The sequence below is a fragment of the Streptomyces sp. NPDC019890 genome (assembly GCF_044903445.1).
Lineage (GTDB): Bacteria > Actinomycetota > Actinomycetes > Streptomycetales > Streptomycetaceae > Streptomyces.
Genome location: NZ_JBJDQK010000007.1, coordinates 117,129 through 231,186, shown reverse-complemented (window position 1 = coordinate 231,186; position 114,058 = coordinate 117,129). Strand labels below are relative to the sequence as shown.

The 114,058-nt window shown below is 70.5% G+C and carries 105 protein-coding genes (2 of these 105 only partly in view); 36 read left to right on the top strand and 69 right to left on the bottom strand.

Going from position 1 to position 114,058, the window contains the following annotated elements:
• Positions 1-185, top strand: the final stretch of a protein-coding gene (locus ACI2LP_RS21025) for an NAD(P)H-dependent flavin oxidoreductase (RefSeq protein ID WP_404726007.1). 934 nt of this gene lie to the left of the window's left edge; only the last 185 of its 1,119 coding nucleotides appear in the window; its start codon lies beyond the left edge, outside the window; its stop codon occupies positions 183-185.
• A gap of 94 nt (positions 186-279) precedes the next feature.
• On the opposite strand, the gene ACI2LP_RS21020 is transcribed toward ACI2LP_RS21025, so the two are convergent.
• The 5 genes from ACI2LP_RS21020 to ACI2LP_RS21000 all read right to left on the bottom strand — a co-directional run bounded on the left by ACI2LP_RS21020 (position 280) and on the right by ACI2LP_RS21000 (position 4,924).
• Positions 280-1,830 (bottom strand): DEAD/DEAH box helicase, encoded by a 1,551-nt coding sequence (locus tag ACI2LP_RS21020; protein WP_404726006.1) that lies wholly within the window; start codon positions 1,828-1,830, stop codon positions 280-282.
• A gap of 92 nt (positions 1,831-1,922) precedes the next feature.
• Positions 1,923-2,126 carry a cold-shock protein gene (locus ACI2LP_RS21015; RefSeq protein ID WP_003969786.1) on the bottom strand — a complete coding sequence of 68 codons (204 nt, stop codon included), beginning with the start codon at positions 2,124-2,126 and terminating at the stop codon, positions 1,923-1,925.
• Positions 2,127-2,324: 198 nt separating this feature from the next.
• The gene (locus ACI2LP_RS21010; RefSeq protein ID WP_404726005.1) at positions 2,325-3,482 is read right to left on the bottom strand and encodes an acetyl-CoA C-acetyltransferase; all 1,158 of its coding nucleotides are present in this window, start codon (positions 3,480-3,482) and stop codon (positions 2,325-2,327) included.
• A 17-nt stretch (positions 3,483-3,499) separates the two neighbouring features.
• Complete coding sequence (locus ACI2LP_RS21005) at positions 3,500-4,120, bottom strand: TetR/AcrR family transcriptional regulator (protein ID WP_404726004.1); 621 nt, start codon at positions 4,118-4,120, stop codon at positions 3,500-3,502.
• A gap of 15 nt (positions 4,121-4,135) precedes the next feature.
• On the bottom strand, positions 4,136-4,924 hold the full coding sequence (locus tag ACI2LP_RS21000) for an SDR family oxidoreductase (RefSeq protein ID WP_404726003.1): 789 nt from the start codon (positions 4,922-4,924) through the stop codon (positions 4,136-4,138).
• A gap of 46 nt (positions 4,925-4,970) precedes the next feature.
• Here ACI2LP_RS21000 and ACI2LP_RS20995 point away from each other — a divergent pair, with 46 nt between their 5' ends.
• Both ACI2LP_RS20995 and ACI2LP_RS20990 read left to right on the top strand, forming a co-directional pair.
• Positions 4,971-6,110 carry an acyl-CoA dehydrogenase family protein gene (locus ACI2LP_RS20995; RefSeq protein WP_404726002.1) on the top strand — a complete coding sequence of 380 codons (1,140 nt, stop codon included), beginning with the start codon at positions 4,971-4,973 and terminating at the stop codon, positions 6,108-6,110.
• Positions 6,110-7,090 carry an acyl-CoA dehydrogenase family protein gene (locus ACI2LP_RS20990; RefSeq protein ID WP_404726001.1) on the top strand — a complete coding sequence of 327 codons (981 nt, stop codon included), beginning with the start codon at positions 6,110-6,112 and terminating at the stop codon, positions 7,088-7,090. The genes ACI2LP_RS20995 and ACI2LP_RS20990 overlap by 1 nt, the downstream gene beginning before the upstream one ends.
• A gap of 8 nt (positions 7,091-7,098) precedes the next feature.
• On the opposite strand, the gene ACI2LP_RS20985 is transcribed toward ACI2LP_RS20990, so the two are convergent.
• Positions 7,099-7,572 carry a pyridoxamine 5'-phosphate oxidase family protein gene (locus ACI2LP_RS20985; RefSeq protein WP_404726000.1) on the bottom strand — a complete coding sequence of 158 codons (474 nt, stop codon included), beginning with the start codon at positions 7,570-7,572 and terminating at the stop codon, positions 7,099-7,101.
• A gap of 110 nt (positions 7,573-7,682) precedes the next feature.
• On the opposite strand from ACI2LP_RS20985, the gene ACI2LP_RS20980 reads away from it, so the two are divergent.
• Positions 7,683-7,970 (top strand): hypothetical protein, encoded by a 288-nt coding sequence (locus ACI2LP_RS20980; protein ID WP_404725999.1) that lies wholly within the window; start codon positions 7,683-7,685, stop codon positions 7,968-7,970.
• Here the strand turns inward: ACI2LP_RS20980 and ACI2LP_RS20975 are convergent.
• The 10 genes from ACI2LP_RS20975 to ACI2LP_RS20930 all read right to left on the bottom strand — a co-directional run bounded on the left by ACI2LP_RS20975 (position 7,949) and on the right by ACI2LP_RS20930 (position 22,972).
• On the bottom strand, positions 7,949-8,533 hold the full coding sequence (locus ACI2LP_RS20975; RefSeq protein WP_404725998.1) for a HutD family protein: 585 nt from the start codon (positions 8,531-8,533) through the stop codon (positions 7,949-7,951). The genes ACI2LP_RS20980 and ACI2LP_RS20975 overlap by 22 nt on opposite strands.
• Positions 8,530-9,249 (bottom strand): vWA domain-containing protein, encoded by a 720-nt coding sequence (locus ACI2LP_RS20970; RefSeq protein WP_404725997.1) that lies wholly within the window; start codon positions 9,247-9,249, stop codon positions 8,530-8,532. Before ACI2LP_RS20970 ends, ACI2LP_RS20975 begins: the two co-directional genes overlap by 4 nt.
• Positions 9,250-9,378: 129 nt before the next feature.
• Complete coding sequence (locus ACI2LP_RS20965) at positions 9,379-11,040, bottom strand: glycoside hydrolase family 13 protein (protein ID WP_404725996.1); 1,662 nt, start codon at positions 11,038-11,040, stop codon at positions 9,379-9,381.
• A gap of 47 nt (positions 11,041-11,087) precedes the next feature.
• A complete protein-coding gene (locus tag ACI2LP_RS20960) occupies positions 11,088-11,957 on the bottom strand; it encodes a carbohydrate ABC transporter permease (protein WP_404725995.1) in 870 nt (289 codons plus the stop codon).
• Positions 11,954-12,967: a carbohydrate ABC transporter permease gene (locus ACI2LP_RS20955; protein ID WP_404725994.1), complete on the bottom strand. Its 1,014-nt coding sequence runs from the start codon at positions 12,965-12,967 to the stop codon at positions 11,954-11,956. Before ACI2LP_RS20955 ends, ACI2LP_RS20960 begins: the two co-directional genes overlap by 4 nt.
• A gap of 87 nt (positions 12,968-13,054) precedes the next feature.
• Positions 13,055-14,353, bottom strand: coding sequence for an ABC transporter substrate-binding protein (locus ACI2LP_RS20950; RefSeq protein WP_404725993.1), 1,299 nt, complete (start codon positions 14,351-14,353; stop codon positions 13,055-13,057).
• A 211-nt stretch (positions 14,354-14,564) separates the two neighbouring features.
• Positions 14,565-15,578 (bottom strand): LacI family DNA-binding transcriptional regulator, encoded by a 1,014-nt coding sequence (locus ACI2LP_RS20945; protein WP_404725992.1) that lies wholly within the window; start codon positions 15,576-15,578, stop codon positions 14,565-14,567.
• Positions 15,579-15,793: 215 nt separating this feature from the next.
• Positions 15,794-17,254, bottom strand: coding sequence for a glutamate synthase subunit beta (locus tag ACI2LP_RS20940; protein ID WP_404725991.1), 1,461 nt, complete (start codon positions 17,252-17,254; stop codon positions 15,794-15,796).
• Entirely contained in the window at positions 17,247-21,806 is a 4,560-nt protein-coding gene (gene gltB, locus ACI2LP_RS20935) for a glutamate synthase large subunit (protein WP_404725990.1), read from the bottom strand. Before gltB ends, ACI2LP_RS20940 begins: the two co-directional genes overlap by 8 nt.
• Before the next feature lie 437 nt (positions 21,807-22,243).
• Positions 22,244-22,972, bottom strand: a complete 729-nt coding sequence (locus tag ACI2LP_RS20930; protein WP_404725989.1) for a VIT1/CCC1 transporter family protein — start codon at positions 22,970-22,972, stop codon at positions 22,244-22,246.
• A 208-nt stretch (positions 22,973-23,180) separates the two neighbouring features.
• On the opposite strand from ACI2LP_RS20930, the gene ACI2LP_RS20925 reads away from it, so the two are divergent.
• The 7 genes from ACI2LP_RS20925 to ACI2LP_RS20895 are packed head-to-tail and all read left to right on the top strand — an operon-like array spanning position 23,181 to position 31,144.
• Positions 23,181-24,215 (top strand): ADP-ribosylglycohydrolase family protein, encoded by a 1,035-nt coding sequence (locus ACI2LP_RS20925; RefSeq protein ID WP_404725988.1) that lies wholly within the window; start codon positions 23,181-23,183, stop codon positions 24,213-24,215.
• Complete coding sequence (locus ACI2LP_RS20920; RefSeq protein ID WP_404725987.1) at positions 24,212-25,702, top strand: ADP-ribosylglycohydrolase family protein; 1,491 nt, start codon at positions 24,212-24,214, stop codon at positions 25,700-25,702. The genes ACI2LP_RS20925 and ACI2LP_RS20920 overlap by 4 nt, the downstream gene beginning before the upstream one ends.
• On the top strand, positions 25,668-26,831 hold the full coding sequence (locus ACI2LP_RS20915; RefSeq protein ID WP_404725986.1) for an ADP-ribosylglycohydrolase family protein: 1,164 nt from the start codon (positions 25,668-25,670) through the stop codon (positions 26,829-26,831). Before ACI2LP_RS20920 ends, ACI2LP_RS20915 begins: the two co-directional genes overlap by 35 nt.
• Positions 26,828-28,270 (top strand): ADP-ribosylglycohydrolase family protein, encoded by a 1,443-nt coding sequence (locus ACI2LP_RS20910; protein ID WP_404725985.1) that lies wholly within the window; start codon positions 26,828-26,830, stop codon positions 28,268-28,270. The genes ACI2LP_RS20915 and ACI2LP_RS20910 overlap by 4 nt, the downstream gene beginning before the upstream one ends.
• Complete coding sequence (gene rbsK, locus ACI2LP_RS20905) at positions 28,267-29,154, top strand: ribokinase (RefSeq protein ID WP_404725984.1); 888 nt, start codon at positions 28,267-28,269, stop codon at positions 29,152-29,154. Before ACI2LP_RS20910 ends, rbsK begins: the two co-directional genes overlap by 4 nt.
• Entirely contained in the window at positions 29,151-30,347 is a 1,197-nt protein-coding gene (locus ACI2LP_RS20900) for a CaiB/BaiF CoA transferase family protein (protein ID WP_404725983.1), read from the top strand. The genes rbsK and ACI2LP_RS20900 overlap by 4 nt, the downstream gene beginning before the upstream one ends.
• Entirely contained in the window at positions 30,344-31,144 is an 801-nt protein-coding gene (locus tag ACI2LP_RS20895; protein ID WP_404725982.1) for an HpcH/HpaI aldolase/citrate lyase family protein, read from the top strand. Before ACI2LP_RS20900 ends, ACI2LP_RS20895 begins: the two co-directional genes overlap by 4 nt.
• A gap of 71 nt (positions 31,145-31,215) precedes the next feature.
• Here the strand turns inward: ACI2LP_RS20895 and lgt are convergent, their stop codons facing one another.
• The 11 genes from lgt to hisI form a co-directional block, all read right to left on the bottom strand.
• Positions 31,216-32,259 carry a prolipoprotein diacylglyceryl transferase gene (gene lgt / locus ACI2LP_RS20890; RefSeq protein WP_404725981.1) on the bottom strand — a complete coding sequence of 348 codons (1,044 nt, stop codon included), beginning with the start codon at positions 32,257-32,259 and terminating at the stop codon, positions 31,216-31,218.
• A gap of 133 nt (positions 32,260-32,392) precedes the next feature.
• Complete coding sequence (locus ACI2LP_RS20885) at positions 32,393-33,232, bottom strand: DsbA family protein (protein WP_404725980.1); 840 nt, start codon at positions 33,230-33,232, stop codon at positions 32,393-32,395.
• Between the two features lie 64 nt (positions 33,233-33,296).
• Positions 33,297-34,112, bottom strand: a complete 816-nt coding sequence (gene trpA, locus ACI2LP_RS20880; RefSeq protein WP_404725979.1) for a tryptophan synthase subunit alpha — start codon at positions 34,110-34,112, stop codon at positions 33,297-33,299.
• Positions 34,109-35,350: a tryptophan synthase subunit beta gene (gene trpB, locus ACI2LP_RS20875; protein ID WP_404725978.1), complete on the bottom strand. Its 1,242-nt coding sequence runs from the start codon at positions 35,348-35,350 to the stop codon at positions 34,109-34,111. Before trpB ends, trpA begins: the two co-directional genes overlap by 4 nt.
• A gap of 379 nt (positions 35,351-35,729) precedes the next feature.
• On the bottom strand, positions 35,730-35,963 hold the full coding sequence (trpM, locus tag ACI2LP_RS20870) for a tryptophan biosynthesis modulator TrpM (RefSeq protein WP_404725977.1): 234 nt from the start codon (positions 35,961-35,963) through the stop codon (positions 35,730-35,732).
• 7 nt (positions 35,964-35,970) lie between these two features.
• Positions 35,971-36,780, bottom strand: coding sequence for an indole-3-glycerol phosphate synthase TrpC (gene trpC / locus ACI2LP_RS20865; RefSeq protein ID WP_404725976.1), 810 nt, complete (start codon positions 36,778-36,780; stop codon positions 35,971-35,973).
• Positions 36,781-36,892: 112 nt separating this feature from the next.
• A complete protein-coding gene (locus ACI2LP_RS20860) occupies positions 36,893-37,345 on the bottom strand; it encodes a DUF2752 domain-containing protein (RefSeq protein ID WP_404725975.1) in 453 nt (150 codons plus the stop codon).
• 122 nt (positions 37,346-37,467) lie between these two features.
• A complete protein-coding gene (locus ACI2LP_RS20855) occupies positions 37,468-37,746 on the bottom strand; it encodes an HGxxPAAW family protein (RefSeq protein ID WP_404725974.1) in 279 nt (92 codons plus the stop codon).
• Positions 37,747-37,881: 135 nt separating this feature from the next.
• Positions 37,882-38,529, bottom strand: a complete 648-nt coding sequence (locus tag ACI2LP_RS20850) for a TIGR02234 family membrane protein (RefSeq protein ID WP_404725973.1) — start codon at positions 38,527-38,529, stop codon at positions 37,882-37,884.
• A gap of 17 nt (positions 38,530-38,546) precedes the next feature.
• The gene (locus ACI2LP_RS20845; protein WP_404725972.1) at positions 38,547-40,031 is read right to left on the bottom strand and encodes an anthranilate synthase component I; all 1,485 of its coding nucleotides are present in this window, start codon (positions 40,029-40,031) and stop codon (positions 38,547-38,549) included.
• An 11-nt stretch (positions 40,032-40,042) separates the two neighbouring features.
• A complete protein-coding gene (gene hisI, locus ACI2LP_RS20840) occupies positions 40,043-40,414 on the bottom strand; it encodes a phosphoribosyl-AMP cyclohydrolase (RefSeq protein WP_404726215.1) in 372 nt (123 codons plus the stop codon).
• Between the two features lie 76 nt (positions 40,415-40,490).
• Between hisI and ACI2LP_RS20835 the strand changes: the two genes are divergently transcribed.
• Positions 40,491-41,126 carry a TIGR03085 family metal-binding protein gene (locus tag ACI2LP_RS20835; protein ID WP_404725971.1) on the top strand — a complete coding sequence of 212 codons (636 nt, stop codon included), beginning with the start codon at positions 40,491-40,493 and terminating at the stop codon, positions 41,124-41,126.
• A gap of 78 nt (positions 41,127-41,204) precedes the next feature.
• Here ACI2LP_RS20835 and hisF read toward each other — a convergent pair whose 3' ends face one another.
• The 8 genes from hisF to hisD are packed head-to-tail and all read right to left on the bottom strand — an operon-like array spanning position 41,205 to position 46,914.
• Positions 41,205-41,960 carry an imidazole glycerol phosphate synthase subunit HisF gene (gene hisF / locus ACI2LP_RS20830; protein WP_404725970.1) on the bottom strand — a complete coding sequence of 252 codons (756 nt, stop codon included), beginning with the start codon at positions 41,958-41,960 and terminating at the stop codon, positions 41,205-41,207.
• Complete coding sequence (locus tag ACI2LP_RS20825; protein WP_404725969.1) at positions 41,957-42,355, bottom strand: RidA family protein; 399 nt, start codon at positions 42,353-42,355, stop codon at positions 41,957-41,959. Before ACI2LP_RS20825 ends, hisF begins: the two co-directional genes overlap by 4 nt.
• Positions 42,352-43,077: a bifunctional 1-(5-phosphoribosyl)-5-((5-phosphoribosylamino)methylideneamino)imidazole-4-carboxamide isomerase/phosphoribosylanthranilate isomerase PriA gene (gene priA / locus ACI2LP_RS20820; RefSeq protein ID WP_404725968.1), complete on the bottom strand. Its 726-nt coding sequence runs from the start codon at positions 43,075-43,077 to the stop codon at positions 42,352-42,354. Before priA ends, ACI2LP_RS20825 begins: the two co-directional genes overlap by 4 nt.
• A complete protein-coding gene (gene hisH / locus ACI2LP_RS20815; RefSeq protein WP_404725967.1) occupies positions 43,077-43,718 on the bottom strand; it encodes an imidazole glycerol phosphate synthase subunit HisH in 642 nt (213 codons plus the stop codon). Before hisH ends, priA begins: the two co-directional genes overlap by 1 nt.
• Entirely contained in the window at positions 43,715-43,882 is a 168-nt protein-coding gene (locus tag ACI2LP_RS20810; RefSeq protein WP_404725966.1) for a hypothetical protein, read from the bottom strand. Before ACI2LP_RS20810 ends, hisH begins: the two co-directional genes overlap by 4 nt.
• Positions 43,883-43,886: 4 nt before the next feature.
• Entirely contained in the window at positions 43,887-44,480 is a 594-nt protein-coding gene (gene hisB, locus ACI2LP_RS20805; RefSeq protein ID WP_142216534.1) for an imidazoleglycerol-phosphate dehydratase HisB, read from the bottom strand.
• The gene (locus ACI2LP_RS20800) at positions 44,477-45,595 is read right to left on the bottom strand and encodes a histidinol-phosphate transaminase (protein ID WP_404725965.1); all 1,119 of its coding nucleotides are present in this window, start codon (positions 45,593-45,595) and stop codon (positions 44,477-44,479) included. The genes hisB and ACI2LP_RS20800 overlap by 4 nt, the downstream gene beginning before the upstream one ends.
• Positions 45,592-46,914 carry a histidinol dehydrogenase gene (gene hisD / locus ACI2LP_RS20795; protein ID WP_404725964.1) on the bottom strand — a complete coding sequence of 441 codons (1,323 nt, stop codon included), beginning with the start codon at positions 46,912-46,914 and terminating at the stop codon, positions 45,592-45,594. The genes ACI2LP_RS20800 and hisD overlap by 4 nt, the downstream gene beginning before the upstream one ends.
• A 149-nt stretch (positions 46,915-47,063) precedes the next feature.
• Between hisD and ACI2LP_RS20790 the strand changes: the two genes are divergently transcribed.
• The 4 genes from ACI2LP_RS20790 to ybaK all read left to right on the top strand — a co-directional run bounded on the left by ACI2LP_RS20790 (position 47,064) and on the right by ybaK (position 51,082).
• On the top strand, positions 47,064-48,668 hold the full coding sequence (locus ACI2LP_RS20790) for an oxidoreductase (protein ID WP_404725963.1): 1,605 nt from the start codon (positions 47,064-47,066) through the stop codon (positions 48,666-48,668).
• Positions 48,669-48,797: 129 nt separating this feature from the next.
• Entirely contained in the window at positions 48,798-49,820 is a 1,023-nt protein-coding gene (locus ACI2LP_RS20785) for a hypothetical protein (RefSeq protein WP_404725962.1), read from the top strand.
• Positions 49,821-49,831: 11 nt separating this feature from the next.
• Complete coding sequence (locus ACI2LP_RS20780; RefSeq protein WP_404725961.1) at positions 49,832-50,572, top strand: LON peptidase substrate-binding domain-containing protein; 741 nt, start codon at positions 49,832-49,834, stop codon at positions 50,570-50,572.
• Positions 50,573-50,587: 15 nt separating this feature from the next.
• Positions 50,588-51,082, top strand: a complete 495-nt coding sequence (gene ybaK, locus ACI2LP_RS20775) for a Cys-tRNA(Pro) deacylase (protein WP_404725960.1) — start codon at positions 50,588-50,590, stop codon at positions 51,080-51,082.
• A gap of 238 nt (positions 51,083-51,320) precedes the next feature.
• On the opposite strand, the gene ACI2LP_RS20770 is transcribed toward ybaK, so the two are convergent.
• From ACI2LP_RS20770 to ACI2LP_RS20755, 4 genes are read right to left on the bottom strand one after another with little or no spacing between them, the layout of a single operon-like run.
• Positions 51,321-51,968: a DUF2567 domain-containing protein gene (locus ACI2LP_RS20770; RefSeq protein WP_404725959.1), complete on the bottom strand. Its 648-nt coding sequence runs from the start codon at positions 51,966-51,968 to the stop codon at positions 51,321-51,323.
• Positions 51,969-52,002: 34 nt separating this feature from the next.
• Complete coding sequence (locus tag ACI2LP_RS20765) at positions 52,003-52,821, bottom strand: ABC transporter permease (protein WP_404725958.1); 819 nt, start codon at positions 52,819-52,821, stop codon at positions 52,003-52,005.
• The gene (locus tag ACI2LP_RS20760) at positions 52,818-53,783 is read right to left on the bottom strand and encodes an ABC transporter ATP-binding protein (protein ID WP_404726214.1); all 966 of its coding nucleotides are present in this window, start codon (positions 53,781-53,783) and stop codon (positions 52,818-52,820) included. Before ACI2LP_RS20760 ends, ACI2LP_RS20765 begins: the two co-directional genes overlap by 4 nt.
• A 46-nt stretch (positions 53,784-53,829) precedes the next feature.
• On the bottom strand, positions 53,830-55,059 hold the full coding sequence (locus ACI2LP_RS20755) for an NYN domain-containing protein (RefSeq protein ID WP_404725957.1): 1,230 nt from the start codon (positions 55,057-55,059) through the stop codon (positions 53,830-53,832).
• 274 nt (positions 55,060-55,333) lie between these two features.
• Here ACI2LP_RS20755 and ACI2LP_RS20750 point away from each other — a divergent pair, with 274 nt between their 5' ends.
• Positions 55,334-55,516, top strand: coding sequence for a hypothetical protein (locus ACI2LP_RS20750; protein WP_404725956.1), 183 nt, complete (start codon positions 55,334-55,336; stop codon positions 55,514-55,516).
• 121 nt (positions 55,517-55,637) lie between these two features.
• Here the strand turns inward: ACI2LP_RS20750 and dnaE are convergent, their stop codons facing one another.
• Positions 55,638-59,177 (bottom strand): DNA polymerase III subunit alpha, encoded by a 3,540-nt coding sequence (gene dnaE, locus ACI2LP_RS20745; RefSeq protein ID WP_404725955.1) that lies wholly within the window; start codon positions 59,175-59,177, stop codon positions 55,638-55,640.
• Positions 59,178-59,348: 171 nt separating this feature from the next.
• On the opposite strand from dnaE, the gene ACI2LP_RS20740 reads away from it, so the two are divergent.
• The 5 genes from ACI2LP_RS20740 to ACI2LP_RS20720 all read left to right on the top strand — a co-directional run bounded on the left by ACI2LP_RS20740 (position 59,349) and on the right by ACI2LP_RS20720 (position 65,427).
• Positions 59,349-60,677 (top strand): DUF2252 domain-containing protein, encoded by a 1,329-nt coding sequence (locus ACI2LP_RS20740; RefSeq protein ID WP_404725954.1) that lies wholly within the window; start codon positions 59,349-59,351, stop codon positions 60,675-60,677.
• A 55-nt stretch (positions 60,678-60,732) separates the two neighbouring features.
• Positions 60,733-61,416, top strand: a complete 684-nt coding sequence (locus ACI2LP_RS20735; protein ID WP_404725953.1) for a hypothetical protein — start codon at positions 60,733-60,735, stop codon at positions 61,414-61,416.
• Between the two features lie 57 nt (positions 61,417-61,473).
• Positions 61,474-62,289: a DsbA family protein gene (locus ACI2LP_RS20730; protein ID WP_404725952.1), complete on the top strand. Its 816-nt coding sequence runs from the start codon at positions 61,474-61,476 to the stop codon at positions 62,287-62,289.
• A 169-nt stretch (positions 62,290-62,458) separates the two neighbouring features.
• A complete protein-coding gene (locus tag ACI2LP_RS20725) occupies positions 62,459-64,111 on the top strand; it encodes an alkaline phosphatase D family protein (protein WP_404725951.1) in 1,653 nt (550 codons plus the stop codon).
• Positions 64,112-64,470: 359 nt separating this feature from the next.
• Positions 64,471-65,427, top strand: coding sequence for a zinc metalloprotease (locus ACI2LP_RS20720; protein ID WP_404726213.1), 957 nt, complete (start codon positions 64,471-64,473; stop codon positions 65,425-65,427).
• Between the two features lie 42 nt (positions 65,428-65,469).
• Here the strand turns inward: ACI2LP_RS20720 and ACI2LP_RS20715 are convergent, their stop codons facing one another.
• On the bottom strand, positions 65,470-66,048 hold the full coding sequence (locus tag ACI2LP_RS20715; RefSeq protein ID WP_404725950.1) for a dienelactone hydrolase family protein: 579 nt from the start codon (positions 66,046-66,048) through the stop codon (positions 65,470-65,472).
• A 47-nt stretch (positions 66,049-66,095) separates the two neighbouring features.
• Between ACI2LP_RS20715 and ACI2LP_RS20710 the strand changes: the two genes are divergently transcribed.
• Positions 66,096-67,205 (top strand): mechanosensitive ion channel family protein, encoded by a 1,110-nt coding sequence (locus ACI2LP_RS20710; protein WP_404725949.1) that lies wholly within the window; start codon positions 66,096-66,098, stop codon positions 67,203-67,205.
• A 7-nt stretch (positions 67,206-67,212) separates the two neighbouring features.
• Here ACI2LP_RS20710 and ACI2LP_RS20705 read toward each other — a convergent pair whose 3' ends face one another.
• The 5 genes from ACI2LP_RS20705 to ACI2LP_RS20685 all read right to left on the bottom strand — a co-directional run bounded on the left by ACI2LP_RS20705 (position 67,213) and on the right by ACI2LP_RS20685 (position 71,798).
• A complete protein-coding gene (locus ACI2LP_RS20705; protein WP_404725948.1) occupies positions 67,213-68,799 on the bottom strand; it encodes a Na+/H+ antiporter in 1,587 nt (528 codons plus the stop codon).
• 347 nt (positions 68,800-69,146) lie between these two features.
• A complete protein-coding gene (locus ACI2LP_RS20700; protein ID WP_404725947.1) occupies positions 69,147-69,620 on the bottom strand; it encodes a GNAT family N-acetyltransferase in 474 nt (157 codons plus the stop codon).
• A complete protein-coding gene (locus ACI2LP_RS20695; RefSeq protein WP_404725946.1) occupies positions 69,617-70,558 on the bottom strand; it encodes an RluA family pseudouridine synthase in 942 nt (313 codons plus the stop codon). Before ACI2LP_RS20695 ends, ACI2LP_RS20700 begins: the two co-directional genes overlap by 4 nt.
• A 17-nt stretch (positions 70,559-70,575) precedes the next feature.
• Positions 70,576-71,142, bottom strand: coding sequence for a signal peptidase II (lspA, locus tag ACI2LP_RS20690; protein WP_404725945.1), 567 nt, complete (start codon positions 71,140-71,142; stop codon positions 70,576-70,578).
• Between the two features lie 59 nt (positions 71,143-71,201).
• Positions 71,202-71,798 carry a TraR/DksA family transcriptional regulator gene (locus ACI2LP_RS20685; protein WP_404725944.1) on the bottom strand — a complete coding sequence of 199 codons (597 nt, stop codon included), beginning with the start codon at positions 71,796-71,798 and terminating at the stop codon, positions 71,202-71,204.
• A gap of 43 nt (positions 71,799-71,841) precedes the next feature.
• On the opposite strand from ACI2LP_RS20685, the gene ACI2LP_RS20680 reads away from it, so the two are divergent.
• Both ACI2LP_RS20680 and ileS read left to right on the top strand, forming a co-directional pair.
• Positions 71,842-72,192, top strand: coding sequence for a hypothetical protein (locus ACI2LP_RS20680; protein WP_404725943.1), 351 nt, complete (start codon positions 71,842-71,844; stop codon positions 72,190-72,192).
• A 536-nt stretch (positions 72,193-72,728) separates the two neighbouring features.
• Positions 72,729-75,866 carry an isoleucine--tRNA ligase gene (gene ileS / locus ACI2LP_RS20675; protein WP_404725942.1) on the top strand — a complete coding sequence of 1,046 codons (3,138 nt, stop codon included), beginning with the start codon at positions 72,729-72,731 and terminating at the stop codon, positions 75,864-75,866.
• A gap of 286 nt (positions 75,867-76,152) precedes the next feature.
• Here the strand turns inward: ileS and ACI2LP_RS20670 are convergent, their stop codons facing one another.
• From ACI2LP_RS20670 to rsmH, 16 genes are all read right to left on the bottom strand, one after another.
• A complete protein-coding gene (locus ACI2LP_RS20670; protein WP_404725941.1) occupies positions 76,153-77,238 on the bottom strand; it encodes a DivIVA domain-containing protein in 1,086 nt (361 codons plus the stop codon).
• 54 nt (positions 77,239-77,292) lie between these two features.
• The gene (locus ACI2LP_RS20665; RefSeq protein WP_360881706.1) at positions 77,293-77,583 is read right to left on the bottom strand and encodes a YggT family protein; all 291 of its coding nucleotides are present in this window, start codon (positions 77,581-77,583) and stop codon (positions 77,293-77,295) included.
• A gap of 70 nt (positions 77,584-77,653) precedes the next feature.
• Positions 77,654-78,259: a cell division protein SepF gene (gene sepF / locus ACI2LP_RS20660; RefSeq protein ID WP_360881708.1), complete on the bottom strand. Its 606-nt coding sequence runs from the start codon at positions 78,257-78,259 to the stop codon at positions 77,654-77,656.
• 128 nt (positions 78,260-78,387) lie between these two features.
• Positions 78,388-79,107 (bottom strand): YggS family pyridoxal phosphate-dependent enzyme, encoded by a 720-nt coding sequence (locus ACI2LP_RS20655; protein ID WP_404725940.1) that lies wholly within the window; start codon positions 79,105-79,107, stop codon positions 78,388-78,390.
• A complete protein-coding gene (pgeF, locus tag ACI2LP_RS20650; protein WP_404725939.1) occupies positions 79,104-79,880 on the bottom strand; it encodes a peptidoglycan editing factor PgeF in 777 nt (258 codons plus the stop codon). The genes ACI2LP_RS20655 and pgeF overlap by 4 nt, the downstream gene beginning before the upstream one ends.
• A gap of 9 nt (positions 79,881-79,889) precedes the next feature.
• A complete protein-coding gene (gene ftsZ / locus ACI2LP_RS20645; RefSeq protein WP_404725938.1) occupies positions 79,890-81,098 on the bottom strand; it encodes a cell division protein FtsZ in 1,209 nt (402 codons plus the stop codon).
• A gap of 275 nt (positions 81,099-81,373) precedes the next feature.
• Positions 81,374-82,180, bottom strand: coding sequence for a cell division protein FtsQ/DivIB (locus ACI2LP_RS20640; RefSeq protein ID WP_404725937.1), 807 nt, complete (start codon positions 82,178-82,180; stop codon positions 81,374-81,376).
• A gap of 15 nt (positions 82,181-82,195) precedes the next feature.
• On the bottom strand, positions 82,196-83,290 hold the full coding sequence (murG, locus tag ACI2LP_RS20635) for an undecaprenyldiphospho-muramoylpentapeptide beta-N-acetylglucosaminyltransferase (protein ID WP_404725936.1): 1,095 nt from the start codon (positions 83,288-83,290) through the stop codon (positions 82,196-82,198).
• A gap of 6 nt (positions 83,291-83,296) precedes the next feature.
• Positions 83,297-84,667 (bottom strand): putative lipid II flippase FtsW, encoded by a 1,371-nt coding sequence (ftsW, locus tag ACI2LP_RS20630; protein WP_404726212.1) that lies wholly within the window; start codon positions 84,665-84,667, stop codon positions 83,297-83,299.
• Positions 84,668-85,239: 572 nt separating this feature from the next.
• On the bottom strand, positions 85,240-86,658 hold the full coding sequence (gene murD / locus ACI2LP_RS20625; RefSeq protein WP_404725935.1) for a UDP-N-acetylmuramoyl-L-alanine--D-glutamate ligase: 1,419 nt from the start codon (positions 86,656-86,658) through the stop codon (positions 85,240-85,242).
• Positions 86,655-87,725, bottom strand: a complete 1,071-nt coding sequence (mraY, locus tag ACI2LP_RS20620; protein WP_360866273.1) for a phospho-N-acetylmuramoyl-pentapeptide-transferase — start codon at positions 87,723-87,725, stop codon at positions 86,655-86,657. Before mraY ends, murD begins: the two co-directional genes overlap by 4 nt.
• Positions 87,722-89,143 (bottom strand): UDP-N-acetylmuramoyl-tripeptide--D-alanyl-D-alanine ligase, encoded by a 1,422-nt coding sequence (gene murF, locus ACI2LP_RS20615; RefSeq protein WP_404725934.1) that lies wholly within the window; start codon positions 89,141-89,143, stop codon positions 87,722-87,724. Before murF ends, mraY begins: the two co-directional genes overlap by 4 nt.
• A complete protein-coding gene (locus tag ACI2LP_RS20610) occupies positions 89,140-90,834 on the bottom strand; it encodes a UDP-N-acetylmuramoyl-L-alanyl-D-glutamate--2,6-diaminopimelate ligase (protein ID WP_404725933.1) in 1,695 nt (564 codons plus the stop codon). The genes murF and ACI2LP_RS20610 overlap by 4 nt, the downstream gene beginning before the upstream one ends.
• Positions 90,835-90,851: 17 nt before the next feature.
• Positions 90,852-92,780, bottom strand: a complete 1,929-nt coding sequence (locus ACI2LP_RS20605) for a peptidoglycan D,D-transpeptidase FtsI family protein (RefSeq protein ID WP_404725932.1) — start codon at positions 92,778-92,780, stop codon at positions 90,852-90,854.
• Between the two features lie 4 nt (positions 92,781-92,784).
• A complete protein-coding gene (locus tag ACI2LP_RS20600) occupies positions 92,785-93,510 on the bottom strand; it encodes a septum formation initiator family protein (RefSeq protein ID WP_404725931.1) in 726 nt (241 codons plus the stop codon).
• Positions 93,507-94,460 (bottom strand): 16S rRNA (cytosine(1402)-N(4))-methyltransferase RsmH, encoded by a 954-nt coding sequence (gene rsmH / locus ACI2LP_RS20595; RefSeq protein ID WP_404725930.1) that lies wholly within the window; start codon positions 94,458-94,460, stop codon positions 93,507-93,509. The genes ACI2LP_RS20600 and rsmH overlap by 4 nt, the downstream gene beginning before the upstream one ends.
• 418 nt (positions 94,461-94,878) lie before the next feature.
• On the opposite strand from rsmH, the gene ACI2LP_RS20590 reads away from it, so the two are divergent.
• From ACI2LP_RS20590 to ACI2LP_RS20575, 4 genes are all read left to right on the top strand, one after another.
• Complete coding sequence (locus ACI2LP_RS20590; protein ID WP_360866290.1) at positions 94,879-95,421, top strand: carbonic anhydrase; 543 nt, start codon at positions 94,879-94,881, stop codon at positions 95,419-95,421.
• Between the two features lie 195 nt (positions 95,422-95,616).
• Entirely contained in the window at positions 95,617-96,663 is a 1,047-nt protein-coding gene (locus ACI2LP_RS20585) for an AAA family ATPase (protein ID WP_404725929.1), read from the top strand.
• Positions 96,663-98,018: a DUF58 domain-containing protein gene (locus ACI2LP_RS20580; protein ID WP_404725928.1), complete on the top strand. Its 1,356-nt coding sequence runs from the start codon at positions 96,663-96,665 to the stop codon at positions 98,016-98,018. The genes ACI2LP_RS20585 and ACI2LP_RS20580 overlap by 1 nt, the downstream gene beginning before the upstream one ends.
• Positions 98,015-100,429 carry a transglutaminaseTgpA domain-containing protein gene (locus ACI2LP_RS20575; protein WP_404725927.1) on the top strand — a complete coding sequence of 805 codons (2,415 nt, stop codon included), beginning with the start codon at positions 98,015-98,017 and terminating at the stop codon, positions 100,427-100,429. Before ACI2LP_RS20580 ends, ACI2LP_RS20575 begins: the two co-directional genes overlap by 4 nt.
• Before the next feature lie 101 nt (positions 100,430-100,530).
• Here ACI2LP_RS20575 and ACI2LP_RS20570 read toward each other — a convergent pair whose 3' ends face one another.
• From ACI2LP_RS20570 to ACI2LP_RS20560, 3 genes are all read right to left on the bottom strand, one after another.
• A complete protein-coding gene (locus tag ACI2LP_RS20570) occupies positions 100,531-100,929 on the bottom strand; it encodes a DUF3040 domain-containing protein (RefSeq protein ID WP_404725926.1) in 399 nt (132 codons plus the stop codon).
• A 250-nt stretch (positions 100,930-101,179) separates the two neighbouring features.
• Complete coding sequence (locus tag ACI2LP_RS20565) at positions 101,180-101,938, bottom strand: methyltransferase (protein WP_404725925.1); 759 nt, start codon at positions 101,936-101,938, stop codon at positions 101,180-101,182.
• A gap of 131 nt (positions 101,939-102,069) precedes the next feature.
• On the bottom strand, positions 102,070-102,615 hold the full coding sequence (locus ACI2LP_RS20560) for an SAV_6107 family HEPN domain-containing protein (protein WP_404725924.1): 546 nt from the start codon (positions 102,613-102,615) through the stop codon (positions 102,070-102,072).
• Between the two features lie 206 nt (positions 102,616-102,821).
• Between ACI2LP_RS20560 and ACI2LP_RS20555 the strand changes: the two genes are divergently transcribed.
• From ACI2LP_RS20555 to ACI2LP_RS20525, 7 genes are all read left to right on the top strand, one after another.
• The gene (locus tag ACI2LP_RS20555) at positions 102,822-103,652 is read left to right on the top strand and encodes a PP2C family protein-serine/threonine phosphatase (protein WP_404725923.1); all 831 of its coding nucleotides are present in this window, start codon (positions 102,822-102,824) and stop codon (positions 103,650-103,652) included.
• 93 nt (positions 103,653-103,745) lie between these two features.
• A complete protein-coding gene (locus ACI2LP_RS20550) occupies positions 103,746-104,735 on the top strand; it encodes an MASE1 domain-containing protein (RefSeq protein ID WP_404725922.1) in 990 nt (329 codons plus the stop codon).
• 143 nt (positions 104,736-104,878) lie between these two features.
• Positions 104,879-105,808 carry an ATP-binding cassette domain-containing protein gene (locus ACI2LP_RS20545; RefSeq protein WP_404725921.1) on the top strand — a complete coding sequence of 310 codons (930 nt, stop codon included), beginning with the start codon at positions 104,879-104,881 and terminating at the stop codon, positions 105,806-105,808.
• Positions 105,780-107,867: a YhgE/Pip family protein gene (locus ACI2LP_RS20540; protein ID WP_404725920.1), complete on the top strand. Its 2,088-nt coding sequence runs from the start codon at positions 105,780-105,782 to the stop codon at positions 107,865-107,867. The genes ACI2LP_RS20545 and ACI2LP_RS20540 overlap by 29 nt, the downstream gene beginning before the upstream one ends.
• A gap of 38 nt (positions 107,868-107,905) precedes the next feature.
• Positions 107,906-108,514 (top strand): TetR/AcrR family transcriptional regulator, encoded by a 609-nt coding sequence (locus tag ACI2LP_RS20535; RefSeq protein ID WP_404725919.1) that lies wholly within the window; start codon positions 107,906-107,908, stop codon positions 108,512-108,514.
• A 446-nt stretch (positions 108,515-108,960) separates the two neighbouring features.
• Complete coding sequence (locus ACI2LP_RS20530) at positions 108,961-109,617, top strand: DUF4126 domain-containing protein (RefSeq protein ID WP_404725918.1); 657 nt, start codon at positions 108,961-108,963, stop codon at positions 109,615-109,617.
• A gap of 87 nt (positions 109,618-109,704) precedes the next feature.
• Positions 109,705-111,216, top strand: a complete 1,512-nt coding sequence (locus ACI2LP_RS20525) for a phytoene desaturase family protein (protein ID WP_404725917.1) — start codon at positions 109,705-109,707, stop codon at positions 111,214-111,216.
• A gap of 13 nt (positions 111,217-111,229) precedes the next feature.
• Here the strand turns inward: ACI2LP_RS20525 and ACI2LP_RS20520 are convergent, their stop codons facing one another.
• From ACI2LP_RS20520 to ACI2LP_RS20505, 4 genes are all read right to left on the bottom strand, one after another.
• Entirely contained in the window at positions 111,230-112,087 is an 858-nt protein-coding gene (locus ACI2LP_RS20520) for a hypothetical protein (protein WP_404725916.1), read from the bottom strand.
• A gap of 51 nt (positions 112,088-112,138) precedes the next feature.
• A complete protein-coding gene (metF, locus tag ACI2LP_RS20515) occupies positions 112,139-113,056 on the bottom strand; it encodes a methylenetetrahydrofolate reductase [NAD(P)H] (RefSeq protein WP_404725915.1) in 918 nt (305 codons plus the stop codon).
• Positions 113,057-113,196: 140 nt separating this feature from the next.
• Positions 113,197-113,847 carry a thiamine phosphate synthase gene (gene thiE / locus ACI2LP_RS20510; RefSeq protein WP_404725914.1) on the bottom strand — a complete coding sequence of 217 codons (651 nt, stop codon included), beginning with the start codon at positions 113,845-113,847 and terminating at the stop codon, positions 113,197-113,199.
• Positions 113,848-113,971: 124 nt separating this feature from the next.
• Positions 113,972-114,058 carry the 3' end of an Rv2175c family DNA-binding protein gene (locus ACI2LP_RS20505; RefSeq protein ID WP_404725913.1) on the bottom strand. Its footprint extends 279 nt past the window's final position, so 87 of the gene's 366 nt are visible here — the last part of the coding sequence; its start codon lies off the right edge, out of view — the gene reads right to left on this strand; the stop codon is at positions 113,972-113,974.

The window sequence follows — 114,058 nt, the reverse complement described above, 5'->3', positions numbered from 1 at the left end:
TGGCGTCGGGACAGGTGGCGGGGCTGATCGAGGACCTGCCGAGCTGCGAGGAGCTGGTGAGGCGGGTGATGTCGGACGCGGCGGGGGTGCTCGCCGCGCTGCCGGGGGCGCTGCCCCCGGACCCGCCCCCTACGCCCTGCGGGCGTGGGGGGACCCCCAGCTCCTCAATCGCCGGACGGGCTTGACATGCCCGGGCAGATCAAGCCCCGTGGGGGTCCCCCGGACGAAGTCTGGGGGAGATTGAGGCGCGCGGTTCGGGGCGGAGCCCCGACGCACCGGCTAGGCCGCCGTACGCCGTCCGCCCTGCGCGCCGCCCCGTGCCGGGCGACCCCCCTGGCGGGGCTGGCCCGACTGCGCCCCCTGGCCGCCGCCCTGCCCACCACGCCGACCGCGGCTCCGGCCGCCGCCACCGCTCTGCGCACCCTGCCCCGGTACCTGCGCGCGACGGCGCTGCGGCCGCTGCTGTTGCACGACCGGCTGCGGGACCTCGATCGTGATCGCGATCCCCGACGGCTCGCGCGCCCCGGTGAGACGGGCAAGCTCCTCGTCGCTGGACTTGATCCTGGCCGTGCGCGGGCTGATGCCCGCGTCCGCCATCAGCCGCGTCATCTCACGCCGCTGCTCGGGCAGCACCAGCGTGACGACGCTGCCGGACTCGCCCGCCCGCGCGGTGCGGCCGCCACGGTGCAGATAGTCCTTGTGGTCGACGGGCGGATCGATGTTCACGACCAGGTCGAGATCGTCGACATGGATGCCCCGGGCCGCCACATTCGTCGCGACCAGCGCGGTGACCTGACCGTTCTTGAACTGGTCGAGCGTGCGGTTGCGCTGCGGCTGCGAACGCCCGCCGTGCAGCGCCGCGGCCCGTACGCCGCTGGCCAGCAGCCGCTTGGCGAACCGGTCGGCGGAGCGCTTCGTGTCGACGAAGAGGATCACCCGGCCGTCGCGCGCCGCAATACGCGTGGCCACGGCCTTCTTGTCGGTCTCGTCCACGACGTGCAGCACATGGTGCTCCATCGTGGTCACCGCACCCGCGGACGGGTCGACCGAGTGCACAACGGGGTCGGTGAGGAACATCCGTACGAGCCGGTCGATGTTCTTGTCCAGCGTCGCCGAGAAGAGCATCCGCTGGCCGTCCGCCTCGACCTGCTTGAGCAGCGCGGTGACCTGCGGCATGAAGCCCATGTCGGCCATCTGGTCGGCCTCGTCCAAGACGGTGATCGCCACCTGGTCCAGTACGCAGTCGCCGCGTTCTATGAGGTCCTTGAGCCGCCCGGGCGTGGCCACCAGCACCTCGGCGCCGCGCCGCAGCGCGCCCGACTGCTTGCTGATCGACAGACCGCCGACGACCGTGGCGAGCCGCAGCTGCACGGAGGTCGCGTACGGCGACAGCGCGTCGGTGACCTGCTGTGCGAGCTCGCGGGTCGGTACGAGGACGAGCGCGAGCGGTGCCTTCGGCTCGGCGCGCCGGCCCGCGGTGCGCGCGAGCAGCGCCAGCCCGAAGGCGAGGGTCTTGCCGGAGCCGGTGCGCCCGCGGCCGAGGATGTCGCGGCCCGCGAGTGAGTTCGGCAGGGTCGCGGCCTGGATCGGGAAGGGCTCGGTCACGCCCTGGGCCGCGAGGGTCTTGAGCAGTGCGGCCGGCATGTCCAGCTCGTCGAACGCGCCGGCGGCGGGCAGCGCGGGCGTGACGGTTTCCGGCAGGGTGAATTCCTGCGGGGGCGCCACCTTGCGGGCAGCAGTCTTGCCGGAACCCTTCACGGGGCCCTTGGCGCGGGAACTGACCGGGCGCCTGCGGGCCGGACGGGCGGCCGGGCGTTCGGAGCGAGTCATTCGGAGTTTGCCTTCCTTGGCCTGAGAACAGCACAAACCGGGGCCCGCACCACGACGGTGCGGGCCCCGGCTGCGAGATACGCGTCCAGCGATTAGGCCGGGACGATGTTCTCCGCCTGCGGGCCCTTCTGGCCCTGCGTGACGTCGAAGGAGACCTTCTGGCCTTCCTGGAGCTCACGGAAGCCGGAGGTCGCGATGTTCGAGTAGTGGGCGAAGACGTCGGCGCCGCCGCCGTCCTGCTCAATGAAGCCGAAGCCCTTTTCCGAGTTGAACCACTTCACGGTTCCAGTAGCCATGTCATTCTCCTAAAACAGGGGCAAGCCGAAAACTCACACCTCGTGAGTTTCCCGTCGCTGCATTGACCCCCATCCGGAAAAGCCGGAAACAATAATGTGCGCCTGAGGAAGCATTCCCGTCAGGCGCACACAAAGTTCATGGGTACCAAAACTGCAACGTCGCCAACCGTAGCACGCCACGTCCCAAAACGCTCGTGATCACAGCCGTTCGATCATCGTGACGTTGGCCTGACCTCCCCCTTCACACATCGTTTGCAGTCCGTACCGCCCTCCCGTGCGCTCCAGTTCATGAAGCAGCGTCGTCATCAGCCGGACGCCCGTGGCGCCGAGTGGGTGACCCAGCGCGATGGCGCCGCCGTTGACATTGACCTTGTCCGGGTCGGCGCCGGTCTCCTTCAGCCAGGCGAGCACCACGGGCGCGAAGGCCTCGTTGATCTCGACCAGGTCGATGTCGTCGATCGACAGGCCGGTCTTCTTCAGTGCGTACGCCGTCGCCGGGATCGGGGCCGACAGCATCCGGATCGGGTCCTCGCCGCGTACGGAGAGATGGTGGACACGGGCCCGCGGCGTCAGGCCGTGCACGGCGACGGCCCGTTCGCTCGCGATGAGCATCGCCGCCGCGCCGTCCGAGACCTGCGAGGAGCACGCGGCCGTGATGGTGCCGCCGTCCAGGACCGGCTTCAGGGCCGCCATCTTCTCCAGCGTGGTGTCGCGGCGCGGGCCCTCGTCCACGGTCATGTCGCCGTACGCCACGAGCTCCCGCTCGAAGCGCCCCTCGTCGATGGCGCGGATGGCCCGCCGGTGGGAGAGCAGCGCGAACTCCTCCATGTCGCGCCGTGAGATTCCCCACTTCTCGGCGATCAGCTGTGCGCCGTGGAACTGGTTGACGGGCTGGTCGCCGTACCGGGCACGCCAGCCCTCGCTGCCCGCGAACGGGCCGCCGGTCAGCCCGAGCGGTTCGGCGGCCTGCCGGGACGCGAAGGCGATGGGGATCTGCGTCATGTTCTGCACGCCGCCCGCGACGACCAGGTCCTGGGTGCCCGACAGCACGCCCTGTGCGGCGAAGTGCACCGCCTGCTGGGAGGAGCCGCACTGACGGTCGATCGTCACGCCCGGCACCTCCTCGGGCAGTCCCGCCGCCAGCCATGCCGTACGGGCGATGTCGCCGGCCTGCGGGCCCACCGTGTCGAGGCAGCCGAAGACGACGTCCTCGACGGCGGCGGGGTCGATCCCGGAGCGTTCGACCAGGGCGGTAAGGACATGCGCGCCCAGGTCGGCCGGGTGCACCCCGGCCAGTCGGCCCTTGCGCCTGCCCACCGGAGTGCGCACCGCTTCGACTATGTAGGCCTCGCCCATGACAACTCCTTGGTCGGTCAGCTGCGTACGGCGATTCCGTCCAGCACCATCGACAGGTACTGGCGGGCGATCTCCTCGGGGCTGTGCTGCCCGCCCGGCCGGTACCAGGACGCCGCGACCCACACGGTGTCGCGCACAAACCGATAGGTGAGCCGGACGTCCAGGTCGGCGCGGAACACCTGCTCCCTGACCCCGCGCTCCAGGGTCCCGAGCCATGCCTTCTCGAACTTCTGCTGCGAGTCGGTGAGGTAGTGGAAGCGGGGCTGGGCGGCCAGGTGCCTGGACTCCTTCTGGTAGATCGCGACGGCGGCGCGGTGCCGGTCGATCTCCCGGAAGGACTCGGTGACAAGGGCCTCGATGGTCTCCCGGGGCCCGAGTCCGGCGGCGAGCACGCTGTCGTAGCCCTGCCAGAGCTCGTCGAGAAAGGTGGAGAGGATCTCGTCGAGCATCGATTCCTTGGAATCGAAGTGGTAGTAGAGGCTGCCGGCGAGCATCCCCGCCTCGTCCGCGATCTTGCGGACGGTGGTGGCGTTGTACCCCTGGGCGGCGAACACCTCGGCGGCGGTGTCCAGGAGCTCGCGGCGGCGCTCGGGTGAGGGGGTCACCTGGTTCTTCTTCTTGTTCGGCTGGTTCGGCACACGGTCATTCTCCGTCTACGCGTGCTGGCTGCTGATGGAGACGACCTCGCCGGTGAGGTACGAGGAGTAGCCGCTGGCCAGGAAGACGATGGCGTTGGCGATCTCCCACGGCTCGGCGTAGCGCCCGAAGGCCTCCTTGGTGATCAGCTCGTCGAGCACCTCGGGCGATGTGACCTTCACCAGATGCGGGTGCATGGCGAGGCTGGGGGCGACGGCATTGACGCGTACGCCGTACGTGGCCGCTTCGATCGCCGCGCAGCGGGTGAGCGCCATGACTCCGGCCTTGGCGGCGGCGTAGTGCGCCTGGCCGGACTGGGCACGCCAGCCGACGACGGAGGAGTTGTTGACGATCACTCCGCCACGGCCGGTCGCACGGAAGGAGCGCAGGGCGGCCCGGGTACAGCGGAATGTGCCGTTCAGGGTGACGTCGATGACCTTGTCCCACTGTTCGTCGCTCATGTCGACGAGGGCGGCAGTGCCGCCGAGGCCCGCGTTGTTGACGACGATGTCGAGGCCGCCGTGTTCCTGTACGACGGCCTCGAACAGGGCCTGGACCTGGCTCTCGTCGGTGACGTCGCACGGCAGTGAGGTCACGGCGTCGGGGCCGAACTCCTCCGCGAGTGCAGCCTGGGACTCCTTGAGCCGGCGCGAGTGCGCGTCGCTGATGAGGATGCGGGCGCCCTCCTCCAGGAATTTGCGGGCGGTCGCGCCCCCGATGCCGGCGCCGGCCGCGGCGGTGATCACGGCGGTACGGCCCTTCAGCAGGCCGTGGCCCGGTACGTACTGCGCCCTGTTGTCCGTCACAGCAGCACGTTAACCTACCAAACACTTGTTAGGGAAGGAGGTCCGGATGGATCTGGACCACTCCGCCGCCGACGAGGCGCTGCGGGACGAGGCCCGCGCCTGGCTCGCGGCCCATGTGCCCGCCGAGCCGCTGCCGTCGCTGGAGACTCGGGAGGGCTTCGCGGCGCACCGGGCGTGGGAGGCACAGCTGCACGCGGACCGCTGGTCGGTCGTCTCCTGGCCGCACCGGTACGGCGGGCGGGGCGCCGGCATCTTCGGCTGGCTGGTCTTCGAGGAGGAGTACTACGCGGCGGGCGCGCCGGGGCGGGTCTCGCAGAACGGCATCAATCTGCTGGCCCCCACGCTCTTCGACCACGGGACGGACGAGCAGCGCGCGCGGGTGCTGCCCCCGATGGCGAGCGGCGAGGTGATCTGGGCGCAGGCGTGGTCGGAGCCCGAGTCGGGCTCCGACCTCGCGTCGCTGAAGTCCCGTGCGGTGCGCACGGACCGCGGCTGGCTGCTGAGCGGCCAGAAGACATGGTCCTCGCGGGCCGCCTTCGCCGACCGGGCGTTCGGCATCTTCCGCACGGACCCCGATGCGCCGAAGCCGCATCAGGGGCTGACCTATCTGATGTTCGACCTGTCGGCGGACGGGGTGACGGTCCGCCCGATCGGCCGGCTGGACGGCAGGCCCGCCTTCGCCGAGCTCTTTCTCGACAATGTCTTCGTCCCGGACGAGGACGTGATCGGCGAGCCGGGTCAGGGCTGGCGGATCGCGATGTCCACGACGGGCAACGAACGCGGGCTGATGCTGCGCTCCCCCGGCCGTTTCCTGGCCGCCGCGGACCGTCTCGTACACCAGTGGCGCGAGCGGGGCGAGAACCCGGGTGTACGTGACCGGGTCGCGGACGCGGTGATCGGGGCGCGGGCGTATCAGCTCTTCACCTACGCGGAGGCCTCGCGCTTCGCGTCGGGCGCGAGCATCGGCGCGGAGTCCAGCCTGAACAAGGTCTTCTGGTCCGAGTACGACATCGCCCTGCACGAGACGGCGCTCGATCTGCCCGGCCCGGACGGTGAACTCGCCGACAGCGACTGGGCCGAGGGCTATGTCTTCGCGCTGGCGGGCCCGATCTACGCGGGCACGAACGAGATCCAGCGCGACATCATCGCCGAGCGGCTGCTCGGCCTTCCGAAAGGCCGCCGCTGATGCGTTTTCTCCTTGACGATGAACAGCGGGCGTTCGCGCAGTCCCTGGACGCGATGCTGACGGCTTCGGATCCCGCGGCGGCGGCCCGCGCCTGGGCGGCGGGGGACCATGCGCCGGGTCTGGCCCTGTGGTCCCGGCTGGCCGAGGCGGGGGTCTTCGCGCTGGCGGTCCCGGAGCCGTACGAGGGCGTGGGCCCGCTCCCGGTCGAACTGACGGTGGCCTTCGTGGAGCTGGGCCGCCACGCGGTTCCGGGCCCTGTGGTGGAGACGGTCGCGTCGGCGGCGCTCCTGACACGCCTGTCGGAGCAGGGCGACACGAGCGCGGCGAAGCGTCTGCTGCCGAGCCTGGCCTCGGGCGAGGCACTGGCGACTCTGACGACGGGGGGCGGCTGTGCGCTGGACGCGGACGCGGCGGCGGTGATGCTGGTGGCGACCGCCGAGGACTCGGCACTGCGCGTCGCCCCCTCCCACGGCGCCGTTCGCGCGTCCCTCGATCCCGTACGGCGGTTGGCCGTTCCCGCGCAGGGGGGCGAGGTTCTCGCCGAGGGCGCGCATGTCGGGGACGCCGCCGCCCACGCCGGTGACCTCGCGCGGCTCGTCACCGCCGCGCAAGCCCTCGGCGTCGGGCTCGCGCTGCTCGAGCGGACCGTTGCGTACGTCAAGCAGCGCACCCAATTCAGGGTTGCCATCGGGTCGTTCCAAGCGGTCAAGCACCGGCTTGCCGATGTCCTCGTCGGGCTGGAGTTCGCCCGGCCGCTGCTCTACGGGGCCGCCCTTTCGACGGCCCCCGCCGACATCGCCGCCGCGAAAGTCGCCGCGGGTGAGGCCGCGTACGCCGCCGCCCGTGCCGCGCTCCAGCTGCACGGCGCGGTCGGGTACACCGACGAGCTCGACCTCTCGCTCTGGCTGCGCAAGGCGCGGCCGCTGCGCGACGCCTGGGGCACCCCCGCGCAGTGCCGGGCGCGGGTGCTCGGCGGCTGACCCGGCACTCAGCGGCGCCGGTGCTCGCGTACGCCCTCGCCCGGGCGCCAGGAGCGTACGACCAGCTCATCGCCGTCGACGTGCGTCTGCACCACCTCGCCGATCTCCACCCGGAAGAGGTGGTACGGCTCCGGTGGCCCGACCTCCGCCGTGAAGCGGGCCTTCGCTGCGGAGTCGGTCACCTCCACCGCGCGCCCCGCGATCCGGACGTCGCCGCCGTCCATCGAGTCGTCCGGCCCCGGGTTCGCATGGAGCGCGCAGCGCGGATCGCGCTGGAGGTCCTGCGCCTTGCGGGAGCCCGGCATCATGCCGAGCCACAACTCACCGAAGCGGAAGTCGGCTTCGAGCCCCGTCACCCGCGGGGACCCGTCCTTGCGCACGGTCGCCAGGACATGGTGCTTGTAGCGACCGAAGCGGTTCTGTACGGCCTCGGCAAAGGCGGGCTCCGCCGCCAGGAAATCCGCCCATGAACGAGATGTCATGAGGCCATCGAACCGCCAAAAAGCGACATCCGCTGTCGGGTTTGCTCTCCGTGTGCCGATCCAGGGCGAACGTGCTCTGCTGGAAGGCGGGCAAACCAAGGAGGACCCCGATGACGATCTTCGTGCATGCGACTCTCCCCGGCGTCACCACCGACCAGTACGACGCCCTCAATGCGGAACTGCAGAAAACGCCCGAGATCTTCGCGGGCTGTCTGTCGCACGCCTGCGTGCCCGGCGACTCGGGCCTGGAGATCTACGACCTCTGGGAGTCGGAGGAAGCCATGAACAAGTTCACCGCGGCCATGATGCCCGTCGCCGAACGTTCAGGCATGCCCGCGGGCCCGGGTGGCGGCCCGACGATCTCGCAGGTCCACAACTACTGGGTGCCCGGCGCCTGACCGGCCGCACTCCGCAGGGTGACAACCGCCGCGTGCCCCTCCGTACGCAGCGAGCCGGGCGACTCGTCGAGGACGACAGCGTCGCACAGGCCGAGCGTCACCCCCGCCTCCTTGAGGACCGTCGGCCCGTCCAGCGCGACGATCACGACCGTCGAGCCGGCCGGCACGACAACCAGCAGTCCTCCCCGCACCACCGAGGTCAGAGCGGCCGTGCGTCCCCCTCGGTACATGACGTTGAAGTTGACGACGGGCCCGGCCAGGAGCCTGCCGTCGGTCTCGACGTCGCCGGGGAAGTCGTAGGGCCGGTACCGCTCGGCGGCCAGTACCTGCTGCCCGCCGACCATGAGGTCCATCCCCGCTCCCTCGACCACGGTCAGCGTGCGCGCGATCCCGGGGAAGGCGGAGAACGGCCCGTCCGCTGCGACATCCGCGAGGCTGATACGCCAGTCGAAGTCGTCCATCGACGCGCCCTCGGGCGAGAGGGCGATCTCACGGGTGACGCCGCCGCCGTTCTTCCACGGGACGGCGGTACGGTCCGCCGCCCGCAGCACCCGCGGCGTCATCGCACGATGCCCTGCGCCCGGGCCGCGGCCAGCCACTGCGGGAACTCGGCGACCAGCCGGTCGTACAGCTCCTCGTCCGGGACCTTGCGCGGGTCGAGCCCGGCGTGGAAGAAACCGGCGTTGTCGACCGGCCGTTTGCCGGGCACGGCGAGCTCGTCGAGCTTGTGCAGGAAGTCGAACTGCGTACTGCGCTTGTTGCCGAAGCCGATGAACTGCCAGAACAGCGGCAGCTTCGCCGCCTTGCACAGATAGCGCTCCGCCGCGTGCTTGCTGATCGGGCCGCCGTCCGTCTGGAAGACGACGAGCGCGGGCGCGGTCGAACCGCTGTCGATGTAGTGGTCGATGACCGCGTCCATCGCCAGGTGGTAGCTGGTCTTGCCCATGTGGCCGAGGCCCGCCACGATCTCGTCGACCCGGCCCCGGTGGTTCTCCAGGGCGATGTCGGTGACCGCATCTATGTCCGTGGAGAAGAAGACGAGAGGTACGGAGCCGTCGTCGTCGAGGTTGGCCGAGAGACCGAGCACCCGGTCGGCGAGCGCCTGCACGCTGCCGTCCTTGTAGTAGTCCTTCATGGAGCCCGAGTAGTCGAGCACCAGATAGACGGCGGCTCGCTGCCCGCTCAGACCGTGCTTCTGCAGCGATACGCCCGCGCTCTTGTAGAGGCTGACGAGCGCGGGCGCCTTCTCCTCGACCTTGGCGAGGCTGATGGCCGCCATGCGGGGCTCCGTTCGTGCGAGGGGACGGGAGAGTTGAGGCTACGTCACCGGAACGCGACCGGGCCGGTCCCCCGTCGACCGGGCCGGCCCCCCCGTCAGGCGGAGAATCCGGCCCGGCCGAACTTCGCCTCAGAGCGCCAGCCACACCGCGGTGTCGCTCGGCAGCCGGTCACCGTCCAGCGTCCCGCTGGCCAGCAGTACCCGGCTGTGAGCAGGCAGGGCCACCGGCTCGTCGGAGAAGTTCACCACGCACCGGAAGCCGGGCTCACGGCGGAACGAGAGAACGTCGCTGTCCGGGGCGCTCTCCCAGCTGAGCGTGCCGTCGCCGAGGGCGGGGTTGCTCCGGCGCGCGCTCAGCGCCGACCGGTAGAGGTTCAGCATGGAGGCCGGGTCGCCGTCCTGAGCCTCGGCAGTCAGGGACTTCCACGCCTCCGGCTGAGGCAGCCACGGCGCCGCGGTGACGGCGTCGGGGCTGAAGCCGAACGGCGGGCAGTCATCGCTCCACGGCAGCGGGACGCGGCAGCCGTCACGCCCTCGGTCGGTGTGGCCAGAACGTTCCCAGGTGGGGTCCTGGAGCACCTCCTCCGGCAGATCCTCGACCTCCCACAGGCCCAGCTCCTCGCCCTGGTACAGATAGGCACCCCCGGGCAGGGCCAGCGTGAGCAGGGCGGCGGCCCGGGCCCGCCGGGTGCCGAGCCCCAGGTCGGCCGACCGGTCGAGTTCGGACAGCGACCGCTGCTGACCCTCGGGCTGCGGCCTGGCGTAGCGGGACACATGCCGGGCGACATCGTGGTTGGACAGCACCCAGGTGGCGGGCGCACCCACCGCGCCGAGCGCGGTGAGCGATTCGTCGATCACCCGGCGCAGGTGGCCTGCCCGCCAGGGAGCCATCAGATAGTCGAAGTTGAACGCCGTGTGGAGCTCGTCCGGGCGGACATAGCGGGCCAGCCGCTCCGGAGTGCCCGCCCATGCCTCCGCGACAAAGGCACGGGAGTCGCCGTACGCGTCGGCGACAGCCCGCCAGCCCTGGAAGATCTCGTGGACTTCGTCGCGGTCCCAGTGCGGGTGGTCACCGACGCCCACTCCGTCGAGGAGCTTGACGTCGAGTGAGCCGAGGTCCGGCAGCCCGGGTGCCTTGACCAGGCCGTGCGCCACATCGATGCGCACCCCGTCGATGCCCCGGTCGAACCAGAAGCGCAGAATCGACTCGAACTCGGCGCGCACCTCGGCATCGTCCCAGTCGAGGTCCGGCTGCTCGGGGGCGAAAAGGTGCAGGTACCACGGCCCGGGTGAGCCGTCGGGCTCGGTGATCCGTGTCCAGGCGGGGCCGCCGAACACGCTGCTCCAGTCGTTGGGCGGCAGGTCGCCGCGGGGGCCTCGGCCGGGCCGGACGATGTAGCGGTCCCTGGCCGGCGACGAGGGACCGCCGGCCAGCGCCTCGCGGAACCACGCGTGCTCGGACGATGTGTGGTTCGGCACGATGTCGATGAGGACACGCAGCCCGTGCTCGTGCGCCTCCTCCACCAGGGCCTGTGCGTCGTCCAGGGTGCCGAAGGCCGGGTCGATGTCCCGGTAGTCGGCGACGTCGTAGCCTCCGTCGGCCATGGGGGACGGGTACCAGGGGCTGAGCCAGAGCGCGTCCACGCCGAGCCGGGCGAGGTGGGGAAGGCGCCGGCGCAGACCGGCGATGTCACCGATACCGTCGCCGTTGCCGTCGGCGAAGCTGCGGATGTACACCTCGTAGATGACGGCGTCGCGCCACCAGTTGGCGGGGGTCCGGGCAGGAGCCACGGTGATTCTCCTCGAAAGAACGTAGGTGAGGGGCGGGCGGGGGCCGGTTACTTGACGGCACCCGCCGTGAGTCCCGCGATGATCCTTCGCTGGAAGATCAGCACGAGGACCACCAGCGGCACCGTGACGACGACGCCGGCCGCCATCTTGGTGCCGTAGGGGATGTCGAACCCGGTCGACCCTCCGAAGCGGGAGATCGCGACGGTGGCGGTCTGCATCGAGTTCTTGTTCACCATCGAGACGGCGATGATGAACTCGTTCCACGCGGCGATGAACGTGAGGATGGCGGTGGTGAACACGCCTGGCGCGGTCAGCGGCATGATGACCTTGCGGAACGCCTGTCCTGGAGTACAACCGTCCACCATCGCGGCCTGTTCCAGTTCGCGCGGAAGCTGCTTGAAGAACGCGGTCAGGTTCCACACGGCCAGCGGCAGTGCGAACGACATCGACGGCACGATCATCGCCTGGTAGGTGTTGACCCAGTGCAGTGTGTTGGAGAACAGCTTCAGCATCGGCACGACCAGGGCGATCCCCGGGAACATGGAGGTCGCGATGATCACGGCCAGCACCGCGTTCTTGAAGCGGAACTCCAGCCTGGCCAGTGCGTAGGCGGTGAACACCGCGATCACCAGGGTGAGGACCGTGGTGATGCCGGCCACGAGCAGGCTGTTGAGCAGCGCCCGCCCGAAGCCCGTCCCCGGCCTCAGCACCGCCCGGTAGTTCTCCAGCGACCACGGCGAGGGGATCGGGGACTTGTCGAACAGATCGGAGCTGCGCCGCAGGCTGGAGACGACCATCCAGTAGAACGGCGCCAGACAGTAGGTCATGATCGCGGCGACGCCGGTGAAGGCGAGCACGGCCGGTGGGGCGAATCGTCGCCGGGGCCGAATCCGTACGGTGGTCGAGGTGACGCTCATGCCGTCGCTCCCTTCGTCGTTGCCCGCCGGGCGCGGCGGTCGCGCTTCGTGGCCCGCCGCTCGGAGAACACATCGGCGCCCAGGAGTCTGACGAAGACGAAGGCGACCACGGCGACATAGAGGAAGAGGATCACCGCGTAGGCGGAGGCAGGCCCGTAACGGGTGTTGGCCGCCTCGTCGAACGCCAGCATCGACAGCGTCTGAACCGACTCCTTGTGCGCGCCGACGAGGACGTACGGCAGGTCGAACATGCGCAGCGCGTCCAGCAGCCGGAACAGCACGGCCACCAGCAGCACCGGCCTGATCATGGGAAGGGTGATGCGGAGGAACTCCTGCCGGCGGTTCGCGCCGTCCACGCGCGCCGCCTCGTACACCTCTTTCGGGATCAGCTGGAGACCGGCCAGTACCAGCAGTCCCACGAACGGGGCGGTTTTCCAGGTGTCCGCCACGATCACCGCAAGGGCCGCCTGGACCCCGTCCGTGGTCCACAGGATCTCCTGCCCCAGCAGGGCATTTGCCGCACCGTCCGCCTGGAAGATCCACTGCCACAGCAGGGCGGAGACCACGGTGGGGATGGCCCACGGCACCAGTACCCCGGCCCGGACCAGGGCCCTGCCACGTACCGCGTGGTTCATCACCAAGGCCATCGCCACGCCGAGCACGGTCTCGATGAGCACGGTCGTGACGGTGAAGAACGTGGTGTTGGAGAAGGCGTTCCAGAACTGCTTGCCCGCCTCCCCGCCGAAGATCTCCGTGTAGTGCGTCAGGCCGGTGAACTGCTCGCCCTCCGATACGAATCCGGAGCTGTCCAGGCCCGACTTCTCACTGAACAGGGACTCACGGAAGGCCGCCAGCACCGGGTATCCGGCAACCAGCGCGAGAACCAGGAGCGTTGGGGACACAAGCAGTGCGGCAAGTCGGCCTGTGCCGCGTTTTCGGGACGGGCCGGGGGCGGGGGGCGGCTTGGGCGCCAGGGTGGCAGGGCGTTGCGGTGCCGTCAGGCTGGACATCGGAGATCACCTTCAGCGGGGCGGGGAAGGGCGGGCGAAGGGAGCCGCGGGAGCCGTGTCAGGGGGCGACGCCGCGCGGACCGGGGGTCACGGCTTCGCGATCTTCTCCAGACGTTCCTGGAGGTCCTTCAGTGCCGCCGCCGGCGGGGTGCCGCCCTGCAGTGCCCGGTACGCCGCGCTCTGGATCGCCGCCGTCGCGTCTCCGTAGCGCACCACGCGCGGGCGGGGTGCGGCGCCCAGGATCGAGCTCTTGAGCACCGGCAGGTACGGGTACTTCTCGATCATCGCCGGGTCGTCGTACAGGGACGCGATGGTCGGCGCGTTGGAGCTGAGCAGCAGATTCTCGCGCTGCGACTGCTCGCTCGTGATGAAGCTGATGAAGTCGAGGGCAGTCGCCTTGTTCTTGGCGAACCTGCTGATCGCCAGGTTGTGTCCGCCCAGGCTGGAGACGCCCGGTCCGTTCAGGCCCGGCAGCGGGGCGACGCCGAACTTCCCCGCGACCTTGGAGGAGCCGTCCTTGGCGTTGGCCAGGGACCACTGGTACGGCCACTGCCGGTGGAAGACGAGCCGGCTCTGCTGGAAGGCCTGCCGGCCCTCCTCCTCCTTGAAGGTGATGGCCTTCTTCGGTATCAGGCCGCTCTTGTAGGCGTCCGTGAAGAAGCTGAGGCCCTTGAGCGCCTCGGGTGAGTCGACGGTCGGCTTGCCGTCCTTGTCGACGACGGAGCCGCCCGCGCCGTCGATCATCTCGGAGAAGTTGACCGTCAGGCCCTCGTACTTGTCGAACTGGCCCGCGTAGCAGGACATGCCGTTGCCCTGCGGAAGCGCCAGGACCTTCTGGCAGGTCTGCTCCATCTCCGCCCAGGTGCGCGGAGGCTGGGCGCCCACCTGCTTCAGCAGATCGGAGCGGTAGTACAGCAACCCGCCGTCGGAGGTCCACGGGGCGGCATAGAGACGGCCGAGGTACGAGGCGCCTTCCAGCGTGGGCCCCAGGTACTTGCCGGCCTCGAACCTGTCCTTGGGCAGCTCGGCCACCCAGCGGTTGGCGGCGAACTCGGCCGTCCACACGACGTCGAGGCTGAGCACGGAGAACTCGCCGGACTTCAGCGATGCGTTCTGGATCATCCGCTGGCGCTGGTCGTCGGCGTTGTCGGGCAGTTCGATGAAACGCACCTGCTCCTTGCGGTGGCTCTTGTTCCACTTGTCGAGCATCGTGGCGAGGACACCCGTGTTGTCCTTGCCGCCCGCCAGTGTGATGGGTCCGCGGCCCTTGAAGCTGTCCGTGCTGTTTCCGCCCGCGCTTCCCGCCTGGGTACCCCCGCTCCCGCATGCGGCCAGAACGGCCGCAGCCGTGCTCACCACGCAGGCTCTGAGCAGCAGGTGCCTCATGTTGATCTCCTTTGTGCGGCTCCCGGCGGTCGTCCTCCGCCAAGGTGCAGTGAGACTAAACAGCGAGGCGCAAGGCAGTCTACAGATACTCGCAAGTTACTTAACATTTCTTACGCAAGCAGCCGTCATTCGCGATCACTTCCATGCAAAAGGCGGCGTCCAGGAGGACGCCGCCTTCTCTTGGGGTGGGTTCTCCCCACCACTGACTCCGCTAGCCGCGCGCGACCGCGGTGCTGCCCCTCACCACCAGCTCGGGCTCGAACAGGAGCTCCTCGTTGCTGTTGTTCTTGCCGGCGATCCGGCTCGCCAGCAGTGACACCGCGGCCCTGCCCATCGACTCGACCGGCTGGCGCAGCGTGGTCAGCGGGGGGTTGGCCAGCGGCATGAACGTCGAGTCGTCGTACCCCACCACGGAGACGTCGCCCGGCACGTCGAGTCCCATGCGCTGGAACGCCCGGACGGCACCGAGAGCCATGAGGTCGCTGCCGGACACCACGGCCGTGACGCCCTGCTGAATGAGTCTTTGCGCGGCCGCGGCACCGCCCTCCAGCGAGTACATCGTGTGTGTGACGAACGGCTCGGGGTCCCGCACACCGCAGAGCTCGCGCATCGCCGTGATGAACGCCGTCTTCTTGCGGACGGCGGGCACATGATCGTCGTACTCCCCCAGCGCCAGCCCGATGCGCCGGTGCCCCAGGGAAGCCAAGTGACGTACCGCCAGCTCGGCCGCCATCCCGTCGTCGGTCGACACGGACGGGAAGCTCAGCCCCTCCGCCATCCCGTTCACCCCGATGACAGGCAGTCCGCGCTCCAGCAGCCGTTCGTAGTGGCTGTGGTCCGCCTTGATGTGCGAGTGGAGGCCGCAGACGAACACCGCGCCGGAGATCTGGTGCTCCAGCAGCAGGTCCACATAGTCGCTCTCGGACACACCCCCGAAGGTGCGGGTGCACAGCACGGGCGTGAACCCACGCTGCGCCAACGTGGAGCCGATGACCTCGGAGAACGCGGGGAACACCGGATTTGTCAGATCCGGCGCCACCAGTCCGACCAGGCGGTTGCCCCGCTCCCTCAGCTGCCGGGGCCGCTCGTACCCGAGGACGTCGCACGCGCTCAGCACCGCGGCCCGGGTCGACTCCGCGACCCCCGGCTTCCCGTTGAGGACGCGACTGACCGTCGCCTCACTCACCCCGGCGTATTCCGCCACCTCGACCAGTCGTTTCGCCATGACCGCAAGGCTACTGCAAGTCTTGCATTCGTTTACATAAGTCCCTGAGGGCGGGAGCTCGACAGGGCCCGCTCCTCGTCGGGCAGACACACCGCGGCGCCCACCCATTGTCCGGTCGGGGACAGGGCAGGCGCCGCAGTGCCGGGGGTCCGGGGGTGGCCCCCGGAAGTACCCAGCCCGTACGCCGTTGTACGGGACGTCTGTTGAGGTGGGGCTCAGACCGTCAGCGCACGGTCCGTCGGGCGGATCGGGGCCGGGAGCTGGCTCGCACCCGTCAGATAGCGGTCCACGCCGCGCGCCGCCGAGCGGCCCTCGGCGATCGCCCACACGATCAGCGACTGGCCACGGCCCGCGTCACCGGCGACATACACACCATTGACGTTCGTCGCGAAGTCCGCGTCCCGCGCGATGTTGCCGCGCTCGTCCAGCTCCAGGCCGAACTGCCCCACCAGGCCGTTCTCCTGGTCCGTGCCGGTGAAGCCCATGGCGAGGGTGACCAGCTGCGCCGGGATCTTCCGCTCCGTGCCGGGCTTCTGCTCCAGCTTGCCGTCCTTGAACTCCACCTCGACGAGGTGCAGGAACTGGACATTGCCGTCCTCGTCGCCCTCGAAGTGCGTCGTCGAGACGGAGTAGACCCGCTCGCCGCCCTCCTCGTGCGCCGATGTGACCTTGTAGAGCATCGGGAAGGTCGGCCACGGCTGACCCGTCGGACGGTCGTCGCCCGGCCGCGGCATGATCTCCAGCTGGGTGACGGAGGCCGCGCCCTGCCGGTGCGCCGTGCCCACGCAGTCCGCGCCGGTGTCGCCGCCGCCGATGACCACCACGTGCTTGCCCTCCGCCGTGATCGGCGGGGCCACGAAGTCGCCCTCCTGCACCTTGTTGGCGAGCGGCAGGTACTCCATCGCGAAGTGGATGCCGTTCAGCTCACGGCCCGGGGCGGGCAGATCGCGCGAGACGGTCGCACCGGCCGCGATGACCACCGCGTCGTACCGCTTGCGCAGCTTCGCCGCGTCGATGTCGCGGCCGATCTCCACGCCCGTACGGAACTTCGTGCCCTCCGCCCGCATCTGCTCGATACGGCGGTTGATGTGGCGCTTCTCCATCTTGAACTCGGGGATGCCGTACCGCAGCAGTCCGCCGATGCGGTCCGCCCGCTCGTACACCGCGACCGTGTGGCCCGCCCGGGTCAGCTGCTGGGCCGCGGCGAGACCCGCCGGGCCCGAGCCGATGACCGCGACCGTCTTGCCGGACAGCCGGTCCGGGGCCTGCGGCTTGACGTCATTGGCGTCCCAGGCCTTGTCGATGATCGAGACTTCGACGTTCTTGATGGTGACGGCCGGCTGGTTGATGCCGAGCACACACGCGGACTCGCACGGCGCCGGGCACAGCCGCCCGGTGAACTCCGGGAAGTTGTTGGTCGCGTGCAGCCGCTCGCTCGCCGCCGCCCAGTCCTCGCGGTAGGCGTAGTCGTTCCACTCGGGGATGAGGTTCCCCAGCGGACAGCCGTTGTGACAGAAGGGGATGCCGCAGTCCATGCAGCGCCCGGCCTGCTTGCTGATGATCGGCAGCAGCGAGCCGGGAACGTAGACCTCGTTCCAGTCCTTGAGGCGCTCACCCACGGGGCGGGTCTTGGCGACCTCGCGCCCGGTGGTCAGGAAGCCCTTGGGGTCAGCCATTGGTCGCCGCCTCCATCATCTTCTCGGTGGTCTCCTGGTCGGAGAGACCGGCGAGCTCAGCGGCGTCCTTGGCGGCGAGCACTGCCTTGTACGTGGTCGGAATGATCTTGCTGAAGCGGTCCACGGCGACGTCCCACTCGGCGAGCAGCTTCGCCGCGACGGTCGAGCCGGTCTCCTCCTGGTGGCGGCGCACGACATCGTGCAGCCACTCCTTGTCGGCGTCCGACAGGGCCTCGACGGCATCGACATTGCCGACGTTGACGTTGTCGCGGTCGAGGTCGATGACGTACGCGATACCGCCGGACATGCCGGCCGCGAAGTTGCGTCCGGTCTCGCCGAGGACCACCGCGTAACCGCCGGTCATGTACTCGCAGCCGTGGTCGCCCACGCCCTCCGAGACGACCGTGGCGCCGGAGTTGCGGACGCAGAAACGCTCGCCGGTGCGGCCCCGCAGGAACAGCTCGCCGCCGGTGGCCCCGTAGGCGATGGTGTTGCCCGCGATGGTGGAGTACTCCGCGAGATGGTCGGCGCCGCGGTCCGGGCGGACGATGACGCGGCCGCCGGAGAGGCCCTTGCCGACGTAGTCGTTGGCGTCGCCCTCCAGCCGCAGGGTGACGCCGCGCGGCAGGAAGGCGCCGAAGGACTGGCCGGCCGAGCCGGTGAAGGTGATGTCGATGGTGTCGTCGGGCAGGCCCGCACCGCCGAACCGCCGGGTCACCTCGTAACCGAGCATCGTGCCCACGGTCCGGTTGATGTTCCGTATGGCGATCTGGCCGCGGACCGGCTGGGCGTCCTCGGCGGACGCCGCGTTCAGCGCCTCGGCGGCGAGCTCGATCAGCTCGTTGTCGAGCGCCTTCCCCAGACCGTGGTCCTGCTCGATCAGCTGGTGGCGCACGGCGCCGTCCGGCAGCTCGGGCACGTGGAAGAGGGGCGCGAGGTTGAGGCCCTGGGCCTTCCAGTGGCTCACGGCCCGCTCGGTCTCGAGGAGTTCGGCGTGGCCGACGGCCTCCTCGATCGTACGGAAGCCCAGCTCGGCGAGGAGCTCACGGACCTCCTGGGCAATGAACTCGAAGAAGTTGACGACGTACTCGGCCTTGCCGGAGAACCGGTCCCTCAGGGTCGGGTTCTGCGTGGCGATGCCGACCGGGCAGGTGTCCAGGTGGCAGACGCGCATCATGATGCAGCCGGAGACGACGAGCGGCGCGGTCGCGAAACCGAACTCCTCGGCGCCCAGCAGCGCGGCGATGACGACATCGCGACCGGTCTTCAGCTGGCCGTCGGTCTGCACGACGATCCGGTCCCGCAGGCCGTTGAGCAGCAGGGTCTGCTGGGTCTCGGCGAGACCGAGCTCCCAGGGGCCGCCGGCGTGCTTCAGCGAGGTGAGCGGCGAGGCGCCCGTGCCGCCGTCGTGGCCGGAGATGAGGACGACGTCCGCGTGCGCCTTGGAGACACCGGCGGCGACCGTGCCGACACCGACCTCGGAGACCAGCTTCACATGGATGCGGGCAGCCGGGTTGGCGTTCTTGAGGTCGTGGATCAGCTGAGCCAGGTCCTCGATGGAGTAGATGTCGTGGTGCGGCGGCGGCGAGATCAGCCCGACGCCCGGGGTCGAGTGCCGGGTCTTGGCGACCCAGGGGTAGACCTTGTGGCCGGGCAGCTGGCCACCCTCGCCGGGCTTGGCACCCTGCGCCATCTTGATCTGGATGTCGTCCGCGTTGACCAGGTACTCGCTCGTCACACCGAAGCGGCCGGAGGCGACCTGCTTGATGGAGGAGCGGCGCTCCGGGTCGTACAGCCGGTCCGCGTCCTCGCCGCCCTCACCGGTGTTGGACTTGCCGCCCAGCTGGTTCATGGCGATGGCAAGGGTCTCGTGCGCCTCGCGGGAGATCGATCCGTACGACATCGCGCCGGTGGAGAAGCGCTTGACGATCTCGGAGGCCGGCTCGACCTCGTCGATGGAGATCGGCTGCCGGTCGGACCTGAAGCCGAAAAGGCCGCGCAGCGTCATCAGCCGCTCGGACTGCTCGTTCACCCGGTCCGTGTACTTCTTGAAGATGTCGTACCGCTTGGTGCGCGTGGCGTGCTGGAGGCGGAAGACCGTCTCCGGGTCGAACAGGTGCGGCTCGCCCTCACGCCGCCACTGGTACTCGCCGCCGATCTCCAGCGCACGGTGCGAGGCCGCGATGCCGGAGGCCGGGTACCCCTTGGCGTGCCGGGCGGCGACCTCCTTGGCGACGACCTCGAGTCCGGCTCCACCGATCTTCGTGGCGGTTCCGTTGAAGTACTTCTCGACGAAGGCCTCGTCGAGGCCGACTGCCTCGAAGACCTGGGCACCGCGGTAGGAGGCGACGGTGGAGATGCCCATCTTGGACATCACCTTCAGAACGCCCTTGCCCAGCGCGTAGATCAGGTTGCGGATGGCCTTCTCGGGCTCCAGGCCCTCGATGAAGGTGCCGGCCCGGACCAGGTCCTCGACCGACTCCATCGCCAGGTACGGGTTGACGGCGGCCGCGCCGTAGCCGATGAGCAGCGCGACATGGTGCACCTCGCGCACGTCACCGGCCTCGACCAGCAGACCCACCTGGGTGCGCTGCTTGGTGCGGATGAGGTGGTGGTGCACGGCGGAGGTGAGCAGCAGCGACGGGATCGGCGCGTGCTCGGCGTCCGAATGCCGGTCGGAGAGAACGATCAGGCGGGCGCCGTCCTCGATGGCCGCGTCGGCCTCGGCGCAGATCGCCTCGATACGGGCCGCGAGGGCGTCGCCACCGCCGCTGACCCGGTACAGGCCCGAGAGCGTCGCGGCGTTCATGCCCGGCATGTCGCCGTCGGCATTGATGTGGATGAGCTTGGCCAGCTCGTCGTTGTCGATCACCGGGAAGGGCAGCGTGACGCTGCGACAGGAGGCCGCGGTCGGCTCCAGCAGATTGCCCTGCGGGCCGAGCGAGGAGTACAGCGAGGTGACGAGCTCCTCGCGGATGGCGTCCAGCGGCGGGTTGGTGACCTGCGCGAAGAGCTGGGTGAAGTAGTCGAAGAGCAGCCGGGGGCGCTGGGACAGGGCCGCGATCGGGGAGTCCGTACCCATGGAGCCGAGCGGCTCGCCGCCGGTCCTGGCCATGGGCGCGAGGATGACGCGCAGCTCCTCCTCGGTGTAGCCGAAGGTCTGCTGGCGGCGGGTGACCGACGCGTGGGTGTGGACGATGTGCTCGCGCTCGGGCAGGTCCTCGAGCTCGATCTCGCCGGCCTCCAGCCACTCCTGGTACGGCTGCTCGGCGGCGAGGGCCGACTTGATCTCGTCGTCCTCGATGATGCGGTGCTCGGCGGTGTCGACGAGGAACATCTTGCCGGGCTGGAGGCGGCCCTTGCGGACGACCTTGGCGGGGTCGATGTCGAGGACGCCGACCTCGGAGGAGAGGACGACGAGGCCGTCGTCGGTGACCCAGTAGCGGCCGGGGCGCAGGCCGTTGCGGTCGAGGACCGCGCCGACCTGGGTGCCGTCGGTGAAGGTGACACAGGCCGGGCCGTCCCAGGGCTCCATCATCGTGGAGTGGTACTGGTAGAAGGCGCGCCGGGCCGGGTCCATGGAGTCGTGGTTCTCCCACGCCTCGGGGACCATCATCAGCACGGAGTGCGGCAGCGAGCGGCCGCCGAGGTGGAGCAGCTCCAGGACCTCGTCGAAGGAGGCGGAGTCGGAGGCGTCCGGCGTACAGACCGGGAAGATCCGGTCCAGCTTCTCGCTGCCGAAGAGGTCACTGACCAGCTGCGACTCCCGGGCGCGCATCCAGTTGCGGTTGCCCTTGACCGTGTTGATCTCGCCGTTGTGCGCGACGAAGCGGTACGGGTGGGCGAGCGGCCAGCTCGGGAAGGTGTTCGTCGAGAACCGCGAGTGGACGAGCGCGACGGCCGTGGCGCAGCGCCGGTCGGAGAGGTCCGGGAAGAAGGGCTCCAGCTGGCCGGTGGTCAGCATGCCCTTGTAGACGATGGTGCGGGCGGAGAGCGAGGGGAAGTAGACCCCGGCCTCGCGCTCGGCGCGCTTGCGCAGCAGGAAGGCCTTGCGGTCGAGCGCGATGCCCTTGCTCTCGCCGTCCGCGACGAAGAGCTGCGAGAAGGCGGGCATGGTGGCGCGTGCGCCGCTGCCGAGCAGATCCGGGGTGACGGGGACCTCGCGCCAGCCGAGGACGGTCAGGCCCTCCTCGGCGGCGATCGTCTCGATCCGTGAGACAGCCTGGGCGGAGTCGTCGGCCGGCAGGAAGGCGATGCCGACGGCGTACGAGCCGGCCTCGGGAAGCTCGAAACCGCTGACCTCGCGCAGGAACGCGTCGGGGACCTGAAGCAGAATGCCGGCGCCGTCACCCGAGTCGGGCTCGGAGCCGGTGGCGCCCCGGTGCTCGAGATTCCGCAGTACGGTCAGCGCCTGCTCGACCAGCTCATGGCTGGCAACACCGGTGAGGGTGGCCACGAACCCGACACCGCAGGCGTCGTGTTCGTTACGGGGGTCGTACATCCCCTGGGGGGCGGGGCGACCATCCATGGGCGACCAGGCGTCGGAACGCATCGGCACTCCCGTCGTCGTCGTGGCATGTGTAACTGCCGAGGGACGACGTTGGCCCTCCGCGAAATTTCGTGCAGGTTACATGATGGAGTGCTTCTCGGAAAGCGGATAGCCCATTCCAGCATGCGGACACCGCGCATAGCGGTGAGAGTGGGTCACAGCCGGACAGATCGATATCCGCTGGCCCGTCGCAGAGCAGGCTTCGTTGCCCACAGCGCCTACGGCTCATGCCCGGTGGTTAAGGACTCGAAACCACGGGGTAACGGCTACTTATGTAGCCCCTCGCATAGTGTCTCATCCAAGGCGGACTTCGTAGCGGGGACGTACGTCACAACCTTGCCGACCGCCGAGGGGAAACACAAGGACGCACCGGTCCTCGAGGGAGCCGGTGCGCCGTGCGCCGGATGTGTCGCGCCCGCCTCAGAGGGTGGCCGCCCGCGTCAGAAGGCGGCGCCGAACAGCGTTCCGAGGCCGTAGGTGACGGCCGCGGCGGCGCCGCCGAGGACCAGCTGGCGCAGTCCGCTGTACCACCAGCTGCGCGCGGTCACCCGGGCGACGAGCGCACCGCAGCCGAAGAGCCCGACTAGCGCGAGCAGCACCGCGGGCCACAGGGCGGTCGCGCCGAGGAGATAGGGCAGTACGGGCAGCAGCGCGCCCAGCGCGAACGAGCCGAAGGACGAGACCGCGGCGACGGTCGGCGACGGCAGGTCGTCCGGGTCGATGCCGAGCTCCTCGCGGGCATGGATCTCCAGGGCCTGCTCGGGGTCCCTGGAGAGCTGCATCGCGACCTCGCGGGCGAGCGCGGGCTCGACGCCGCGGGCGACGTAGAGGGCGGCGAGCTCCTCCATCTCGTCGACCGGGTGCTTTCGCAACTCCCGCCGCTCGACGTCGAGTTCGGCCTGGACGAGCTCGCGCTGGGAGGCGACGGAGGTGTACTCGCCGGCGGCCATGGAGAACGCGCCCGCGGCGAGACCGGCAAGTCCGGTGATGACGATGGTCTGCTGGGACACCGCGCCGCCCGCCACACCGGTCATCAGGGCAAGGTTGGAGACAAGGCCGTCCATCGCACCGAAGACGGCGGGGCGCAGCCAGCCACCGTTGACATCACGGTGGGTGTGATTGTCGCGGTGCGCGACGTGGAGCGTCGCCTCGGTTTCGATGATGGACACAGCTCTCCCCTTCTCCGGCAGCGGACTTGGTGCGCCCGCTCCCCCTCAACACCCTCGAAAATACGCGCGAGGTAAGGGGCGCGCCAGCAAGGCAGGCCGTACTTACCTGGAGTCGAGCGGGTGACAGGGGCGTTTCTCAGACTCGTTGTCCGCCGCGCGTGGCACAGATCCAGGAAGAGGCTCGGTGCGCATGAAAGGGGCCCGGCCCATGGAGTTGATTGCATGCGATCCCGCTGATCCTGCCGGTCGGGCCTGCGCACTTCGCGAGCGGGCCTGTGGCGCACTGCTGGGCCTCGCGGTGGGCGATGCGCTGGGGGCTCCCGCCGAGAACATGCGGCCGTCCGAGATCCGCCGGCGGTGGGGCCGTATCGAGGGCTTCGTGAGCGAGGACCCGGCGGGCACGGACGACACGGAGTACGCGATCTTCTCGGGTCTGCTGCTCGCCAGGCACGGCTCGGCGCTGACCGTCGCCCATGTCGAGAACGCGTGGCACCACTGGATCGCGGACCTGGACGAAGGCCCGTTCCGCGGGGCGGGTTTCAGTGAACGCGGCACCCTGGAAAACCTCCGCCGCGGCCTCGAAGCTCCCATCTCCGCGCAGCACCGCCACGCATGGAGCGACGGCCTGGCGATGCGCGCGGCCCCGTTCGGCGTCTTCGCGGCGGGCCACCCGGCGGAGGCGGCACGGCTGGTCGCCATCGACGGCAGCGTCAGCCACGACGGCGAGGGCATTTACGGCGGCCAGGCGGTCGCGGCCGGGGTGGCGGCCGCGATGGCGGGCGGCGGCCCCGCCTCGGTGATCGGCGCCGCGCTGTCCGTCGTACCCATGGACTCCTGGACGGCGCGCTCCCTGCGCCGCGCGGTGGTGGCCGCGCGGCGCACCCACGCGGACACACTGGCGATGGAACGCGCGGTCCGCTCGGCGGTGGTCATCGGCGGCTATCCGTGGACGGACCTGGCCCCGGAGGCGGTGGGCCTGGCCTTCGGCGCGTTTGCGGCGGCGCGCGGAGACTTCCGTACGTCGGTGCTCACCGCGGTCAACATGGGCCGCGACGCGGACACCACGGCGGCGGTGGCGGGCGCGCTGGCCGGCGCGATGTCGGGAGCGTCGTCGATCCCGCCGACCTGGTCCACGGCCATCGGCCCGGTCCGCGGCAGCTGCCTCCCCTCGATGGCGGGCTACCACGTGCTGGACATCGCGGAACTGCTGACGCCGGACGACGACAGCCAGGCGGCGTCATGAACGGGGCACCGGGCTTCGGGACTGCGGGGGATGCGGACCTCGGGGCCGCGGGGGATGCGGACCTGGGGAAGGCGGGGGATGCGGCGCCGGAGAGCGCGGGGGATGCGGACCTCGACGCTGCCGGGGACCCGGACCCCGGGGACGCGAGGGACGCAGATCTAGGGGCGGCGGGCGCCGCGGGCGCCGCAGCGGCCGGGTGCGAGGCGCCCGGCTGCGGGCCCGCAGCCGAGCCGGACGCAGCCACACACCAGCCCGCTCGCTCGGGCGAGGCGCCTGCGCCGAGCACCGCACCCGAACCCGGCGGGCGACCCCGCCCCGCGGTGCCCCGCACCCCGTCGCGGCCCATCGAGGGACTCCTCCTCGGGCTCGCCGCCGGCGACGCCGCCGGGTGGCCCGCCGCGCGGCATCGCGCCGCACGGATGCCCGAATGGACCCGCCGGCTCACCCGTGAGCTCGACACCTTCGCCGAGCAGAACGCCACCACCACCCTCCCCGTCCCCATCGCCCTCAACCAGCCCCCCGAACCCCTCCGCCTCGGCCCCTCGGACGACGCCGAATGGGCCGCCTTCGCCGCCGAGACCGTGCTCACCGCCGCCGGTGACCTCTTCGCCGGCCTCGCCCCCGCCCGCCGTATGCGCGCCGCCGTCGACCTCGCCTGGAACTCCCTCGCCAGCGAAGTCGCCGCCGCGGCCGACCGCGCCCCCGAGGTCGAGTCCGCCGTACTCCCCCTCCGCGCCCGCATCTCCGTACGCGCCGGGCTCGGCAACCTCGCCACCGGACTGCGCCCGCCCGCCACCGGCCACGACAACCCGCACTACTTCGACGACGCCGCCTGCATCCGCGCCGTCGTCCTCGCCGTCGTGCACCCCGGCGACCCGGCCGCCGCCGCCGCGCTCGCCGAGTTCGACGCGCGCTACAGCCAGGACGGCGACGGGGTGCACGGCGCCCGCGCCATGGCCGCCGCCGTGGCCGCCGCGCTCGGTGGCGCGCCCGTCGACGACGCGGTGGACGCCGCCCTCGCCGAACTCCCCGACACCACCGAGATCGGCCGCAACGCCCAGCACGCCGTCAAGCTCGCCCGCGACGCGCACGGCGCCTTCGAGCTCGTCCCCCTGCTCGAGCACCAGATCGTCGACCACGTCTACAGCTACGGGATCGCCGCCGCCGAGACCGTCCCCGTCGCCCTCGCCGTCGCCACCGCCGCCCGCGGCCGGGTCGCCGAAGCCGTACCCGCCGCCGCCTGTCTGTCCCGCGTCGCCGACTCCGCACCCGCTCTCGCCGGCGCGCTGACCGGCGCGCTCGGCGGCGGCGACTCGGTCCCGGGCACCTGGCGCGAGGCCTGCCGTACGCTCGCCGGCTGCGCCCTCCCCCGCCTCGCCGGCACCGACCTCGTGGAACTCGCCGGGCTGCTCGCACACACGGAACTGACCGCCCCGGGTGGACAATTCCGACATGACGACGACACTCGCGACGCTCGCACTCGATGACCGGATCACCGGCAGCCTGATCGGCGCGGCGGTCGGTGACGCGCTCGGCGGCCCGGTCGAGGGCTACACACCGGAGCAGATCGTGGAGCGGCACGGCGGCCGTGTCCACGGCATCGTCGGCCCGTGGCACGGCTCCGACTGGCGCACCGCCCGCCCCATCGCGCCGTTCCACAAGGGCGACGGGCACATCACCGACGACACCCTGATGACGCACGCGTTGATCCGTGTGTACGCCACCGTCCGCGACCACCTCGGCGCGTACGCCGTCGCCGACCATCTGGTCCCGGACCTGATCTCGAACCCCCGCTGGATCCCCGAGCTGGAGGCGGAGGCGCTGCCCCTGCAGCGTGTCTTCCTCGCCGAGAAGTGGATGGTCGCCCGCCTCCACTACGGGCACAACGACCCGCGCGAGGCCGGCGTCGGCAACATCGTCAACTGCGGCGCGGCGATGTACATGGCTCCGGTCGGCCTGGTCAACGCGGCGAATCCCGCGGGCGCCTACGCCGAGGCGGTCGACATCGCGGGCGCCCACCAGTCCTCGTACGGGCGTGAGGCGGCAGGCGTCTTCGCGGCGGCGGTCGCCGCGGCCTGCGTGCCCGGCGCGACACCGGCCTCGGTCGTGGACGCGGCGCTGTCCCTGGCCAAGGACGGCACCAACGCGGCGATCGAGGAGGTCGCCGAAGCCGCTGTGCGCCACACGGACTTCGAGTCGGCGCTCGCCCCGCTGCGGGCCGCGGTCGCCCCCTTCGACACCGTGGGCCCGGACTACCGCGCACCGTCCCTCGCGGCCCGCCGCCCCTCCCGGCTCCACTCGATCGAGGAACTGCCCATCGCCCTCGGCATGCTCGTGGTCGGCGGTGGCGACTACCGCCGTACGGTGCTCGGCGCCGTCAACTACGGCCGCGACTGCGACTCGATCGCCACGATGGCCGGGGCGATCGCGGGCGCGCTGCACGGCGAGTCCGCCGTCCCCGAGGACTGGGCGAAAACGGTCGCCGAAGCCAGCCGCATCGACCTGCACGCCCCCGCGAGGGAACTGGCCGAGGTCACCCGCGAGGTCTTCGCCCGCGACACGGCCCGCCGCCGCAGCCACGAGTCGGCTTTCGCCCTGCTGACGGACACCCGATGACGGGCCTGCGCCTCACCTGGGTCCAGCCGGAGGACCTGCTCGGCCACGAACTGCGCCAGGCCGCGGAGGACGGCCGCGACGCCGGGGCGGTCCGCACCCGCTGGACCCGGGCGGGCGGCTCGCCGGCCCCACCGAGCGCGGGAGCGTCGCCCGCCCCGGCACCGCCCCAGCTGCGCGCCCTGGCCCGCGAACTCCTCGACGAACTGGCCGTCCTCCCCTGCCCCTTGACGGCGTACGAGCCCACCTCACTCCCCTCGATCCAGGCGGCCTGTACCGCCTGGCCCTCGCCCGCGCCGCACAAGCCGCCCATGCCTGGCGGGCCCGGGGACCCGCCCCCCACCGCGCACGAAGCGCCACCCCGAGGCCGGTCCCCGGCCGGGGAAGCCGCCCCTCACGCCCTCCACGCCGCCTGGCTCGGCCGGGCCGTCGGCTGTCTCCTCGGCAAACCCGTCGAAAAGCTCCCCCTCCACGCCATCCGCGCCCTCGCCCGCGCCACCGGCAACTGGCCGCTGAGCACCTGGTTCACCGCCAAGGGTCTGCCCCCTGACCTGGCCGCCGCCCACCCCTGGAACCGGCGCTCCGCCGCCACATCGCTCGCCGAGAACATCGACGGCATGCCCGAGGACGACGACCTCAATTACCCGCTGTTGAATCTGCTGCTCCTCCAGCGCCACGGAAAGGCGTTCACCACCGCCCAGCTCGGCGGGCTCTGGCTCGACGAGCTCCCCGCCGGCCGTACTTTCACCGCCGAGCGCATCGCCTACCGCAACCTCCTCGAAGGCATCGAGCCGCCCTGCACCGCCGCCCACCGCAATCCCTTCCGGGAGTGGATCGGTGCCGCCATCCGCGCCGATGTGCACGGTTGGACGCACCCCGGCGACCCCGCGGCCGCCGCCGCCCAGGCGCATCGCGACGCGTCGCTCACGCACACCGCGAACGGCGTCTACGGCGCGATGTTCATCGCCGCCGCCATCGCCACCGCGGCCACCCGCACCGCCGATGTGCACGACGCCCTCGCCGCCGGCCTCACCGTCGTCCCCCCTTCCTCACGCCTCTCCCGGGCCATCCGCTTCGGCATCGGCACCGCCCGTGCCGAGCCCGACTTCGACACCGTCGTGGACCGCATCCACTCGGTCCTCGGCCACTACCACTGGGTCCATGTCGTCCCCAACGCCGCCCTGCTGGCCGCCGCCCTCACGCACGCCGACGGCGACTTCACCGGGTCCATCTGCCGTGCCGTCTCCGGCGGCCTCGACACCGACTCCAACGGCGCGACCGCCGGCTCCCTCGCGGGCCTGCTAGCCGGCCACCCCGACAGGCTCCCCGGCCACTGGACCGCGCCGCTCAAGAACCGTCTCGCCACCTCCGTCGCCGGTTTCGACGGCATCGGCTTCGACACTCTCGCCCACCTCACACATCAGGAGGCACTGCGCCCATGACCGCCATCGCCGTGCTCGGCAGCACCAACATGGACCTCGTCGCGTACGTAGCCCACGCGCCGAAACGCGGAGAGACAGTCACGGGGCGGGAGTTCCGGACGATCCCCGGCGGCAAGGGCTCCAACCAGGCCGTCGCCGCCGCCCGCGCCGGCGGTGAGGTCTCGATGATCGGCGCGGTCGGCTCGGACGATTTCGGCGCCCTCCTCCGCCATACGCTCGTCTCCTCCGGCGTCGACATCGACCTGCTGCGCACCGCGGAAGGCCCCTCCGGCACCGCGCACATCGTCGTCGACGACGAGGGCGCCAACTCCATCGTGGTGATCCCCGGCGCGAACGGCACCGTCACTGCCCTCGCCCCGGGCGACGAAGCCCTCATCGCCACCGCCGACATGCTGCTCCTCCAGCTCGAACTCCCGCTCAGCGCCGTGCTCGACGGCGCCGAAGCTGCCCGCCGCCACGGCGTGCGAACCATCCTCACCCCCTCCCCCGCCCAGCCCCTGCCTCCCGAACTCCTCGCCGTCACCGACCTGTTGGTGCCCAATGAGCACGAGGCGGCCACCCTCACCGGCGTCTCCGACCCGCACACCGCTGCCGAGGAACTGCTGCGGCTGGTCCCCGAGGTCGTGATCACGCTCGGCTCGGCGGGCAGCCTGTACGCGACCCGGGGCGCGACCCCCCTCACCGTCCCCGCCCCCGAGGTCACCGCCGTGGACACCACCGGCGCCGGTGACACCTTCGTCGGCGCCCTCGCCGTCGCCCTCGGCGAGGGCAAGCCCATGCCTCAGGCCCTCGGCTGGGCCGCCGCGGCCGCCGCCCTGTGCGTCCAGCGCCCGGGAGCCTCCACGTCGATGCCGTACCGCTCCGAGATCGACGCCGCCTCATGACGCCGCCGCCCACTCCGCTGCGGGGGCTTCGCGTCCTCGACCTGGCCACCCTCTTCGCGGGACCGCTCGCGGCCACCATGCTCGGCGACTTCGGCGCGGAGGTCATCAAGATCGAGCACCCCACCAGACCCGACCCCTCCCGGGGCCATGGCCCCGACAAGGACGGCGTCGGCCTGTGGTGGAAGCTGCTCGGCCGCAACAAGCGCACCATCACGCTCGATCTGTCCACGCCCGGCGGCCGCGAGACCCTCCTCCGGCTCGCCGCCACCGCCGATGTGATCATCGAGAACTTCCGCCCCGGCACCCTGGAGAAGTGGCAGCTCGGCTGGGAGGAGCTGAACCGCGCCAACCCCCGCCTCGTCCTGACCCGCGTCACCGGCTTCGGACAGTTCGGCCCCTACTCCCACCGCCCCGGCTTCGGCACCCTCGCCGAGGCCATGAGCGGCTTCGCCTCCATCACCGGCGAGCCCGAAGGTCCGCCCACCCTGCCGCCGTTCGGCCTCGCCGACTCGATCGCGGCGCTCGCCACCTCGTACGCCGTCATGACCGCACTCGCCGCCCGCACCGCCACAGGCAGCGGCCAGGTCGTCGACATGGCGATCATCGAGCCGATCCTGACCGTGCTCGGCCCCCAGCCTCTGTGGTACGACCAACTCGGTTACGTACAGCCGCGCACCGGCAACCGCTCCCGCAACAACGCCCCGCGCAACACCTACCGCACCGCCGACGGCTCCTGGCTGGCCGTCTCCACATCCGCCCAGTCCATCGCCGAACGCGTCATGCAGCTGGTCGGCCGGCCCGACCTGATCGACGAGCCGTGGTTCGGCACCGGCAGCGGCCGCGCCGAGCACGCCCATGTGCTCGACGAGGCGGTCGGCGGCTGGATCGCCCGCCGCACCCGCGCGGAGACCATGGCCGCCTTCGAGAAGGCCGAAGCGGCGATCGCCCCGATCTACGACATCCGCGACGTCATGGAAGACCCCCAGTACCAGGCGCTGGACACCATCACCGAGGTCGCCGATCCCGAACTCGGCCCCCTGCGTATGCAGAACGTCCTCTTCCGCCTGTCCGAGACCCCCGGCGCCATCCGCTGGGCGGGCCGCCCGCACGGCGCCGACACGGACGCGGTCCTCACCGAACTCGGCCTGTCCCGGGCCGACATCAGCGCACTGCGCACCCAGGGCGCCCTATGACGACCCCCCTCACCTATCTGTACGCCCCAGGGGACCGCCCCGAGGTCGTGCACAAGGCACTCGCCTCCGGGGCCGACGTCGTGATCGTCGACCTGGAGGACGCGGTGTCCCCCGACCGCAAGACCTACGCCCTGGCCGCCACGGCCGAACTTCTCGCTTCCCCTCAGACTCTCCCTGTCCATGTCCGCATCAACACCCCCCATGACATCGAGGCCCTTGTCACGCTCCCCGGCCTCTGTGCTCTGCGTGTTCCCAAGGTCGCACACGCCACTGACATCCGGCGGATCGCGGCCGACGCCCCGGGCGTCCCCCTCTATCCGCTCCTCGAATCGGCGCTCGCCATCGAGCACGCGTACGCGATCGCCACCGCCCACCCCGCCGTCCACGGCATCGCACTCGGCGAGGCCGACCTCCGCGCCGACCTCGGCGTACGGGACGGCACATCCCTCGACTGGCCGCGCACCCGCATCGTCATCGCCGCCCGTGCGGCCGGTCTCCCACCCCCGGCCCAGTCCGTCTTCCCCGACATCCGCGACCTGGACGCCCTCTACGCCTCCTGCACCCACGGCCGCGCGCTGGGCTTTCTCGGCCGGGCGGCCATCCACCCCCGCCAACTCCCGGTCATCGAGCGGGCGTTCCGCCCCACGCCCGAGGAGATCGAGGCGGCGGAGGAGATCGTCAAGGCGGCCGCCACGGGCGAGGGCGCGCTGGCCCTGCCGGACGGCCGCTTCGTCGACGCCGCGATCGTGGCAGCGGCGCGGCGGACACTCTGCCTCGCCCAAAGGGCGTGCGGGTAGCACAACGCGAGGCCGCCAGAACCCTTCGGTCCTGGCGGCCTCGTAGCAGGTGCCCCAGCAGGTGCCTGCGGTCAGCCCTTCTTGGCCGACTCCGCGTCCGCCTTCTCGTCGCCGTCGGCCGCGTCGTTCGCCGGGGTGTCCTCGTCCTCATCCTTCGCCGAAGCCGAGGTGTCCTCGGCAGCGCCGTCGGCGGAAGCGTCGTCCGCGTCCTCGTCGGCGGCGTCCGTGGGGCCGGCATCGGCGGCCTTGTCCGCCGGGTCCGCCGCCGTCTCGGACTGCTCGGACTTCGCGGAGGCCTCGGGCCGCTCCGGCTCGACGATCTCCTCGCGCCCCGGCCGCACCCGCGACGAGATCACGATGTACGCCACCGCCAGCACGAAGACCACGATCGAGGTCCATACGTTCAGACGCAGCCCCAGTACATGGTGCGCCTCGTCGACCCGCATGTACTCGATCCAGCCCCGGCCCAGGCAGTACGCCGCGACGTACAGCGCGAACGCCCGCCCGTGCCCGAGCTTGAAGCGCCGGTCGGCCCAGATGACCAGCAGCGCGACGCCGATGCACCACAGGGACTCGTACAGGAACGTCGGGTGGTAGAGGCCCGCCTCGCGGTTCGTACCCTCGGTGATCTTGAGGGCCCACGGCAGATCCGTCGGCTTCCCGTACAGCTCCTGGTTGAACCAGTTGCCCCAGCGGCCGATCGCCTGCGCGAAGGCGATCGCGGGTGCGAGGGCGTCCGCCCAGGCCGGCAGCGGGATCCCGCGGCGGCGGCAGCCGATCCAGGCGCCGACCGCGCCCAGCGCGATCGCACCCCAGATACCGAGGCCGCCCTCCCAGATCTTGAAGGCGTCGACCCAGTTCTCACCCTCGCTGAAGTACAGCTGGTAGTCGGTGATCACGTGGTAGAGCCGGCCGCCGACGAGGCCGAAAGGCACGGCCCAGACGGCGATGTCCGCCACGGTGCCGGCTTTGCCGCCCCGCGCGATCCAGCGCTTGTTGCCGTACCAGACTGCGACGAAGACGCCGATGATGATGCAGAAGGCATAGCCGCGCAGCGGGAGCGGTCCGAGGTGGATCACTCCGGTCGACGGGCTGGGAATGTAGGCAAGTTCCATGGCAGGACCGACGCTACCCTGCCGGGTGGGAGGCACGGCAACCCACCCGGCAACGTATGGATAACGAGCCGCGTTTCGTCCTACGCGGGCCTGCGTCTGCGGCGGGAAGCCTGCGTCGTACGGCGGGAAGCCGTCAGGAGGCCCCGGAGCTCGGGCTCGGCGTGGGCAACCGGGTGCCCGGCTTCTTGCCCTTGTTCGCCGCTTCGACCCACTTCTTGAGGTTGGCCACGGAGATCTGCTCGCCGCCCTTGTTCGGGAAGATGGGCTCCCCGTTGAGCAGCAGGGTGGGTGTGCCACGGAAGCCGCCGTTGACGAAGGCGGTGTTCGACTTGGCCACCCAGGCGTCGTGCTTCCCGTCCTCCACACAGCTGCGGAATGCGGGGGTGTCGAGACCCTCGACCTTGCCCGCGAGCTCGATCAGCCTGCTGTTCTTGCCGAAGGCGTCTTCCTGCTCCGGCGGCTGGTTCTGGTAGAGGACGTCGTGGTACGCGTCGAACTTGCCGGCGTCCTGCGCGCAGGCCGCGGCGTTCGCGGCGCGGAGGGAGCCGCTGCCGCCCATGTTCCCGTCGATGATGGTGGCAAGGTGGTACTCGACCTTCAGCTTGCCCGCCTTCTCCAGCTCGTGGAGGGTGTCCCGGAAGGCGTTCTCGAACTGCCCGCAGACCGGGCAGCGGAAGTCCTCCCAGACCGTGAGCGTGGCGGGGGCGTCGCTCGCGCCCACCGGGATGGCGAGCTGGTCCTTGCCCTGTACGCCCGCGGGCGCGAGGAGCGGGCCGGCGTCGGAGCCGTCCTTCGACGCGTTCTTGCCGGCGTTGGCGGCGATCACGCCGACGACGGCGGCGAGACCGAGTACACCGACGACCGCTGCGGCGACGATCAGCGTTCGCCGGCGTTTCTCACGGGCCCTCTGCGACGCACGTTCCTGCTGGAGTCGCTCGCGCGCGGACCGCTTCCGTTCCTGATTCTCGCTCACGTCCCGCAAACGAACCGGGGAGGCATGTCGCATGCCTCCCCGGTCCGAGTTCCACTCGTACGAGCTACCGGGCCCGACGCACGCCCTGGGCGAGATCGGCCGCGAGTTCCCGTACGGCCAGCAGGCCCGCGGAGAGGTCAGGTGCGTCGAGGAGCCGCTTGACGAACGCGGACCCGACGATCACGCCGTCGGCGAAGCCGGCCACCTCCGCGGCCTGATCGGGGTTGGAGACGCCCAGGCCCACGCAGACCGGCAGGTCAGTGGCTGCGCGGGTACGCGCTACCAGGTCCTGGGCCTGCGCACCCACCGACTCACGGGTGCCGGTGACACCCATCAGTGATGCCGCGTACACAAAGCCGGAACCGGCCGCCGTGATCTTCGCCAGCCGGGCGTCCTTGCTGCTCGGCGCGACGACGAAAACCGTGGCGAGGCCGTGCTTCTCGGCATGCTCACGCCACAGACCGGCCTCCTCGACCGGCAGGTCGGGCAGGATGCAGCCCGCGCCGCCCGCTTCGGCCAGCTCTGCGGTGAAGCGCTCGATGCCGTACCGGTCGATCGGATTCCAGTACGTCATGACGAGCACCGGCTTCCCGGTGGCCTCGTGCGCCTCGCGGACCGTACGCATCACGTCGGCGATCTTCACGCCGCCGCGCAGCGCGATGTCGTCGGCGGTCTGGATGACCGGGCCGTCGAGGACGGGGTCGCTGTGCGGCAGTCCGACCTCGACCACATCGGCGCCACCGTCCAGCGCGGCCTTGATCGCCTCGATGCCGCCGTCGACAGTGGGGAAGCCGGCCGGGAGATACGCGATGAGCGCGGCCCGGTCCTCGTCCCTGGCCTGCGCCAGGGTCTCGTTCAACAGCTTGATGTTCCCGCTCACTTCGCGTCCCCCTCGCCGTCGTAGAGCCCGAAGTACCGGGCGGCGGTGTCCATGTCCTTGTCGCCACGGCCGGACAGATTGACCAGGATCAGCCCGTCCTTGCCCAGCTCCTTGCCCACCTCCAGCGCTCCGGCGAGCGCGTGCGCGGACTCGATCGCCGGGATGATGCCCTCGGTACGGGACAGCAGCCGCAGCGCCTGCATGGCCTCGTCGTCGGTCACCGCGCGATACTCACCGCGGCCGATGTCCTTGAGGTACGAGTGCTCGGGGCCGATGCCCGGGTAGTCGAGTCCGGCGGAGATCGAGTACGGCTCGGTGATCTGGCCCTCCTCGTCCTGCAGCACGTACGAGCGCGAACCGTGCAGGATGCCGGGCTCGCCCGCGGTCAAGGTCGCCGCGTGCTCGCCGGACTCGATGCCGTGGCCCGCGGGCTCGCAGCCCACGAGGCGTACGGCCGCGTCCGGGATGAAGGCGTGGAACAGCCCGATCGCGTTGGATCCGCCGCCGACGCAGGCGACGGCCGCGTCCGGCAGCCGGCCTGCCCGCTCCAGGATCTGGCGGCGGGCCTCGACGCCGATGACGCGGTGGAAGTCGCGGACCATGGCGGGGAAGGGGTGGGGTCCGGCGACCGTGCCGAAGAGATAGTGCGTACGGTCCACATTGGCGACCCAGTCGCGGAACGCCTCGTTGATGGCGTCCTTCAGGGTCCGGCTGCCGGAGGTCACCGGGATGACCTCGGCACCGAGGATCCGCATCCGCGCCACGTTCAGGGCCTGGCGCTGGGTGTCGATCTCGCCCATGTAGATCGTGCACTCGAGGCCGAAGAGGGCGCAGGCGGTCGCGGTGGCGACGCCGTGCTGGCCGGCGCCGGTCTCGGCGATGACACGAGTCTTGCCCATGCGCTTGGTGAGCAGCGCCTGCCCGAGAACGTTGTTGATCTTGTGCGATCCCGTGTGGTTCAGGTCCTCCCGCTTCAGGAAGACCCGCGCACCGCCGGCGTGCTCGGCGAACCGGGGCACTTCGGTGAGCGCGCTGGGTCGGCCGGTGTAGTTGACCATGAGGTCGTTGAGCTCGGCGACGAAGGCGGGGTCCGCCTTTGCCTTGTCGTACTCGACGGCGACCTCGTCGACTGCGGCGACGAGGGCCTCGGGGATGAATTTTCCGCCGAAGGCGCCGAAGTAGCCCTCGGGGCTGGGGACTTGACCGTCCGGGTCCGGGATGAAGAAGTCGCTCGACATGCGACATGCTCCTTGTCGGGGCGTTATGCCCCAGAAGTCTGGTGTGCGATGGACACGGTATGCGCGCGTCGTGGGTGACCGGGCGGGGATTTCCCCAACCCCGCCCCATCCCGTAACCGGGGGCCAGCCCCCGGACCCGCCCCCTACGCCCTGCGGGCGTGGGGGGACCCCCAGCGCCTCAATCTCCCCCAGACTCCGTCCGGGGGGACCCCCACGGGGCTGGTTTTCGCCGGTCGGCCTGAGGATTCAGGCCGACCGGCGGGAAATTCAAGCCCGTCCGGCGACTGAGGACATGCGGCCGAAGGTCGCATACGGGTTCGGGGCGGAGCCCCGATTCGGGAAGGGCGGGTAGGGGAACAGCCCCGCGCAGCGGCACCGCCTAGCGCGCGCAGGCCCCGCGCCATCGCATGCCGTTGACCTGGCCCGGCTCCGAGCCGATGACATACCGCACCCGGCGGCCGTGCACCCGCCTCGCCGGCGCCCGGCAGCCGCGCGGCTTGCAGCCCCGCGCCAGCGGTGCGTGCGGGTCCCGCGCGGGTAGTCCGGCGCGCACACCGGCCGGCCGCGGGCAGCGGCCCGCGGTGGTCGGTCGGCAGACGTGGTGGACGGTCATCGAGGGGTCAGCTCCGCCCGTGCCGCAGCGCCGGGTGCGCCCCCGCGGCCACCAGGTCGGCGACTGCCGACTTCGGGTCGCGGCCGGTGACCAGGGACTCGCCGACGAGCACCGCGTCGGCGCCCGCGTTGGCGTAGGCGATCAGATCGTGCGGACCGCGCACACCGGACTCGGCGATCTTGACGATGTGCGCCGGGATCTCGGGCGCGACGCGATCGAACGTCGCCCGGTCGACCTTGAGCGTCTTCAGGTCGCGCGCATTGACGCCGATGATCTTCGCGCCGGCCTCCACCGCCCGCTCGACCTCGTCCTCGTCGTGCACCTCGACCAGCGGCGTCAGCCCGATCGACTCCGCGCGCTCGATCAGCGAGACCAGCGCCTCCTGCTCCAGCGCGGCAACGATCAGCAGCACGAGGTCGGCGCCGTACGCCCTGGCCTCCCACAGCTGGTACGCGGTGACGATGAAGTCCTTGCGCAGCACCGGGATGTCCACCCGGGCGCGAACGGCCTCCAGGTCCTCGAGCGAGCCGCCGAAGCGGCGTTGCTCGGTCAGTACGGAGATGATGGCCGCGCCGCCCGCCTCGTAGTCCGCGGCGAGCCCGGCCGGGTCGGCGATCGCGGCGAGCGCGCCCTTCGACGGGCTGGAGCGCTTGACCTCGCAGATCACATGGACGCCCTCGCCACGCAGCGCGGCGACGCCGTCCTTGGCCGCAGGAGCCTTGCCGGCGCGCTCCTTGAGCTCGTCGAGGCTGACACGCGCCTGCCGCTCTGCGAGGTCGGCGCGCACGCCTTCAATGATCTCGTCGAGCACACTCACGCGAGCAGCCCCCTTCCGGGACGGTGATGGTTCAGGATCAGCCATGTCGATGGTATCCGCAGGAGGGCCCGGGGTTCGCATCCGGTTGACGGCTGTCCCACTACCTGGGACTTCACGGAGCCAGGGCAGAGCCGAACGGAAGGTTCCGCACCACGCTGAAGATCAGCCCGACGCCGCCGAGCGCCCACCACCACACCGGTGCCACGGCGATCCGCATGGGCACGCCCCGTACCGCGCGAATCAGCCACACCACCCATACCGCGGCGAAGACTCCGTAGCCCACGACGGCCATGGCATTGGACCCGAGCGCGGTGGTCAGATCGCCGTGGATGAAGGCGTGCGCGCTGCGCAGGCCGCCACAGCCGGGGCAGTAGATCCCGGTGAAACGGAGCAGGGGGCAGACCGGGTAGTGGCCCGGTTCATTGGGATCGACCGTGCCGACGTAGGCGAAGGCCGCCGCGACTCCTGCCAGGGTGGCCAGGGGGGCGGCAAGACGCCGTCTGAGCGGCCCGGGACCGGGCTCGCCGGGAAAGCGCGCAGGAGGCGCAGGGGGCGGGGAAGGCATGGCGTCCACCCCGTGATTCTGCCCGTTCACACGAAAAGGCGCAGCCCGGTGGGAACGGGGCTGCGCCTTGCGTACGGCAGGGCCGCGGCGGACGTCGGACGGATGACGTCGGGCGGACGATGTCAGGCGGACGTCTCCGCCGTGACCGGCTGCGCCGTGGCGGTCGCCGGGGCCGCCTGCACCCGGGCCCGCACCTGCGCCTCGGACTCCTTCGGCATGCCCAGGCCCGCGGCCTTCATCGCGCCGCCGACAACGCCGCCGAGGAGGATGACGACGATGCCGCCCCAGAAGCCGAGCGGATTTGCGGCCACCATGAAGACGCCTGCGATGCAGAAACCGATGAAGGCGATGGTGACGCCGGTCCAGGCGGCCGGGGTGTGTCCGTGGCTGCTGCCCGCCATGTGTGTGCTCCTCCGTGATGCTCTGTGGCTGATTGCCCTGTGGTGAGCCGGACGCTCACCCATCATTGTCCCGTACGCCGTGGAATGAGGTGACGTGGGGTGTGTCACGCCGGCTGTGTCTGCCGCCGCGGCGCCTCACGCTTCTTGCGTCGGGTCCTCGCCGCGGTCCAGGGCCTTCCAGAGGTCCTCGGGCCGGTCCGGGTCCACGACCGCAGCCTTCCTGGGCCTCGGGGTGCCGTCGCGCTCGTACCGCCCGGACATCGCGGGCCACCGCTTGCCGTACCGCAGCGCGAGCAGGCCCGCGAACAGGATCAGCAGGCCGCCGGCCACGGTCACATAGGGCCAGGGCGTGTGCGCGAGGGCGTCGACGGTGGCGGAGCTGTCGCCGGTGGCCTTTGCCGCCTTCTCGTCGAGTGCCGCGCTGTCGGAGGCCCCCAGGAAGGCGGCGAGCGCCGCGCCCGCGCCGCTGAGGGCCAGCAGTGCGGAGACGAGCAGCCGGCCGGCCCTGCGGACCGCGAAGACGGCGACGAGGGCGGCCAGGCCGACGATCGCAAGCGCCGTCGGGACGCCGGTGACATCGCTGCCCTGGGCGTCGAGCGGCAGGCTGCCGCCGCCGACGGCCGCCGTGCCCTCGGCCCAGATCTGGCCGGCGGCGAGCAGGACGACGGTCGCGCCCACGGCGCCGAGAAGCAGGGCTGCGGCGAGGCTGCGTCGGCTGCTCAGGGCGGCGGAGGCGGCTTCGGCGCGTGGCTGGGGTACGGGTACAGCACTCACATACCCCACTATCCCTTACCGCCGATTCAGCCGCCCAGGCGGTTCGCCGTGTGTACGGCGCGGAGCACCGCGGCCGCCTTGTTGCGGCACTCGGTGTCCTCGCCGACCGGGTCCGAGTCCGCCACGACGCCGGCTCCGGCCTGCACATATGCAGTGCCGTCGCGCAGCAGCGCGGTGCGGATGGCGATCGCGGTGTCGGAGTCCCCGGCGAAGTCGAGATAGCCGACACAGCCGCCGTACAGCCCGCGCCGTGAGGGCTCCAGCTCGTCGATGATCTGCATCGCGCGGGGCTTGGGCGCACCGGACAGCGTGCCCGCGGGGAAGCAGGCGGTGAGCACGTCGAATGCGGTACGGCCCTCGGCGACCCGGCCGGTCACGGTGGAGACGATGTGCATGACGTGGGAGTACCGCTCGATCGACATGAAGTCGACGACCTCGACGGTGCCCGGCGCACAGACCCGGCCCAGGTCGTTGCGGCCGAGGTCGACGAGCATCAGATGCTCGGCGCGCTCCTTGGGGTCTGCCAGCAGCTCGTCGGCGAGCGCCTGGTCCTCCTGCGGCGTTGCGCCGCGCGGCCGGGTCCCGGCGATCGGGTGGACCATGGCGTGCCCGTCCTCGACCTTGACGAGGGCTTCGGGGGAGGAGCCCACCACGTCGAAGCCGTCGAAGCGGAAGAGGTACATGTACGGCGACGGGTTGGTGGCCCGCAGCACGCGGTAGACGTCCAACGCGCTTGCGCGGCAAGGAGTTTCGAACCGCTGCGACGGCACGACCTGGAAGGCCTCGCCCGCGCGGATGCGCTCCTTGATGTCGTCGACCGCGTCCTGGTAGGCCTTGCCGCCCCACAGCGCGGAGAACTCCGGCAGCTCGGAGGGCGGCAGCGCGGCGGGCACCGATGCCAGCGGCCGGGCGAGATCACTCTCCATGGCGTCCAGACGGGCGACGGCGTCCGCGTACGCCTCGTCCACGCCCGTGTCGAGGTCGTTGTGGTTGATGGCGTTGGCGATCAGCAGGACACTGCCGTCCCAGTGGTCGAGCACAGCGAGGTCCGAGGTGAGCAGCATGGTCAGCTCGGGGAGCTTGAGGTCGTCGCGCTCGCCGGGGCCGATCTTCTCCAGCCTGCGGACGATGTCGTACCCGAGATAGCCGACCATGCCGCCGGTGAAGGGCGGCATGCCGGAGGCGAGGTCGCGCGGGGTGTGCAGCGCCTCGACGGTCGTGCGCAGGGCCTCGAGCGGGTCGCCGTCGACCGGGACGCCGACCGGCGGGGTGCCGAGCCAGTGGGCCTGGCCGTCACGCTCGGTGAGCGTGCCCGCGCTGCGGACGCCCACGAACGAGTAGCGCGACCAGGAGCGGCCGTTCTCGGCGGACTCGAGGAGGAAGGTGCCGGGCCGCTCGGCGGCGAGCTTGCGGTAGAGCCCGACCGGGGTGTCGCCGTCCGCGAGGAGGCGGCGGCTGACGGGGATGACACGGCGGTCGGCGGCCAGCTTGCGGAAGGTCTCGAGATCCATGGCGCCAGACCCTACTTGTCCAGAAGAACGTCGGCGTCGAAGCAGGTGCGGTCCCCTGTGTGGCAGGCGGCCCCGATCTGGTCGACCTTGACGAGGATCGCGTCGGCGTCGCAGTCCAGTGCGACCGACTTGACGTGCTGGACATGGCCCGAGGTGTCGCCCTTGACCCAGTACTCCCGGCGGCTGCGGGACCAGTAGGTGCAGCGGCCGGTGGTCAGGGTGCGGTGCAGGGCCTCGTCGTCCATCCAGCCGAGCATCAGCACCTCGCCGGTGTCGTACTGCTGGGCGACGGCCGGGAGCAGGCCGTCGGCGCTGCGCTTGAGGCGGGCGGCGACGGCGGGATCGAGGGAGCTTGCGGGGACACTGCTGGTCATAGGGCCCATTGTGCCGTGCCCGGCGAATGCGACGGGCGGTGCGTCCACTGGGCGGACCCGGCGCCCCGGCCGTACGCTGGCGGGCATGTCGACCCATGCCAAGCGTGAACGACTTATCCTCGCGGACCTGTTGGAGACGGTGGGCCCCGATGCCCGGACTCTGTGTGAAGGCTGGCAGACCCGGGACCTCGCCGCCCATGTGGTGGTGCGCGAGCGGCGGCCCGACGCCGCGGGCGGGATTGTGCTCGGCGCGCTCAGGGACCGTTTGGAGCGGGTGCAGGCGGAGTTCGCCGCGAAGCCGTACGAGGAGCTGATCCGGCTGATCCGTACGGGACCACCGCGGATGTCGTTCTACGGGATCAAGCAGATCGACGAGGCGGCGAACACCGTCGAATTCTTCGTGCACTCCGAGGATGTGCGGCGGGCGCAGCCGGAATGGACGCCGCGCCCGCTTGACCAGGTGTTCGAGAACGCGCTGTGGTCGCGTCTTGAGAAGGCGGCCAGACTGCTGGGGCGCAGGTCGCCGGTGGGTCTGGTGCTGCGGCGTACGGACGGGCAGACGGCGGTGGGCCACCGCGGCACTCCGGTGGTGACCGTGACCGGGGAGCCGAGTGAGCTGACGATGTTCGCGTTCGGGCGGCAGGACGTGGCCCAGGTGGACCTGGAGGGCGACAAGGAGTCGATCGCCCGGCTGCACGAGGTCAGCCCCTTCGGCATGTGACCAGGGACTTCCGCCCGGCGGCAGGGCTTCGGCCCGGCGGCAGGGCTTCGGCCCGGCAGCTCTGCGCGGCCGGGGGCGTCAGCGCACCGGGTGCCCGGCCGCCCGCAGAGTGTCCTTCACCTGCGAGATGCGCAGGTCGCCGAAGTGGAAGACCGAAGCCGCGAGCACCGCGTCCGCGCCCGCAGCAATCGCGGGCGGAAAGTCCGCAAGCCTGCCCGCACCACCCGAGGCGATGACCGGGACGGTGACGTGCTTCCGTACCGCCGCGATCATTTCCGTGTCGTAGCCGTCCTTCGTGCCGTCCGCGTCCATCGAGTTGAGCAGGATCTCGCCCGCGCCGAGATCGGCGGCCCGGTGTGCCCACTCGACGGCGTCGATGCCGGTGCCCTTGCGGCCGCCGTGCGTCGTCACCTCGAACGACCCCGACTCGGTACGGCGGGCGTCGACCGACAGCACCAGCACCTGGCGGCCGAAGCGCTCGGCGATCTCGCGGATCAGCTCCGGACGGGCGATCGCCGCGGTGTTCACGCCGACCTTGTCCGCGCCCGCGCGCAGCAGCTTGTCCACGTCTTCGGCGCTGCGTACGCCGCCGCCCACGGTCAGCGGGATGAACACCTGCTCGGCGGTGCGGCGCACCACGTCGTACGTCGTCTCCCGGTTGCCGGACGAGGCCGTGATGTCGAGGAAGGTCAGCTCGTCGGCGCCCTCGGCGTCGTACAGCTTGGCCATCTCGACGGGGTCGCCGGCGTCGCGCAGATTCTGGAAGTTGACGCCCTTGACGACCCGGCCGTTGTCCACGTCCAGGCAGGGAATGACTCGGACCGCGAGGGTCATGACTGCTCTGCTCCTCGGAAGGCTTCGACTTCTACTTCGACCAGGATGCGCGGGTCGACGAAACCCTCGACCACCAGGAGGGTCGCGGCCGGGCGCACGGAGTCGAACAACTCCTTGTGTGCCCGGGACACCTCGTCGACATCGCGCACATGGGTCAGATACATCCGGGTGCGGATCACCGACCCGGCACCGAGCCCGAATTCCTTCAGCGCTTCAAGGGCGTTGCCGAAGGCCACCCGCGTCTGCTCGTACGGATCGCCCTCGCCGTACAGCACCCGGCCCCTGAAGGACGTGGTGCCCGCCACAAGTACCCGGTCACCCGCCGCGACGGCGCGCGCGAAGCCGATGGTCTCTTCCCAGGGACTGCCGCTCTGCACGCGCCGTACTTCGGTCATCCGGACACAGCCTCCAAGGCCTCTTCCAGGGTGAACGCCTTCGCGTACAGCGCCTTGCCCACGATCGCACCCTCCACACCCTGCGGCACGAGCGACGCGATCGCACGCAGGTCGTCCAGCGACGAGACGCCGCCGGAGGCGACGACGGGCTTGTCGGTGGCCGCGCAGACGTTCCGCAGCAGCTCCAGGTTGGGGCCCTGCAGCGTGCCGTCCTTGGCGATGTCGGTGACGACGTAACGGGCGCAGCCCTCGGAGTCGAGGCGGGCCAGCGTCTCGTAGAGGTCGCCGCCGTCCCGGGTCCAGCCGCGGCCGCGCAGCGTCGTGCCGCGTACGTCCAGGCCCACCGCGATCTTGTCGCCGTGCTCGGCGATGACCTTCGCGACCCACTGAGGAGTCTCCAGCGCGGCCGTGCCCAGGTTGACCCGGGTGCAGCCGGTGGCCAGCGCGGCCGCGAGCGAGGCGTCGTCGCGGATGCCGCCGGAGAGCTCGACCTTGATGTCCATGGCCCCGGCGACCTCGGCGATCAGCGCACGGTTGTCGCCGGTGCCGAACGCGGCGTCCAGGTCGACCAGATGGAGCCACTCGGCGCCGGCGCGCTGCCAGGTCAGGGCGGCCTCCAGCGGGGAGCCGTACGAGGTCTCCGTACCGGACTCGCCATGCACCAGGCGGACGGCCTGGCCGTCGCGGACGTCGACTGCGGGCAGGAGTTCAAGCTTCGGCATTACAGCGTCTCAATCCAGTTGGTCAGCAGCTGGGCGCCGGCGTCGCCGGACTTCTCGGGGTGGAACTGCGTCGCCCACAGCGCGTTGTTCTCCACGGCGGCGACAAAGCGCTCGCCGTGCGTGGCCCAGGTGACCTGGGGCGCGCGGATGGCGGGGTTGGTGACCTCCAGCTCCCACTCGTGCACGGCGTAGGAGTGCACGAAGTAGAAGCGGGCGTCGGGCTCGACACCGGCGAAGAGCCGGCTGTCGGCAGGCGCCTCCACGGTGTTCCAGCCCATGTGGGGGACGATCGGGGCCTTGAGCGGGCCGACCGTGCCGGGCCACTCGTCGAGGCCCTCGGTCTCCACGCCGTGCTCGATGCCGCGCGCGAAGAGGATCTGCATGCCGACGCAGATGCCCATGACCGGGCGGCCGCCGGAGAGGCGGCGGCCGACGATCCACTCGCCGCGGGCCTTCCTCAGGCCCTCCATGCAGGCGGAGAAGGCGCCGACGCCGGGCACGAGGAGCCCGTCGGCGTTCATGGCGGCATCGAAGTCGCGGGTGATCTCGACGTCCGCGCCGACCCGGGCCAGCGCGCGTTCGGCGGAGCGGACATTGCCGAATCCGTAGTCGAAGACGACGACCTTCTTGGTTGCGCTCATTCCCAGATCCCCTGAATCCGCAGGACACCGGCGACGAGGCACATCACGGAGCCGATGCCGAGGAGCACGATCAGGCCCTTGGGCAGGTCCTGCTTGACGAACGAGTAGACACCGCCGGCGAGGAACAGCCCGACGACGATGAGAACGGTGGAGAGGCCGGTCATGGAGTTACAGGGCGCCCTTCGTGGAGGGGAGGATGCCGGCGGCGCGCGGGTCGCGCTCACTGGCGTAGCGCAGGGCCCGGGCCAGCGCCTTGAACTGGCACTCCACGATGTGGTGCGCATTGCGCCCGTACGGGACGTGCACGTGCAGCGCGATCTGGGCCTGCGCGACGAAGGACTCCAGGATGTGCCGGGTCATCGTCGTGTCGTACGAGCCGATCATGGGCGCCATGTTCTCGGGCTCGGTGTGCACGAGGTAGGGGCGGCCCGAGAGGTCCACGGTGACCTGGGCAAGGGACTCGTCCAGCGGCACGGTGCAGTTGCCGAACCGGTAGATCCCCACCTTGTCGCCGAGTGCCTGCTTGAAGGCGGCGCCCAGCGCGAGGGCGGTGTCCTCGATGGTGTGGTGCGAGTCGATGTGCAGATCGCCCTCGGTCTTCACGGTGAGGTCGAACAGACCGTGGCGGCCGAGCTGGTCGAGCATGTGGTCGTAGAAGCCGACCCCGGTCGACACATCGACCTTTCCGTGACCGTCGAGGTCGATCTCGACGACGACGGACGTCTCCTTGGTGGTGCGTTCGACACGGCCAACCCGGCTCATGCGTCGTACTCCTTCTTCAGCTCACGAACCGCGTCGAGGAACGCGTCGTTCTCTTCGGGGGTGCCGGCAGTGACGCGCAGCCACTCGGGCACCCCGTTGTCACGGACCAGGACGCCGCGGTCCAGGATCTTCTGCCAGGCCTCGTGGCTGTCGGCGAAACGGCCGAACTGCACGAAGTTCGCGTCCGATTCGGTGACCTCCCAGCCGATCGCCCGCAGCTCGGTGACCAGCCGGTCCCGCTCGGTCTTCAGCTGCTCGACATACCCGAGCAGCGTATCGGTGTGCTCCAGCGCGGCGAGCGCGGTGGCCTGGGTGACGGCGGACAGGTGATACGGCAGCCGCACCAGCTGGACGGCGTCGACCACGGCGGGGTGCGCGGCCAGATAGCCCAGGCGCAGACCGGCCGCGCCGAAGGCCTTGGACATGGTGCGCGAGACCACCAGATTCGGCCGGCCCTCGATCAGCGGCAGCAGCGAGGGGTGGTGGCTGAATTCGACGTACGCCTCGTCGACCACGACTATCGCCCCGGCATGAGCAGCCTTGGCGGCCTGGGCGGCCTCGTACAGCGCGAGAACCGTTTCGGCCTCGACCGCGGTGCCTGTGGGGTTGTTGGGCGAGGTGATGAAGACGACGTCCGGCGCGTTCTCGGCGATGGCCTGCCCGGCCGCCGCGAGGTCGATGGTGAAGTCGTCGTTGCGCGGGCCCGAGATCCAGCCGGTGCCGGTGCCGCGCGCGATGAGCGCGTGCATCGAGTACGAGGGCTCGAAGCCGATCGCGGTACGGCCCGGGCCGCCGAAGGTCTGCAACAGCTGCTGGATGACCTCGTTGGAGCCGTTGGCCGCCCATACGTTCTCGATGCCGACCGGGTGCTTTCCGGTCCGGGTCAGATACGCGGCCAGCTCGGTGCGCAGCTCCACCGCGTCCCGGTCGGGGTAGCGGTTGAGCCCGCGCGCGGCCTCGGTGACCCGCTCGGCGATCCGTTCGACGAGCGGCTCGGGCAGCGGGTAGGGGTTCTCGTTGGTGTTCAGCTGTACGGGAACGTCCAACTGGGGCGCGCCGTAGGGGGACTTGCCGCGCAGCTCGTCCCGTACGGGAAGGTCGTCGATGCCGGTCATCCCTTCGGCACCTTCCACTCGAAGCGCGCCTTCATGGCCGCACCGTGCGCGGGCAGGTCCTCGGCCTCCGCGAGCGTCACCACGTGGTGGGTGACCTCGGCGAGCGCGTCCCGGGTGTAGTCCACGATGTGGATCCCGCGCAGGAAGGACTGCACGGACAGGCCGGAGGAGTGACAGGCGCAGCCGCCGGTCGGCAGGACGTGGTTGGAGCCCGCGCAGTAGTCGCCGAGCGAGACCGGCGCCCAGGGGCCGACGAAGATCGCGCCGGCGTTGCGGACGCGGGCGGCGACCGCTGCGGCGTCGGCGGTCTGGATCTCCAGGTGCTCGGCGCCGTAGGCGTTGACGACCCGCAGGCCCTCCTCGACGCCGTCGACCAGGACGATTGCGGACTGCTTGCCGCTCAGCGCGGGGACGATCCGGTCCTCGATGTGCTTGGTGGCCGCGATCTGCGGCTCCAGCTCCTTCTCGACCGCGTCCGCCAGCTCCGTGGAGTCGGTGACCAGCACAGCGGCGGCCAGCGGGTCGTGCTCGGCCTGGCTGATCAGGTCGGCGGCGACATGCACCGGGTCGGCACTCTCGTCGGCAAGGATCGCGATCTCGGTCGGACCGGCCTCGGTGTCGATGCCGATACGGCCGGTGAAGTACCGCTTGGCAGCGGCGACCCAGACATTGCCCGGGCCCGTCACCATATTGGCGGGGGCGCACTCCTCGGTGCCGTACGCGAACATGGCGACGGCCTGGGCGCCGCCCGCGGCGTACACCTCGTCGACGCCGAGCAGCGCGCACGCCGCCAGAATCGTCGGGTGCGGCAGTCCGCCGAACTCTTTCTGCGGCGGCGACGCGAGCGCGATGGACTCGACGCCCGCCTCCTGCGCCGGTACGGCGTTCATGATCACGGAGGAGGGATAGACGGAGCGGCCCCCGGGTGCGTACAGGCCGACGCGCTCGACCGGTACCCACTTTTCGGTGACGGTGCCGCCAGGGACGACCTGGGTGGTGTGCTCACTGCGGCGCTGCGCCCGGTGCACAATCCTGGCGCGCCGGATCGACTCCTCCAGGGCGGCCTTGACCTCGGGGTCCAGCTGCTTCAGGGCGTCGGCGACGACAGCCGCGGGCACCCGCACCTGCTCCAGCCTGACGCCGTCGAACCTCTCCGCGTAGTCGATCAGCGCCGCGGTGCCCCGATGATGCACGGCCTCGCAGATGGGCCGCACCTTCTCCAGGGCGGCTTCCACGTCGAACTCGGCACGGGGCAGCAGGTCGCGCAGAGCGCCACCCTCCGGGAGGGCGTCGCCGCGCAGATCGATTCGTGAGATCACGGAACCAATTCTCGCAGACCGGAATCGGCCGGTGGTCGTCCGTATCACTGGCTGATATGAGTCCCGCAACATGACCATGACCACTAGCGTTCAGTCCGTTACACAGCGGGAAGAACAGCTGTACGAAATAACGAAGCGGAGGAGCGGCAGTGACCGAGCCGCTGGACGGCGGGCCGCCGGACGGACTGAGCCCGACCGAGCTGCGCATGTGGAACGCCTTCAAAAACGGGAGTACGTACGATCTGAGCGATCCCAACCCCTTGCTGAACGATCCCTTCTCGCCACGCCCCTGGGGCGAGGAGCGCAGCGTCCGCGCGAGCATCGTCGCCCGGCTGCTGCTCAGCGGACCGCCCGCGCGGCCCGGCCGGGTCGCGGCCCTCAAGCTCCGCGGGGTGCAGATCACCGGCACCCTCAAGCTCGCGGGCGGCAGCATCGCCCCGTATGTCGAGCTGAACGGCTGCCGCTTCGAGAGCGAACTGCTGATGCCCGAGGCCCACTTCACCACGGTGCGCATGGTCGGCTGTGCGATCCCGCGGATAGAGGCCGCCCGGCTGCGTACCGAGGGCGATCTCCATCTGCCGCGCTGCCGGGTCGAGCACGGCATCCGGCTCACCGACGCGCAGATCGGCACCGACCTGCTGCTCAACCAGATCCATGTCCGGCCGGACCGCCGGGGCCGGGCGATCACCGCCGACGGGATGTCGGTCGCGCAGGACTTACAGGCCGAACTGATAGAGACCTACGGCGAGTTCAGCCTGCGCGGCGCGAAGGTGGGCGTCTCGCTCAGCCTGCGCGGCAGCCGGCTGCGCGCGGCCGCCGAGCGCCGGGCGCTCAACGCCCCGCAGCTGAGCGTGGAGCGAACGCTCTATCTGACGGGCGCATGGGTGAGCGAGTCCACGGGCAACCAGGGCTCCACTCCCCCGTTCGGCACCCCCACCAATGCCGGCACGCCGACGCGCGGCACCCGGCTGCAGCCCTTCGAGTGCCACGGCGGGGTGCGGCTGGACGACGGGCGTTTCGGCGACGCGGTCGATCTGCACCGGGCGCGTTTTGTGCTGAGCTCGCGCGAGGAGCTGTCGCTGCGCCGGATCGTCACACCGGAGCTGCGGTTCAACGCGGAGCGCCCCGAGGAGGGGCGCGTCGTGCTGAACGGCGCGAAGGTGGTGACGCTGATCGATCTGGCGGCGAGCTGGCCCGGCCCGGGCGGGCTCGCGATGGGCGGCTTCGTCTACGAGAACCTCGTCCCGTACGAGGCCTTCCCGCTCAGCCGACGGCTGGAGTGGGTGGCTTCGGCGACCCCGGAGTACTCCCCGGAGCCGTACGAACGCCTCGCGACCGTACTGCGCAACAGCGGCGAGGACGCGGACGCCCGCGAGGTGCTCCTGGCCAAGCAGCGCCGCCGCCGGGAGACGCTGCCGCTGGCCGCGAAGCTGTGGGGCTACCTCCAGGACTGGACGGTGGCGTACGGCTACCGCCCGGGCCGGGCGGCGCTGTGGATGGCGGTGCTCTGGGCGATGGGCGCGCTGGCCTTCACCCAGATCGATCCGGCGCCGATCAAGGCCGACGAGCACCCGCAGTGGAACGCGGCGCTCTATGCCCTGGATCTGCTGGTGCCGGTGATCAATCTCGGCCAGGACGGGTACTGGCAGCTCGACAGCAGCTGGCAGTGGGCATCGGCAGCGCTGGTGCTGCTCGGCTGGATCCTCGCGACGACGGTCGCGGCCGGCGCGTCCCGGCTGCTGCGCCGTGGTTGAGGGCGGTGGGGGCTGCGCCGCCGCTGAGCCAGTTCTTTACGATCTCTTGACTTTCGCCAGGACAACCATTGTGCCACTACCAAAGCTTCACAGCTGCCCTCTGGCGCGCCCTCCGACCTGCGGTTTTCAATGGTCCGCACCATGTCATTGCTTCGTGCTCTGATCCGTACCGCGCGCATGATCCGTCATACGCCGCGGCTGGCCGACGGCCTGCCGCCCGCCGAGGCGGTACTGCTCGACGCCCCCGACGAGCGGCTGGGCCCGGCGCTGGTCGCGGCCGCGCTCGGGGAGTACGAACCGGCCGCCAAGCTGCTGGCGACCACCCGGGAATCGGCCGAGTGGGAGAACCGCGACCGGTATGTGATGCGGCTCGCCACCTTCGCGCACAACCGCGACGAGTGGCTGACGAGCTGGCTCGCCGCGGCGCCGCGCGACCCCGACGCACTGGTCGTCAAGGCCGAGCTCGCGGTCCGCAGGGCGTGGGAGTCACCGGCCAGGGCGGAGCGGCTGCGTGAACTGGGACCGCTGATCGACGCGGCGGCGGAGGGCGATCCGAACGATCCGGTGCCGTGGCGGATCTCGCTGGACCACGCGCGCGGCACGCATGCCACGCACACGGCCTTCGAGTCGCTGTGGGAGCAGGCCGTGCGCCGCTCCTCGCACCACTACGGCTGCCATGTCGCGGCCCTGCAGTATCTGTCCGCGCAGTGGTACGGCTCGCACCGCGAGTGCTTCGACTTCGCCGAGCAGGCCGCGGCGGACTCGCTGCCGGGCTCGCTGGTGCAGGCGCTGCCGGTGCGGGCGGCGTTCGCGCAGTTGCTGAACGGCGACACCAACTCCGTACAGGACGACCGGATCGACGCGGCGGCGGATCTCGCCATCACGCTCTCGGGCGACTACGCGGCCGCGGACCCCTGGCCGGCCGAGGTGCGCAATCTGCTGGCGTACGTGCTGGTGGCGCGGGGGCGATGGGCGGATGCGCTGGAGCAGTTCCGGCTGATCGGACCGCATGCGACGTCATTTCCGTGGACGTCGGTCACCGATGATCCGCTGGGGCAGTTCCTCGAAGCGCGGGACGGCGTACGGATCGAGATCGCATCGACGATGCCTCTGCGCCCAAGGGCCGGACGAAGCGGGTCCGTGGGCCATTAGGCTAGACCGTTGTGACAACCGCACGTCTTCCCCTGTTCCCGCTGAACTCGGTGCTGTTCCCGGGCCTCGTCCTGCCCTTGAACGTCTTCGAGGAGCGATATCGCGCCATGATGCGCGAGCTGTTGAAGACGGACGAGTCCGAGCCGCGCCGCTTCGCCGTGGTCGCCATCCGCGACGGCCGCGAGGTCGCGCCGACCGCGCCCGGCATGCCGGACCAGACCGCGCTGCCCGAGCGCGGTCCCGCGGCGGGCTTCGGCGCCGACCCGATCCAGGCGTTCCACCGGGTCGGCTGTATCGCGGACGCGGCGACGATCCGCGAGCGCGACGACGGCAGCTTCGAGGTGCTCGCCACCGGAACGACCCGGGTCAAGCTCCTCTCGGTCGACGCGAGCGGCCCCTATCTGACGGCGGAACTCGAAGAGATCCCGGAGGAGTCCGGAGACGGCGCGGGCGCCCTCGCGGAGGGTGTGCTGCGGGCCTTCCGCAGCTACCAGAAGCGGCTGGCGGGGGCGCGGGAGAGGTCGCTGTCCACGAGCGCGGATCTGCCGGACGAGCCGTCGGTGGTGTCGTATCTGGTGGCGGCCGCGGCGGTGCTGGACGTCCCGTCGAAGCAACGCCTCCTCCAGGCGCCGGACACGGCCACCCGGCTGCGGGAGGAACTGACGCTGCTGCGCGCGGAGACCGCGGTGATCCGCCATCTGCCGTCGCTGCCCGCGGTCGACCTGACCCGGGCGCCGACGAGCCCCAACTGACAGGAGCAGCCTGCCGTGCCGAAGAAGCCCAAGAAGTCCGGCGGCACGCCCGCGACGGTCGCCCTGACCGCGGCGGGCACGGCCTTCACGGTGCATGCGTACGACCACGACCCGGCATCGCCCTCCTACGGCGAGGAGGCGGCCGTCGCGCTCGGCGTCTGTCCCGACCGGGTCTTCAAGACGCTGATCGCGGACGTCGACGGCGAACTGACCGTGGCGATCGTCCCGGTGGCGGGCCAACTGGACCTCAAGGCGCTGGCGGCAGCGGTGGGCGCGAAGCGCGCGACGATGGCGGACCCGATGGCTGCGGAGCGCACGACGGGCTATGTCCGCGGCGGCATCTCCCCACTGGGCCAGCGCAAACGCCTGCGCACGGTCCTCGACGCCACGGCGTCCGGCCATCCGACGATCTGCGTCTCGGCGGGCCGCCGCGGCCTGGAGGTCGAACTTGCCCCCGCGGACCTGGCGGCGCTGACGGGGGCGGTGCTGGCGCCGATCGGCCGCGCGTAGGGGGTCGACGGCGGGGCGGTCCTCGGCTACGACCGTAGGAACCGACGGGAATGAGGACGGTCATGTCCAAACGCACCCGCAAGCGCAAGTGGCGCATCCGCAAGCACCGCGCAAACCACGGCCGCCGCCCGGCCTGACCCGGGGCTCCGCCCCGGACCCCGGGACGCCCTTCGGGCTGGGGGTCTGGGGGCTAGCCCCCAGTTCGGGAAGAGGCAGCGGGCAAAGCCCGTCGCAGGCGTCAGGCCGGGCCGCTCGGACCCGGTCCGTACCCCGTGGGCCACTCCGGCTCCGGGTCCCGCGGTCCGAACAACGCCGTCAGCGCCAGGTGAACCACCATCGCCGCCACCGGCCACGCCAACACCGCCCCCGTCGCCTTCAGCTCCAGCGGCGCGTAGAACGTCACGCCCTCCCCCACCGCCCGTGCATGCGCCACCACGTCGTCCGTCGGGCCGAACCACTCCCCGATGCCCCACGCCAGCAGCGAGCCCAACAGGCCGCCCAGGGCCAGCGCCGCCACCAGCGCGATGCCGCCGCGCCTGCGGAGCCAGAACACCGCCGCCGCGCTCACCGCGCCGAAGGCGAGGGCCAGCAGCGCGAACGTACCGTCCGCACCCACCGCCTCCTCGCCCTCCGTGTCCTTGAGGAAGACCGCCTTGCCGTTCGAGATCAGCGGCACCCGCGGCGCCAGCCACAACCACAGCAGCCCCAGCGCCACACCGGCGATGGTCACGGCCACCAGCACCACGGCCGCGTCCCGCAGGTCCGTCTTCAGATCGGCACCGCCGCCCTTCGCACCCGGTACGTAGTAGGGCGCGGTCGGCGGCGACTGCCACGGGTCGTCGTTGTTCGGCGAAGGCTGGTGCGGCGGAGTCAGAGGTGCGGTCACCCCGCCATCGTGCCAGGCGGGCCCGGACGGCGCCTCACCGGACTGCCGCCCGCCGGTACGCCCACGTCGCGACCGTCAGCGAAACGACACCGACCGCCGCGCAGACCGCGAGGTCGAGACCCACCACCGCCCAGTCGGGACGCGCGTCGAAGGTTCTGGCGAGCGCCTCGACTCCGTATGTCGACGGCAGCACATCACGCGCGTACGAGACGGGACCGGGCAGCCGGTCGGCCGGCAGCACCCCGAGCAGCAGCGCCGCGGACATGCCCAACTGCCCGAGCAGCGTGGCCAGTTCCTGGCGCGGCGCGAGCAGCCCGAGCGCCGCGCCAAGACCGGCGAGGGCCGCCCCGGCGAGCGGGATCACCGCGGCGAGCACCCACAGATGCGTCAGCGGCAGCTGGAAGAGCACGCTGCCGGCGATCGCCGTGACGAGAGTCCCGGGCACCGTGAAGGAGGCGTACGCACCCGCCGCACCGAGCACCACCGCCGCGGGCGGCACCGGCAGCGTGGCGTAGTGGTCGAGGCCGCCCCCGGCCCGCAGCTGCCCGAAGTACTGGGCGAGGAGATTGAGCGCGACGAACGCGACGACGAGGACGCTCGACCCGGCGACGACGGCCCGCGCCTCGCCGCCACCGTCGACGACCCCGCGCATCAGCACCATGATCCCGATCGACTGGAAGGTCGCCACGAAGAGCAGCGGGATCCGGGCGACCCGCGCCCGCGACAGCTGCGCGCGGTACACGGCGCCGAGCGCGGGCAGCAGCCGCGCCCGTGGCGCGAGCGGCGCGGCGGCCGTGGCCCGGCTCTCAACTGGGACCTTCGCGGACACCGCCTCCGCGGGCACGATGCTCACGCCTTGACCAGCCCCTTCGTCGCGTTCCCGCCGAGCGCCAAGTACACGTCCTCCAGGCTGGGCGTGGCCAGCGTGAAGTCGTCGAGCGCCGCGAAGGCCGCGCCGCCCGTCACCGCCGCGACCGCCGCCCGCGCCTCGTCCGGCGCCAGCCTGAGCACCCAACGGCGCCCGGACTCCTGCGCCAGGGCGCGCAGCGCGGCGACCTCGGGCACCCCCAGCGGCGCCCGCTCGCGCCACACCAGCTCGACCCGCACCTCGCCGGCGATCCGCTCCTTGAGCCCGGTCGGGGTGTCGCAGGCGATGACACGGCCGCGCTCCAGCACGGCGACGCGGTCCAGTACGGTCTCGGCCTCGATGACGTTGTGGGTGACGAGCAGCACGGTGGCCCCGTTCTCGGCTCGCCGCCGGTCGACCGCGGCCCACACCGCGCGCCGCGCGACGGGGTCCATGCCGGTGGTCGGCTCGTCCAGTACCAGCACCGGGCGCTCCCCCACCAGCGTCGCCGCGAAGCAGGCCAGGCGCCGCTGCCCGCCGGACAACTTCTTCAGCGGACGCGTGGCGAGCTCGGTGAGACCGAGTTCGTCCAGTACGGCGTCCCGCTCGGCCCGCGCGTCCCGCACCGAAAGGCCGCGCAGCCGTCCCGTGGTCTCGGCGGCGAGCGCGACGGTCAGCTCGTCGAGCGCGGTGGACTGCTGGCCGAGGTAGCCGATGAGCCGGGCGGCCCGCTCCGGGTGGCGGACAAGATCGTGGCCCAGTACCTCGACGCTGCCGGCGTCCGGGCGCATCAGCCCGGTGAGCTGTCGTACGAGGGTGGACTTGCCGGCGCCGTTGGGCCCGAGCAGACCGAAGATCTCGCCACGCCGCACCTGGAGAGAGATCCCGTCGGTGGCACGCACCTCCGGCGTTCCCGGAGCCCCGCGGCGACTGCGCACGGCGGGGTACGTTTTGACCAGATCCCGCACCACGCACACCGTACTCACAAGGGACGAGCCTACGGGGTCGGCCGGGCTACTCCCCCGCGGGGGCGTGTTCCGCTGCCGCGCGCACATCGATCTCGCGCCAGAATCCCGCCCGGATCGCATAGCGGTCGTGCTCGTCGATCTGGTCGTCCTTGTGCGCGAGCAGACCGAAGCGCGCGGCGTAGCGCAGCAGTTCACCGTCGATGCGGTGCGGGATACGCGGATACATGGTGGACAGCTTCTGTACATGGCTTGACTCGGCCAGCCGTTCCATCCAGCGCCGGGCGAAAACCTGGCCTACCTCGAAGGGGTCGCCGCCGACCGTGGTGATGTCCTCCTCGCGGTCGGCCCAGCGCTGTTCGGCGGTGGTGAGCTGGGCCAGCGTCGGCAACGAGGCGGTCTCCGCCGGCTCGCCCAGCGGCCCGGCACCGGGGCGCTCGACCCATCCCTTGTCGGAGGACCAGCGCAGGGTGGCGCTGGCGGGGTGCGGCGCCGGGTGCTGGCCGGGGGCGCGCAGGCCCGCCAGGTCCTTGGGGGTGGGGACACCTTTCGCCGTGGGGGCCGGGACCTCCTCGGAGCCGTTCTCCGAGGGGGCGGGCTGCGAGCCGTTGCGTACGGCCTCGGCGGCACGCTCCTGCGAGGCGGCCAGCGCCGACTCGGGCAGCGGCGCGGAGAGGATCGCCGCAATCTCGGGGCGGGGCACGGGCGGTGGCGCGCAGATGCCGGTGAGTTCCTTGGCCCGTACGGCACGGGTGATCCAGGCCCGGTCGAGCACCCGGCGCTCGTCGGCCTCGGCCACCAGGTCCTCGGACTGGTTGTAGTCGCCGTCGGCGGCCTGCACCGCCCAGAGATGGACGGCGACTCCGTGTTCCTTGGCGGACATCAGACCGGGCAGCAGATCCCCGTCGCCCGTCACCAGGACCACATCGGAGCAGGCACGGTTTCTGGCAAGTTCGGTCAGCTCGGCGTGCATGGCCGCATCCACACCTTTCTGCGCCCAGCGGCCGTCGCTGCGGGTCAGGGCGCCGAGCCGGACCGTCACCCGTGGCATGACGCGCAGCCGCCGGTGTTCGGGTTGCGGTACGCGGTCGGGGGCGCCGTCGAACCAGTAGATACGCAGCAGTGGGCGCTCCGTATCGGTCTCGGCGAGTTCGCGCAGGCCCTGGATGAGGGCGGCGTGGTCGACGGTGATCCGGGAACGCGCCGGTTCCCCGGCGAGAAGACTCGCGGCGGCGCCCAGCAGATATCCGGCGTCCACCAGGACTACGCAGCGGTCCACGCGTTCCACCCTCTTTCGGGAACCTCGGGATCGGGGAATCGGGGAAAGATCCGGATCCGGGAGGAGTCCGGATCGGGGATTGTTCCGGGTTTCCTTCGAGTCTGCCCGACCACCGGAGGGTTAACGGCCGGAACTCGATCATCGGCGTGGCGGATCCGCGGACCACGGCGCAACGAACGCCCGTTACACACCGCAATGATCCAAAATGCGGCAGTTTATCCCGTATGTGAGTCTGACAGCGGCCCTGGCCCCGAGACCCACAGGAGGAATCACCATGGCCAAGAACAAGAACCGCAAGCAGAGTGGTCAGCAGGACCGCGCGTCGTCCTCGGAGCGCGGCCCCGAGCAGGCCGCCAAGTCGACTGCCTACGAGTCCCACGCGCAGCCCCACCCTCAGTCCCAGGGCAGCCCCGCGGACGTGGCCCGCAAGCACCAGAAGCGCTTCGGCCACAACTGATCGCGCCGTACAGGCAGCGCTCTCACGCCACAGGGGCGCGCCCGTGACGACGGGCGCGCCCCTTGCGCATGCGTACAGAGGTCTCCGCTCGGTACGAAAGCCTCCGCGGCGTACGGAGGTCTCAGCCGGCCAGGCAGGACGGGCCGAGCAGCACCTTCAGATCGCCGAAGAGCGCCGGGTCGGGCTGGACGCGGTGCCGGTCGAGCCGTAGCACGGTGGTTTTGCGGGGACCCTGCAGCTTGATCCGCACCTCGGTGTTGCCCTTGTGGTGGCTGAGGATCTCGCCGAGCCTGCTGATCATCGGCGGGGTGACCTTGACCGTGGGGATGGTGACGACCACCGGGGCGTTGGTGCCCGCCGACGAGAGGTCGGGGACCATCAGCTCCATGGCGACAAGACGCGGGATGTCCTCGCGTTTGTCGAGCCGTCCCTTGACGAAGACCACGGTGTCCTCGACGAGTTGCGTCGACACCAGTTGGTAGGTCGCCGGGAAGAACATGCACTCGATGGAGCCGGCCAGATCCTCGACGGTGGCGATCGCCCAGGCGTTGCCCTGCTTGGTCATCTTGCGCTGCAGGCCGGAGATGATGCCGCCGATGGTGACGACCGCGCCGTCCGCGTGCTCCCCGCCGGTGAGCTGAGAAATCGCCGCGTCCGTCTTGTCGCTCAGGACATGCTCGATGCCGAAGAGCGGATGGTCGGAGACATAGAGGCCGAGCATCTCCCGCTCCTGCGCGAGCAGATACGACTTGTCCCATTCGATGTCGGAGAACTCGACGTCGAGCCCGAAGCCCGGCTCGTCGTTGTCCTCCTCGCCCATCCCGCCGAACAGGTCGAACTGGCCCTCGGCCTCCTTGCGCTTGACCGCCACCACGTTGTCGATCATCGGCTCGTGGTGGGCGACCAGGCCCTTGCGGGTGTGGCCCATCTCGTCGAAGGCACCGGCCTTGATGAGCGATTCGACGGTCCGCTTGTTGCAGACGACGGCCTCGACCTTGTCGAGGAAGTCGGGGAAGGAGGTGTACTTCCCCTTGGCCTTGCGGCTGCGGATGATCGATTCCACCACGTTCGTGCCGACATTGCGGACGGCGGAGAGGCCGAAGAGGATCACGTCGTCGCCCTGCGCGGCGAAGTTCGACTGGGACTCGTTCACATTGGGCGGCAGCACCTTGATGCCCATGCGGCGGCACTCGTTCAGATAGACCGCGGACTTGTCCTTGTCGTCCTTCACCGAGGTGAGCAGCGCGGCCATGTACTCGGCGGGGTAGTTCGCCTTGAGATACGCGGTCCAGTAGGTGACCAGACCGTACGCCGAGGAGTGCGCCTTGTTGAACGCGTATCCGGCGAACGGGACCAGCACGTCCCACAGGGCCTGGATCGCCTGGTCCGAGTAGTTGTTCTTGCGGGCGCCTTCCTGGAACAGAACGAAGTTCTTCGCCAGCTCCTCGGGCTTCTTCTTGCCCATCACCCGGCGCAGGATGTCGGCCTCGCCGAGCGAGTACCCGGCGATGATCTGGGCGGCCTTCTGCACCTGCTCCTGGTAGACGATCAGGCCGTAGGTGACGCCGAGGACCTCCTTGAGAGGCTCCTCGAGCTCCGGGTGGATCGGCGTGATCTCCTGCTGGCCGTTCTTGCGGAGCGCGTAGTTCGTGTGCGAGTTCATGCCCATCGGGCCCGGCCGGTACAGGGCCGAGACGGCGGAAATGTCCTCGAAGTTGTCGGGCTTCATCAGCCGCAGCAGCGAACGCATGGGGCCGCCGTCGAACTGGAAGACGCCGAGCGTGTCACCGCGGCAGAGCAGTTCGTATGTCGTCGGGTCGTCCAGCGCAACCGAGAGCAGCTCCAGGTCGACGCCCTTGTTGGACTTCACCATCTTGACGGCGTCGTCCATGATCGTGAGGTTGCGCAGGCCGAGGAAGTCCATCTTCAGCAGGCCCAGCGACTCGCACTGCGGGTAGTCCCACTGCGTGATGGTGACGCCGTCGGTGTGCCGCACCCAGATCGGGGCGTGGTCGACGATGGGCTCGCTGGACATGATGACGCCGGCGGCGTGCACGCCCATCTGCCGGACCAGGCCCTCGACGCCCTTGGCGGTGTCGATGACCTTCTTCACGTCCGGCTCGTTCTCGTACATCCCGCGGATCTCGCCGGCCTCGCTGTAGCGCGGGTGCGAGGGGTCGGTGATGCCGGAGAGGTCGATGCCCTTGCCGAGGACGTCGGCCGGCATCGCCTTGGTGAGCCGGTCGCCCATCGCGTACGGGTAGCCGAGGACCCGGGCGGAGTCCTTGATCGCGTTCTTCGCCTTGATCTTTCCGTACGTACCGATCATGGCGACCTTGTCGGCGCCGTACTTCTCGGTGACGTACCGGATCACTTCGACGCGCCGGCGCTCGTCGAAGTCGATGTCGACATCGGGCATCGAGACGCGCTCGGGGTTGAGGAACCGCTCGAAGATCAGACCGTGCTCGATCGGGTCGAGGTCGGTGATGCCCATCGCGTACGCCACGATCGAACCGGCCGCGGAGCCTCGGCCGGGGCCCACCGCGATGCCGTTGTTCTTGGCCCACATGATGAAGTCGGCGACCACGAGGAAGTAGCCCGGGAACCCCATCTGGATGATGACGTCCATCTCGTACTCGGCCTGCTTCTGGCGGTCGTCGGGGATGCCGCCCGGATAGCGCCGCTCCATACCGCGCCGGACTTCCTCCTGGAACCAGGTGATCTCGGTGAAGCCCTCCGGGATGTCGAACTTCGGCATGAGGTTCTTCGCCTCGAACATGCCGGTGGTGTCGATCTGCTGCGCGACGAGGAGGGTGTTGGCGCAGCCCTCCTGCCAGGCGTCCGAGGAGTCCACGGCGTACATCTCGTCGGTGGACTTGAGGTAGTACCCGGTGCCGTCGAAGCGGAAGCGGTCCGGGTCCGAGAGGTTCTTGCCGGTCTGGATGCACAGCAGGGCGTCGTGCGCGCCGGCCTCGTGGGCGTAGGTGTAGTGCGAGTCGTTGGTGACGAGCGGCGGGATGCCGAGCTTCTTGCCGATCTCCAGCAGGCCGTCGCGGACCCGGCGCTCGATCTCGATGCCGTGGTCCATCAGTTCCAGGAAGTACTTGTCCTTGCCGAAGATGTCCTGGTACTCACTGGCCGCCTTGAGGGCCTCGTCGAACTGGCCGAGGCGCAGCCGGGTCTGGAGCTCGCCGGAGGGGCAGCCGGTGGAGGCGATGAGCCCCTCCGACCACTGGGCGATGGTCTCCTTGTCCATCCGCGGCCACTTCTGGAGCCAGCCCTCGGCGTACGCGTCGGAGGAGAGCCGGAAGAGATTGTGCAGACCGGTCTTGTTCGCCGCCCAGATCGTCTTGTGGGTGTAACCACCGGAACCGGAGACGTCGTCCCGCTTCTGGTGCGGCTGGCCCCACTGGATCTTCCGCTTGTTCCGCCGGGACTCCGGGGCGATATACGCCTCGATGCCGATGATGGGCGTGACGTCCGCCTTCTTCGCCGAATGGAAGAAGTCGTACGCGCCGTGCAGGTTGCCATGGTCGGTCATGGCGATGTGCGTCATGCCCATCTCGTTGCAGGCGTTGAACATGTCCTTGAGCCGCGCGGCACCGTCCAGCAGGGAGTACTGGGTGTGGACGTGAAGGTGCGTGAAAGGCGGCTTGGTCACGGCGGAGGCCTCCAGCAGAAACGGCGGATGACAGGCTGCGGGCAGTCTGGGGGAACAGCGTGGAAGTCTACGTCGCCGCACTGACAGCCGGCGGGCACTCCCGGGTACCTTCGTGCGTTGGAGGGGGCGGAACACCGCTCCTACTTGTCAGGCACCAGGAGGCACCCAGCGATGTCGGTACCGCGCCCCGCCGAGGTCACAGCCGAAGAGCGTGGCGAGCAGATTCTCGCCGTCTTCGACACCGCTTTCGGCCAGCTGCTGGCCGCCGATCCCGCTGCCTTCCAGGTCAAGTTCCGGAAGATGGCCGCCTCGGCGTTCGCGTTCTACCGGGGCACGGCCTGCCTCTTCTACAGCGACCTGGCGCGGGAGCAGCGCGGCGGCCCGTTCCTGGACGAGCGCACCGGCCGGGTCTGGATCCACGGCGATCTGCACGCCGAGAACTTCGGCACGTACATGGACGCCAACGGCCGTCTGATCTTCAACGTCAACGACTTCGACGAGGCGTACGTCGGCCCGTTCACCTGGGACCTGAAGCGGCTGGCCGCATCGCTGGCGCTGATCGGCTACACCAAGGCGCTCAGCGACGACCAGATCACCGAGCTGGTACGGATCTGTGCCGCGGCCTACCGCGAGCGCATCCACGCCCTGGCGACCGGCGCGAAGAACGACGAGGTGCCGCCCTTCACGCTGGACACCGCCGAGGGCCCGCTGCTGGACGTGCTGCGTGACGCCCGCTCGCTGACCCGCTTCTCGCTGCTCGACTCGATGACCGAGATCCGCGACTTCGAGCGCCGGTTCGCACCCGGCGGCGGCTCGATCGAGCTGGACGCGGCGACCCGCTACAAGGTGCTGGCCGCGTTCGACGGGTATCTGGAGACGCTGCCCGAGTCCAGCCTGACCCGGCCCGACTCCTACCGCGTCAAGGACGTGGTGGGCCGTCGCGGCATCGGCATCGGGTCCGCGGGCCTGCCCTCGTACAACATCCTGCTGGAGGGCAACAGCGACGCCCTCGAGAACGACGTCATCATCTATATGAAGCAGGCGCAGACCCCCGCGGTCTCCCGGCACATCACCGACACCGCCGTGCGGGAGTACTTCCAGCACGAGGGCCACCGCACGGTGATCTCGCAGCGCGCGCTCCAGGACCACGCCGACCCGTGGCTGGGCTGGACCGAGCTGGACGGCGCGGGCCAGCTGGTCGCCGAAGTCTCTCCGTACGCGGTGGATCTGGACTGGTCCGACATCGACGACCCGGAGGAGATCGCGGCGGTCGTCGCCGACCTGGGCCGGGCGACGGCCACGATGCACGGCGCGGCGGACTACGAGAGCGGGCACTCGTTGGTGCCGTTCTCCACGGAGCGGGCCATCGACGCGGCGATCGCGGCCGACGAGGAGGGCTTCCCCGAGCTGCTGGTCGAGTTCGCGCACAGCTACGGCGCACGGGCGCGGGCGGACCACCAGATCTTCGTGGACCTGTTCCGCAACGGCCGCCTGGGCTGAGCCTCGACGGACCTTTAGGGACCGCTTACCGGCAGCCATGGGACACTCCCGGGTGATGGACATATCAGAGATTCAGCTCAGGGGGCTGCGGGCAGCGATCTTCACGGCACTGGTCGTGACGCTGTCCGTGGCTTCCCATGTGCTGCTCTCCCGGGCTCCGCTGCCGCTGACCACCGTCGCGGGTCTGTCGGCGGGCGTCTTCGGCGTCGCGTACGCCCTGTCCGGCCGCGAGCGCGGCTACTGGCGGATCGCGAGTCTGCTCGTCCCGCTGGAGCTGGCCGCGGACACCGTGTTCACCACCGGCCAGGACGTCTGTTACGGCCCCGGGGGCGGGCCGGTCGCCGGTTCACTGCGCTCGGTCGGCTTCGACGTGCTGTGCGGCGACAGCGTCGGCGCACGGCTGCCGGGTGTGTCCACCGGCCATGCTGCGCTCCCCCTGCTCCACTCCACCGATCCGGCCCTGCCCTGGCTGCTGCTCGCCGCCCATGTGTCGGTGGGCCTGCTCGCCGCGGCCTGGCTGCGGCGCGGCGAGTCCGCGCTGGCCACTCTGGTGCGGACGGTGGGCGCCTTCGCGTTCCGGCCGCTGCTGCTGGCGGTCGCCGCGTCGGGGACGGCGCGCCGGTCCGTACGCCGGGGGGCGCGCCTCGCGCTCGACCGCCCCCGCGTCTCCCGCACCCGCCTGCTGGTGCACTCCGTCGGACGGCGGGGACCGCCGCGCTCGGCCGCAGCTTTCGCCTGAGCCCGCAGTCCCCCTTTTCCGTATCTCTCGATACGACATCACACGGAGTGAATCAGCATGAGTGCACGCAACAGCCAGGCCAACAAGGCGGCGGCCCGCGAACGGCTGCGCCAGGAGCGTGAGCGCCAGGCCAAGAAGGACAAGGCCCGCCGGCAGCTTGTCGTCATCGGCTCGACGGTCGTGGTCCTCGCCATCGCGGGCGGCATCGGATACGCCGTCATGCAGGCGAACAAGCCGGGCCACTGGGAGTCGGTGAAGGACGAGAAGAACATCTCCGCGCCGAAGAACACCGAGGGAGACAACGGGACGACCGTCGTCATCGGCAAGGCGACGGCAAAGAAGACGCTGGAGCTGTACGAGGACTCGCGCTGCCCGATCTGCGCGAACTTCGAGCAGTCGGTGGGCGCGACGGTGAAGAAGGACGTCGACGCGGGGAAGTACAAGCTCAAGTACATCGGCGCGACCTTCATCGACAACGCGGACCAGGGCGAGGGCTCGAAAAACGCGCTGAGCGCGCTGGGTGCGGCGCTGAATGTGAGCCCGGAGGCGTTCTCGGAGTACAAGGCCGCGCTGTACTCGGCGAAGTACCACCCCCAGGAGAGCGACGACAAGTTCGCGAAGGACGCGTACCTCCTGGAGGTCGCGGACACGGTCCCGGCGCTGAAGAACAACGCGGAGTTCAAGAAGAACGTCGAGGAGGGGACCTTCGACGCCTGGGCGATGAAGATGTCGGCGACGTTCGACAAGAGCGGGGTCCAAGGCACCCCGTCGCTGAAGATGGACGGCAAGAAGGTCACGGCCCAGGGGACGGACAGTCCGCCGATGACGGTGGCCCAGTACAACGCGGCGATCGCCAAGGCCCTCAAGGGCTGACCTCGCCCACCGGGTGCGCCGTGATCCGGCGCACCCGGTCCGCGTCCCAGCCCCTCCCGGGGCCGCGGGCGGACGGCAGGGAACGGGCCGGTTGACCGTTACCGATGGGTAGGCGAACTTTCCCCGTTCGCCCGCGCATTCGGTTTACCGGTCAGTAGTCTGATCGGCCGTGACCAGTCGATTCTCGTCAACTCCCAGTCGCCGCACGGTCGTCAAGGCCGCCGCCGCCACCGCTGTCGTCGCCGCGCCCGCCCTCGCGGTCGCCACCACCGCCTCCGCCGCCTCCGCCGAGGAGGCCCCCGCCTTTCTGCACGGCATAGCCTCCGGCGACCCGTTGCCCGACGGCGTGCTGCTGTGGACGCGTATCACCCCCACGCCCGACGCCGTGCCGGGCTCCGGCAAGGGCCCGGACACCGCGGTGAGTTGGGAGGTCGCGGAGGACAAGGGCTTCGCCCGCATCGTCGCCCGCGGCAGCACGACGTCGAAGGCCGCCTCCGACCACACCGTCAAGGTGGATGTAAGGGGCCTGCGCCAGGCAACCGTCTATTACTTCCGCTTCACCGCCGGCGCGAGCGTCTCCCCCGTCGGCCGCACCCGCACCGCCCCCGCCACCGACGCCGCAACGCCCGGCGTCCGCTTCGGCGTGGTCTCCTGCGCCAACTGGGAGTCCGGCTACTTCTCGTCGTACCGGCATCTCGCCGCCCGTGCCGACCTGGACGCGATTCTCCATCTCGGCGACTACATCTACGAGTACGCGACCGGCGGCTACCCCGAGCCCAAGTACGTCGTACGGCAGCACTCCCCGAAGAACGAGATCATCACGCTCGCCGACTACCGCACGCGGCACGCCACCTACAAGACGGACGCCGATCTGCAGGCGCTGCACGCCACGCACCCGGTGATCGCGATCTGGGACGACCACGAGTTCGCGAACGACACCTGGTCGGGCGGGGCCGAGAACCACACGCCGGGCACCGAGGGCGACTGGGCCGCGCGCGCCGCGGCCGCGCGCCAGGCCTACTTCGAGTGGATGCCCGTACGCGCCTCCACCGAGGGCACGGTCTACCGCCGGCTCCGCTTCGGCAAGCTCGCCGATCTGCACCTGCTGGACCTGCGCTCCTTCCGCTCGCAGCAGTCGACGATCGGCAACGGCAGCGTCGACGACCCGGAGCGCACGATCACCGGCCGCGCACAGCTGGACTGGCTGAAGGCCGGTCTCGCCGGATCGGACGCGTCCTGGAAGCTCGTCGGCACGTCGGTGATGATCTCGCCGGTGGCGTTCGGCTCGCTGCCCGCCCATCTCCTGGAGCCGATCGCGGAGTTGCTCGGCCTGCCCAAGGAGGGCCTCGCGATCAACGTCGACCAGTGGGACGGCTACACGGACGACCGCAAGGAGCTGCTGGCGCACCTCACCCAGCGCGGCATCAAGAACACCGTCTTCCTCACCGGCGACATCCACATGGCGTGGGCGAACGATGTGCCGGTCAAGGCGGCGACGTATCCGCTGTCGCAGTCCGCGGCGACCGAGTTCGTCGTGACGTCGGTGACGTCCGACAACCTGGACGACATCCTCCATGTCGCGCCCAACACTCTCTCGCTGGTGGCAGAGACGGCCGTCAAGGCGGCCAACCGCCATGTGAAGTGGCTGGACATGGACAACCACGGCTACGGCGTGCTCGACATCACCGCCGAGCACTCCCAGATGGACTACTACGTCATCTCCGACAAGACGAAGCAGGACGCGACCACCAAGTGGAGCCGCTCCTACCGGACGCTCAGCGGAACGCAGAAGGTCGAGCGGGTGAATCAGCCGGTGCGCTGACACCCGCCCCAACGGCGAATTCCAGCCACTCCGCGATGTGTTAACTCACGATCACATCGCCGCGACGGGTGGCGTGATCCGCACCATGAATGCGGACACACCACCCGTCGCTCCAGCCCCACTTGTTACGTGAGCGTCTCACCCCTCGGGCGGCGCAGGCGATTTCATCCCTGATGCACCCCGGTCTACGCGAGTCAATTGGGCTTGATCAGCTCTCATCCAGCCATGTCATGCACCCGTAATCTCCCCGCGGTGGCCAGAAAAAGGCCCTCCCCCACACCCCCACGCGAGGAGATCCTGTGCGTACTTTTGCCCGTATATCGCCGCGTTTGCGCAACCGCGTAATCGGCACGGCAATCATGGCCGGAACCCTGGCCCTCTCACCGCTCTCCGCCCCCGCGGGCGCCGCCGCCAAGGCACCCGCCACCAAGGCAACCGCCGCCACGTCCGCCGCCAATGAGTGCGCGGGGGACACCGGCACGAGCGCCGCCGCCCGCAAGTCCCGCCCCGTCGGCGGCACCCAGGCCCACGAGCCCAACGAGGTCACCGACGCCAAGGCCAAGGCCATGGACGCGGATTTGAAGAAGAGAGTCGAAGCGGCCCGGGCCGACGGCCGCAGATTCTCCGCCGCCGCCACGACCACGATCCCGGTCTACTTCCACGTCATCCACAGCGGTTCGACCGGCAAGCTCACCGCCACCGACATCTCCAAGCAGATCTCGGTCCTCAACGCGGCCTACGCCGGCCAGGGCACCGGCAACACCAACTCGAGCTTCCAGTTCTCGCTGGCCGGCACGGACTACACGGACAACGCCACCTGGTACAACGGCATCCAGCCCGGCTCCTCCGCCGAGACGGCCATGAAGTCCACGCTGCGCAAGGGCGGCGCCGGCGCGCTCAACTTCTACACCGCCAGCCTGGGCGGCGGTCTGCTCGGCTGGGCCACCTTCCCGTCCTCGTACGCCTCCGACCCGTCCGACGACGGTGTGGTCGTCCTCGACACCTCGCTGCCCGGCGGTTCCGCGACCAACTACAACGAGGGCGACACCGCGACCCACGAGGTCGGCCACTGGATGGGGCTGTACCACACCTTCCAGGGCGGCTGCTCCGGCAACGGCGACTATGTCTCGGACACCCCGGCCGAGAAGACCGCGGCGACGGCCTGCCCGACCGGCCGTGACAGCTGCGCCAACAAGACCGGCGTGGACCCGATCCACAACTTCATGGACTACACGTACGACCCGTGCATGTACCAGTTCACCGCGGGCCAGGTGCAGCGGATGAAGGACAGCTGGACCGCCTACCGGGCCGGCTGACGCCAGGCTGCCCGCCGCACCCGCGGCGGGCAGCCACCCCTCTCAGTTCTCCTGGAGCGTCGACAGGAAGCCCAGCGCCACCCGCCAGGTCTGCTCGGCGGCCGCCTCGTCGTAGTCGGGCAGCTCGGGGTCGGTGTACAGATGCCCGGCGCCCGGGTAGCGGTAGATCTCCACATCCGCGCCCGCCCGCTGCATCTGCAGATACCAGGCGCTCAGCCAGTCGTGCGGCTCGAAGGGGTCGGGATCGGCGACATGCAGCTGTACGGGCAGCTCGTCCACGCCCGCACCCTCCGCGATGTCGGACGTGCCGTGCAGAAGCAGCAGCCCGCGTGCCTTCTCGTCGCCCAGCGCGAGGTTCTGTGCGATCGAGCCGCCGAGCGAGAAGCCCGCGTACACCAGACCCCGGTCCGAGTACGGCGCGGCGGCCAGGATCGCCCGGCGCAGCAGCTCCTCATTGCCGATCTTGTCCTTGAGTTCCCTGCCCTCTTCGACACTTTCGACGGTTTGTCCCTCGAAGAGGTCGGGAACGTGAACCTGGTGCCCGGCTTCGCGCAGCCGGTCGGCTGCCGCGTGCACGGCCGGGCGCAGACCGTAGACCGAATGGAAGAGCATGATGTTCATTCGGTCATCCTGCCAGTTGACGTCGAAGTCCAGTTAGCGTCGGAGTCATGGAGAACGTACTGCGCCCGTTGATCGTCCTCGGTGGTTCGGTCGTGCTCACGCTGCTGCTCGGCTGGGTCCTTGACCTGCTGTTGCGGCGAGTGGACGACCGCCACCCCGAGACCCCGCTGTGGGGGCTGCTGCGCCGCTGCCGGCTGCCCTTCCAGGTGGTGCTGCTCACCGCGCTGCTGAGAGGGAGCTTCCGGGAAACCGGCTGGCAGCCCATCGAGGTGCACGAGGCGGGCATCGGCCATGTGCTGTCGCTGGTGCTGATCGGCGCCGGGGCCTGGCTGGTGACCCGGAACGTGTCCGCCGTCGTCGAGTCCTCGTACGCCCGTTATGCGTCGTCGACCCGCGACCCGGCCCGGGTGCGGCGGGTGCGCACGCAGGTCACGCTGATCATGCGGATCGTCACCGCGATCGTCGTGGTGGTGGCGGCCGCGGCGATGCTGCTGACCTTCCCCGGCATGGAGAAGCTCGGCGCCTCGATGCTGGCCTCCGCGGGCATCATCGGCATCGTCGCCGGTGTCGCCGCGCAGTCCACACTCGGCAATCTCTTCGCCGGCTTCCAGATCGCGTTCGGCGACATGGTGCGGATCGGCGACACGGTGGTCGTGGACGGCGAGTGGGGTGTGGTCGAGGAGGTCACGCTCACCTTCCTCACCGTACGGACCTGGGACGAGCGCCGGATCACGATGCCTGTGTCGTACTTCACCGGCAAGCCGTTCGAGAACTGGTCGCGCGGCGGGGTGCAGATGACCGGGACGGTCTTCTTCCATCTGGACCACTCGGCTCCGGTGGGTCTGATGCGCGAGAAGCTGCCGGAGATCCTGCGGGACTGCGCTGCATGGGACGGCCGGGACTGGAGTCTGGCGGTCACGGAGACGACGCCGACCACGATTCTGGTGCGGGCCGTGGTGACGGCGAAGGATGCGGACGACCTCTGGACGGCGCGATGTGCCGTACGGGAGCAGATGATCGCCTGGCTGTACGAGAAGCATCCCTACGCGCTGCCGCGGGTCGCGACGTCCCCGGCCGCTCGTGACGGCGCGTCCGTCCCGCCCCCGCGGGACGAGACCCACGAGGGCGACACCCGGGCCCGCACGGGCCGCGGCTGACACATCGTCATCGCAGGCTGTGGACGTCCAGGTGCCGCAGCACCCGGTCCACGACTTCGGGGTCCGCGCCCGGTTCGTTGCGGGCCGAGAGGACCTCGTGCCGTGCCGCCGACAGCATCTCCCGCTGGATCCGCTGTACCGTCCTCATCCGGTCCACGCGCTTGGTGAACCACTCGCGCCGCTCCTCGTCCATGATGTCCGGGCTGATCCGCACCCCGATGTCGTACGCCCTGCGCAGCAGCCGTTCGCTGATGTCCTCCGGCAGGTCCTCCACCGCCTCGATCTCCCGCAGCCGGTGCTTGGCCGCCTTCGCGGCGCGCAGTGCCAGGCGCCGCTCCAGTTCGCGTTCGGCGTCCGCGTCCGCACGGACGCGGAGCCGCCGGACCAGCCAGGGCAGCGTCAGCCCCTGGAGGACGAGCGTGGCCAGGATGACCGCGAAGGCGATGAAGATGATCTCGTCCCGGGCGGGAAAGCCCGCCCCGCTGTCCGTCTTCAGCGGGATCGCGAGCGCCAGAGCGACCGATACCACCCCTCGCATCCCCGCCCACCACATGACGACGGTCTCCCGCCAGCTGACGGGGATTTCCTCGTCGTAGTCCCGCAGGGTGTGCAGCCGCTTGGCGAGCCAGGTCGCGGGCATCAGCCACAGCAGCCGTACGACCACGACAACCCCGGTGATCGCCGCGCCCCACCCCAGCATCTGCGTCTCGCGACCGTCGGCCGTACCGAAGACGTTGTGCAGTTCGAGGCCGATGAGCCCGAACGCGACTCCGGTCACGAGGGTGTCGACGATCTGCCAGAAGGTGTTCCCGGCGAGCCGCCCCATCACGTCGTCGGCGTCGGCCGCGTGCTCGGCCAGGAAGAGCCCGGTCGTGAGGACGGCGAGAACACCCGACCCTTTCAGCTCCTCGGCCAGTACGTAGCTGCCGAACGGCACCATCAGCGACAGGCCGATCTGCAGGGTCGCATCGCCGAGGAGGCCCATCAGCTTGTTGGAGAGCCAGCCGAGCGCCAGCCCGACCGCGACGGCCACCACGGCCGACAGCACCAGTTCACCCGCCGCTGCGGGCCAGGAGAACGTCCCGCTCACCGCCGCCGCGATCGCCACGTGGTAGAGCACGATCGCGGTGACATCGTTGAACAGCCCTTCCCCCTCCAGGATCGAGACCAGCCGTCGCGGCAGTCCGAGCGACCCGGCGACGGCGGTCGCGGCCACCGGGTCGGGCGGCGCGACCAGCGCGCCGAGCGCGACCGCCGCGGCGATCGGCACCCCGGGAACGATCGCGTTGGCGACGGCCGCCACCGCCGCCGTCGTCACGAATACCAGCGCGACGGCGAGCAGCAGGATCGGCCGGATGTTGGCGGTGAACTGCCGCCAGGAGGTGCGCTGCACGGATGCGTACAGCAGGGGCGGCAGCAACAGCGGCAGGATGAACTCGGGCGGCACGTCGACATTCGGCACGGCCGGCACAAAGGCCAGCACGATCCCGGCCAGCGTCATCAGCACGGGTGCGGGCAGCTTGAGCCGCTCCCCCAGGGGCACCGTCACCACGGCCCCGAGCAACAGCGCGAACAGCAGCGCCAATTGGTCCACGGTGCGCCCTCCGGCGGTTTGAGACCTCCACGGTCAGGCCTTCCAGCCTGCCACGCAAAACGCCGTAATCATCCCAACACCTCCTCCGGCAGAGACCTCTGATTCACGATCCTGAACAGCCATCGGATGTCTATCGCGCGAGAGGACTTCCGGTTCTGCTGAGGCGCGGGCACCGTGCGGGTCATGAGACGACGTGATGTACCCGCCGTCCAACTCCCGCGTCACGCAACGGCGGTGATCACGACAGCGGGCGCACACCCGGCGCCACCTCGGGACGTTCCGCCCCTGGGCGCGTGGAGGAGCCGGGGCCTACCGGGCCGAGTCGCGACCACGCCCCCGCGGCCGCGCTACAGCGCCCGCCGCATTGCCCTGTGCCCGATCCCCGCGTCCAGGAACTCCGCCCCGTACGCCACGTACCCCAGCCGCTCGTAGAACCCCGTCGCATGCGTCTGCGCATGCAGGTCCACCGCCGCCAGGCCCCGCTCGCGCGCGGCCTCCTCGATCGCCCGGACCAGCGCCACGCCCACCCCCAGGCCCCGTGCCGCCCTGCTCACCGCGAGGCGGCCCAGCGAGCCCACCGACGGGTCGTCGCCGGTGCGGTCCGCCGCGGCCGGGCCGTACAGCAGGCGGCCCGTTCCCAGCGGCAGCCCGTCCGCGCCGACCGCCAGCACGTGCACCGTGTCCGCGTCCACCTCGTCGAACGCGTCGTACTCGATCTCCGCCGGCACCTGCTGCTCGACGACGAAGACTTCCTTCCGTACGGCGAAGCAGGCCTCCCGGTCCGCCGGGCCCACCGCCACCCGTACCTCGAAGACACTCACGCGCTCTCCGCCGCGATCTTGTCCAGGGCCAGCTGCAAGTCCTCCGGGTACGAGCTCTCGAACTCCACCCACTGCCCGTCCGACGGATGCTCGAAGCCCAGCCGCACCGCGTGCAGCCACTGCCTGGTCAGCCCGAGGCGCTTCGCCATCGTCGGGTCCGCGCCGTACGTCAGATCGCCCACGCAGGGATGCCGGTGCGCCGCCATGTGCACCCGGATCTGGTGCGTACGCCCCGTCTCCAGCTTGATGTCCAGCAGCGACGCCGCCCGGAACGCCTCGATCAGGTCGTAGTGCGTGACCGACGGCTTGCCCTCCGCCGTCACCGCCCACTTGTAGTCGTGGTTCGGGTGCCGTCCGATCGGCGCGTCGATCGTCCCGCTCATCGGGTCCGGATGCCCCTGCACCAGCGCGTGGTACCGCTTGTCCACGACCCGGTCCCGGAACTGCGCCTTCAGCAGGGTGTACGCCCGCTCCGACTTGGCGACGACCATCAGCCCGGACGTACCGACGTCCAGCCGGTGCACGATCCCCTGCCGCTCCGCCGCGCCCGAGGTGGAGATCCGGTACCCCGCGGCCGCGAGACCGCCGATCACGGTCGTACCGCTCCAGCCGGGGCTCGGATGCGCGGCCACCCCGACCGGCTTCACGATCACGACGATGTCCTCGTCGTCGTGCACGATCTCCATGCCCTCGACGGGCTCGGCCACGATCTGCACCGGCGCGGGTGCCTGCGGCATCTCGACCTCGAGCCACGCCCCGCCGCGCACCCGCTCGGATTTTCCGACCACCGAGCCGTCGACCTGTACCTTCCCGGCGGCGGCCAATTCGGCCGCCTTCGTACGGGAGAACCCGAACATCCGGCTGATGGCGGCGTCGACGCGCTCGCCCTCGAGGCCGTCGGGTACGGGCAGGGTGCGGATCTCGGGAAGCGTACTCACCCGTTGAGTATGCCTTGTCAGTCCTTGTGGACTGTCCCGTCGGGGTCCAGCCCCTTGAAGGACAGGATCACAATCAGAAAGCCGCCGCAGACGATCGCGGAGTCGGCGAGGTTGAAGACGGCGAAGTGCGCGGGCGCGATGAAGTCGACGACCGCGCCCTTGAAGACGCCCGGCGCACGGAAGATCCGGTCGGTGAGATTGCCGAGCGCACCGCCGAGCAGCAACCCGAGGGCGATCGCCCAGGGCAGGCTGTAGAGCTTGCGCGCCAGCCGGGCGATCACAATGATCACCGCCGCCGCGATGACCGTGAAGATCACGGTGAAGGCCTCGCCGATGCCGAACGCGGCGCCCGCGTTCCGTACCGCCGAGAACTTCAGCAGATCGCCGATGATCTCGATGGGCTCGTGGTGCTCCAGCTTGGCCACCACGATCATCTTGCTGACGAGGTCGATCAGGTACGCCACGGCCGCCACGCCGAACAGCACGGCGATCTTGCGCCTGCGCCTGGGCTGCTCAGCGGGCTCCGCAGCCTCGTCGGCTCCCGCTGAATCCGACGTACCGATGGTGCGCTCCGCCTCTGCCACGTGAGTCCCTCAACCTAGGTGCCTGACTGAGCACGAGGGTACGGCACACGCGTACGGAGTCAGCCCCGCCGTTCCTGCTTCTGCTTGTCCTCGACGCAGAGGGTGGCGCGCGGGAAAGCCTGCATACGGGCCTTGCCGATCGGGTTCCCGCAGACCTCGCAGAGCCCGTACGTCCCGGCGTCCAGCCGCAGCAGTGCCCGCTCGGTCTGCTCCAGCATGTCCCGGGCGTTGGCGGCGAGCGCCAGCTCGTGCTCGCGCGTGATGTTCTTGGTCCCGGTGTCGGCGTCGTCGTCCCCGGCGCCGTCCCCGGAGTCCCGCATCAGCCCGGCCAGGGACTCCTCCGACGAGCTGATCTCGAGTGTCAGCCGGGCCGCCTCGCTCTCCAGCTCGGCACGCGCCTCGGCCACCTCCTCGGGGGTCCACGGGTCCTCGCCGGGCCGCACCGCGAGCCCGCCGGGCGATGTCGCGGCGGCTGTAGTGATCGTGGGCACCGTGGCCGCACCCTTGCCGGCTGCGGCTGACGTGCCCGCGGTCTTCTTCGCTCCCACCGTCCTGGCTCCTGTCTGCTGTGCGGCCTGGGCCGCCCCCTTGGCCGCGGTCGCGGCCTTCTTCGCGGCCTTCTTGGCCACGGCCTTCTTCGCAGGTGCCTTCTTCACCGGCGGCGTACGGTCCGCGGTTGCGGCCGTCGCCCTCTTCTTGGTGGCGGTTGTCTTTTCGGTGGCGGCCTTCTTCGCCGCGGCCTTCTTCGGGGCAGTCGTCTTTGCCGTGGTGGTCTTCGTCGGGGTCGCCTTCTTCGTCGCAGGGGCCTTCTTCGTCGCGGGGGCCTTCTTCGTCGCGGGGGCCTTCTTCGTGGCAGGTGCCGCGACCGCCGACACCCGTTTCACCGTCGCCGTCGCAGCTGACGCCTTCGTCGCCGCCGCCTTATTGGTGGCCGCTTTCTTGGTCACCGACTTCTTTGCCGCCGCCTTCTTCGCGGCGGTGGATCTTGCGGACGCCGTCTTCTCGGCGGTCTTCTTCGCCACCATGCCGCGGCCCCTTCACATATTGTGATCTTGCGCGCGAATCGTGCTGGGACGATAAATCGACCCAAGCCCCGCGGCAAACGGGGCACGCCGCCGCATCGGTCCGCCCCGGCCTGCGACAAGGCGAACCTGCATCCGTTGTGCCCAGCTCCCCGCCCCGTAATCCGCCCCCGGGGCTCAGCCGGACTCCGCCGCGGCGCGTATCGCCATTCGGGTCAACGAGCACCTCGCGGGCGAGCCCGTGGACGGCACGGGGAAATACGGTCGGCCGACCCCGGTACGGGCCCGTACACTGGGCGCAGCGAAAGGCGTGGATGGGGACGAGTAGCGTCGTAGGCAGCCATGAGCGACCCGGGGACGGTGAGAGCCCGGGGGCGAGCGCGATGTGAAGCATCACCCCTGAGCCGCCGGAAGAAAGCCGCAAGGCGAGTAGAACCGGCTTCGCGACCCCAATGAGGGGGCTCACCGGTCACGGTCGGCGGGCCAAGGAGGGTGGTACCGCGGGAGCACAGGCTCTCGTCCCTCCGACGGAACGAATGACCTGTCCGTTGGAGGAGCTCCTCGATGACACCACCGCAGTACCGCCAGGTGCCCGCCCAGGTCGACCTGCCCGCGCTCGAGCACGCCGTGCTCGACTTCTGGCGCGACAGCAAGGTCTTCGCCAAGAGCCTCGAGCAGTCCGAGGGCCGTCCCGAGTGGGTCTTCTACGAAGGCCCGCCGACCGCCAACGGCATGCCCGGCGCCCATCACATCGAGGCCCGCGTCTTCAAGGACGTCTTTCCGCGCTTCCGCACGATGCGCGGCTACCACGTCGCCCGCAAGGCCGGCTGGGACTGCCACGGCCTGCCGGTCGAGCTCGCCGTCGAGAAGGAGCTCGGCTTCGCCGGCAAGAAGGACATCGAGGCGTACGGCATCGCCGAGTTCAACGCCAAGTGCCGTGAGTCGGTGACCCGCCACACGGACGCGTTCGCCGAGCTCACGACCCGCATGGGCTACTGGGTCGACCTCGACGACGCGTACCGCACGATGGACCCCGAGTACATCGAGTCGGTGTGGTGGTCGCTGAAGGAGATCTTCAACAAGGGCCTCCTTGTCCAGGACCACCGCGTCGCCCCTTGGTGCCCGCGCTGCGGCACCGGCCTCTCGGACCATGAGCTGGCGCAGGGCTACGAGACGGTCGTGGACCCCTCCGTCTTCGTCCGCTTCCCGCTGACCTCCGGCCCGCTCGCGGGCGAGGCCGCGCTGCTCGTCTGGACGACGACTCCCTGGACGCTGGTCTCCAACACCGCGGTGGCCGCGCACCCCGAGGTCACCTACGTCGTCGCGACGAACGGCGAGGAAAAGCTGGTCGTCGCCGAGCCGCTGCTCGAGAAGGCGCTGGGTGAAGGCTGGGAGACCACCGGGCAGTCCTTCACGGGCGCCGAGATGGAGCGCTGGACGTACCACCGTCCCTTCGCCCTGGTCGACTTCCCTTCGGAAGCGCACTACGTCGTCAACGCCGAGTATGTGACGACCGAGGACGGCACCGGTCTGGTCCACCAGTCCCCCGCCTTCGGTGAGGACGACCTCAAGGTCTGCCGTGCGTACGGCCTCCCGGTCGTGAACCCGGTCCGCCCCGACGGCACCTTCGAGGAGGACGTCCCCCTGGTCGGCGGCGTCTTCTTCAAGAAGGCCGACGAGGCGCTCGTGGACGATCTGCAGGCCCGCGGACTGCTCTTCAGGCACGTCCCGTACGAGCACAGCTATCCGCACTGCTGGCGCTGCCACACCGCGCTGCTCTACTACGCGCAGCCGTCCTGGTACATCCGCACCACCGCGATCAAGGACCGGCTCCTCGAGGAGAACGAGAACACCAACTGGTTCCCGGACTCGGTCAAGCACGGCCGCTTCGGTGACTGGCTGAACAACAACGTCGACTGGGCGCTCTCCCGCAACCGCTACTGGGGCACGCCGCTGCCGATCTGGCGCTGTGAGGAGAACCACCTCACCGTCGTCGGCTCGCGCGCCGAGCTCGGCGAGCTGACGGGCGAGGACCAGTCGGCGCTGGACCCGCACCGCCCGTTCATCGACGAGGTCACCTTCCCGTGCCCGCAGTGCTCCGGCACGGCGACGCGCGTGCCTGAGGTCATCGACGCCTGGTACGACTCGGGCTCGATGCCGTTCGCGCAGTGGGGCTATCCGTACAAGAACAAGGAGATCTTCGAGAAGCGCTACCCGGCGCAGTTCATCTCGGAGGCCATCGACCAGACGCGCGGGTGGTTCTACACGCTGATGGCCGTGGGCACGCTCGTCTTCGACAAGTCCTCGTACGAGAACGTGGTCTGTCTGGGCCACATCCTCGCCGAGGACGGCCGCAAGATGTCCAAGCACCTGGGGAACATCCTTCAGCCGATCCCGCTGATGGACCAGCACGGCGCCGACGCGGTCCGCTGGTTCATGGCGGCGGGCGGTTCGCCGTGGGCGGCTCGCAGGGTGGGCCACGGCACGATCCAGGAGGTCGTGCGCAAGACCCTCCTCACGTACTGGAACACGGTGGCCTTCCAGGCTCTGTACGCGCGCACGTCCAACTGGGCGCCGTCCGCGGCCGATCCGGCTCCGGCCGAGCGCTCGGTCCTGGACCGCTGGCTGCTGAGCGAGCTGGGCGCGCTGGTGGACCAGACGACCCAGGCGCTGGAGGGGTACGACACCCAGCGCGCCGGAAAGCTGCTGTCGGCCTTCGTCGACGACCTGTCCAACTGGTACGTACGCCGCTCGCGCCGCCGCTTCTGGCAGGGCGACCCGGCCGCGCTGCGCACGCTGCACGACGTCATCGAGACGGTGACCCGACTCATGGCCCCGCTGACCCCGTTCATCACGGAGCGGGTCTGGCAGGACCTGATCGTCCCGGTGACACCGGACGCGCCCGAGTCGGTGCATCTGTCGACCTGGCCGGCGGCCGACCTGGACGCCATCGACCCCACCCTCTCCTCCCAGATGGCCCTGGTCCGCCGACTGGTGGAGCTGGGCCGCGCCACCCGCGCGGAGTCCGGGGTCAAGACCCGCCAGCCACTGTCTCGGGCGCTGGTCGCCGCCGCGGGCTTCGAGTCGCTCTCCCCCGAGTTGCAGGCGCAGATCACCGAGGAGCTGAACGTCTCGTCCCTCGCCTCGCTCTCCGAGGTCGGCGGCTCGCTGGTCGACACGACGGCGAAGGCGAATTTCCGCGCGCTGGGCAAGCGCTTCGGCAAGGGCGTCCAGGCGGTGGCCAAGGCGGTCGCCGAGGCGGATGCCGCGGCGCTCTCCCTGGCTCTGCGCGAGGGGACTGCTTCCGTCGAGGTCGACGGCTCGCCCGTCACCCTCTCCCCGGAGGAGGTCATCATCACCGAGACCCCGCGCGAGGGCTGGTCGGTGGCCTCCGACTCGGGCGCGACGGTCGCACTCGACCTGGAGATCACGCCGGAGCTGCGGCTCGCGGGCCTGGCGCGTGACGCGATCCGCCTGATCCAGGAGGCCCGCAAGAACAGCGGCCTGGACGTGGCGGACCGGATCGCGGTGACCTGGTCGGCGACGGACCCGTCCACGACGGAGGCGCTGACGGAGCACGCGGGTCTGATCGCCGACGAGGTCCTGGCGACGGAGTTCGGCCGGGACGCGGCGGCGGAGGGCTTCGGTGACCCGTTCACGGACGAGGGCCTGTCGCTGACGTTCCGTCTGCGCAAGGTGTAACGCGTCGACGCAAGGGGGCCCGGGCGACGGCTCGGGCCCTTTTGCTTTCCTCACCCCGAAAACAAGCCCCGCCGGCGATTGAGGCGTGGGGTCCGGGGCGGAGCCCCGGTTCGGGATGGGGGTACCTCCCACGGCCGCCAGGCCGTAGGGGGAGGGCGGGTAGGGAACAAAGCCCGCCGCAGGCGACCCGGACGCAGCGCACGGCAAAGGGCCGGGCCCGGGACATGATGTCCCGGGCCCGGCCCTCAGCCTGCCGACGGCTACGCGCGATCCGCGCGACCCGCCGTCAGTTGTCGTCCTCGTCGATCAGAAAGCCCCGCATCGGCGACGGCGCCTGCTGCATCGGCTGCGGCGCCTGCGGCCGCACCGGTGCCATCGGCTGGGTCATCGCCGGGGACATCTGCTGCTGGCCGCCGTACGACGGGGCACCGCCCATGGACTGGTTGCCGCCCATCGACTGCCCCATCGACTGGCCCATGGACTGGTTGCCGCCCATGGTGTGGCCCATCGCACCCGCACCGGCCGAAGCCATCGACGGGGACGGCGGCAGCGAAGCGGTCGGCGGAGTACGCGGCGGGGCCAGCGAGTCGTCCGCCTGGGTCTCCAGCTGACGCAGCTGCGACTCCAGGTAGGACTTCAGACGCGTGCGGTACTCGCGCTCGAAGCCCCGCAGGTCCTCGACCTTGCGCTCCAGCGTGGCGCGCGCGGACTCCAGCGAGCCCATTGCAACGCGGTGCTTCTCCTGGGCGTCCCGCTCGAGCGCGTCCGCCTTGGCGCGGGCGTCCCGCTCCAGACCCTCGGCGCGGCTGCGAGCCTCGCCGACGATCTTGTTGGCCTCGGAACGGGCCTCCGCGATCGCCTGGTCCGCGGTCTGCTGAGCAAGGGACAGCACACGCGCGGCGCTGTCGCCGCCGGGGCTCTGCTGCGGCATCTGCGGGCCGTGACCGCCCATGGGGCCGCCCATCGGGCCACCCATGGGACCGCCCTGCATCGGACCGGGGCCCATCGGGCCCTGCGGACCGCCGTGGCTGGGACCGGCGGGCAGCTGCGGAGCACCACTGGGCAGCTGGGGGGGACCCATCTGCGGGGGCTGCTGCTGGACCGGCGGTCCGGATATGGCGGCGGGCACCGGCCCACCCGGACCTCGGCCGTCCTGCGGCTCCGGCTTGCGCATGCCCTGCTGCTGGTTCTGCGCGGCCGCACGTGTCGCCGCGGCCAACTTGGCACGCAGGTCCTCGTTCTCGCGGAGCAGGCGGGTCAGTTCGGACTCGACCTCGTCGAGGAAGGCATCGACCTCGTCCTCGTCATAGCCTTCTCGGAGGCGGACGGTCGTGAACTGCTTGTTCCGCACGTCCTCGGGGGTCAGCGGCATCTCTTCTTCACCTCTACGTAGTCGTCGGCAGTCGGCAGGACCGTATCGCTCACATCAGTTCCCCACGCCGTTCACGACGGAGATCAAAATGTAGACGATGATCATCAGAACGAAGAAGGACAGGTCGAGTGCCACGCCCCCGAGACGCAGCGGCGGAATGAACCGCCGCAGAAGCTTGAGCGGTGGATCGGTGACAGTGTAGGTGGCCTCCAGAACGACCACCATCGCCTTACCGGGTTGCCATGAGCGGGCGAACTGGAAGACGTAGTCCATGACCAGCCGGAAGATCAGCACGACAAGGAAGCACACCAGCGCGATGTAGACCACCTGCAGCGCCACGCCCATTCCTTGCTTCCCTCTCCCCTGGCTCTCGTCTTACCGGCCTCGCGGCCGGGTCGTTCCCGGTGTCGTGTTCTCAGCTCTGGTTGAAGAATCCGCCCTCTGCGATGCGGGCCTTGTCCTCCGCCGTGACATCGACGTTAGCAGGCGACAACAGGAACACCTTCTGCGTCACTCGCTCAATGCTGCCATGCAAGCCGAAGACGAGTCCCGCGGCAAAGTCGACAAGTCGCTTCGCATCGGTGTCATCCATCTCCGTCAGATTCATGATCACCGGGGTGCCCTCCCTGAAGTGTTCCCCGATGGTACGGGCCTCGTTGTAGGTCCGCGGGTGCAGTGTGGTGATGCGGTAGGGCTCCCGCTCGGACACAACCTTGGGCATGATCACCGGTGCGTTCTTCTCCAGGTTCGGACGTTCAGGTGTGATGGACGCCACGGGGGCAATTCGTGCCGGACGTCCAATTTCGGCGGGAAGCGGAACCGGCTCGCGCTGCGCGGGCGGCTGCACCACCCGTACCGGTTCGTCCCGCTCAACCTGGTGCGGGGGCTGGTGGCGCCGGTGGTCCCGCTCCGGCTCCGGCTCGGGTTCGAAGTCGTCGTCGGGATCGAAACCTCGGCCGTCGTACCCATCGTCCTCCACGAGGCCGAGGTAGACCGCCATCTTGCGCATCGCGCCGGCCATTCTCTGAGTCCTCCGCTCTGTGGTGGATCGGATCGGCCTCGTCACCAAGTGCCCGCGATCCACTCGGTCTGCCCGCATTTGCCGGGAATGACCATATTTTCTGCTGTGGTCCGACTTGCTTCGCGACGTTACCCGAGCCGGGGTCGGAGTCCGAGTACCGCAGTGCCGACGCGCACATGTGTCGCTCCGGCCGCCACGGCCTCTTCGAGGTCCGCACTCATCCCTGCTGACACCATGTTCGCAGCCGGATGCCCGGCGCGCAGGCGGGATGAGAATTCCATCAGCCGCTCGAACGCCGCCTGTTGCCGTCCCGCATACGGTCCGGCGAGCGGCGCGACAGTCATCAGACCGTCGAGCCGCAGTCCTGGTGCTTCCTCCAGCGCGGCGGCCAACTCCTCGATACCGTCCGGCGCAATGCCGCCCCGCGCCCCGCGCTCCCCCGACCCGGCGTCCAGCGCGACCTGGATCAGGCAGCCGAGTTCGCGCTCCTCGCGTACCGCGGCGGCGGACAGAGCGGTGACGAGCTTGAGCCGGTCGACAGACTGCACGACATCGGCATAACTCGCCACGGAACGGACCTTGTTGGTCTGCAACTGTCCGACGAAGTGCCAGCTGAGGTCCAGATCCGAGCAGGCTGCGGCCTTCGGCGCCGCGTCCTGGTCACGGTTCTCGGCAACATGCCGCACACCGAGCTCGTACAGCAGTCGCACATCGCCGGCGGGGTAGGTCTTGGTGACCACGATCAGGGTCACCTCCTCCCGCTTGCGGCCGGCGGCCGCACAGGCGGAGGCGATACGTTCCTCCACCAACGCCAGGTTCGCTGCGAGTTCGCTTCTGCGGTCGGTCATGCGGTCTCTCCTGCCGGGGGTCCGGGGGTCGCCCCCCGGGAAGGCACAGCCAGCCAGACAAATCCGGCGAGCCGCCCGGTGGTGCGGTCGCGGCGGTACGAATAATGGTCGCGCGATTCCAGTGTGCAGACCTTCGAGCGCTGCCGGTCCCGTACGCCGAGCGCTTCGAGCTGGGCGTGGACCGCGGCCGTGACATCGACGGCCGGAGTACCCCAGCTGGTCTCGGACCATGCGGCCGGCTCGACCGCGGCAACTTCCGCCCGCATCTGTTCGGGAACTTCGTAGCAGCGACCACAGACGGCGGGCCCTGTTCTGGCGATGATCCGCTCCGGGCGCGCACCCAGGGATCTCATCGCCTCGATCGCCGCGGGCACGATCCCCGCGACCATCCCGGGCCGGCCCGCGTGCGCGGCGCCCACCACCGACGCGACCGGGTCGGCGAGCAGTACGGGAGTGCAGTCCGCGGTCAGTACGGCGAGGGCGAGCCCGCGCCGCGCAGTGACCAGTCCGTCCACGGGCGGGGTAGGACCCTCGCCCCACGGCCCGTCCACCTCGGCGACGTCCTTGCCGTGAACCTGGTTCATCCAGACGACCTCGTCCGGGTCGAGCCCCAGCTCCTTCGCGGCGATCGCCCGGTTGGCCAGAACGTCCGCGGGGTCGTCGCCGACCGCTCCGCCGAGGTTGAGCTCTTCGTACGGAACGGCGCTCACCCCGCCCCACCTGTCGGTGAAGGCGAAGTTCGCGCCGCTCACGATGTCGTGCTGTCCTATCACTTCAAGAGGTCACTTCAAGAAGTCCGGGACATCGAGCTCTTCGGCCTGGGTGTCCGGGTACGGACGGGCCGGCGGGACCTGCGCCGACGAGCCCGGGGAGTTCAGGTCGCCGGCGACCGGAACCGGCTCCGCGGGAGCCGAGGTCTCATCGCGGTGCGGCACGGAGCCGAGCGAGGAGCGCGCGCTCTCGGTGGAGCGGGCGGAGCTCGCCGGCTGCTCGTCGCGCTTGCCCGCGCCGGCCCCGAGGACGGTGTCCCGGCGGGTCGGCGGCTGTCCGCCGTCGAAGCCGGCCGCGATGACCGTGACCCGTACCTCGTCACCCAGGGCGTCGTCGATGACCGCACCGAAGATGATGTTGGCCTCGGGGTGGGCGGCCTCGCTGACCAGCTGGGCCGCTTCGTTGATCTCGAAGAGACCGAGGTCCGAGCCGCCGGAGATGGAGAGCAGCACCCCGCGGGCGCCGTCGATGGAGGCCTCGAGCAGCGGCGAGGAGATCGCCATCTCGGCCGCGGCCACCGCGCGGTCGTCGCCGCGGGCCGAGCCGATGCCCATGAGCGCCGATCCCGCCTCGGACATCACGGACTTGACGTCGGCGAAGTCGAGGTTGATCAGGCCGGGCGTGGTGATGAGGTCGGTGATGCCCTGGACGCCGCTCAGCAGCACCTGGTCCGCGGACTTGAATGCGTCAAGCACGCTCACCTGGCGGTCCGAGATGGACAGCAGGCGGTCGTTCGGGATCACGATCAGGGTGTCGACCTCTTCGCGGAGCTCGGCGATGCCGTCCTCTGCCTGGTTCGCCCGGCGGCGGCCCTCGAAGGTGAACGGACGGGTGACGACGCCGATCGTCAGGGCGCCGAGCGTGCGAGCGATATTGGCGACGACGGGTGCGCCGCCGGTGCCGGTGCCGCCCCCTTCGCCGGCGGTGACGAAGACCATGTCGGCCCCCTTGAGGACCTCCTCGATCTCCTCACGGTGGTCCTCTGCCGCCTTACGGCCGACTGCCGGGTTGGCTCCGGCCCCCAGGCCGCGGGTCAGTTCACGACCGACGTCGAGCTTGACGTCGGCGTCGCTCATCAACAGGGCTTGCGCGTCAGTGTTGATCGCGATGAACTCGACGCCCTTGAGGCCGACCTCGATCATTCGGTTGATGGCATTGACACCACCGCCGCCGACACCGATGACCTTGATGACTGCGAGGTAGTTCTGCGGTGCTGCCACGTCGAAGGCCTCTCGCCTCGAGTTACGTGTCGTCGCTGCGCGGTTGCCGCGTCGCGACGACGGATGCCGATGGGACGGTCCGAAACGCCGACCCAAACCCTAACGCTGAAGTTTAGGGTTACCAGTGTGTCTGCTTCCTGGACTCTCCGAACAGGACACTAAGTCGACAAGTGGCGCGCGTTCAACGAACACGCCGAACCTCCCGTTTTTCTTTTCACCCTATGTGATCAGCCGTTGCGCTGCCCAGTCAGGGTGCTGAACAGCGCATATGTCCGTCAACTCCTCGATGCGGCGGGCGCGGTGGGCGCGCTCACGTCGAAGTGCCGGGCCTCGGGCGCGGCTTTCATCAGTGCGGTGAGCGCACGCGCCTTCGCCGGTCCGTGCTCGGCGCTGCCCCAGACCACCGTACGGTCCCGGCTCAACTCCACGGTGATGTAGTCGTACGAACGGACTGTGACCTTTGTTGTGTCCGCGGCGACATTTCCGGGGAGTTCGCCCCTGACCCGTACCGCCGCGGCGACGAGCCGGTCGGCGCCGAAGCGGCGCAGACTCGGGGACCGGCCCACTGCCATTTCGAGCAGCGGAACGGCCTTGGGAGCCTTGTCCACTGCGGCGAACCGTACGCCCTTCGCGTCCACTTCGACGAACCTTGCGCCCTTTTCCAGCAGCAGCACGGGCTTTCGCTCGGTGATTTTCAGACCGATCCCGTGCGGCCACGACCGTGCGACGTCCGCCGTGTCGATACGGGGCAGCTTCTGCCGAAGCCGGGCCTCAATGGCGTCCGTATCGACGGAAATCAGCGGCGAACCGACCGGCACGGCCGCCGCATCCATGACCTCCTGCGGCGTCAGAACCTCAACTCCGGATGTCTCCACCCGCTCCACGCGCAGCCACGGGGAGCCGTAGAGCACCCAGATTCCGCCCGCGAGAAGCAGGATCGTGGCGGCGGCGATCAGCATGGCGCGGCGGCCGGGGAGGCGCAGCCGCCGGGCAGGGGAGCCCTGGCGGGGCGGGCCCGCCGACCCCGCGTTCCCGCCGGGGGGCTTGCCTGCCCCCCGTTCGGCGGTGGTCGGTCCGGCCACGCTCCCCTGCCCTTCTTACGCCTGGCGGCGTGCAGCGATCGCCTCGTACACCATGCCGACGAGCAGGTCGTCGGCGTCCCTGCGGCCGAACTCGGCGGCGGCACGCGACATCTCGTACAGCCGGTGCGGATCGGCGAGCACCGGAAGGACATTGCCCTGGACCCACTCGGGGCTCAGTTCGGCGTCGTCGACCAGCAGTCCGCCGCCGGCCTTCACCACCGGTTGGGCGTTGAGCCGCTGTTCGCCGTTGCCGATCGGCAGCGGTACGTACGCGGCGGGCAGCCCCACGGCGGAGAGTTCGGCGACGGTCATCGCGCCCGCGCGGCAGAGCATCATGTCGGCCGCGGCATACGCAAGGTCCATCCGGTCCACGTACGGTACCGGGATGTAGGGCGGCATACCGGGCATGTTGTCCACGCGCGGCAGTTCGTTCTTCGGGCCGACCGCGTGCAGGATCTGGATGCCGGAGCGCTGCAGCACCGGAGCGATCTGCTGGATCACCTCATTGAGCCGGCGGGCGCCCTGCGAGCCGCCGGAGACCAGCAGCGTCGGCAGGTTGGGGTCCAGACCGAAGGCGGCGCGCGCCTCGGGTCGCACTCGAGCGCGGTCGAGGGTGGCGATGGTGTGGCGCAGCGGGATCCCGATGTAGCGGGAGTTGCGCAGCTTGCTGTCGGGCGTGGCGACGGCCACGCCCGCGGCGTACCGCGAGCCGATCTTGTTGGCCAGACCGGGCCGGGCGTTGGCCTCGTGGACCACGATCGGCACCCCGAGCCGCTTGGCGGCCAGATAGCCGGGCAGCGCGACATAGCCACCGAAGCCGACGACGCAGTCGGCCTTCGTACGCTCCAGGATCTGCTCGGCGGCCTTGATGGTGCCGCGCAGCCGCCCGGGGACGGTGATCAGCTCAGGGGTGGGCTTGCGCGGCAGCGGAACGGCGGGGATGAGCGCCAACTCGTAACCCCGCTCGGGCACGAGCCTGGTCTCGAGCCCCTTCTCCGTGCCCAGTGCCGTGATCCCCACGGTCGGGTCCTGCCTGCGCAGGGCGTCCGCGAGGGCGAGCGCGGGCTCGATGTGGCCGGCGGTCCCCCCACCGGCGAGTACGACATGCACCGAAATTCACCGCTCTCCGGACGGACGCTTCTTACCGCTCCGTCTCATTGTCTTCCATCTCACCCCGGGCCTCCGCACGGCCAGGGCCGCTTTCGCGGCTGGGTCCTCTCGCGCGAAGGCGATCAGCAGCCCGACAGCGAACATGGTCGGCAGCAGGGCCGATCCTCCGTAGGAGAACAGCGGGAGCGGGACACCGGCGATCGGCAGCAGACCGAGCACCGCACCAATGTTGACCACGGCCTGGGCCGTGATCCAGGTGGTCACGCCTCCCGCGGCATACCTCACGAAGGGGTCCTCCGTGCGTCCGGCCACGCGGATACCCGCATAGCCTAGAGCCGCGAAGAGAGCGAGCACCGACAGCGTCCCCGCCAGCCCCAGTTCCTCGCCGGCGATGGCGAAGATGAAGTCGGTGTGAGGTTCGGGGAGTTGCCCCCATTTTTCCACACTTGCGCCGAGACCGGAACCGAACCATCCGCCGGAGGCAAGAGCATAGATGCCGTGCACGGCCTGCCAGCACTCGCCTTTCGGCCCCAGGTCGATGGCGCCGATGCAGGAGAGCCGGGACATCCGGTTCTCATTGGTCTTGATCAGCATGAAGCCGACGAGCCCGGCGATGCCGAGCACACCCGCGAACAGCCTGGTGGGCGCTCCGGCCAGCCACAGCAGGCCGAAGAGGATCGCGGTGAGGATGATCGCCGTGCCCATGTCGCCGCCGAGCATGATCAGGCCCAGCAGCAGAAAAGCGACCGGGACGAGCGGCACCAGCATGTGCTTCCACTGGGTCAGCAGCCGCTTGTCCTGCTTACGGGCGAGCAGGTCGGCGCCCCAGAGGATCAGCGCCAGCTTGCCGAATTCGCTGGGCTGGAGCTGGAAGGGGCCGCCCAGGTAGATCCAGTTCTGGTTGCCGTTGACCGCGTGCCCTATCCCTGGGATCTGGACGAGCACCATCAGAAAGATGGCGCCCATCAGCAGCGGATAGGACAGGGCGCGGTGCAGCTTGGCCGGCATCCGGGAGGCGATCAGCAGCAGACCGGTGCCGAGAGCGGCGGCGAGGAACTGCTTCCGGAAGAAGTACGAGGCCGGGAGCGAGAGCTCGAGCGCCTTGATCATCGAGGCGGAGTAGACCATCACCAGGCCGAGCACGGTGATCAGCAGGCTGCTGCCGAGGATCAGGTAGTACGCGGTCAGCGGCCGGTCCCAGGCGCGGCGCGCCTGCTCGTACAGGCGCCGGGGGCCGCGGTCGCGGGGCGGTCGGGGGGTGCTGGGCCTGCGGGCGGTGCGGCGGGCGGCAGGGGGGCGGCGTACGGCTCCGCCGGCGCGACTGCGCAGCACGAGCCCGGCGGAGCCGGGGCCCGCCAGGGCGGGCATGGCGGGCATGGCGGGCACAAGCACCTGGCCGATCCGGGCGGCACGCTCGCGCAGGGTGCGCAGAAAGGCCGGTCCGACCTCGGCGGCGTGCTCCCGCAGGGTACGGACGGAGCCCGCGACGGCGCGAGGCCCGGCGTACGCGCTCGTGCGCGCGGCAGCGCGCCGCGGGCTCAGGCCCCGGGCCGCACCATCCGGCCCCGGCGCGGCAGCAGACCGCGGGCTCGGCCCGGAGACGGTGCCGTCAGGCACCAGCGCGGCACCGCCGAGCGGGCTCAGGCCCTGGGCGGCACCATCCGGCCCAGGCGCGGCACCGGGCCGCGGGCTCAGGCCCTGGGCGGCACCATCCGGCCCAGGCGCGGCACCGGGCCGCGGGCTCGGCCCGGAAAGGGCATCATTCGGCCCCGGCGCGGCAGCGTGGCGCGAGGTCGGGTCCAGGGCGGCGGCAGCCGGGCCCGGCGGGGCAGGGTGGCGGCGTGGGCCCGGGCCGGGGGTGGTGTCGTCGGCCGGCATGGTCGCTGTCCCCTCCAGTCGTGCCAGGCGCGGCCGCCGGGACGCACGGCACGGCGCGGGAGTCGGTCCGGTCAGGCGCGCTCGGCGGCGAGTGCGCGGACCGCGTCCGCAAACGCCTCGCCTCGCTTGTTGTAGTTGGCGAACATGTCCATCGACGCACAGGCCGGGGCCAGCAGAACCGTGTCCCCCGGCCGGGCGAGGCGCGCAGCTTCCGAGACCGCCGCCGACATCGCCCCAGTGTCTGTCCGGTCGAGGTCGACGACCGGGACCTCGGGCGCGTGTCGCGCGAGGGCTTCGCGGATCAGCGCCCGGTCCGCACCGATAAGTACGACTGCGCGCAGTCGCTTTGCCGACTTCTCGACGATCTCGTCGAAGGTCGCACCCTTGGCGAGGCCGCCCGCGATCCACACGATCGGGTCGTACGCCGCCAGAGACGCTTCCGCGGCATGGGTGTTGGTGGCCTTGGAGTCGTCGATGTACCCGACCCCGTCCACGTCCTCGACGCGCTCGATGCGGTGCGGATCGGGCCGGAAGTTGCGCAGTCCGTCGCGTACGGCAGCGGGTGCGACGCCGTACGCACGCGCCAGCGCCGCCGCCGCAAGGGCGTTGGCGATGTTGTGCGGGGCCGGCGGGTTGACGTCCGCGACCTCGGCGAGCTCCTGCGCCTGCTTCTGCCGGTTCTCGACGAAGGCGCGGTCGACCAGGATCCCGTCCACGACTCCGAGTTGGGAGGGCCCCGGCGTGCCGAGGGTGAAGCCGATCGCCCGGCAGCCCTCCTCGACGTCCGCCTCGCGCACCAGGTCCTCGGTCGCCTGGTCGGCGGCGTTGTAGATACAGGCGACGGTGTTGCCCTCGTAGATCCGGCCCTTGTCGGCGGCGTACGCCTGCATCGAGCCGTGCCAGTCGAGGTGGTCGGGCGCCAGGTTGAGCACGGCGGCCGAGTGGGCGCGCAGCGAGGGCGCCCAGTGCAGCTGGTAGCTGGAGAGTTCGACGGCGAGGACGTCGTACTTCTCCTCGCCGAGGACCGCGTCGAGCAGCGAGACGCCGATGTTGCCGACGGCAGCCGTGCGCAGACCCGCGGCCTCAAGGATCGAGGCGAGCATCCGTACGGTCGTTGTCTTGCCGTTGGTGCCGGTGACCGCGAGCCAGGGCGCCGCGTCGGGTCCGCGCAGCCGCCAGGCCAGTTCGACGTCGCCCCAGACGGGGACGCCCGCCTCGGCAGCGGCCAGGAACAGCGGCTTGTCCGGCTTCCAGCCGGGCGTGGTGACGATGAGCTCCGTACCGGCGGGCAGCGTGCCCCCGTCGCCGAGGCGGACGGTGATGCCCGCCGCCTCCAGCTCGGCCGCCTGCGCACGGGAGCGCTCGTCGTCCCCGTCGTTGACGACTGTGACGACGGCGCCGAGACCGTGCAGCACACGGGCCGCCGGGATCCCGGATACCCCGAGACCCGCGACGGTGACCCGCTTGCCCCGCCAGTCCAGCGTGCTCACTTGTCGGCCGCCCAGCCCGCGTAGAAGAGACCAAGTCCCACAATGACGCACATGCCCTGAATGATCCAGAAGCGGACCACCACAAGGACTTCCGACCACCCCTTGAGTTCGAAGTGGTGCTGGAGCGGCGCCATCCGGAAGACCCGCTTGCCGGTCATCTTGAAGGAACCGACCTGGATGACCACGGACATGGTGATCAGGACGAAGAGTCCGCCGAGGAGGGCGAGCAGGAACTCCGTACGGGAGCAGATGGCCAGACCCGCGAGCGCGCCGCCGAGGGCGAGCGAACCGGTGTCGCCCATGAAGATCTTGGCGGGCGAGGTGTTCCACCACAGGAAGCCGAAGCAGGAGCCCATCAGGGCGGAGGCGACGACCGCGAGGTCCAGCGGATCGCGTACCTCGAAGCAGGCGTTGGGGTTGGTCAGGGTCACGGCGTTGGCGCAGGACTCCTGGAACTGCCAGAGCCCGATGAAGGTGTACGCGCCGAAGACCATCACCGACGCGCCGGTGGCCAGGCCGTCCAGACCGTCCGTCAGATTCACGCCGTTCGACATCGCGAGAATCATGAACAGCGCCCAGACGACGAAGATCACCGGGCCGATCGACCAGCCGAAGTCCGTGATGAACGAAAGCTTGGTGGAGGCAGGGGTGTTGCCCCGGCTGTCGGCGAACTGCAGCGACAGCACGGCGAATGCGATGCCGACGATCAGCTGGCCGGCCATCTTCGCCTTGGCCCGCAGACCCAGCGAGCGCTGCTTGACGATCTTGATGTAGTCGTCGAGGAAGCCGACCAGGCCCATGCCCGCCGTCAGGAAGAGCACCAGCACACCCGAGAACGTCGGGTCCTCGCCGGTGATCACCTTGGCCAGGGCGTACGCGATCAGCGTGGCCAGGATGAAGGCGATGCCGCCCATGGTGGGCGTGCCCTGCTTGCTGCCGTGGCTGCGCGGACCGTCGTCCCGGATGAACTGCCCATATCCCTTGCGGGCCAGGAGCTTGATCAGCAGCGGGGTGCCGACCAGGGTCAGGAAGAGCCCGATGGCTCCCGCGAAGAGGATCTGCCTCATCGGCCGGCCACCTCGCCCTCGGCCGTGTCCTCGAGGAGCGCCTGGGCGACCCGCTCAAGACCGACCGACCTGGAAGCCTTCACCAGCACGACGTCTCCCGGTCGCAGTTCACTGCGCAACAGGTCGACCGCCGCCTGCGCGTCGGACACGTGCACCGACTCCTCACCCCACGAACCCTCGTTATATGCGCCCAGTTGAAGCCAGGACGCTTCCCTGCCCCCGACTGCGACGAGCTTGCTGACGTTGAGCCGGACGGCAAGCCGTCCGACCGCGTCGTGCTCGGCGAGCGCTTCGTCGCCGAGCTCGGCCATCAGGCCGAGCACCGCCCACGTTCTCCCCCCCTTTGCCTGCGAGGCTTTGCCCATGGCCACGAGCGCGCGAAGGGCGGCTCGCATGGACTCGGGGTTCGCGTTGTAGGCGTCGTTCACGACCGTCACGCCGTCCGGTCGCTCGGTGACCTCCATGCGCCAGCGGGAGAGGGTGCCCGCCTCGGAGAGCGCGAGGGCGATCTCGTCGACGGACATGCCCAGCTCATGGGCGACGGCGGCCGCGGCGAGCGCGTTCGACACGTGGTGCTCACCGTACAGGCGCAAGGTCACATCGCTGCACCCGGTGGGTGTGTGAAGCCTGAAAGCGGGCTGTCCGGATTCTGTGAGCCGGACATTCTCGGCACGTACGTCGGCGTCGTCGGCCTCTCCGAAGAGGACGACGCGTGCCTTGGTACGGGAAGCCATGGCGCGTACAAGAGGGTCGTCGGCGTTGAGCACGGCCACGCCGTCCTCCGGCAGGGCCTCCACGATCTCGCCCTTGGCCTCGGCGATCTGCTCGCGGCCGCCGAACTCGCCGATGTGGGCGGTGCCCACGTTCAGCACGAGACCGATCTTCGGCGGGACCAGACCGGTGAGGTAGCGGATGTCGCCGATGTAGCGGGCGCCCATTTCGAGGACGAGGTGCTCGGTGTCCTCGGCGGCCCGCAGCGCGGTCAGCGGCAGGCCGATCTCGTTGTTCAGATTGCCCGCCGGGTAGACCGTGGGGCCCTTGCGCTCGAGGAGTTGGGCGATCAGGTCCTTGGTGCTGGTCTTGCCGGCCGAGCCGGTGAGCGCGACGGTGGTGGTGCCGAGGCGTTCGACGACGCGGCGTGCGAGGGCGCCGAGCGCGGCGGTCACATCGGGCACGACGATCGCGGGTACGCCGACGGGGCGGGTGGCCAGCACGGCCACCGCTCCTGCCGCCACGGCCCGCTCGGCGTAGTCGTGGCCGTCGACGTGCTCGCCCGCGAAGGCGGCGAAGAGGGCACCGGGCTGCACCGCGCGGGAGTCGGTGACGACGGGACCGGTGACCGATGCGGCCGTATCCGGTATGTCGTACGACTGCCCGCCGACGATTTCGGCGATCTCGGCGAGGGAGAGGGCGATCACTGCTTCTTCCCACTGTTCTGGACGGCTGCAGCGTGCTCGATGGCGGCGCGCAGGACCTCACGGTCGTCGAACGGGCGGACCACTCCGGCGATGTCCTGGCCCTGCTCATGGCCCTTGCCCGCGATCAGCACGGTGTCGCCGGGCTGTGCGCGGGCGACGACCGCGGCGATGGCGGCCGCCCGGTCGGCCTCGACCAGGACGTCACCGCGCTCGTGGATCGGGACTTCGGCCGCCCCGGCGAGCATCGCGGCGAGGATCGCGAGCGGGTCCTCGGAGCGGGGGTTGTCCGAGGTCAGTACGGCGGTGTCGGCGAGGCGGGCGGCGGCGGCGCCCATCGGGCCGCGCTTGTTCTTGTCCCGGTCGCCGCCGCAGCCGAGGACGATGTGCAGCCTGCCGTCGGTGACCTTGCGCAGGGAGCGCAGGACCGATTCGACGGCATCGGTCTTGTGGGCGTAGTCCACGACGGCGAGGTACGGCTGGCCCGCGTCCACGCGCTCGAGCCGGCCCGGCACACCGGGGACGGCGGCAATGCCGTCCGCCGCGGTCTGCGGGTCGATCCCGGCGACAGCGAGGGTGACGACGGCGGCCAGGGTGTTGGCCACATTGAACGGTCCCGGCAGCGGGGCCTCGGCGCGGATCCGCTCGCCGCCCGGTCCCACCGCGGTGAAAGTCGAGCCGACTGCGCTGATTTCCACGTTCTCGGCCCGCCAGTCGGCGTCCGGATGTCCCTCGGCGGAGAAGCTCGTGACCGGTACGGACGCCTCCTTGAGGAGCCTGCGACCGTACTCGTCATCGAAGTTGACCACCCCGAGCTTGCTGCGCTTCGGCGTGAACAGCTGCGCCTTCGCCTGGAAGTAGTCCTCCATGCCGGAGTGGAATTCCATGTGCTCGGGGCTGAGGTTGTTGAAGACGGCGACGTCGAAGACGCAGCCGTCGACCCGGCCGAGCACGAGGGCGTGGCTGGAGACCTCCATGGCGACCGACTCGACGCCGCGCTCGCGCATGACGGCGAACAGGGCCTGGAGGTCGGTGGCTTCCGGGGTGGTGCGCTCGGACTTGATCCGCTCGTCGCCGATACGCATCTCGACCGTGCCGATCAGACCGGTGCTGTGGCCGGCGGCTCGCAGGCCGCCCTCGACGAGATACGCCGACGTGGTCTTGCCGGAGGTGCCGGTGATGCCGATCTGGAGCAGATCGTCGCCGGGGTGACCGTAGATCTCGGCGGCGAGCTCGCCCATGCGGCCGCGCGGGTCGTCGGTGACCAGGACCGGCAGTCCGGTCGCGGCCGCGCGCTCGGCACCCGTCGGGTCGGTGAGGATCGCAGCCGCCCCGAGGTCCGCCGCCTGCGCGACGAAGTCGGCGCCGTGGAGCCGGGCGCCGGGGAGGGCGGCATACACATCACCGGGCCGTACCGCCCGCGAGTCGTGGGTGATGCCGGTTGCTTCACCGGGGCCCGGGCTCTGCACACCCAGCCGGGCAGCCAGCTCCCCCAGGGGTGTCGGGCGGGGCCTGTCCGGACGGGGCGCTCCCGGCTGTTTCGCGGGGGCGTCCTGCTGGGCGGTTCGGTACTGATCAGCTTGTGACACGGCCGTGAGCGTACCCGGCGCACCCGGCCCGGGGGAAAAGGAGGGGGTGCTGCGCGCAGCGTGCTTGTCCGGCCGGTTCCCGGAATCGGAGGCGATGGTCGTCACTGGGTGTTTCCTCCGGGTTACTCGCCGGGCTTGAAGGTCACGGGCAGCCGGGCGGGGTCGCTGCCGGTCGGCGCCACCTGGAGGGTCTTGAGCGCGAACTCCATGACCTTCTGGTAGATCGGGCCACAGATCTGGCCGCCGAAGTAACTGCCCTTGGTGGGGTTCTGGATGGCGCAGTAGACGGTGATGCGCGGCTTGTCGGCGGGCGCGAACCCGGCGAAGGAGGCCGTGTAGCCGCGGTAGCGGCCCAGTTCCGGGTCGACCCGGTTGGCCGTGCCGGTCTTGCCCGCGACCCGGTAGCCGGGGATGCGGGCCTTGGTGCCGGTGCCCTCCTCGTCGCCGACGACCGATTCCAGCATGGTGGCGAGCGTGCTCGCGGTCTGCTGACTGACGACGCGGGTCTTCCTGGGGGCGGGCGCCGGGGTGAAGTGGCCGTCGGGGCCCTTGGTGCCGCGGATCAGGGTGGGCTCGATGCGCACGCCGCCGTTGGCGATCGTCGAGTAGACGGAGGCCGCCTGCATGGCGTTGAGCGACAGGCCCTGGCCGAACGGGATCGTGTACTGCTGCGAGGTGGACCAGTTCTGCGGCTTGGCGAGGATGCCCGGCGTCTCGCCCGGGTATCCGATGCCGGTGGGGCTGCCGAGGCCGAACTTCCGCAGATACGAGTAGAGGACCTGGTTGGCCTCCGGCTGGGTCCTGCCGAGCTGCCCGGCCGCCAGGATGGTGCCGATGTTGCTGGACTTGGCCAGTACGCCGTTGAGCGTGAGGTGCCAGGTGGGGTGGTCGATGTCGTCCTTGAAGAGCCGGTCGCCGCGGTGCAGCCGGTTGGGGACGACGACATGGGTGCCGGGCACGGCGGCCTTCTCCTCCAGCACGGCGGCCATGGACATCACCTTGGCGGTGGAGCCCGGCTCGTATGCGTCCTGGAGCGCGGCGTTGCCCATGGCGGCCGAGTTGGCCTGGGTGAGGTCGTTGGGGTCGAAGCCGGGCGCGTTGGCCATGGCCAGGACCTCGCCGGTCCGGGTGTCCTGCACTATCACGTAGCCGCGGTCGGCATCGGACTTTCTGACCTGCTCGGCGATGGCCCGCTGGGCCGCCCACTGGATGTCGCGGTCGATGGTCAACTCGATGTCGGAGCCGGGGACCGCGGGGACCTCGCGGGAGCCGGCGGTGGGGACGCGGCGGCCGCCGGACTGGGCGTAGGTGATCTTCCCGTCCTGGCCGGCCAGGGCCTTGTCGAGCATGGACTCCACGCCGCCGCCTCCGCGGCCCTCGGCGTTGACGTAACCGAGTATCCCGGCGGCGAGATCGCCGTTGGGGTAGACGCGTTTGCTGCTCGGCTCCTGGAACACTCCGCTCAGCACATTGGCGCCGGGTCCGCCCTTGCGCTTGTCGGCGGCGGCCTTCTCGGCGAAGACCGACTTGAGGTCTTTGATCTGGTTCCAGACCTGAGGGGTCTGGCGGCGGGCCAGCACGGTGTAGCGGGACCTGGGGGTCTTCAGCTTCTTGGCGAGCTCGCCGGCGTCCTTGCCGAGGATGGGGGCGAGCAGCGCGGCCGCCTGTTCCGGGGCGTCGGGAGCCTTGCTCTCCTTGGGCGTGAACATCTTCGGGTCGGCGGTGATGTCGTACGCGTCGACGCTGGTGGCCAGGGCGATTCCGGCCCGGTCGGTGATCTCGCCGCGCTCGGCCGTGAGCACATGGCTGAGGTAGCGGTTCTTCTCCGCCTTGGCGGCGTACGCGCTGGCGTCGACGGCCTGCACCTGCAGGAGGCGTACGACGAAGACCAGCATCACCAGGGTCAGGCCGAGGCTGACCAGGCGCAGCCGGGGGCGCGGGCTGCCGAGCCGGATGATGCGCGGTCCGGGCCGCGGGCGGCGGGCCGCGGGGCGGACGGACGGACGCCGGGCGGGTCCTGGCACCCGGCGGCGCGGAGCTTCCTTGGGCACTGCGTCACCTGCCGGGGGTCGTCGGGGTCGGCTTCGCGGGCGGGCGGGACGGCTTGGCTGCCTGGGTGGGCCGGGCCGCTTGGCCGCCGGGCCCGGGGGCGGCCGCCGCCCGGCTGGGCTTGGGGGGCGCGGGCTCGAGGGGCGCGGGCTCGAGGGGCGTCGCGGGCTGCTGCTGGGCGGCCGGTGCGGACGACGGTGCGGCGGCGGCCGGCGCCGATGAGGGCGAGGTCGGCGACGGCGACTGCGACGCGGAGGGCGACACAGGCGTGCTGGGCTTCGCGGAGGTGCTCGGGTTCGCGGGCGACGCGGACGGGGCCACCGGAGCCGGGATCTCCATCGGCGTCGGGGCCGGTGACGGCCGGGCGGTGGCCCGGCGGGGCACGCCGCGGACCGTGCCGTCCGGCTCGAGGAAGGCGGGGCTGCCGCCGGGCACCATGCCCAGCTCACGGGCGCGCCGCTCCAGGGCGTCGGGCGCGGAGCGGGCGTCCACGTCCCGCTGCAGCGCCTGCTGCTCGTCGGTGAGTTCGGTGGTCTTCCGCTTGAGCTCGCTCAGCTTGAACGAGCCTTGGTTGAGCGCGGAGTTCAGCAGCAGCAGCGTGATCAGCCCGCCGCCGAGAAGCACCACGACCAGCAGGACGAAGGGGGTACGGGCTGCGGTGCTCGGCCCTGACGGCATCAGCTTGGCCAGCCGCGCCGCCCGCCCCTTCAGCTGCTTGGCCGCTGCGCTCACACGTCCTCCCGGATGCGCTGCGCTCCCCTGAGCCGCGCGGGCGCCGCACGGCGGTTCTGGGCGACCTCTTCCTCGGTCGGCAGCTCCGCACCTCGGGTCAGCAGTTTGAGCCGCGGCTGGTACTCCTCGGGCACGACCGGCAGGCCGGGCGGCGCCGTATTGGCCGCGCCGGCCGCGAAGACCTGCTTGACCAGCCGGTCCTCGAGGGAGTGGTACGACAGGACGGCGATGCGGCCGCCGACGGCGAGGGTCTGGACGGCCGCCGGGATCGCCTGTTCCAGGACGGTGAGCTCGCCGTTCACCTCGATGCGCAGGGCCTGGAAGGTGCGCTTGGCCGGGTTGCCGCCGGTGCGCTTGGCGGCCTGCGGCAGCGCGTCGCGGATCAGCTCGACGAGCCGGGCGCTGTTGGTGAACGGCTCGTTCTCGCGCTCCCGTACGACCGCCGAGACGATCCGCTTGGCCTGCTTCTCCTCGCCGTACGTACGCAGGATCCGCACCAGCTCGCCCGGCGGGTAGGTGTTGAGGACCTCGGCCGCGCTGACGCCCGTCGTCTGGTCCATGCGCATGTCGAGGGGGGCGTCCTGGGCGTAGGCGAACCCGCGCCCGGCTTCGTCGAGCTGCATGGAGGAGACGCCGAGGTCGAAGAGGATGCCCTGGACGCGCGGGATCTTCAGCCGCTCGAGGACCTCGGGCAGCTCGTCGTACACGGCGTGCACCAGGGTGGCGCGGTCTCCGAAAGGGGCGAGCCGCTCGCCGGAGAGCCGCAGCGCTTCCTTGTCCCGGTCCAGCGCGATCAGGCGGGCCTCGGGGAACTGCGTGAGCAGGGCCTCGCTGTGTCCGCCGAGGCCGAGGGTGCAGTCGACGACGACCGCCCCGGGCCGCTCCAGGGCCGGTGCCAACAGGTCCAGGCACCGCTGGAGCATTACCGGGACGTGTCGGGTCTCGCTCATGCGCGCCCCTCGCAGAGCTCGGGGCGACATTCGCCAGGCGCACGGCTTCCCATGATTCGCTCGCTGCGCTCGCTCATGCGCCCTCTCAGATCCGGAGCGGGCGTACGTACTGCCGGGTCCCCGCCCGCTCAGAAGAGTCGTACGTACGCCGCACACGCGGGGAATTACGTCAAAATTGCAGTATGTGCAGGATGTGTCCCTGAACTTCGCGTCACTTTAGTCCACCGGCCCTCCGGGTCAATCAACCGGCCGCTGCGTGGCGCGGGGCGGGTGGGAGAGATGTCGCGCGAGCGGAGAGTTCACTCGTAAGAAGGCGGCCGCATCACTCCTGTGGGTTAGCTCACAACAAGGCTCATTGATGTTCTTTGTCCCGTCTCACAGCAGGCCTCGGCCGCGTGTGCCCATTACCGTCAGGACCATGTCGACTTCCGCGCACCACCCTGCTGACGCAGCCCGCTCCGGCGGTACTGTCACCGACCGTCTTGTCGAGGCGAACCTGCGCTACGCCGCCGGCTTCCAGGACCCGGGAATGGACGCACGTCCCGTGCTGGGCGTGGCCGTGGTCGCCTGCATGGACGCCAGGCTCGACCTGCACGACGCGCTCGGTCTCGAACTGGGCGACTGCCACACCATCCGCAACGCGGGCGGCGTGGTCACGGACGATGTGATCCGCTCGCTGACCATCAGCCAGCGCGCGCTCGGCACACGCAGCGTCATACTCATCCACCACACCAACTGCGGCCTGGAGTCCCTCACCGAGGACTTCCGGCACGAGCTGGAGGACGAGGTGGGGCAGCGTCCGTCCTGGGCCGTGGAGGCGTTCCGGGACGTCGACCAGGACGTACGGCAGTCGATGCAGCGGGTCCGTACCTCGCCGTTCCTGCCGCACACCGACGACGTGCGAGGCTTTGTCTTCGATGTGACACAGGGTCTGCTGCGCGAGATCGATCCCTCGGTGTGACCGACCGGACACCTCAGAAAACACGGCAAAGCATCCATATCCCACCCCTTTATCCACAGGCGAGTGACACAACGCGGTAACGCCAACAAGAATGCGTGTGTGGCACCTTCCGGAAGCTCCGGAGAGGGTGTGTGAGTTGGGGTGGGCCGGGCCGTCTGACGAGCCCGGCCCGTAGAACGGGCCGAGGAGGGCCGGGTGACGACCTATGACGATCGAGCGAGCCTCACAGATCTGACCACCACAGCGGAGCGGGTCCGCAGGTCGGTGGAGGGTGTGATCGAGGGCAAGCCTGAGGTCGTACGGCTTTCGCTTACTGTGCTGCTCGCCGAGGGGCATCTGCTCATCGAGGATGTGCCGGGCGTGGGCAAGACGATGCTGGCGAAGGCGCTGGCGCGGTCCATCGACTGTTCGGTGCGGCGTATCCAGTTCACGCCGGACCTGCTGCCGTCCGACATCACAGGTGTGTCGATCTTCGACCAGCAGCAGCGTGACTTCGAGTTCAAGCCGGGCGCGATCTTCGCCCAGATCGTGATCGGCGACGAGATCAACCGCGCATCGCCGAAGACACAGTCGGCGCTGCTGGAGTCGATGGAGGAGCGCCAGGTCACGATCGACGGGCAGACCTATGAACTGCCGAGCCCCTTCATGGTGGTGGCCACCCAGAACCCGGTGGAGATGGAGGGCACCTATCCGCTGCCCGAGGCGCAGCGCGACCGCTTCATGGCGCGGGTGTCGATCGGCTACCCCAGCGCGGACGCCGAGCTGCAGATGCTCGATGTGCACGGCGGCGTCTCGCCACTGGACGATCTGCAGCCGGTGGCGCACGCCCACGACATCGTGAAGCTCATCGACGCGGTGCGTACGGTCCATGTCGCCGATGCCGTACGGCGGTATGCGGTGGAGCTGGTGGCAGCCACCCGCAGCCACCCGGACCTCAGACTCGGCGCGTCGCCGCGCGCCACGCTGCACCTGCTGCGGGCCGCGAAGGCCACCGCCGCGCTCAGCGGCCGTGACTACGCCCTGCCGGACGACGTCCAGTCGCTGGCGGTGCAGGTGCTCGCGCACCGGCTGCTGCCCACCGCGCAGGCCCAGTTGAACCGGCGTACGGCCGAGCAGGTCGTGCTGGAGATCATGCAGCGCATCCCCGTGCCCACGGCCAACGGCTCGGAGACCAGCTATGTCCCGGGCCGGCCGGCGCAGCCGCCGCTCTACGGCCAGCAGCCCGGCGCCCGGCGGCTGTGATGTCGGCCGGGGCGCCCGCCGCCGCGGAAGGCAAGGACACGGGCGGTGTGCGGGCGGCCCTGGGCGGGCTGACCACACGCGGCCGTTCCTTCCTCGCGGCCGGCGTGGCGGCGATGGTGTGCGCGTACGTCCTCGGGCAGGGCGACCTGCTGCGGGTCGGTCTGCTGCTCGCCGTGCTGCCGCTGGTCTGTGTGGCCGTGCTGTACCGCACCCGCTACCGGGTCGCGGGCAGCCGGCGTCTTTCCCCGTCGCGGGTGCCCGCCGGGGCCGAGGCGCGGGTGCATCTGCGGATGGACAACGTCTCGCGGCTGCCCACCGGGCTGCTGATGCTCCAGGACCATGTGCCGTATGTGCTGGGGCCGCGGCCCCGGTTCGTGCTGGACCGGGTGGAGGCGGGCGGCCGGCGCGAGGTCTCGTACCGGGTGCGCTCGGATCTGCGCGGGCGCTATCCGCTGGGGCCGCTTCAGCTGCGGCTGAGCGACCCGTTCGGGATGTGCGAGCTGACCCGCTCCTTCAGCGCCTTCGACACCCTCACCGTCATTCCGCGGACCGAGGCGCTGCCGGCGGTGCGGCTCGCGGGTGAGGCGGCGGGGTACGGCGACGGGCGCCAGCGCTCACTGGCGCTGGCCGGCGACGACGACGTGATCCCGCGCAACTACCGCTACGGCGACGATCTGCGCCGGGTGCACTGGCGCTCCACCGCGCGCTACGGCGAGCTGATGGTGCGCCGCGAGGAGCAGCCGCAGCGGGCCAGATGCACGGTGCTGCTCGACACCCGGCGCACCGCCTATCAGGGTGCGGGTCCCGACTCCGCCTTCGAGTGGGCCGTGTCGGGCGCCGCCTCGGCGCTGGTGCACATGCTGGAACGGGGCTTCGCGGTCCGGCTGTTGACCGACACGGGAAACTCGGTGCCCGGTGAGGGCGCCGACGGCTTCGCCGGGTCGACCCAGGAGTCCGCGGACTCAGCGGGACTGATGATGGACACGCTCGCGGTCGTCGACCACTCCGACGGCACCGGGCTCTCGCCGTCGTACGACGTGCTGCGCGGCGGGAACGAAGGGCTGCTGGTCGCCTTCTTCGGCGATCTGGACGAGGAGCAGGCGGCCCTGGCGGGGCGCATGCGCCAGCGCAGCGGCGCCGCTGTCGCCTTCGTCCTGGACAGCGGGGCATGGGTGACGAGCGGCGCGAGTGCCGGAGCCGTCGAGGACCGGCTGAGACTGCTGCGCGAGGCGGGCTGGACGGCCCTGGCCGTGCCGCCGGGGGCTGCGCTCTCCGAGCTGTGGCAGCTGGCCGGCCGACAGCGCGCTGAAGCCTCCGGCAGCGGTACGAACGGTTTCTCTGGGGGTTGGTCATGAGCGGTCGCGGGAGGCTGGCGCTCTGTGCCTATGCCGCCACGCTGATGGCGGCGGGCGCGATGCTGCCGCTGGTCGAGCCGGCCACCTGGATGCTGCAGGCGGCGTTCCTGCTGGCGATCCTGAGCGGCGTGGGCGCACTGACCCGGCGGGTGCCACTGGCCCGCCCGCTGACGGTGGCGGTGCAGGCCCTGGTCATGCTGCTGCTGCTCACCGTGGTCTTCGCCCGGGGCCAGGCGATTCTCGGTGTGCTGCCGGGACCCGATGTGTTCCAGCAGTTCGGCCACCTGCTGAACGCGGGCGGCGAGGACGTCGGGCGGTACGCGATCCCGGCGCCGGCGACCGACGGCATCAAGCTGATGGTGATCGGCGGCGTGCTGCTGATCGGCCTTGCGGTGGACGCCCTCGCGGTGACGTTCCGCAGCTCGGCCCCGGCGGGGCTGCCGCTGCTCGCCCTGTACTCGGTCGCCGCGGGCCTGGCCGGCGGCGGCGCGAGCTGGCTGTGGTTCCTGCTGGCTGCCACCGGATATCTGGTGCTTCTGCTGGCAGAGGGCCGCGACCGGCTCTCCCAGTGGGGCCGGGTCTTCGGCGGTGCCCCGCCCGGGCCCGGGCGCTGGGTCCCCGCGGCGGGCGGCAATCCCACCGCCCCGGTCCGCACCGGCCGCCGGATCGGCGCGCTCGCCCTCGGTGTCGCGCTGGTGGTCCCGGCGACGCTGCCCGCGCTGGACGGCGGGCTGCTGGGCAGCACCGGCAGCGGCGACGGCCCGGGACCGGGCGGCGGCACCATCTCCGCGGTGAATCCGCTGGTCTCGCTGCAGGACAGCCTGAACCAGCCCGAGAACCGCGAGGTCATCAGGTACCGCACAAATGCGACGGACACCAAGGACCTCTATCTGCGGATCGTCGCGCTGGACGAGTTCGACGGGACGGCGTGGAAGTCCTCGGAGCGCAAGGTCAAGGACGTACCGGACCAGCTTCCGCAGCCGGAAGGGCTGAGCTCGTCCGTCGGCGTCACCGAGATCAAGACGAACCTCTCCGCCGCGGGCTCGTACAAGCAGAGCTGGCTGCCCCTCCCCTACCCGGCGACGAAGGTGCGGATCGACGGGCGCTGGCGCTACGAGCCCACCGGGCGGACCCTGGTGGGCGACCGCGGCCAGAACACCCGTGGCGCGCAGTACTCCGTCACCAGCCTGCTGGTGAAGCCGACGGCGGATCAGCTGGCCTCCGCGCCTGTCGCGCCCCCGAAGCTGCTGCGCGAGTACACCAGGGTGCCCGACGGGCTGCCCGACGTGGTCCGGAAGACCGCGAAGGCGGTGACCAAGGGCGCCACGAACGACTACGAGCGGGCGGTCAAGCTCCAGGACTGGTTCGCCGTCGACGGCGGCTTCCGGTACGACACCCAGGTGGCGTCGGGTACGGGAGTCGAGGCGATCAGCCGGTTCCTGAAGCAAAAAGAAGGCTTCTGCGTCCACTTCTCGTTCTCGATGGCCGCGATGGCCCGGACCCTGGGCATACCGGCGCGGGTCGCGGTGGGCTTCACGCCCGGCTCCCCGCGCCCGGACGGCACGATGTCGGTCGGTCTGCGCGAGGCGCACGCCTGGCCCGAGCTGTTTTTCGAGGGCGTCGGCTGGACCCGGTTCGAGCCGACCCCGAGCCGGGGCTCCGCGCCGGACTACACCCGGCCCGAGTCGCCGAGCGGCAGTCCGAGCAACCCGGCCCAGCCGTCGGCCACCCCGTCGTCGGAGCCGACCACGGTGCCTTCCGCCTCGGACAGCTGCCCGCCGCAGGCGAAGCGGCTCGGCGACTGCGGGGCGGCCGCCCCGCAGGAGATCCTGCCGCCCACCGATCCGGGCACCTCGCCGGGGACCGTGCTGGGCGTGGTTCTGATCGTGCTGGCCCTGCTCCTCGTACCGCTGCTGCCGATGCTGTGGCGGATCAGGGTGCGGGCCGGCCGCCTCGGCTCCGGCGGGCGCACGCCCGAGGACGCCTCGGCCCGGACGCTGGCGGCCTGGCAGGAGATCGCCGACACGGCCTGGGACCACGGCATCCTGCCCAACGACTCGCAGACGCCGCGCAAGGCGGCTGCCCGCATCGTCCGGCTGGGACGTCTTGAGGGCGAGTCGGCGGACGCGGTGCACCGGGTGGCCCATGCGGTGGAGCAGGTGCTGTACGCGCCGGTGCCCCGGCCGGGTACGGGGCTGGCCGATGACGTCGGGCAGATCCGGCTCGGGCTCGGTGCAGGGGTGAGCCGTTGGACGCGGCTGCGGGCACTGCTCGCGCCCCGCTCAACCGTCCGGGTGGTGTGGGCCCTGTCCGAGCGCTGGGCGGCGGTCACGGACCGCTGGGGCGTGCACCGCCTGCGGCTGGACCGGTGGTCGCAGATCCTGCGGCGCCCGTCCCGGCAGCGAGGCTGATACGCAGGCTGATACGGGTGAGGGGCCGACGCGATTGCGTCGGCCCCTCACCCGTATCGGTCTGTCACCCGTAAGCCTGTGGAGGCGGTGATGCAAGAAGTTCAGTTGCCGTGCTCGTCGCGGCGGCGCTGCCACCGCTGCTCGATCCGGTTCATCAACGACCTGCGCTGACGAGGATGGCGGCGAGAGGTCGCTGCCGCGTCCCCCAGGGCCTGTTGCTCACCCGGCTTGGGCGCCTTGCGCCATCCGGTGACCGCGAGAACCGCACAGCCGAGCATGACGAGGAATCCCACCACGCTGATCCAGATCTGCTGCGCGACCATTCCGGCCATGAGGAGCGCGATACCCACCAGGAAGCCGACGACTGCCTGGTAGACCCGTCGCCGGGTGTACGTACGCAGCCCGCTTCCCTCAAGCGCTGTAGCGAACTTGGGATCTTCGGCGTACAGCGCTCGCTCCATCTGCTCGAGCATTCGCTGCTCGTGCTCCGAGAGCGGCACGGAGTCCTCCTAGTCGTCGGTCGCGGGGGCGACCGGTATGCGGCCCTTTCAGGATAGGCAGGGAATCGCCCCCGTGAAACCCGCCCTCTACGCCAATTCGCCAGTCCGGGCCGCCATGGCGGCTTTGGCTGCTGAGGCGTAGATTCCCCAACCGCCAATCCGTCATGCCGGATGGTGTCCCCCGATCATACGGGGCGCAGGCCACGATCGGGGGGTCTGTGGCGTACTCCATGTGCGGCTGCGCCGCTGATCAGCCGCGCTTCTCGCCCAGTACGTGCAGCTGTGTGGCGACGGAGTGGAAGGCGGGCAGCTCGGCGGCCGCGGCCTCCAGCTTGAGCAGCGCGTCCAGCGCGCCGGGCTCGGTGTCCACCAGGACACCGGGGACGAGGTCGGCGAAGACCCTGACACCGTGTACGGCGCCCACGTCGACGCCCGCGTCGGCCAGCAGCTCGGTCAGCTGCTCGGCGGTGAAGCGCCGGGGCACCGGGTCGCCGTTGCCCCAGCGGCCTGACGGGTCGTTCAGCGCATGCTGTGCCTCGGCGAAGTGCCCTGCCAGCGCCCTGGCGAGGACGGCCCCGCCGAGCCCCGCGGCGAGCAGGCTGATGGCGCCGGACGGACGGAGCGCGGCGACGGCATTGCGCACTCCCTCGGCCGGGTCGTCCACATACTCCAGGACTCCATGGCACAGCACCGCGTCGTACCCACCGCGCTCGACGACGTCGAAGAGACCGTGGATGTCCCCCTGGACCCCGCGGACCCGGTCGGCCACTGTGGCCTCGGCGGCCCGGCGCTCCAGCGCGAAGAGCGCGTTGGGGCTGGGGTCGACGACGGTGACCCGGTGCCCGAGCTTGGCTGCCGGCACCGCGAAGTTCCCCGAGCCGCCGCCGGTGTCGAGGATGTCCAGGGCGTCCGACCCGATCGCCTTGACCCGGCGGTCGAGGGCGTCCTTGAGGACCTCCCAGACCACGGCGGTACGGAGGGAGGCGCGGGGGCGCATCGGGTCCGACACGGCAGTTGACTCCTCGGACGGTGCCGCCCCGGTCCCGGGGCGTGAGCGGGGTGGACGGTCGCTCGAGTGCTGATCGAGTGAACGGTGAATACGCAGCCCACCCTATTGCCTCCGCCAAGCATCCCGGCCCCTCAGGCCCTGTCCGCGGCGTCCCCCGTCCCCGGCTGCTCGGCGCGCGGCTGCGGCAGTACCGGCTGGAGCACCAGCAGCCGCTCCACCAGGCGCAGGAACATGGCCGCGTCGCGCAGCAGGTCGTCGGCGTCGCGGCTGCTCGCGGCGCCCTGTATGCCGGCCTCCGCGCGCGCCCTGCGGCTGGCGCCCGAGGCGAAATGTGCGCTCCACTCGGTCAACTCGGGCGCTATCTCGGGCAGGACTTCCCAGGCGCTTCGGATGCGCTGCCTGCGGCGCTCACTGGTCTCCGGGCGGCCGCGGGCGGCGAGCACCGCGGCCGCGGTGCGCAGGGCGGCCAGATGGGCCGTGGCATACCGCTCGTTGGGCGTTTCGAGAGTGGCGGCCTCGTCGAGACCCGTGCGGGCCTGAGCGAGCAGGTCGAGGGCGGCGGGCGGTGCCGAGGCCCGCCGCAGGACGGGGTGCACGTCGTTCGCCGGTCCGGTCAGTGAGGGGGCAGGGCCGGTGGCGCGGCGCCGGTGTGCGGCTGCTGCGTAGGAGCTGGCCATGACGAACCTCCTGTCGTCGTGTGACGGCACTGTGGCCGTATGTGTCCATCGTGAAGGGCACCACTGACAATCGGCTCTGACCTGCTGCTTTCTCTGTGGAGACCGCTGCTTGCCATGCGAGACGGCTGTTTTCCCCAACAGGAGGGCTGTGCGGGGGCGGACGGCTAAGGTGAGGTGAGAAGTACGCGCGATCCCTCGGAGCGGTCATGCGCGGACATCGCAGCGACCCTCCCGACAGTGGGCAGGAACTCCTGCTCACCCTCGGGCAACTCGTCGACCAGGCCCTGGAGCGGATCAAGCTGCAGCGGGCCCGCGTCGAGCTGGCCATGGTCCTGCAGCGCCATATGCTCCCGCCTGAGTTGCCGAAGCTGCCCGGCCTGCAGATCGCGGGCCGTTACTCGCCCTCACGGGACGGTCTTGACGTCGGCGGAGACTGGTACGACGCCTTCGTGATGATGGACGGCTCGCTGGGGCTCGCGATCGGCGATGTGCAGGGCCACGACGTGGAGGCCATCGCGTTCATGGGCCAGGTCCGCACCAGCCTGCGGGCCCTCGCCGAGGGGACGAGCGATCCGCGAGAGGTGCTCAGCCGCACCAACAACCTGCTGATCTCGATGGGCTTCGGCCTCTTCGCGACCTGCTGCTTCCTCCGTTTCGACCCGGTCAGCCGCGATCTCACCGTGTCCCGGGCCGGTCATGTCCCGATGATCTGGGCCACCGCGGCCGGCCGCTCCGGCATCGCCCTGGACAGCGGCGGCCCGCCGCTGGGCGTCGTGCGGGGCGAGCGCTATCCGGTGACCCACCGACGGCTGACGGAGGCAGGGGTCCTCGTTCTGCTCACCGACGGCGTCGTCGAAGGCCCGACCTACCCGATGGAGGCCGGCCTGGCCGAGGTGCACCGGCTGGCCCGCAGGGGATTCGACGCCGACCCCGACGTGCTCGCCTCGGCCGTCATCAAGGTCGCCGAACGGACCGGGCACCGTGACGATGCCGCCGTCCTCGTCGTCCGTTACGACGGCCCGCCGGTACCTGGGTAACCGTGCGGCACACCGTGCTCGACCCACCGGTGCCCGGACGGCCGATCCGACGGTCCGGTCGCCGGGGGCCAACCGGGAGCGCAGAATGCAGTGGTGCGCACTGCGGAGATCGGCCGTTACGGGCCTCCTGCCCTGCAGATCCTCGCTGTGGCCGCCATCTATTACGGGGCCGCCCGACTCGGGCTTCTTCAGCAGCTCGTTCGCGGTCAGGTCACTCCGTTGTGGCCGCCGACCGGGGTGGCCCTGGCCAGTCTGCTCGTCCTCGGCCTGCGGATCTGGCCGGGCGTCGCGCTCGGCGCCTTCCTGGTCAATGTGTCCATCGGCCCCTCGGCACTCGCCGTGCTGGCCATCGTCGCCGGCAACACCCTGGCCCCGGTCTGCGCGTACCTCATGCTGCGTCGGGCGCAGTTCCGCAACGAACTGGACCGGCTGCGGGACGTACTGGCACTGGTCTTCCTCGGCGCGCTGGCCGGCATGCTGATCAGCTCGACCGTGGGCAGCGGTGTGCTGGTGCTTGCCGGGGCACTGGAGGGGAGCGACTTCTGGCCGACGTGGTCGGTGTGGTGGACCGGTGACGCGATGGGCGTCCTTGTCGTCACTCCGTTCCTGCTCGCCCTGCGCAGGGCCCGGTGGCCACGGGATGCCGGGACCGGCCGCTGGATCGAAGCGGTGGCGCTGCTGCTGGGCACGCTCCTCGTGACGATTCTGGCGACCAGTACCGGCAGTTCGGCCCTGCTGTTCCTCGTCTTCCCGTTCCTGATCTGGGCCGCGTTCCGCTTCCAGCTGGCGGGTGCCGCGTCGTGTGCGCTGGGGGTGTCGACGCTGGCGATCCTCGCCGCGGCCCGGGAGTCCGGCCCGTTCGCCGGTCACGACCTGTTCTCCAACATGGTCACGCTGCAGGCCTTCAACGGCGCCACGGCGCTGACGGCCCTGCTGCTCGCGGCAGTCATCACCGAGCGGGACGAGACCCATGAGGAGATCAAACGGGTCTGCGCACGGCTCACCGAGATGGTGGCCCATATGGAGCCGCGCCTGGAGTCGTACGACTTCCCCTCGGCCGAGGACGAGGACGAGGGGAAGTGACGCCCGGAGCCGCGTCGGACACGGCCGCGGTGGACGAGGCCGCGGCGGACCGGATCTCGATCGCTGAACCACCCTCTTTTGCTTCGGCCGGAGAATCGGAGTAGTTTTTGAACTGACCAGTCAGTTCAAATGTTGGGGGGAACGTGGGCAGCTCTGTCAGCCCCGACGGCAGCCACGGGGCGGCCGTCACCGCCGAGAACTTCGGCCTCAAGGGCCCGCGCGGCTGGGCGTTCCGCTCGGTGGGCATCGAGGCGGAACCCGGCTCGCTCATCGCGATCGAGGGTCCGTCCGGTTCCGGCCGCACCTGCCTGCTGCTCGCGCTCACCGGCCGGATGCGCCCCACCGAGGGCCACGCCAAGGTCGGTGGTCTGCCGCTGCCGCACAAGATGGCCGCGGTACGCCGGATCAGCGCGCTCGGCCCGGTGACAGGCGTCAGCGAGCTCGACCCGGCCCTGACGGTCGCCGAGCATCTGCGTGAACGGGGGCTGCTGCAACGCCACTTCGACGGCTCACTGCGCGCCCTGCTGCGGCCCCCGGGCGAGCGCGCGGCCGCGACCAGGAGCCGTATCGACGAGGCGCTGGAGGCGGCGGGGCTGGTCCTGGCCACGCTCCCCAAGGAGGAGCGCACGGCCGTACGCGATCTGGAACGGCTGGAGGCGCTGCGCCTGTCCGTCGCCCTCGCGCTGATCGGCCGGCCGCGTCTGCTCGCCGTCGACGACGCCGACCTCAAGCTCTCCGACGCGGACCGGGCCGAGGCCTGGAAGCTGCTGCGCTCGGTCGCCGAGGCCGGTACGACGGTGCTCGCCGTGTGCAGCCAGGCGCCCGAGGGCACGACGGTGATCCGCACGGTCGCCGCCACCACGCCCTCGGCCGCCCCGGATGCCTCGGACACCCCGGCCGCCCCGAAGAGCGAAGCCGCGTCCGACGCAACTCCTGGCGCCGTGCCCGCCAACACAACCGAAGTCACAGAAGCCACGTCCGAAGCCACGCGCGAAGACGCGTCCGCGGACACCGACCAGGACACCACCGAGGAGGGGACGGCCGATGCGCTCGCCGAAACTGGCCGCGCTTGAGCTGAAGCGGTTCGGCAGGGGGAAGCTGCCGCGTGCCGCACTCGTCGCGATCCTGCTGCTCCCACTGCTGTACGGCGCTCTGTACCTGTGGTCCTTCTGGGACCCGTACGGACAGCTCAACCGGATCCCTGTCGCACTCGTCAACGACGACAAGGGAGCCACCGCCGCCGGCAAGAAGATCGCGGCAGGCAACGAGATCACCAAGGGCCTGCGCGAGAGCGAGGTCTTCGAATGGCACGAGGTGAGCGCCACCGAGGCCCGCAAGGGCGTCGAGGACGGGTCGTACTACCTGTCCCTCACCATGCCGAAGGACTTCAGCAAGCGCATCGCGTCCAGCTCCGGCGACTCCCCCGAGACCGGCGCCCTTCAGGTCCGTACGAACGACGCCAACAACTACATCGTCGGACAGATCTCGCGGTCGGTCTTCTCCGAGGTGCGCACCGCCGCTTCGACCAAGACCTCCCGTTCCTTCCTCGACCGGATCTTCATCTCCTTCTCCGACATCCATGCTGCGACCGAGAAGGCGGCGAAGGGCGCCGACCAGCTCAAGGGCGGGATCGGCAAGGCGAAGAAGGGCTCCAAGGACCTCGCGGACGGGCTCAAGGACGCCAAGGACGGCAGCGGCAGGCTCGCCGGCGGCCTGACCAAGCTCAACAAGGGCGCGGGCGACCTCGAGACCGGCTCCCAGCAGGTCGCCGACGGCACCCAGGTACTCGCCGACAAGGTCAACGGGATCGCCGCCGACGTCCGTCCTTACCTCAAGGACAACGGCAAGACGATCGGCGACACGGCCCGGCTGGTCGCCGACTCCTCGCAGGCGGTGCGCCACAACCTCGACATCCTCGTGAAGACGGCACCCGCCTCCGCGGCCCTCGCCCACAAGTCGGCCGACGAGCTGAGCGCCATCTACAAGACGCACTGCGAGGACGCGCTGCTGCCCGACCCGACCACCTGCCCCGCCCTCAAGCGCGCCAAGGTCACGGCGGCCGATGTCGCCAAGGTCGCCGACGATGTCAACGCCCTGGTGAAGGACAACAACGGCGATCTGAAAAAGCTCGACGGCCATCTCGCCGATCTGCAGAAGAAGGCGAACGACCTGGCCAAGCGGTCCCCGCACCTCGACGAGGACCTGGAGTCGTCGGTCCGCAAGATCAATGAGCTCAACTCGGGCGCCGGGAAGGTCGCCCAGGGCGCGGACAAGCTGCACACCGGACTGAGCAGCGCCAAGACGGGCTCAACGGATCTCGACAGCGGTGTCGGCAAGCTCAAGAACGGCGCCAACAGCCTGGACGGCGGCATGTTCAAGCTCGCGGACGGTTCGACCGAGCTGGCCGGCGGGCTCAACAAGGGCGTCGACAAGATCCCCGACTACGACAAGAACGACCGCGACCGCCGCACCGAGGTGATGGCCGACCCGGTGAAGCTGGCCAGTCAGTCTCTGCACAAGGCGCCCAACTACGGCACCGGCTTCGCCCCGTACTTCATCCCGCTGTCCCTCTGGGTCGGTTCGATGGTCGCGTACATGCTCATCCAGCCGCTGAACCGGCGGGCCCTGGCCGCCGGCGCCTCCGCCTGGCGGATCGCGGTGGCCGGCTGGCTGCCCGTCGCCGCGATCGGCCTGGTGCAGGTCGGCGCACTGATGTCCGTGCTGCACTGGGGAATTGGCCTCGAGATGACGCACGCGGCCGGGACGATCGGCTTCCTGGCCCTCGTCACCTGCTGCTTCGCGGCCATCATCCAGTGGCTGAACGCCCGCTTCGGGGCCGCGGGACGGATCCTCGTACTGGCGTTGCTGATGCTCCAGCTGACCTCGGCCGGCGGCACCTACCCCGTGGAGACCAGCCCCGGTTTCTTCAACGCCATCCACCCCTTCCTCCCGATGACGTATGTCGTCGAGACGCTGCGCCTGCTCATCACGGGCGGCGGACTCGGCCCGGTCTGGCAGGCGTGCACGGTTCTGAGCGCCTTCACCGCGGGCGCGCTGGCGCTCACCGCCGTCTCCGCACGGCGCAAGCAGGTGTGGACGCTCGACAGGCTGCACCCGGAGCTGAGTCTGTGAGAACGGCCGGACCTGTGAGAATCGATGTCATGGACGGCATGGACAGCACGAGCACCAGACGCCGCGCGACCCGGGCGAAGCTCTATGAGGCGGCGGTGACGCTCATCGCCGAGCAGGGGTTCTCCGCCACGACGGTGGACGAGATCGCCGAACGGGCCGGGGTCGCCAAGGGCACGGTCTACTACAACTTCAAGAGCAAGACCGAACTCTTCGAGGAGCTGCTGCGGTTCGGCGTCGGCCTGCTCACCTCCTCGCTGCAGTCCGCCGCCGACGAGACGACGGAGCGCGGCGGCAGCAGGGTCGAGGCACTGGACGCGATGATCAGGGCCGGTCTGGGGTTCATCGACCGCTATCCGGCCTTCACCCAGCTGTACGTCGCCGAGTTGTGGCGTACCAACAGGGCCTGGCAGTCGACCCTGCTCGTGGTGCGGCAGCAGGCCGTGGCCGTCGTCGAGAACGTGCTCCGGGAAGCCGTCGAGAACGGGGAGTTGAGCGAGGAGATCGACATTCCGCTGACGGCGGCCGCGCTGGTCGGGATGGTCCTGGTGGCGGCGCTCGACTGGCAGGCCTTCCAGCCGGAGCGGTCGCTCGACGATGTGCACTCCGCCCTGTCCCGGTTGCTGCACGGCCGGGTCAGCGGCCGCTGAGGCGCGCTCCACGCGCGCGTGTCGGACGGTGCGCGCTCCGGACAGCCGCGCGGGAGTGCGCCTGACAGCGCGCGGACAGAAAAGTGCCGGTCCGGCGAGGCTCGATCCCCCCGAGCCCCGCCGGACCGGCGTGTTTCCCCCGTACCCCCGTTGTTCCCCGTTTGCCCCCGTTTTTCCCCCGTGGAGACGGAGAACCCGTGTGCCGGAGAACCCGTGGTCAGTGGGTTCTCCGTTCGTGCACCCCCGTTCCGTCAGGGGAGCCGCGCCGTTCCGCCGCCCCGTGTCGGCGGTACCGGCGCTGCGCCCCTTCCGTGGTCTCCACTCTTCCGTCTCCGCAGGTGAGACCCCATCCGCGCGCGTACTCATCTCACCCACTAGGTACGCATACTCAGCTGTCCGTGCTCATCCCCACCCGCGCGGGCGGCCGACTGGTTACGATCGCGTCCGTGTCCGTACTCCCTCTCGTCTTCACCAGCGGCTGGGCCAGCGGGATCAACGCCTATGCGGTGGTTCTGCTGTTCGGCATCTTCGGTGCGACCGGCCTCACCGACGAGGTGCCCGAATCGCTTCAGCGCACCGATGTCCTGATCGTGGCCGGAGTGCTCTTCCTCTGCGAGGCGGTGGCGGACAAGATCCCGTACGCCGACTCGGTGTGGGACTCGGTGCACACCGTGATCCGGCCGGTGGCGGGCGCGGTTGTCGCGGCGTTGCTGGCCGGGGAGAACGGCTCGCTGCCGGAGCTCGCGGCCGGTGCGGTCGGCGGTTCGGCGGCGCTCATGAGCCATCTGGTCAAGGCCGGCACGAGGATGGCGGTGAACACCTCGCCCGAGCCGTTCAGCAATATCGCGCTGAGCACGGCGGAGGATCTGGGCGTCGCCGGGATCATCTCGTTCGCGGTCTTCCATCCGCTGGCGGCCGCGATCATCGCCGGGACGCTGCTCCTGCTGGGGGTGGTGGTACTGGCCTTCGTCGCGGGCAGGATCCGCCGATTCCTGCGCCGCAGGGCGCAGCGCCGCGAAGGCCGCGGCTACCGGGGGCCGGCCCCCAGGCTGCCGGCCGACGACGCGGCCGGCAGCCGCGCTGCCCAGCCACCGCCCTGGTGATCCGCCCGCCGGAGCCCAGTCGGCCCGAAACCCTGGTGACCGGACCGCCCGGACCCGCTGTCAGTGGCGGCGGATAAAGTCGCTGACATGGCACGGATTGCGGTGATCGGCGCCGGGATGGGCGCCATGGCGGCTGCCGCCCGGCTGGCCGTGGCAGGCCACCGGGTGACGGTGTACGAGCGCTCGGCGACCCATGGCGGCGCGGTGGGCCGGTTCGAGCGCGAGGGCTTCGGCTTCGACTCCGGTCCCGCTCTGCTGCATCTGCCCGCCGTCTGGCGGGACTTGTTCGTGAAGACCGGCAAGGAGCCGCTGGAGCGGTGCGTCGAGCTGGTCCAGGTCGACCCGGCGAGCCGTCATCTCTTCGCCGACGGCACCACGGTCTCCCTGCCGAACGCCTCGCGGGCCGGGATCGTCGCCGCGCTGGACGCGGCGCTCGGGGCGGGCGCGGGTGCGCGATGGGGCGACTTCCTGGGCCGCGCGCGGGACGCCTGGGAGCGCACCCGGCGTCCCCTGCTCGAGGAGCCGCTGCCCGCCGACCTGTCGCCGCTGGAGCGAGAGCCGTACCCGGCGCTCAGGTCCGGGCTGCTGCGGCGCTCGGCGAGGACACTCGCCGAGGTGGGCCGGCGCGAGCTGGCCGATCCGAGGCTGGCGGCGCTGCTGGAGAGCTACGCCCTGGCGTACGGCTTCGATCCGGCGACCGCCCCCGCCTCCGCCGCCGTGCTGCCGTACATGGAGCAGACCTTCGGCAGCTGGTACGTGCAAGGGGGCATGCGCGCACTCGCTGACGCCGTGCACGAACGGTGCCTCGCCCGGAAGGTTGAGTTCGTCTTCGGCGCCGAGGTGACCGGCGTAAGGGAGAAGGACGGCCGGGCGGCCGGTGTCGCGCTGGCCGACGGGCGGCTGATCGAGGCGGACCTGGTGGTCGCGGGCGCGCCCGTGCCCGCCCTCTACCGGGACCAGGTCATCGGCTGGCAGAGCCAGGACGAGTGGCCCCGATTTCAGTCGGCGGTGCGGACCGGACGGGTCACCGTGTGCCTGGCGTTGCGGGGCGCGCGGCCCGCGGACGCCGTGCACCGGACGCTGGTGCACTCGGCGGACCGGGCGGACGAGCTGGACGCCCTGGCGGGGGCCAGGCTTCCCGACCGGCCGACCGTCGCGGTGCTGCGTCCTGACGACGAGCGACTGCGCCCCGACGGGGACCATGAGTCGGTGACGGTCACCGCGACCGTCCCGGCCGGAGGCCTGTTCTCCTCGGAGAACCTGTGGGGCGGCGAGCCGCAGCCGGTGGATGCCTTCGCCGACCGGATGACCGAGGCCGCGGAGGCTGCAATACCCGGACTGCGGGAGCGGTTGCTGTGGCGCGAGGTCCGCACCCCGGCCGACACCTTCCGCGAGACGGGCATGTACCAGGTGCCGGGTCCGGCGCTGGCCGCTGCGCGCGGCGCACTGCTGCCCGCGGCCAACCGGTCGCCGCTGCCCGGGCTGCACTTCGCCGGCGGCTGGGCGCACCCGGGCGGCTCTCTCGCGCACGCGGGGATGTCGGGGGCGCTGGTGGCCGGTCTGATCGTGGAGGGCGCGGACTTCCGCGGCTCTCAGTGACAGGCCCTGAGCGTCAGTAGCGGTACTGCTGCTCGTTGTACCCGGACCCGGTGTCGTAGCCGTACGGCGAGGGCTGCTCCTGCGGCATCGGCGGAGCCTGCTGCTCGCCGTCCCGCTGCTGGGGCACCCACACCCCGCCGGGCGGCGTCTCGCTGTACTGAGGCTGTGCGTAGGGGTCGGCGTACTGCTGCTGGCCGCCGTAACTGTCGTAGCTGTCGTACGTGTTGTACTGCTGCCCGCCGACGTACGGATCGGAGTAAGGGGCGTACTGCTGCTGCCCGCTCCCGTAGTCGTACTGCCCGGCGTAGCTCTCCTGGCCGGTGGGCTGCTGGGTGTAGCCGGAGTAGTAGGTGTCGTACATGCCGCCGTACTGGCCCTGGCTCTGGCTCTGGTCCTGTTGCTGCTGCGCCGCCGCATAGGCCTGGTCGCTGTAGACGCCGTACTGCCCGGTGTCGTCCGGGAGCGGCTGCGGTTCGTACACCGGCTCCGGCTCGTAGCCGGACTCCTGCTCGGCCGCGCCGGGCTCGTAGGAGAGGTCCGAGACCTCGAGTGTGGGCTCGCGCAAAGCGGCCTTGTCCGGCCTGGCACCGGACTTGCGGCGGCGGCTCACGCCCGGACTGCCGCCGAGCGCCCAGCCGGTGGAGAACCCGCGGCGGAAGGAGAGCGTGACGTACGTCTGGCCGACGGCGAAGGCTATCGCGCCCAGCGCGATCACCACGACGGAAGGCAGCAGCACGCCGACGACCACGCCGAGGAAGCCGGCGAACGCGAGCAGCCGCCAGCGCAGTCGTGCCTTGTACTGCAAGAGCACCTCGCCGAGCAGCCACAGCGCGACGATGCCGAACGCGAGATAGAGGACCGTCCAGCCCATGCCCGCCCCTCTCCTTCGGTCACCGCCCGGGGTGGGGGCGGGTACGACCGATCACGACTGCTCGTGCAGTCCGAGATTCTCGTAGATTTCGAGCGTCGCAGTGGAGTTGTTGAGCGTAATGAAATGCAGTCCGGGGACACCCTCGGAGAGCAAACGTGCGCAGAACTCCGTTGCGAACTCGATGCCAATGGAGCGTACAGCGGCGGGATCCTCCTTGACGGTGAGGATCCTCTCTTTCAGCTCGGGCGGGAACGAGGCATTGCTGAGCTGGGCAAAACGCTCGAGCTGCTTGACGCTGGTGACCGGCATGACCTCGGGGATGATCGGGGTCTCGCAGCCCGCCTCCGCGACCCGGTCGCGCAGCCGCAGATAGTCCTCCGGCTGGAAGAACATCTGCGTGATCGCGTAGTCGGCGCCGGCGCGGCACTTGTCGACGAAGTGCCGGGTGTCGGTTGCCCAGTCCTCCGAGCGCGGATGCATCTCGGGGAAGGCCGCGACACCGACGCAGAAGTCACCGGACTCCTTGATCAGCTGGACGAGCTCGGCCGCGTACCGCACGCCGTCGGGGTGCTTGATCCACTCGCCCATCGGGTCGCCGGGCGGGTCGCCCCGGACGGCAAGGATGTTGCGGATCCCGGCGTCGGCGTACTGGCCGATCATGTTGCGCAGCTCGGCGATGGAGTGGTTCACCGCGGTGAGGTGCGCGACGGGGGTGAGGGTGGTGTCGGCGGCGATCTGCTCGGTGGCCTTGACGGTGCCGGCGCGCGTGGAGCCGCCCGCGCCGTAGGTCACGGAGACGAAGTTCGGGGCGACCGCCTCGACCCTGCGGAGCGCGTTCCAGAGGTTCCGCTCGCCCTTCTCCGTCTTGGGCGCCCAGAACTCGAAAGAGTAGGAAGGTTTGCCGGTCGCAAGCAGCTCGCGCACTGTCCGTGCGCGATCCGTCCTGGTGGAAGCTGTTCCGAGGGCCATAACTGCAGGTTATCCAGGGCTCGACGGTCACCCAACCAGAACCAGGGAATATGTCCGTATTGTCTGCCTAATGTCCACCCCTCGGACAGTTATGCGCTTCCCGTTGTCCACCGCGCCCCCTTCATGCGCCGTCTGGGGCCTTAAGCGTCGCGCTCCCTGACGCGCTTGGCCAGGGACGCGGACGCCGCCGCGGGGTCGTCGGCCTCGGTGATGGCCCGTACGACGACGATCCGGCGCGCGCCCGCGTCCAGCACCTCGTCGAGGTTGCCCGCGTCGATCCCGCCGATCGCGAACCACGGCCGGTCGGTCGCCAGCCCCGCCGCATACCGCACAAGGCCGAGTCCCGGGGCGTACCGCCCGGGCTTGGTCGGGGTGGGCCAGCAGGGTCCGGTGCAGAAGTAGTCCACGCCGGGCTCGGCGGCGGCCGCATCCACTTCGGACTCCGCGTGCGTCGAACGGCCGGTCAGCACCTGGTCGCCGAGGATCGCGCGGGCGGCCGGGACCGGCAGATCGCCCTGGCCCAGATGCAGCACGTCGGAGCCGATGGCGTGGGCCACGTCCGCGCGGTCGTTCACGGCGAGCAACTTGCCGTGCCGGCGGCAGGCGTCCGCGAAGACCTGAAGGTGCTCGAGCTCCTCGGCCGCCTCCATGCCCTTGTCGCGCAGCTGCACGATGTCGACCCCGGAGGCGAGCACGACATCGAGGAACTCCGCGAGGTCGCCCTGCTTCTTCCGGGCGTCCGTGCAGAGATAGAGCCGGGCGTCGGACAGCAGCTCACGAGCCGTGGGCATGGGTGTTTCCCCCCGTTGGGTGGGCGGTGTGCGGGCAGGAACGCTCGGCCCCCGTCCCGCACACCGCGTGGTGTTGTCTTCAGGACCCCGTGACGCCAGGACGTGGCATCACGAAGTCCGGATGTCAGACGGCGAGCGCCTGGGCACGGCGCTTCACCTCCGTGCCGCGATTCTCGCTGAGCGCCTGCGCGGGCGTGCCCGGCAGGGTCGG

Excerpts from the sequence above, each read along its gene's own strand:
- trpB (WP_404725978.1), bottom strand. The coding sequence starts at position 35,350 with ATGTCGAGCGACTTCTTCATCCCGGACCCGGACGGTCAAGTCCCCAGC.
- ACI2LP_RS20715 (WP_404725950.1), bottom strand. The coding sequence starts at position 66,048 with ATGAACATCATGCTCTTCCATTCGGTCTACGGTCTGCGCCCGGCCGTG.
- ACI2LP_RS20730 (WP_404725952.1), top strand. The coding sequence starts at position 61,474 with ATGAGTGCACGCAACAGCCAGGCCAACAAGGCGGCGGCCCGCGAACGG.
- ACI2LP_RS20970 (WP_404725997.1), bottom strand. The coding sequence starts at position 9,249 with ATGGCGGCCATCAGCCTCGCCAAGGTCGAGGAGAAGGCGCCCGCGCTC.
- hisB (WP_142216534.1), bottom strand. The coding sequence starts at position 44,480 with ATGAGCCGGGTTGGCCGTGTCGAACGCACCACCAAGGAGACGTCCGTC.
- gltB (WP_404725990.1), bottom strand. The coding sequence starts at position 21,806 with ATGCGTTCCGACGCCTGGTCGCCCATGGATGGTCGCCCCGCCCCCCAG.
- ACI2LP_RS20855 (WP_404725974.1), bottom strand. The coding sequence starts at position 37,746 with ATGGCGGGCAGCAGCCACGGACACACCCCGGCCGCCTGGACCGGCGTC.
- ACI2LP_RS20860 (WP_404725975.1), bottom strand. The coding sequence starts at position 37,345 with ATGCCTTCCCCGCCCCCTGCGCCTCCTGCGCGCTTTCCCGGCGAGCCC.
- ACI2LP_RS20825 (WP_404725969.1), bottom strand. The coding sequence starts at position 42,355 with ATGACCGAAGTACGGCGCGTGCAGAGCGGCAGTCCCTGGGAAGAGACC.
- ACI2LP_RS20655 (WP_404725940.1), bottom strand. The coding sequence starts at position 79,107 with ATGACCGACCGCAGAAGCGAACTCGCAGCGAACCTGGCGTTGGTGGAG.
- trpM (WP_404725977.1), bottom strand. The coding sequence starts at position 35,963 with ATGACCGTCCACCACGTCTGCCGACCGACCACCGCGGGCCGCTGCCCG.
- ACI2LP_RS20985 (WP_404726000.1), bottom strand. The coding sequence starts at position 7,572 with ATGACATCTCGTTCATGGGCGGATTTCCTGGCGGCGGAGCCCGCCTTT.
- lgt (WP_404725981.1), bottom strand. The coding sequence starts at position 32,259 with ATGGAACTTGCCTACATTCCCAGCCCGTCGACCGGAGTGATCCACCTC.
- ftsW (WP_404726212.1), bottom strand. The coding sequence starts at position 84,667 with ATGCCCGCCATGCCCGCCCTGGCGGGCCCCGGCTCCGCCGGGCTCGTG.
- ACI2LP_RS20950 (WP_404725993.1), bottom strand. The coding sequence starts at position 14,353 with ATGAGGCACCTGCTGCTCAGAGCCTGCGTGGTGAGCACGGCTGCGGCC.
- ACI2LP_RS20535 (WP_404725919.1), top strand. The coding sequence starts at position 107,906 with ATGGACAGCACGAGCACCAGACGCCGCGCGACCCGGGCGAAGCTCTAT.
- ACI2LP_RS20540 (WP_404725920.1), top strand. The coding sequence starts at position 105,780 with ATGCGCTCGCCGAAACTGGCCGCGCTTGAGCTGAAGCGGTTCGGCAGG.
- ACI2LP_RS20895 (WP_404725982.1), top strand. The coding sequence starts at position 30,344 with ATGACGACCCCCCTCACCTATCTGTACGCCCCAGGGGACCGCCCCGAG.
- ACI2LP_RS20975 (WP_404725998.1), bottom strand. The coding sequence starts at position 8,533 with ATGACGCCGCGGGTGCTGCGGGCGGCGGACCGTACCGCCGTCCCGTGG.
- ACI2LP_RS20735 (WP_404725953.1), top strand. The coding sequence starts at position 60,733 with ATGGACATATCAGAGATTCAGCTCAGGGGGCTGCGGGCAGCGATCTTC.
- ACI2LP_RS20835 (WP_404725971.1), top strand. The coding sequence starts at position 40,491 with ATGTCGACCCATGCCAAGCGTGAACGACTTATCCTCGCGGACCTGTTG.
- ACI2LP_RS21015 (WP_003969786.1), bottom strand. The coding sequence starts at position 2,126 with ATGGCTACTGGAACCGTGAAGTGGTTCAACTCGGAAAAGGGCTTCGGC.
- ACI2LP_RS21020 (WP_404726006.1), bottom strand. The coding sequence starts at position 1,830 with ATGACTCGCTCCGAACGCCCGGCCGCCCGTCCGGCCCGCAGGCGCCCG.
- ACI2LP_RS20940 (WP_404725991.1), bottom strand. The coding sequence starts at position 17,254 with ATGGCTGACCCCAAGGGCTTCCTGACCACCGGGCGCGAGGTCGCCAAG.
- ACI2LP_RS20920 (WP_404725987.1), top strand. The coding sequence starts at position 24,212 with ATGAACGGGGCACCGGGCTTCGGGACTGCGGGGGATGCGGACCTCGGG.
- ACI2LP_RS20955 (WP_404725994.1), bottom strand. The coding sequence starts at position 12,967 with ATGTCCAGCCTGACGGCACCGCAACGCCCTGCCACCCTGGCGCCCAAG.
- ACI2LP_RS20525 (WP_404725917.1), top strand. The coding sequence starts at position 109,705 with ATGGCACGGATTGCGGTGATCGGCGCCGGGATGGGCGCCATGGCGGCT.
- ACI2LP_RS20945 (WP_404725992.1), bottom strand. The coding sequence starts at position 15,578 with ATGGCGAAACGACTGGTCGAGGTGGCGGAATACGCCGGGGTGAGTGAG.
- ACI2LP_RS20810 (WP_404725966.1), bottom strand. The coding sequence starts at position 43,882 with ATGACCGGCCTCTCCACCGTTCTCATCGTCGTCGGGCTGTTCCTCGCC.
- rbsK (WP_404725984.1), top strand. The coding sequence starts at position 28,267 with ATGACCGCCATCGCCGTGCTCGGCAGCACCAACATGGACCTCGTCGCG.
- ACI2LP_RS20575 (WP_404725927.1), top strand. The coding sequence starts at position 98,015 with ATGAGCGGTCGCGGGAGGCTGGCGCTCTGTGCCTATGCCGCCACGCTG.
- rsmH (WP_404725930.1), bottom strand. The coding sequence starts at position 94,460 with ATGAGCGAGACCCGACACGTCCCGGTAATGCTCCAGCGGTGCCTGGAC.
- metF (WP_404725915.1), bottom strand. The coding sequence starts at position 113,056 with ATGGCCCTCGGAACAGCTTCCACCAGGACGGATCGCGCACGGACAGTG.
- ACI2LP_RS20915 (WP_404725986.1), top strand. The coding sequence starts at position 25,668 with ATGACGACGACACTCGCGACGCTCGCACTCGATGACCGGATCACCGGC.
- ACI2LP_RS20590 (WP_360866290.1), top strand. The coding sequence starts at position 94,879 with ATGTCGACTTCCGCGCACCACCCTGCTGACGCAGCCCGCTCCGGCGGT.
- ACI2LP_RS20925 (WP_404725988.1), top strand. The coding sequence starts at position 23,181 with ATGGAGTTGATTGCATGCGATCCCGCTGATCCTGCCGGTCGGGCCTGC.
- ACI2LP_RS20740 (WP_404725954.1), top strand. The coding sequence starts at position 59,349 with ATGTCGGTACCGCGCCCCGCCGAGGTCACAGCCGAAGAGCGTGGCGAG.
- ACI2LP_RS20900 (WP_404725983.1), top strand. The coding sequence starts at position 29,151 with ATGACGCCGCCGCCCACTCCGCTGCGGGGGCTTCGCGTCCTCGACCTG.
- ACI2LP_RS20995 (WP_404726002.1), top strand. The coding sequence starts at position 4,971 with ATGGATCTGGACCACTCCGCCGCCGACGAGGCGCTGCGGGACGAGGCC.
- ACI2LP_RS20990 (WP_404726001.1), top strand. The coding sequence starts at position 6,110 with ATGCGTTTTCTCCTTGACGATGAACAGCGGGCGTTCGCGCAGTCCCTG.
- mraY (WP_360866273.1), bottom strand. The coding sequence starts at position 87,725 with ATGAGGCAGATCCTCTTCGCGGGAGCCATCGGGCTCTTCCTGACCCTG.
- ACI2LP_RS20520 (WP_404725916.1), bottom strand. The coding sequence starts at position 112,087 with ATGGGCTGGACGGTCCTCTATCTCGCGTTCGGCATCGTCGCGCTGTGG.
- ACI2LP_RS21010 (WP_404726005.1), bottom strand. The coding sequence starts at position 3,482 with ATGGGCGAGGCCTACATAGTCGAAGCGGTGCGCACTCCGGTGGGCAGG.
- hisI (WP_404726215.1), bottom strand. The coding sequence starts at position 40,414 with ATGGGCCCTATGACCAGCAGTGTCCCCGCAAGCTCCCTCGATCCCGCC.
- ileS (WP_404725942.1), top strand. The coding sequence starts at position 72,729 with ATGACACCACCGCAGTACCGCCAGGTGCCCGCCCAGGTCGACCTGCCC.
- ACI2LP_RS20750 (WP_404725956.1), top strand. The coding sequence starts at position 55,334 with ATGGCCAAGAACAAGAACCGCAAGCAGAGTGGTCAGCAGGACCGCGCG.
- ACI2LP_RS20800 (WP_404725965.1), bottom strand. The coding sequence starts at position 45,595 with ATGACCGGCATCGACGACCTTCCCGTACGGGACGAGCTGCGCGGCAAG.
- ACI2LP_RS20785 (WP_404725962.1), top strand. The coding sequence starts at position 48,798 with ATGGTCCGCACCATGTCATTGCTTCGTGCTCTGATCCGTACCGCGCGC.
- ACI2LP_RS20670 (WP_404725941.1), bottom strand. The coding sequence starts at position 77,238 with ATGCCGCTGACCCCCGAGGACGTGCGGAACAAGCAGTTCACGACCGTC.
- ACI2LP_RS20580 (WP_404725928.1), top strand. The coding sequence starts at position 96,663 with ATGTCGGCCGGGGCGCCCGCCGCCGCGGAAGGCAAGGACACGGGCGGT.
- ACI2LP_RS20720 (WP_404726213.1), top strand. The coding sequence starts at position 64,471 with ATGGCCGGAACCCTGGCCCTCTCACCGCTCTCCGCCCCCGCGGGCGCC.
- priA (WP_404725968.1), bottom strand. The coding sequence starts at position 43,077 with ATGCCGAAGCTTGAACTCCTGCCCGCAGTCGACGTCCGCGACGGCCAG.
- ACI2LP_RS20665 (WP_360881706.1), bottom strand. The coding sequence starts at position 77,583 with ATGGGCGTGGCGCTGCAGGTGGTCTACATCGCGCTGGTGTGCTTCCTT.
- ACI2LP_RS20910 (WP_404725985.1), top strand. The coding sequence starts at position 26,828 with ATGACGGGCCTGCGCCTCACCTGGGTCCAGCCGGAGGACCTGCTCGGC.
- ACI2LP_RS20555 (WP_404725923.1), top strand. The coding sequence starts at position 102,822 with ATGCGCGGACATCGCAGCGACCCTCCCGACAGTGGGCAGGAACTCCTG.
- ACI2LP_RS20845 (WP_404725972.1), bottom strand. The coding sequence starts at position 40,031 with ATGGATCTCGAGACCTTCCGCAAGCTGGCCGCCGACCGCCGTGTCATC.
- ACI2LP_RS20960 (WP_404725995.1), bottom strand. The coding sequence starts at position 11,957 with ATGAGCGTCACCTCGACCACCGTACGGATTCGGCCCCGGCGACGATTC.
- hisH (WP_404725967.1), bottom strand. The coding sequence starts at position 43,718 with ATGAGCGCAACCAAGAAGGTCGTCGTCTTCGACTACGGATTCGGCAAT.
- thiE (WP_404725914.1), bottom strand. The coding sequence starts at position 113,847 with ATGCCCACGGCTCGTGAGCTGCTGTCCGACGCCCGGCTCTATCTCTGC.
- ACI2LP_RS20560 (WP_404725924.1), bottom strand. The coding sequence starts at position 102,615 with ATGGCCAGCTCCTACGCAGCAGCCGCACACCGGCGCCGCGCCACCGGC.
- hisF (WP_404725970.1), bottom strand. The coding sequence starts at position 41,960 with ATGACCCTCGCGGTCCGAGTCATTCCCTGCCTGGACGTGGACAACGGC.
- ACI2LP_RS20980 (WP_404725999.1), top strand. The coding sequence starts at position 7,683 with ATGACGATCTTCGTGCATGCGACTCTCCCCGGCGTCACCACCGACCAG.
- ACI2LP_RS20710 (WP_404725949.1), top strand. The coding sequence starts at position 66,096 with ATGGAGAACGTACTGCGCCCGTTGATCGTCCTCGGTGGTTCGGTCGTG.
- sepF (WP_360881708.1), bottom strand. The coding sequence starts at position 78,259 with ATGGCCGGCGCGATGCGCAAGATGGCGGTCTACCTCGGCCTCGTGGAG.